Source organism: Vibrio sp. 1CM8B (genome assembly GCF_023161685.1).
GTDB lineage: Bacteria > Pseudomonadota > Gammaproteobacteria > Enterobacterales > Vibrionaceae > Vibrio > Vibrio coralliirubri.
In genome coordinates, this window is record NZ_JALNTU010000006.1 from 1 (window position 1) to 115,343 (window position 115,343).

The window sequence follows — 115,343 nt, forward strand, 5'->3', positions numbered from 1 at the left end:
TGGTAATGAATTGACTGTGCCGAATAACTACAAGTAGTTAAACGTATTGGTCACTCAGTTCATTGAAATCAATTTTGATTCCGAAGAATCTGTTTTATCTAACGATAAAACGTTTTGATATTCATCAACGAGTGCCCACACAGATTGATAGGTTTAAATTGTTAAAGAGCTTTACTTGTTGAGCGTTCCTTTTAGTAAGGAGCCTCTCGAAGTGGACGGCCATTCTAGCGGATTGGATTCCAGTGTCAAACACTTTTTCCAGCTAATTTTTCAAAGCATCTTAAATGCTTATCACCGTCTTGTTACTCAGTTCAAACCGCTTGGTTATCCTTGGCAACGGAGGCGCATTATAGAGAGAATAATCCTTTGCACAAGGCTAAAAACGAAAAAAAGCCGCCACCGGCGACCGTTCGAACACTATTCACACAAAGCGTTCAAAATAGGTACGATTAAGCCTTAATTTCGGCCAATCGTACCTACAATTCTTACTTCAACTATTGGTGAGCAATAATGCGGTCGTTGTTTACTAATAGCTGTACTTTCTTATCTGGATTAATTTTTCCTGCCAATATAGCTTTCGCTAACGGGTTCTCGACACTTTGTTGAATCGCTCTTTTCAAAGGTCTCGCGCCATATACTGGATCAAAACCAACTTGAGAAATCAACTTGAGTGCTTTATCCGAGACTTCAAGCTCATAACCATTGTCTTCCATGCGCTTCTTAAGGTGCTCAAGCTGAATAGCGGCTATCGACTGAATGTGCTCTTGACCCAATGGATGGAACACCACGCTTTCATCAACTCGGTTCAAAAACTCAGGACGGAAATGTTTACCTACCACTTCCATCACTTCATTCTTTATTCCTTGATAATCGAGCGTATTGAAGTTCTCTTGAATTCTCGAAGAGCCAAGGTTGGATGTCATGATCACTACCGTGTTTCTAAAATCGACTGTGCGACCTTGTCCATCAGTTAAGCGTCCATCATCAAGAACCTGTAACAGAATATTGAAGACATCAGGATGCGCTTTCTCTACTTCATCTAGCAAAATCACTGAATAAGGCTTGCGACGTACCGCTTCTGTTAAGTAGCCACCTTCTTCATATCCTACGTAACCCGGGGGAGCACCAACCAAACGAGCAACAGAGTGTTTCTCCATAAATTCAGACATGTCGATACGCACCATTGCATCGTCACTATCAAACATGAAGTTCGCAAGTGTTTTACACAACTCCGTTTTACCAACGCCAGTTGGACCAAGGAATAAGAAAGAGCCAATCGGCTTGTTTGGATCAGATAAACCTGCACGGCTACGACGAATCGCATTCGATACCACTTCAACGGCTTCCGCTTGGCCAATCACGCGGTTATGTAGAACACCTTCCATTTTAAGAAGCTTCTCTTTCTCTGCTTCTAGCATTTTAGAAACAGGGATGCCTGTTTGCTTCGATAGCACGTCTGCAATTTCGGCATCGGTGACCTTATTACGTAGTAGCGTCATTTCTTGCATTTCGGCTTGAGTCGCAAGATCTAACTGCTTCTCTAATTCCGGGATTCGACCGTATTGCAATTCAGACATTCGGTTAAGATCACCTGCACGTCTCGCAAAATCCATATCCATACGAGCTTGTTCTAGCTCTGACTTGATGTGTTGCGTGCCAGAAAGCGCGGCTTTCTCTGCATTCCACACTTCTTCAAGCTCTGCGAAATCGCGTTCTTTGTCAGAAAGCTCTTCTTGTAATGTTCGAAGACGTTTTTCACTGGCTTCATCATTCTCATTGGTAAGAGCTTGCTGCTCGATCTTCAATTGAATGATCTTACGCTCGAGCTTATCTAGCGACTCAGGTTTTGAGTCGATCTGCATACGGATACTCGAAGCCGCTTCATCAATCAGATCAATAGCCTTATCTGGCAACTGACGATCTGAAACGTATCGATGAGATAATGTTGCAGCCGCAACAATCGCAGGGTCGGTAATTTCTACATGATGGTGAAGTTCATAGCGCTCTTTCAAACCACGAAGAATTGCGACCGTGTCTTCCACGGTTGGCTCATCGACTATCACTTTTTGGAATCGACGCTCTAACGCAGGATCTTTCTCTATATACTGGCGATATTCATCGAGTGTGGTTGCGCCTACACAGTGAAGTTCACCACGAGCCAATGCTGGTTTTAGCATATTACCCGCATCCATAGAGCCTTCGCCTTTACCCGCACCTACCATGGTGTGAATTTCATCGATGAAGAGAATGATGTTGCCCTCTTCTTTCGACAATTCGTTAAGAACTGATTTTAAACGTTCTTCAAATTCACCACGATATTTAGCGCCGGCAATCAAAGAGCCCATATCTAACGAAAGGACACGTCGGCCTCTCAAACCTTCAGGAACTTCATTGTTGATAATACGCTGAGCTAAACCTTCAACTATCGCTGTTTTACCGACACCTGGTTCACCGATAATGACAGGGTTGTTCTTGGTACGGCGTTGAAGTACTTGGATAGTGCGACGGATTTCGTCGTCTCGGCCGATAACAGGATCCAGCTTGCCTTGCTCTGCTCTTTCAGTCAGATCAATGGTGAACTTCTCGAGTGCTTGGCGTCTATCTTCCGCATTCGGGTCATCGACCTTCTGGCCACCACGGACTTGTTCAATAGCTTGAGATAATTTTTGCTCGGTAAGGCCTAGCTCTTTAAGTAGGTTTCCTAAAGGACCTTTGTCTTCAATCGCAGCAAGTAGGAATACTTCTGAAGATATGTAACTGTCTTGACGCTTTTGCGCGACCTTGTCACACAGGTTAAACAGCGTTCCCATCGCATTCGATAGCTGAACGTCACCACCGATGCCACTTACTTTAGGCACTCGATCTAATATTTCGCTCAATTTAGAACGCAATTGAACCACATCAATATTCAGCATGGTGAGCAATGGACGAATTGCACTACCATCTTGATTAAGCAAAGACACCATTAGGTGCACAGGTTCTATATATTGGTGATCACGACCTAATGCGAGCGACTGAGCATCAGATATCGCAATTTGGAATTTACTAGTGAATCGATCGAGACGCATGCCAACCTTCCTACTCTTAGATATGTTTATCTTATGGTTAGAAGATGGATACGGTAACGCGGATTTTCAAGGGATAAGAATGAAGAATAGAGCTGATATAAAAATATAAATGAACTGGATGACTAGTTGCACTAGCTAAAGGTTACTCTAACCAAATAAAAGTAGCTTGGCGCCCAGTAATACCATCACGACGATAAGAATAGAACGCATCCGCATCAGCGAAGGTACATAGATTGGAGTCTGTAACAGAAGTGACACCAACTTTGTTCAGTCGTTGCGTTGCAAGCTGAGACATATTCGCTAGCCATTTGCCCGGTTCAGCTTTGGCTTCAAATGCTAATTTCGCTTGAGGGTCAAAACGAACAAAAGCTTCCAGCACATCATCGCCTACTTCAAAGGCTTGTTTGCCTATTGCAGGACCAAGCCAAGCAATGAGCTTATTCTCTGAATCTAGGTTTGAAAACTTTGCGACGGCATTTTCAAGAATTCCACCAGCAAGACCACGCCAACCAGCATGAACTGCAGCAACTTGAGTGCCTTTGGTATCAGTAAGGATTACAGGTAAGCAATCGGCTGTCATCGCAGAACAGACAACACCTTTAGCTGTGGTAAATGCACCGTCAGCATCAAGAATATCTGCCGTAGGGTGTAAAACCGTAACGACATCTGTTGAGTGAGTTTGATTTAGCCATACCGGAGCTGCAGGCATATTAGCGTGTTGCTTGAGCCAAGCTCTGTTGTTTTCAACAAGCGAAGCATCATCCCCAACATGCGTACCTAGGTTTAATCCTTGATACGCACCAGTAGAAAAACCATCAAAACGTGTCGAAGCAAATGCTTTCACGTTTTTTGGTGCATTCCAGTTAGGGATGATCATCGACATAATTAAATGTCGTCTTCCAAGTTTTCGCGCGCATCAACACGTAACGCTTCAGCCATCACAACCATGTCATTTGGCACAGGAGCGTGGAACTCAACTTCTTCACCTGTAATTGGGTGAACAAATTTAAGCATAACTGCGTGTAGTGCTTGGCGATCAAAAGAACGAATCATTGTTGTTAGTTCTTCAGATGCACCTTTTGGAATACGAGCACGACCACCGTATGCAACGTCACCTAGCAACGGGTGCTGAAGGTATGACATGTGAACACGAATTTGGTGAGTACGACCCGTTTCTAGGCGTAGACGAATACGAGTATGCTCGCGGAAGTGCTCAGCAACACGGTAGTGAGTTACCGCTGGCTTTCCTAATTCATTTACATCCATCAAGGTACGCTTAGTTGCATGACGGCTAATGCCTTTCTCTACCACACCACCAGCGGTCATTTTGCCAATTGCAATTGCTTCATATTCACGAGTAATACGACGCTTAGCAAGAGCACGCACAAGACGAGTTTGAGCTGGAACCGTTTTAGCCACAACCATAAGACCTGTTGTGTCTTTATCAAGACGGTGCACAATACCTGCACGAGGCACTTCTGCAATCTGTGGGTAATGGAAAAGCAATGCGTTTAGTATGGTTCCATCCGGTGTGCCTGCGCCTGGGTGTACAACCAGATCGCGAGGCTTATTGATAACCAATAAGTCATCATCTTCGTAGACAATGTCTAGAGGAATATCTTGTGCTTCCCAGCGCTCTTCATCTGCAAGTTCAGCTTGCAAGATGATCTCTTCACCGCCCAAAACCTTAACGCGTGGCTTAGTAATAACTTCGCCATCCACTTGGATTTTGCCGTCAAGAAGCCACTCTTTAATGCGAGAGCGAGAAAAATCGGTAAATAGTTCAGCGACAGCTTGGTCTAAACGTTGACCTAACTGGCTGCTTTTTACTGTGTCTGTTAATGTGATCTGCTGAGCCATATCGAACTTTTTTAAAAACCGTGAGACTAATACCCATTAGTATGGATAAAATAGAATAATTGCATCATTGTATCTGTTACTGGTTAGAAAGTAACGGAAGCTTACGAAATATTTAATTCAAGGAATCGACGCCTGACATGAAACACCTTACTTTATCGGGTCTATTAGCCGTATCACTCTTGGTTGGTTGTTCAAGTAGTGAAGAGATAGTGCCAGATGTACCACCATCGGTTCTCTACTCTGACGCTCAAGAATCACTGCAGAGCGGTAGCTGGCTTTCAGCAATAGAAAAGCTAGAAGCCCTAGACTCACGTTACCCATTCGGCGCCTATTCTGAGCAAGTACAGCTCGATCTGATTTACGCTTACTACAAAAATGATGACTTGGCACTTGGCCTCGCTACCATTTCACGTTTCCTACGTTTGAACCCAACGCATGAGAAACAAGACTGGGTTCTTTACATGCGCGGCTTAACGCACATGGCGCAAGACCGAAACTTCATGCACGATATTTTTAATATCGACCGTAGTGACCGAGACCCAGAACCAGTAAAACTCGCTTTTGCTGACTTCAAGCGACTACTCGAACGTTTCCCTAGCAGCCCCTATGCTGAAGATGCACAAAAACGCATGTTCGCACTTAAGAATCGCCTAGCCGACTATGATTTAGCAACCGCTGATTTCTACCTACGTCGCGAAGCGTGGATTGCTGCTATTAACAGAACACAAGAGTTGCAAAAGACTTACCCAGATACCATTGCAGCGCGTAAATCTTTAAAGATTCAGCTAGAAGCTTATAAACAACTAGGCCTAGATGACGCTGTGTTAAGAACAGAAAAGTTGATTGAGTTAAACCCACTACCTTAATCAACTTCTTACATCTCAATCCCAAAAGCGCGCGAATTTACTAGCGCGCTTTTTTTATCCACATATCGCAAACTTGATGAATCGCATATTACACGGTATCTTCAAAAGATAACTTTTAACAAAACATCAACATGGAGTGTGGATGTGAGTAGGTTGTTATTATTTATCTGGATATCGCTATTTAGCCACTTATCCTACGCATTAGAACTGTCCCCATTAAGCAATAAGCCTTACATGGGTGACTTGGATGTGCTCAAAACCAAAGGAACGGTTAGAGTGCTCGTATCTGCCGATCTTGGTTTCTATTACATCGAGGATGGCAAGCCAAAAGGCATCGTGGCAGAAATGCTCTACCACTTTGAGAAGAGCCTTCGTAAGAAACATCCCTATCTCAATGTTCAAATCATCCCCGTGCAACGAGATGATCTACTTCCCTCTCTAGAGTCTGGCTATGGTGATGTCGCTGTCGCTAACCTAACGATCACCGACAAACGACTACGAACCATCGATTTTTCAGATCCGATGATTAAAGATGGTAAAGAACTCATTATCACAGGGAAAAAAGCCGAACCTATCACCGAAATCAAGCAATTGAGCGGCAAAGAGGTGTGGATACGAGCAAGCTCGAGTTACTTCGAGAGTGTACAAAGAGTCAATAAGGAGCTTAACGAACTAGGTTTACCACCACTGCATGTCCACTTTATCGAGGAGTCATTACAAGACTACGAGCTGATAGAGTTGGTTAACCAAGGTTATATACAAGGTACAATTCTAGATAACCATAAAGCCAAGCTCTGGATCGATGTAATGGATAACATTCAAGTCCATAACGACTTACCTTTGCGAGAAAATGGTCGTATTGCTTGGGCTTTGAGAAAAGACAGCCCTCAACTGAAGCAAGAGATAAACAAATACGTCAAGACCGCACGAACAGGCACCCTGCTTGGAAACGTCATCTACCAGAAATACATCGACAATACTCGCTGGTTAGGCCGAGCACTCAACCCAAATAAAGTAGACCGAGTTGCTAAACTCTCAGATGTCTTTGAAAAGTATTCAAGCAAGTATGAATTTGATCCTTTGATGATGTCGGCTCAAGGTTTCCAAGAATCAGGACTGGATCAGAGCCGGGTTTCTCATCGCGGGGCTATTGGTGTGATGCAGGTATTACCGAGTACCGCCAAAGATAAAAACGTCAACATCAAGAACATCCATAAGGTGGATAACAACATCCATGCGGGTGTGAAGTATATGCGCTTTATCAAAGACCGATATTTTGACGACCCGGCAATATCACCCGACAATCAAATCTACTTTACCTTGGCTTCTTACAACGCTGGTCCTGCTAAGATCAGAAAGATGAGGCGCATTGCCAAGCAGAAAGGTTACAACCCAAATATCTGGTTTAAAAACGTAGAAATCATCACTCGCAAATACGTGAGCAAAGAACCGGTGACCTATGTCGCCAACATCAACCGTTACTTTGTAATCTATAAGCAGTTACAAGCTATCAATGCTATCCGAGAAAATGGGACAGCCAGACTACTAAAAACCAACGATTAGTTTGTCTTCAACCCTAAGAGCCAGGGGAGCTAAGGCACTAAGGCACTAAGGCACTAAGGCACTAAGGCACTAAGGCACTAAGGCACTAAGGCACTAAGGCAAATTAAAAACACAAAAGCCGCATAAGAAAACTTATGCGGCTTTTGTGTTTTTAATTCAGAGAAAGCTTATATATCACGAGATCTACATCACAAAACACTATTGAGTAAATTTCAATCAAACACTTTCAATAAGCTGTAAGACGCCCCTAAAAACTGGTTTAATTTTTAGCGAAGCCTTGCCTCCAAGTTATCGTTTTTCATAGAGATAACAAGCATTTTTCGCCAAAAAGATACTAAGACTTGCGTGAGATCACATTTGATTTTAATGCTTATCCCACCCAATCAAAACAAGATCTAGATCACATTCTTTATTCCTAAAAGTCGTAATCTGAAGTTAACCCATGAGGGATACAACAGAGGAAAACTTCTATGAAAATGAACATCACTGGTAAAAACATCGACATTACCTCTGCAATCCGTGATCACATAGAAAGCAAATTTAAAAAGCTGGATAAATGGCAAGTAGACATCATTGGCTGCCAAGCGAGCTTTAGCGAAGAACCAAACAAGAAGAAAAAATTTGAAGCGGTTCTAACCGTACCAAAAGGCCAACTTGTTGCTTCATCAATCCATGACGACCTCTACGTAGCTATCAACGAAGTAGAACAAAAACTAGAGCGTCAACTCAACAAGCTACGCCATAAACCTGAAGCGCGCCGCGCTGAAAAGCCTGAAATCGAAGAGCTAGAAGCTGAAGTAGAATAAGGAAAGAGAACAGATTAAAAAATAGCGCCTCAGGGCGCTATTTTTTTGCTTGACGCTCGTAGCTCGCTTGCTTATTGTGTTTAAACATTCATAAAACAAACACTTTTTATGCACACTCAATCTTTGTTTATTTTTGACTTCTTTTTTCTTCCGTAAATCGGAGGCTAAGTCGTTTTAGAAAAACAAGTCAAAAACGAACAAGAAGCCTCCCACACTAGGGAGGCTTTTTTATAAGGACACATTTATGACTGACCGCTCAATTTCACTGGATGATATCCGCCTTCGTCTTAATGATTTAGACGACGAACTCCTGAAGTTACTTTCGGAGCGTCGCAAGCTAAGTATCGAAGTCGCTAAAAGCAAAGTAGAGACATCAAAACCAGTTCGTGATGCAGTACGAGAGCAACAACTATTAGTTAAGCTGATCAACAATGGCAAAGATAAATACGAACTTGATGCGCAGTACATTACCAAGCTGTTTCACACCATCATCGAAGATTCCGTTTTACTACAGCAGTCATATTTACAAAACCTAGCGAACCCGCAAAGCCGCAAACCATTGGCTCGCGTTGCATTCTTAGGTTCTAAGGGATCATACTCTCACCTTGCGAGTCGCGAATACTTCAGCCGTAAGAATATGGAGTTAATTGAGTTAAACTGTAATCACTTCAAAGAAGTAGCCTCTACGGTAGAATCTGGCCATGCCGACTACGGTGTACTACCTATTGAGAACACCAGCTCAGGTTCGATTAACGAAGTGTATGACCTACTTCAACACACAACGCTTTACATCGTTGGTGAGCTTTCTCAACCAATCGAACACTGCCTAGTAGCGAAAAGTGATATCCGATTAGAAGACATCAAAACGCTCTATTCCCATCCACAACCTCATCAGCAATGCAGTGAGTTCTTGAGCCGCCTTAAGGGCGTCAGCCTTGAGTCTTGCGCAAGCACCGCTGATGCAATGAAAAAGGTTAAAGAACTGGGTGGTAATGACGTAGCTGCTATTGGTAATGCATCGAGCGGTAAGCTTTATGGGCTTCAGCCAATTCAGGGCAACATTGCAAACCAAACAGAGAACCACACACGTTTCATCGTGGTAGCTCGTAAGCCTGTTGAAGTGTCAACTCAAATACCTGCGAAAACGACGCTCATCATGTCGACTTCTCAAGAGGCGGGCTCTTTGGTAGAGACACTACTGATCCTGCAACGCTTAGGCATCAACATGACCAAGCTGGAATCTCGTCCTATCATGGGTAACCCTTGGGAAGAGATGTTCTATGTCGATTTAGAGGCGCATCTGGATTCAGATAATATGCAACAAGCGATAACGGAACTAACAGCCATTACTCGCCACCTTAAGGTGTTGGGTTGCTACCCAAGTGAGAACATCAAAGCGACTCAAGTTAAGTTGTCATAGCTGAAAGTGAGTATCAGCTTTTAGCTAACATAAGTATTTGGCCTACAGCAGGCCAAATACTTAAATCACCCTCTAGTCGAGTACCATTCGAACTAAGAAAACTCACCCTACCATGCCTGAAACACAATTCACTTGTTTCGCACATTCGGCACGCTTACTCTCTCCACTACTTGAGCCTTTCTAACAAAAACTCATTAGTGGCTTTTTTATCAATAAAGACAAAACCTTACCCCCTTCACAGGAAATCATCGAACTACGTATAATTAATAGCGAGTAAGCATTAAGTAACATAAACTTATGCGCTTAATTTATAAATAGTGTTGTCATTAACTATGAAGCTAAGTACTAAAATCTTACTACTGATAGCCCCTGTGATACTGATCAGTACCGCGGCTTCTAGCTATATTATTTATTCGACGCAAAAAAGCAGCTTCATCAAACGCGAAGATAATGCACTACAGCTGAACATGGAAAAACTAGCCGGATACTTTCGCCAATCTCGTTCGTTCCTCAATAGCTACTCTTACACCTTGACCCAGAGTGATATGGTGAAGCGTTATTTTCTAACTGATCAAAATCTATCTCGCGATCTTGAACTGGTCAGTAATCTTCGAGAAGCCATTCATTTCCTGCAAGATGACGATGAAAGCTATACAGGTTTAGCACTTCTTAATGGTGATCGAAAACTGCGTTATTACGCGGATAATAGCAATGACTCACGCACTCAGATTGACAGTAAGATATTGGAGTATGTTGACCAGCACTATCAAGACACCTTAGCAACATCGAGTACCAACTATATTCAAAACTCCCAAGGCGAAGGGATGTTGGTTCACTATGACAAGGTAGATAGAAAAGCGATTTTCCCAACCGTTAACAATCAACCCGACGATGTGTTCTTTGTTGTTGTCTCTGTCTCTCTCGACAAATTTAATGCGCTGAGAAAACAGATAGAGTTCGACTACCAAACCAGCTTGTTCTTCACATCCATAGCGGTTTCTTTGGAAAATGATGTTACTCACTCAGTCAAGCTTGCACCAGAACTGTACGCCACGGTCGATCCGGCGCAATTCCTGTTGGAAAACAAGCTCGATTCAATTTGGAACAAGCTGAGTTTGTCGTTTGCACTGTCTGCGTTTGTAACTGTCGCTCTGCTACTCATGCTTCTGTCTCGCACTGTGATTACTCCAATAACACGGCTCGATCGACAGCTACAGCAAGTCGAAAAAAAACAACGTAAGAACATTGAACGCTTAGGCACTCGTGACGAGCTTGGCCGCCTATCACAGCGTTTTTATGACATGTATCAAGAGCTAGACAACACCTACCAGCAAACCAAGCTCTTGGCCGAAAATGATCAGTTAACTCAAATAGCCAATAGGCATCAGTTTCAAACCTTCGTTCAGCAATCGTTGCCAAAACCAAGTTCGAATACCGAAACCTGGGTTCTCTATTTTGACTTAGATAACTTCAAGTTTGTGAATGACAAATACGGGCATCAAATCGGCGACTCGATTCTGGTCTCTTTTGCTCAGCGTATTTCAGACATTTGTCGCCACTACAAAGCGGAGTTCGACGCTCACTGCATGCCAGCCCGACTTTCTGGAGACGAGTTCGTTGTTTACATTAACGCTCCTGGTCACCGAGGAAATGTCGCGCATCGATTCTCGACTGATTTACTGACTCCACTGCAAAAAGGCTTTGTCACCGAATCAGGCAGCTTTCCAATCACGGTCAGTATTGGTATTGCGACCTACCCTAATGATGGTGACTCAATCGAGAAGCTACTGTCCAACGCGGATACTGCGATGTACCAAGCCAAGCGTGCCGGTAAAAACCAATTTGCTGACTATTCACGGGATTTAGACAAAGCCATTCAGCGCCAAGCAGACATTGAACGTGCGCTTAGAGGTCAGAATTTTGATGATGAATTCAGGCTCGTTTACATGCCCTACATGGATTCTACCGGGACTGATGTTATTGGCGTTGAGGTGTTATTACGTTGGAATTCAAAGCAACTTGGTTTGGTTCCACCGGATGAGTTCATTCCAATAGCCGAACAAACCGGGCTGTTCGAACATGTTGACCGCTGGGTAATACAGAATGCGTTTGCTTCATTCCATCGACTTCAGGCTCAATTTGATCACTCAATTCAATTGTCGATCAACCTATCTTCTGCTGGCATTGAAACCACTCACCTTGCCGGTTTCATTAAAGAACACGCGGAGTTAAATCGAATTCCACCAAGCCTAATCGATTTTGAAATCACTGAAACCTTTTACTCAAATTCAGAAGGTTTTCCATTGCTGAACGAACTGGCATGCATGGGCTATCGACTTGCGATTGATGATTTTGGTTCCGGTTATACCTCTATCACTCAACTGGTGCAGTATCCAACTCAGAAAATTAAATTGGATAAAGCGTTTTTGGATACCTTGATTGAGACCAATAACCAGAACATCGTAAAACCGGTTATCGGGTTGTGTCATGCTCAAGGGAAAAAGGTCACCGCCGAAGGGATTGAAACTCAAGGCATGCACCAGTGGTTACAGGATGCGCAGTGCGATATGCTGCAAGGCTATTACTTTGGTAAACCTATGCCATTAGAAGAGTTGAGTGACTGGTACCAACAACATCAACTCAATCTACTCGACAACAAAAAGAATCCGACACATGAAATCTGTAATCATCGCATCGCTGAACCCAGCTAAAATTAACGCCGTTAAAAGTGCGTTCTTATCTGCTTTTCCTGATACTGAATTTGATTTCAAAGGCATCAGCGTCCCTAGTGGCGTTGCCGATCAACCGATGAGTAATGATGAAACCTATCAAGGGGCGGTGAACCGCGTGCACAACGCAACGCAAGCGCAGCCCTATGCTGACTTTTATGTTGGTTTAGAAGCAGGAATAGAAAAAAACGTCACCTTTGCTTGGATGGTTATCGAAGCGAATGGTCAACGTGGAGAGTCTCGTTCAGCTAGCCTTATGTTGCCACCAGCCGTGCTTGATAAGTTAGAGCATGCAAACGAGCTCGGAGATGTAATGGATGAAGTGTTTGGTACCGATAATATCAAACAGAAAGGTGGAGCAATTGGCCTACTGACACATAATCAACTGTCTCGCAGTTCAGTGTATCATCAGGCTTTAATTTTAGCGCTGATCCCATTTGTGAACCCTGAGCACTTTCCTGTTTAGTGCTTCGTTAAACTTAGAAAGGTTCTGAAAACAATCTTCAGAAACAAAAAACGCTAACAGTTAGTTAGCGTTTTTTATCGAACTCTTACTTTAACAACTTAGTGACTATTTGAGTAGTAGATCCGCAATCACGGCTTTCTCTTGTTCCGATTTTGCCTTTAGCTCATTCGAACCTCTGGTTATCGTCGCTACGCCTACTCCCAGCATTTGACTCACCTGTCGTTGAGACAGATCGCCTTTCATCAACTCACAGAAGATATTAATTCGAGCAACCAGAGCATCTCGCTCGTCTGGTGTCATCATCATGGTCAACAACAGTTCGTGCTGATCTTTTTCGACAGCCGTCTTTACCAAGTCCATCAGTTGTTGCCAATTATCATATTCAGGTTGTGATGCCATATCTCTACACTTACTTTTAAATTCTGACTTTAAAGAGTCGCTTAACAATTGAAAGCGTTTAACACTTTATACCGAAACACTTGATGCGATCCAATGTAAAAAGGCAGTAAGTGGAAATGGTTCGCACTCACTGCCTTTATTCTTACTCAGTTTCGGGCCAAATGCCGAAGCCTTAGTATTTCATTTTTGCTTCATGGGGAGCTAAAAATGTCCCTTTCTCACCCAAAATATCTCGATAGTAGGTCTCAAACATCAAGATATTCTGAACGTAGCCCCGAGTCTCTTTGAATGGGATCATTTCGATAAATGCAAAAGCATCGAGTTTTTCATCGCTGCGTGAACGCCACTGTTTAACACGGCTAGGACCTGCATTATAAGCGGCAAAAGCAAAAATACGGTTGTCATCATATTGAGCTAATAAGCTATCTAAGTAGTGGCTACCAATCTCAATGTTCTTGCCGACATCATAAAGATCATCGCTGCCCTGATACTTAATTTTATGTTTGTTAGCCGTGTATTGCGCCGTCTTCGGCATAATTTGCATGATTCCACGCGCGCCAACAGGAGAGCGAGCCTCTGAATCCATCGCACTCTCTTGTCTTGCTAAAGACATTAAAGTGATTGGGTCGATATCATGTTTTTCTGCATAGAAGTTAAACCACCACTTATGAGCAACTGGGAAACGTAATGCAATGTTGTCCCACATCTTCGCTGAGATACTCGCCGTCACGGTAAAGTGATTCCAACGCTGCGTCGCAGCATGAGCCGCAAGCATCGCTTTTTGGTCTTTGTCTACGTTGCTTAGTAACCAACGCCACTCACTCTTCGCTGCCGCAATTTTATCTCGGTCAATCAGCTCACCAATACGCACCAAAGAGGTGTCGAATGGCTTAACTGTTTCAGCATTGTATTTAAGTGTCGATGTTGGGTATTCGACAGGCTTACCTAACTGCTTAGCCGCAGCTACACTGTAGAAATTACGCTGACCCAAGATATCTGACAATCGCTTATTTCCTTTGTCAGTATCGCCCGTCGCGATTTCAGCTCTGCCCTGCCAATATTGCCAACGAAGCGAAGCCTGATGCTTGTCATCCAAGCGCGCTATCCACTCTTTCAAACCCGTCCAATCGGCATGTTGAATCGCTAAGCGAGCACGTCGTTCGAGCAGAACTTGCTTTGATGAACTCGCGAGCATCTGGTCTCGCCACGCCATCAACTCTTCAGAATCGGTGTTAATCAAACGAAACGTTAGGTAATCAGCAAGCTCTTGAGACTTCTCTTTCGAGAACTTTTGAGCCTTGATGACGTCATCAAACACCTCTTGAGCGCTGCTTGATGACTTCCTTGCTAACTTCTCGAAAGCAAACTCGGTTTGCGCTTGGTAGAATTCATTTGCTGGGTGCTTGTTAGCAAATTCGAGCACGTTTTCAGGCTTGTTGTACAACGCCTTCATCTGCTTAGCTTGAGCAATTGAATCATCATGATCCAATTGCTTGATCAGGTAGCTCATCAGCTTGCCGTTACGGCCTTCAAACGCTAACAACATTCTATCTAGGATGAGTTCATCCGTTCTTAAACCGGCTTGATCCCAACTTTTAAATAAAGGGTCACAGGCATCATCAACACCACTGCCACTCAACCAAAGCTGTTTCGCCCCTTTAAAGGCGAGCTCTTTGTTACCTTGCTCGTAATGCGCTCGATAATAGATGCATTGATATTTTTCACCGACAGGCTCTTTAGTTTGAAATTCAAGGATGGTCTTCCACTGTTTTTGAGAAGCCAATGAATCCAGGTAAGGTGCGCGCATTCGATTAGAAAATGGCAGTGCCTTGTTCTCTTCAATGAAAGCATCCACCTCAGCAGGTGTGCGATCACCTAAGCCAATCAGAAAGGCTCGATAATCGGTGTAAGGTGTTAAAGGGTATGTTTGAATTTTGTTGCGCAGCGCGGAGTAAGCTTTTAGATCACGGTTGTCTAAAACCTCTTGCGCTCTATCATAAACATCACGCTGCATTTCAAGCTCAGAGGCGTTGCTAGCCATAGCCATCGGAGCCAGTGAAAATGAAGACAAAATTGCTGATGCAGCCACAGCAATTTTCGTATTACCAATGCGGAAAAACATTCGCTCTTTCCTTAGTGCGTGTATGAATACGTGAAGTCTATTTACGCCCGACATCACATCAAATGTAAAGGATTTGAGTGTAAATATTATTAATATTTAACACTTCGCCTCAGAAGCTTATTAAATATAGTTTTAATGACCAATGTGACAATAATAGGTAAGGATTAGTTCAAGAATGGCTTTTCTGACCTAGGAGTAACATCTTTAGGGATATTGGTATAAAATAGCAGACAATTTTGAACAATAATTAGGATCGATCGGCAATGGCTGAATACGTATATACCATGTCTCGGGTGAGCAAAACTGTTCCACCTAAGCGTCAAATTCTTAAAGACATTTCTCTTAGCTTTTTTCCTGGCGCTAAAATCGGTGTTTTGGGTCTAAATGGTTCAGGTAAATCTACCCTACTACGTATCATGGCTGGTATTGATACTGATATTGATGGTGAAGCTCGTGCACAGCAAGGCCTTAAAGTAGGTTACCTACCGCAAGAACCTGTACTAGACGAATCAAAAACCGTTCGTGAGATCGTAGAAGAAGCGGTTTCTGACGTTGCTGACGCACTTAAGCGTATCGATGCAGTCTACGCAGCTTACGCAGAACCGGATGCAGACTTCGATGCACTAGCAAAAGAGCAAGGCGAACTAGAAGCACTGATTCAAGCAAAAGACGGCCACAACCTAGAAACAGCTCTAGAGCGTGCTGCTGACGCACTTCGTCTTCCTGAGTGGGATGCGAAAATTGAATTCCTATCAGGTGGTGAGCGTCGTCGTGTTGCTATCTGTCGTCTACTTCTTGAAAAGCCAGACATGCTGCTTCTTGATGAACCAACCAACCACTTGGATGCCGAATCAGTAGCATGGCTTGAGCACTTCCTAGTCGATTACAGCGGTACTGTTGTGGCGATTACCCACGACCGTTACTTCCTAGACAACGCTGCAGGCTGGATTCTAGAACTTGACCGTGGTGAAGGTATCCCATGGGAAGGTAACTACACGTCTTGGCTAGAGCAAAAAGACGAGCGTCTTAAGCAAGAAAAAGCGGGCGAAAGCGCACGTCAAAAGACAATCGAAAAAGAACTTGAATGGGTTCGTCAAAACCCTAAAGGCCGTCAAGCTAAGTCTAAAGCTCGTATGGCTCGTTTTGAAGAACTAACGACTGGCCAATACCAGAAGCGTAACGAAACTAACGAACTGTTCATCCCACCAGGTGAGCGTCTAGGTGACAAAGTTCTTGAAGTGAACAACCTGACTAAATCGTTTGGTGATCGCGTTCTTATCGACGACCTATCGTTCAGCATGCCTAAGGGTGCTATCGTCGGTATCGTTGGTGCCAACGGTGCAGGTAAATCAACACTATTCAAGATGTTAAGCGGCGCAGAACAGCCAGATTCAGGTACAGTTGAACTAGGCGAAACCGTTAAACTTGCTTCTGTTGATCAGTTCCGTGACAGCATGGACGACACTAAGACAGTATTCCAAGAGATCTCTGAAGGCGCTGATATCATTAAGATCAACAACTTCGAAATCCCTGCGCGTGCTTACTGTTCTCGTTTCAACTTTAAAGGCAACGACCAACAGAAGATCATCGGTGAGCTTTCTGGTGGTGAACGTAACCGTGTCCACTTAGCGAAACTGCTAAAAGCGGGCGGTAACGTACTGCTACTCGATGAGCCTACCAACGACCTTGACGTTGAAACGCTACGTGCTCTTGAAGAAGCGCTGCTTGAATTCCCTGGCTGTGCAATGGTTATCTCGCATGACCGTTGGTTCCTTGACCGTATTGCGACCCATATCTTAGACTACCGTGATGAAGGTCAAGTTAACTTCTACGAAGGTAACTATACTGAGTACACTGAGTGGCTTAAGCAGACTCTAGGCGCACAAGCAGCAGAACCGCACCGTATCAAGTACAAGCGTATAGCTAAGTAAATAAGCTTGTATTTTGAACAAAGGCCGCGATAATAGCGGCCTTTGATATATCTGGCTTACGTGTAATGCATCGATATAGAGAGATTACTTATGGTTGAAAGACGTCAATTTTCACGAGTTATTTATCAAGTTCCGACTGAGATCTCACAAGGACACGTAAATGTATCAGGCTCAGTGCAAGACTTATCACTCCATGGTTTACTCATTCAATGCAATGAATCAAAACAACTTAGCGATGATGTCCCTGTTCTAGTGAGCTTTAAGCTCGAAAACAGTGATATCAATATTCAATTAGAAGCAACGATAGTCTCTACCATCAATACCTCAATGCGTTTACGCATAGAGCATTTAGATATTGATAGTATCAGCCACCTTAAGCGTCTTGTAGAGCTTAATGTTGGCGACGATGAACTGCTTTATAGAGAGATTGAACACCTTACCGATTTAGGTAGTGAGTGACATCTCCATTACCCTTTTTCTATTAGAAGCATTTAGTTAATACAGAACCATGTCTAAAAAACTATCCATTACTATTCCCTCTAGTCAGGGGGAACAGACGTTTTACTTCGGCCGTAAGGCTGTGCTCATTTGCACTACTGCCATTTTTTCAGTACCGCTATTAATTGGCGGAGCGGCGTACATGCACTTCGAGAGTAAACAAGAACTCGCGCTACAAGCGGGTGATGCCCAACAGTTGATTGAAACGCTGATTGTTGAAAAAGAACAAACTGAGTTTCTTTATGCTGAGCAAGTTGAAACCAACCATTCGCTATCGCAAACACTGACCGAGAAAGAAGGCACGATTCAGCTGCTTGGTAAGCGTGTATTCGATGTTGAATCAGTACTGGGTCTTGCTGATGAAGAACTGCTTACCGATGATATTTCTTTGGAAGATCGCATTGATGCGGCTGCAGTCGATTCAGCAGTAAGAGCCACGATGTTCCGTTTGATTCCAAACGACAGCCCAATGGCTTATCAACGTATCTCTTCTTCTTATGGTAGCCGCACTAACCCTATTTCAGGGAAACGCCATGTACATACTGGTATCGATTTAACGTGTAAGCGTGGTGAAGATATTGTCGCGCCCGCAGATGGAGTCATTGAAACGGTACGCCCAAGTAAAAAAGGCTTCGGCAACTTTATTACTATGCGTCACTCGTTTGGTTTCATGAGTTCTTATGCGCACCTACAGAAGTTCAAGGTACGTAGCGGTCAGTTTGTGAGTAAAGGCGATGTCATCGCGAGCTGTGGTAATTCAGGTAACTCAACCGGCCCACACTTGCATTATGAAGTACGCTTCCTTGGTCGTTCACTGAACCCTCAATACTTAATGGATTGGACACCGGAAAACTTCAACTACGTGTTCGAGAAAGAGAAAAAGGTTAAGTGGGGCCCACTGGTTCAACTGATTGATAATGTGGTTCGCTTGCAGATCAACCTGACTAACGTGCCTTACATTAGCTCGACCATCGACACTGTATCGAGTGAAGAGAGCAAAAAACCTATCACGACTAACTAGTTGTTAATGGCTAACTAGTTGTTATTAGATAAGACCTGTTGGTTTAGCCTATGATGATCTAATTGCTTTTAGCCTACTGTAGGCCAAATGCTTTCATAGCGTTCAGCACAAACAAAAAGAGCGACCAGATGGTCGCTCTTTTTTATGATTTCAAATCAGTATTAACCACGATGAATCGAGTCATGTGCTTGTTTTAGAAGACTTTGGCTCTCTTGCAAGAATTGTTGTGAGTAGTCACCAAACCAATCACTCACTTGGTTGAAGCTCTCAACAAACTTAGCCTTATCTTTGCCATCTAGGATTTCTAACGCTTCTCCGAAACAACTATGGAAGCGTCGAATCATCTCAATATTCTCATCTGAAGAAAGAATGATATCACCGTACAAGTTCGGGTCTTGAGCAAACAGACGACCAACCATCGCAATCTCAAGTCGGTAGATTGGTGAACTTAACTTCAGAAGCTGATCGATATTCGGGTTCTCTTTACTCAAGTGTAAGCCGTAAGCAAAAGAGGTGAAGTGACGAAGTGCTTGAATCAATGTCATGCCGTGATCGTGTTCAGCTGCATCCATCTGGCAAAGACTCGCGCCCCAAATACCAAATTGATTCAGTAGCCATTGGTAACTTTCAGAACCACGACCATCACTGTAAACAATCACCTGCTTAGCAAGGCTTGGAACATCAGGACCAAACATTGGGTGTAATCCAACCACTGGACCTTGGTGCATGTTCACCATTGCTTGTAGAGGCTTTGATTTAATTGACGTCAAATCACATAGAATACAATCGCTTGGTAGATTACCTAGCTTCGCAATCACACCTTCCGTTAGGTGAATTGGAACCGTAACAACCACAAGCCCAGCATTATCTAAGATTTCGTCGGCCTTATCCCAATCTTGGCTGCCAAGGATTTTCACTTCGTAGCCAGACAGTTTGAACATACGACCAAACAAGCCACCAAGTTGACCATTACCACCAACGATAACCACTGAACGTAACTCTGGGTTAAGACACTTAAAACCAGAATCTTTCTCACTGGCATAAGATTCACGCATCGTACGACGCAAAATATCTTCGATTAACTGTGGTGGAACCCCTATTTTCTCGGCTTCTTGACGACGAGATGCCAGCATCGCAGCTTCACGTTCTGGTACATAAATAGGTAAACCATGTTCACTTTTTACTTCGCCTACTTTCTCTACTAGAGCAAGGCGTTGAGCCAGTAAATCCAACATTTGTTTATCGACAGCATCGATTTGGTCGCGTAATTCGTTCAGTTCAACGGCCATTTTATTCCTTACTAATCTATAAGCCCGTGCCAATCTATCAGCCCACAATCACGTAGGTTCGCTAGCAACAGATCTTAAAATGCCCCATTAGATGAGGCACTTAAATTTAAAACTCTGACTAACCTTTCAAGCGGTTCTCTAAGAACGGGACTAATTCCGTATGTGCATGTTTCAATAGTGCCTCAGTTGAATCCCAATTGATACACGCGTCGGTAATAGAAACGCCGTATTTCATCTCATTGAGAGGTATATCTGAAGATTGGTTTCCTTCGTTAATATGGCTCTCAATCATCAGGCCGATAATCGACTTATTACCTTCACGAATCTGATGGATTACATCTTCAGCCACCAGCGGTTGGCGACGGAAATCTTTACGAGAGTTCGCGTGGCTACAGTCGACCATTAGCGCTGCCTCTAAACCAGATTTACCCAGCTCTTGCTCACATTCGTGTACCGATACTGAATCGTAGTTCGTCTGCTTACCGCCACGTAAAATCACGTGACCATTTGGGTTACCTTGCGTTGTTAGTAGTGCAACTTGACCTTCGCGGCTGATACCCATGAAACGGTGGCTAGAAGAAGCCGCCTGCATTGCATTGATTGCAGTGCCTAGGTTGCCATCGGTACCGTTTTTAAAACCGATTGGCATTGAAAGACCACTTGCCATCTCACGGTGAGTTTGAGATTCAGTCGTACGAGCGCCAATCGCCGCCCAGCTGAAGGTATCTGCTAGGTATTGCGGGCTAATTGGATCTAATGCTTCAGTCGCTAGTGGGATTTCCATCTCAGCGAGTTCAACAAGTAGCTCACGGCCAACATGCAGACCATGCTCAATATCGAAAGTGCCGTCTAGATGTGGGTCATTGATCAAACCTTTCCAACCGACAGTGGTACGAGGTTTCTCAAAGTAAACACGCATAACAATATACAGTTGATCGCTAAGTTGCTCAGATAAGGCTTTTAGGCGTTTTGCGTACTCTTTGGCGGCTTCAATGTCATGGATAGAACATGGGCCACATACAACAAGCATGCGATGATCTTTCTTATGAATGATGTTTGCGATAGTTTGACGAGACTCTTGAATGAAACGACGAGCATTATCACTCAAAGGCAGTTTTGCTTTTAACTCCTCAGGAGTAATCAGTACCTGTTCGTCGATGATATTGACATTGCTTAATTCACTTTTCTGCATAACTCAACCTGTATATTTATTTTTACACCCAACATTTCCATTTGGGCTAACAATCTTTAAAAACACAATAACAGCTACAAAAACGATTGCAAGTGTAAACAATAAAAAACATTAACTGTAAATATAATTTTACACCCCATATTTAACTCACTCTAAGAGATAAATAGGTTTAAACCACGGATCACACATACAAAAAAGGCGATATTTATCATATCGCCTTGTCTAAAATTATTATGTGTTTATTTATCACTCACGGCCTAGCATTCGCTTAATCGTCTCTGAGGTCTCTTTCCACCTAGCATCCGAGTGAAGCGTTGATAAATCAAAGCTGTGTTTTTTAAGCAATGAGTTGGCTAAAGACACCTCTTGAATCGCTAAGTGATCCAGAGCTTCAATTTGTGCATCTCGTTTATTACACATCAACACCATGTCACAACCTGCATTCAAGGCCGCTTTCGCTCTGTCTGCTGGTCCACCCATTATCGCAGCGCCTTCCATCGTTAAATCGTCAGAGAATACCAAGCCTTTAAACCCAAGCTGCTGCTTCAATACTTTCTGTAGCCAATACTGTGAACCGCTCGCAGGTTGATCATCATAGTGAGAGAAAACCACGTGCGCAGGCATCATGGCATCCAATATTCCAGCTTCAATTTGCGCCTTGAAGATTGCCATGTCGGTTTCAAAGATGTCGTCTCTAGGGTCATATGGCGTCTCTAAGTGTGAGTCAGCAATCACGCCACCATGTCCAGGGAAGTGTTTACCTGTCGTCGCCATGCCAACCGACTTCATGCCTTTGATGAAAGCGCTGCTATGACGAACAATGGTATCAATATCTTCACCAAACGCTCGGCTACCAATCGCTTTACAGTCGTGGCCTTTGTCTAATACTGGCGCAAAGCTCAGATCGATATCATGGGCAATCAATTCTGCCGCCATCAGCCAGCCAGCCTGTTCTGCTAACTGTTCACCGTTGTTCTTGGTCGCAAATTCCTGAGCAGCTGGGATAATTGAAAAGCCGTCACGAAAACGCTGAACTCGACCACCTTCTTGGTCAACACCAATCAAAATAGGACGTTTTGCTACCTTGCGAATTTCTTTGTTTAACGCCGATAACTGTTTGCTATCGTGGTAGTTTCGAGCAAACAAGATGAGACCACCAACAGTTGGGTGCTCTAAAATTTCTCTGTCTTCAGCTGTCAGCTCGTAGCCTGCAACATCAACCCACAACGGTCCCATAAAATTTCCTTCTATTGCTTAAATTCCGCTACTGCAGATTTACTTTGTTCAATTAATTGGTCGGCCTGCTCTTCCTGCTGAGTTAACGCAATGAACAACAAGTCAGTAATAAAAAGTTGGCTATCACGCGCGGTGATAGATGAGCTTCGAATATGATTTTCGTCTGCCGCCGAGATGAGTTTGATATCAGCGTATTTATCTAAAGCAGAAGGGGATAGCTGGCTTACCACAATCACCTTGGCCTTTTTCGATCTAGCCAACTGGGCAACCTTCACCACTTCTCTAGTGTTTCCTGAATAGGAAATTGCAACCAACACATCATTTTCAGAAAGAGAAGCGGCATTAGCAATCTGAATGTGAGCATCCTGTTCTGCGTTAACAGCATGACCTATTTTCATCAGCTTATAAGCGAAATCTTTCGCAACCAGAGACGATGCTCCCACCCCAGAAATCTGTACTTTATTAGCAAGGTGCAGCAAGTCAGCAGCATTGCTTAACTGTTCACCTTCATTTAATAACACTGTACGCTCAAGCGATTGTGTTTTACTTGCAAGAAGTTTGTCCATCACCGTATCTGGCGGATCTTTTCTTGTGATGGTGCCGTGTATTCCACGTTGGGATACTGGCTGATAAGTCATATCGCTTTGATAAAGCTTGACCTTCATTTCAGAGAACCCTTTGTAACCGAGCTTCTGACTAAACTTGACGATTGTCGATTGGCTCACACCCACCGCTTTAGCCAACTCAGGAGAGGAAAGCTGCTTCACCTGTTGTGGGTGGTCAAGAACATATCGCGCCACCTGAGCATCAGATGGAGACAGCTTTGGTAATAACGCTTTAACTTTCGCAATGCCTTTCATTAGACGCCCTTCCCTCTGCCTGCGCCTCGCTATCATAACGAGTTTTGTATTTTCATTGGAATAATTATTCCTTCGTATTCTGGTGTTTGGAATAGCTAGCACAACCTTCTGGGATCATTGTCAAAGAAAACCGTTGGTCACTATTCCACCAAGGAATAGATTTTGAAACTCATTATTCAAACTGACATTCTGAAAAAATAATAATAAACACCCTCTATCCTATTCATGCTACGGAGCTGCTATGAATTCACTATTTACTTCGCTGGACTGGGCGGTATTTGCGGTTTACTTCGCTGTTATCGCTTTTACAGGCTGGCACTTCAGCCGAACCAAGATCACGAGCACCAAAGATTATTTCTTAGGCGGTAACTCGATGCCAATGTGGGTCGTTGCCATCTCAGTATTGGCGACCTCGCAATCTGCAGCGACGTTCTTAGGAGGACCAGAATCTAGCTACCGTGGCGATCTCACTTATCTAGCTACCAATATTGGTGGAATTATTGGGGCTGTCTTTGTCGCATTAGTACTGATACCTCGCTTCTACAAAAACAAAGTATCTACCGTTTACGAACTGCTGAAAGTTCGTTTTGGCGAGAAAACAAAACAGCGCGCAGGCGTGATGTACTTGGTCGGTCGCGTATTTGCTTCTGGTGCTCGCCTGTACATGGCCGCTATCGCTGTCTCCATGATTCTATTTACCAACATTGACCCAAGCAGCGTAGTGACTTCAGTGGTCATTCTGGTTGCCGTTGGCCTTGCTTATACTTACATGGGTGGCATTCGTTCCGTTATCTGGAGCGACCTAATTCAGCTTGTGGTTTATGTCGGTGCAGCCATTGCTGTGATCATCTATTTATTGGGACAAATTCCAGCTGATTTCAACCAAATAGCGCAAGTACTGGCTAACCCTGGTGAAGGCCAAGCTTCGAAACTGACCTTATTAGATTTTAACCTCGACTTTAGCCCTGCTGGCACCTTCAGCTTTTGGGCATGTATTACGGGATTCGTGCTGTTAAACATTGGTGCGTTTGGCCTTGATCAAGACATGACTCAACGTGTTTTGACTTGTAAAGATGCTAAGCAAGGTTCAAAGGCGATGATTAACTCAATCATTTTCTCAATTCCAGTTGTGCTTGTATTCATGTCAATTGGCCTACTTTTGTATGTCTTCTACCAAAGACCTGAACTGATGGGCGTTGAAGGTAAAGAAGTTGTTCAAAATTTTAATGGCGAGAACGTCACTATTTTCATGTATTACGTGCTGAATGAAATGCCAGCAGGTCTTAGAGGCTTGGTTACTGTTGGGGTTGTTGCAGCGGCACTTTCAACACTAAATTCTGGATTAAACTCAATGTCATCAGTGGCTATTCAGGATATCTATAAGCCTTGGCTAGAAGCTCGTAAAGGAGTGCAGGATGATTTCCATTACGTGAAAGCTGGCCGATTTGGTATGGCGGCGGCAGCTGTGGCCTTAGGTAGTATGGGAATCCTGTGTTACTACTGGCAGCAGTACACTGACATGCCACTGTTGTCGTTTGCTTTGAGTGTAATGGTCTTTGCCTACACAGGGTTATTGGGCGTCTACTTCACCGCGATATTCACCGAGCGCGGTAACGAAACTTCGGTCGCTTTAGCTCTAATGGCAGGCTTCTTCACCACTCTGCTGATGCAAGCTTATGTTTGGGATAGCGTGATGGGCGTGATTAACGATGATTGGGTAGGAGTTCGTTTAGCGTTCCCTTATCAACTTTGTGTTGGCACATTTGTATCGTTAATCGTGTGCCTTTCAGGAAAGAAGCAAACTCAAGAAGTTAATAAACTACAAACGGTTTAGCCAATGATTACCCATACTTTGGCAGTCGATGGCGGTGGAACTAAAACCGCCATTAGACTGAAGCGAATATTACCAACACTAAGTAACATCGAAGAGTGTATTTTACCTGCCACGTCATTGACCTTATATGGTGAAGCTGCGTTCACTCAACTGACTAATTATATTGATGAAATGTTGAGTGTTAATCAGATAAAATCACAACAGTGCTATATTGTGGTTGGTGTTGCTGGCGTAGGAAACTTAGATTTAAAAGCCAAACTGCAATCGGCGTTAACCCATTGCCCGCACCTGTATGTAACGACTGATGCAGAAGCGTCAGTATTTGGTGCTAATTCAGGACAAGGAGTTAACTGTATTGCGATTGGGACGGGATCTGTTGCGATTCAATTGGACGTACAACAAAAGACTCAACAAGTTGGTGGCTGGGGTTTCCCAATTGGTGACCAAGGTGGTGGCGCTTGGCTTGGGTTTCAAGCTGTTCAACAAACTCTCGTTGAATTAGATAACAAGCGTACTTCTTTAACGAGTCAGCTTGTAATGCGAAAGACAGGCAACGAACGCAGCCAAATTCTACAGTGGATTGGCGAAGCTAACGCGACCGATTACGCCAAATTTGCACGAGAGCTCGTTGATATGGAACAGCGCTGCTCAACGGCAAGTACCATCTTAAAACAAGGTATTGAAGAAATAGAAAAGCTCACACGAACATGCTCAGACTATAACTCATTACCGATTATGTTCTTAGGCAGTTTAGGACAGTTCTATCGCCCTAGGCTTTCCAAAGAACTCCAAGTTCGTACCTTAAACATTCAAGGTAATGCTCTGGATGGCGCAGATGTCATCGCTAGCCAAAAGATCCAGCTGCTTAATTTAGGAAGTGAACAATGAAATCAGAGTTATATATCGGTGTGATGTCAGGGACGAGCATGGACGGCGTTGATACAGCCTTAGTGTCGATTGAAGATACGCGCATCACATTGCTTGCTCATGATGAGTTTCCAATGCCTGATGACCTCAAAGCGCATCTGCTTGAAGTTTGTATTGGTCAGAAAACCGATTTAATTGCCATTGGAGAACTCGACCACCAGCTTGGTCATCTATTTGCTGATGCAGTTCTGCAACTTCTCGACAAATCAGGTACACCTGCATCCTCTGTGACTGCGATAGGTAATCATGGCCAAACGGTATTCCACCAACCAACGGGTGATTCACCATTTACCATGCAGTTGGGTGACGCCAATATCATTGCCGCTAAAACACAGATTCAAACGGTTGCCGATTTCAGGCGTAAAGACATGGCATTAGGCGGGCAAGGTGCGCCACTCGTCCCAGCCTTCCACCACACGATTTTCCACCCGCAAGACAGCTCGGTTGTGGTGTTAAATATTGGTGGTATCTCGAATATTTCAGTACTGCGCCCTAATCAGCCAACGCTTGGTTATGATACAGGCCCGGGCAATATGTTGATGGACGCTTGGGTTGATAAACACACGGGTGAGAAGTTTGACCGTGATGCGCAATTTGCGCTTAAAGGTCAACTCAATCAAGCTTTACTCGAACAGTTGTTAAATGAATCTTATCTATCTCAAATGCCACCGAAAAGTACAGGTAGAGAACTATTCAACCTACCTTGGCTAGAGCAACAATTAACAGAATTTAAAGATCTTGCAGCAGAAGATGTTCAGCGCACGCTTTGTGAATACACCGCATTGACGATAGCCAATGAAGTGGAGACTTATCGCTTGGGTAACCAGCCTGCACTGTATGTGTGTGGCGGTGGTACACGAAATCCATTGTTGATGAAGAGACTGTCTGAACTGCTTCCAAGTTGGGATGTTGATTCAACCACCAGTAAAGGCGTGGATGCCGATTACATGGAAGCGATGGCTTTTGCGTGGCTTGCTCAACGTCACATTCATCAACTGCCAAGCAATTTACCAGAAGTGACTGGCGCAAGCAGAGCGGCCTCTCTAGGCGTTCTCTACCGTGCTGACTAAACAACTTTAGAACCATCATTTTAGAATCACCATTTAAGGATCATTATGAGTAACGACGCTCTCATATCAGCACTCTCGCACCTCGTTTCGGAGGGGAGAAACCCTGACACTATGGATATTGATCTGCTCACCTCTCTCGAAGTGGTTGAAAAGATTAACCAACAAGACAAACAAGTCCCACTGGCGATTGAAGCGGAACTGCCACAGATCGCGAAAGCGGTCGATAAAATTGCTCATGCCTTTCAAAACGGTGGTCGACTGATTTATATGGGCGCAGGCACCAGTGGTCGATTAGGTGTGTTAGACGCATCAGAGTGCCCACCGACTTTCGGTGTTTCAGACAAGATGGTTATCGGCCTAATTGCAGGTGGACCAGAGGCGATTTTAAAAGCCAAAGAAGGCGCTGAAGACTCGCTGACTCTCGGTATTGAAGATCTGAAAGCGATTCAGTTTTCAGAAAATGATGTCGTGGTAGGTATTGCAGCGAGCGGTCGCACACCTTACGTGATTGGTGCACTCAACTATGCCAATCAGCTTGGCGCAGTAACGGTTGCTCTGTCTTGTAACCCTGATTCTCCAATTGCTGAAATCGCTCAAATCGCAATTAGCCCGGTGGTTGGCCCAGAAGCATTAACAGGTTCAACACGACTCAAATCAGGTACGGCACAAAAGCTGGTGCTTAATATGCTGACCACTGCAAGCATGATTCGTATCGGCAAAAGCTACCAAAATCTGATGGTCGACGTAAAAGCGACTAATGAAAAATTGGTTGCCCGCGCTGCTCGTATCGTTATCCAAGCAACGGAGTGTGACAAAGCACTGGCGGTATCAACACTTAAAGCGACTGATTACGATGTGAAGTTATCTATTTTGATGATTCTAACAGGGCTAGATTTAGAGTTAGCCAAGGCACAACTTGATAAGCAAAATGGCTTCTTGAGAAAAGCTGTCGAGAATAATCAATAGTCTAGACTTTGTCGTTAAGTGTTACGCCCGCTGCATACAAAAAGACCAGTTCACACGCGGTACTGGTCTTTTTTAGTTTTAATTTGTTTTCGCTAGCTTGGGCTTAATAGTCGTTTGAGAACTCGTCCCAGCCGCGTTGCCATTCCATGCGGAAACGTTGAGCGTCTTCCGTACCAGAACACACGCCTTCATACACCTGACCAGATAAACCAATCTGATAAGCATGGTTCGGATTACAATATTCAGTCACACCTAGGTGATAACCTTCTGTGTAACTCGCTTGATCGACTGCACCAAGCTCAGTCATCTCTGAATACGAACGCTGAGTGTGGCCTTTGATACCATCGCGATAGCCAATCTCTTGCCAATTGCCTTCAGCTGCTAAATCTTGAACATTGGCGCTGCATCCTGCAAGGCTAAATGCCACGGCGATTAGTGCGATTATTTTTTTCATTTCAGTCCTTTATATTTACCTAGCCACTTCCTGACGAAGCGTTGCCTTTGTGGTGATTCTCCGCTGAACACTGGCTGATGTCCACTTATGTCTGTTATCTGCCACTGATATCTATTGGTTACCGCTTAAAGCTGATAAGCCGCCACTTGCCAGAAGCAAGACACTTCTCAACACGAATAACCAACCGCTCTACAAACGTAGCAAACCACTCAATCAGTTATAACACCACTTAATTGACTATTCGACCACTCACTCTCATAGCGGAAGTTTCTTCTCATACTCTTCTTTAATATACACCCTGACTTAATTAATACATTCAGGGATAACAAATTATGATGTGGTTTCTTACCTGTGTTGCAGCACTCATTGGTGGCTACTTTATTTACGGTGCCTTTATCGAGAAGATCTTCGGTATCAATGAAAAGCGTCAAACACCCGCTCACACCAAGCAAGATGGCGTGGACTACGTTCCAATGTCGACGCCAAAGGTTTACCTAGTTCAGCTGCTTAACATTGCAGGTGTAGGTCCAATCTTCGGCCCTATCATGGGTGCCCTTTACGGCCCAGCAGCGATGCTTTGGATCGTGCTAGGTTGTATCTTCGCAGGTGCAGTACACGACTACTTCTCAGGTATGTTATCTATCCGTAATGGTGGTGCTTCAGTTCCAACCATCACTGGACGTTACCTAGGCAATGGCGCAAAACACTTTATGAACATCTTTGCCATTGTTCTACTGCTTCTAGTTGGTGTGGTATTCGTATCTGCTCCTGCAGGCATGATCACTAACCTAGTGAACGACCAAACTGATTTCGCGATGTCCGCAACAACCATGGTTGTTATCATCTTTGCTTACTACATCATCGCAACGATTGTCCCTGTCGATAAAATCATTGGTCGCTTCTACCCACTGTTCGGCGCACTACTTATCTTCATGTCTGTAGGCCTAATCACTGCGATTGGTCTATCTGACGAGCACCAAATCATGGGTGGCTTCGAGATGAAGGACATGTTCACCAACATGAACCCGAATGATCTACCACTTTGGCCTGCTCTATTCATCACTATTGCTTGTGGTGCAATCTCTGGCTTCCACGCAACTCAGTCTCCTTTGATGGCGCGTTGTATGGAAAACGAGAAGAACGGTCGCTTCGTATTCTACGGTGCAATGATTGGTGAAGGCATCATCGCTCTAATCTGGTGTGCACTTGCTCTGTCATTCTTCGGTTCAGTTGAGTCTCTATCTGATGCAATTGCAAACGGTGGCCCTGGTAACGTGGTATACAGCGCTTCATTTGGTCTACTGGGTGTATTCGGCGGTATCCTTGCTTTCCTTGGCGTGGTTATCCTACCAATCACTTCTGGTGACACAGCATTCCGTTCAAGCCGTCTTATCCTTGCTGAATACTTCAACATGGAACAGAAAACACTGCGTAACCGCCTACTGATGGCTTTACCACTGTTCGTTATCGGCGGCATCCTGACTCAAGTTGATTTCGGTATCATCTGGCGCTACTTCGGTTTTGCTAACCAATCAACAGCAGTAATGATGCTATGGACAGCTTCGGCTTACCTACTTCGTCACAATAAACTGCACTGGGTAACCACGGTTCCAGCAGTGTTCATGACGTCTGTGTGTATCACATTCATCCTGAACAACAGCCAACTAGGCTTCGGTCTACCAATGCAAATCTCGACCATCATTGGTGTGGTGAGTGCTCTTGGTGTTGCGGCTTACGTTATCAAGATTTCAAAAGGTAAAGGTGATATCGACCTTGCTGATGAAGAAGAGAAAGAAGCAAAAGGCGTCACCAAAACTGCCTAGTTCTTTCAGACTCTTAATATAAAGAGACACGTCTTCATAGAGAGACAAAAGAACAGCCAAACACACTTCGCTTGCTCACGTAATCACCCAGTGATTCGTGGAAATTAAGACTAAAGCCCGTCCTCTGTGATGGGCTTTACTGTATCTCAGCATTAGTACATCAATATTGAACTTAGCCTGACAAGCAATCGTCGCTCGATATAACCAACGAAAACACAAGCAAAGCTACCGTTACCACGCAATGAGCTTTACACTTAACAAGCGTCTCAATAGGTGAAAATATGGAACTCATTCTCTCTCTGCTGCAACAAACCTGTGTCTACTTAGTGATTGCTTACATGCTAAGTAAAACGCCATTGATTCTCCCTTTGTTGAGCATCTCTTCACGCTTAAGTCATAAAGTCAGCTGTTATGTTCTGTTTTCTCTGTTCTGTATTATGGGCACCTATTTTGGACTGCAGATCAATGACGCGATAGCCAACACGCGCGCGATGGGGGCGGTAATGGGTGGTCTGTTTGGCGGCCCCGTGGTTGGCTTTGCCGTCGGCTTTACTGGCGGTATTCACCGCTACTCATTAGGTGGCTTTACGGACTTAGCTTGCGCTATTTCCACCACAGCAGAAGGCTTGATTGGCGGCCTATTACACGTTTACTTAGTCAGAAAGAACAAAGCCAGCCAACTGTTTAATCCGTTAGTGGTTTTCTCGGTAACCCTGTTTGCAGAGATCATTCAAATGCTGATTCTACTGGCGGTCGCAAAACCATTTGAGCAGTCCTATGCTCTGGTTTCCGACATTGCTGCGCCAATGATCATCGCTAACTCGGTCGGTGCTGCGTTGTTCATGAGTATCATCCAAGATAGAAAAACCATCTTCGAAAAGTACTCGGCTACCTTCTCACGCCGCGCATTAACCATCGCCGAGCGTTCAGTAGGTATCCTACATGGCGGCTTCAATTCTGATAACGCACAAAAAATCGTACGTATCGTTTATGAAGAGACCAATGTTGGGGCGGTAGCGATTACCGACCGAGAAAAAATCCTCGCGTTCGTCGGCATTGGTGATGAACACCATATTCCGAATACCCCGATTTCATCGCAAAGCACGCTCACTTCGATGGAACAGAACGACATCATCTATCTTGATGGCAAAGAGAACCCATACCAATGCTCCCTATCGCAGGATTGTAAATTGGGCTCTGCGCTAATTATTCCATTGCGCGCGGGTAATGAAGTAGTCGGTACCATCAAGCTCTATGAGCCAAAGCTGAAACTATTCTCGACCATCAACATGTCGATGGGGGAAGGTATCGCTCAGCTATTGTCGAGCCAGATCCTCTTTAGCAACTATCAGCAACAGCAAACGCTACTGACACAAGCAGAAATCAAACTGCTGCACGCTCAAGTGAATCCGCACTTCTTGTTTAATGCGCTTAACACCATTAGCGCAGTAACACGTCGTGACCCAGATAAAGCTCGAGAGTTGATTCAGCACCTGTCTCACTTCTTTAGAAGCAACCTAAAGCAGAACATCAACACCGTGAAGCTCAAAGACGAACTGGCACACGTCAACGCTTACCTGACCATAGAGAAAGCACGCTTTACCGATCGACTAGAAGTGGAATGGGATATCGACCCGCAGTTATACGAGTCACAACTACCAAGCTTTACCCTGCAACCATTGGTTGAGAACGCCATCAAGCATGGCATTTCGAACATGCTAGAAGGTGGCACAGTGAAGATCTATAGCGAGGCTTTCGAGGGTGGATTCAAGTTAACCGTTGAAGACAATGCAGGTAATTATCAGAAGCCATCTCAAGATCATGTAGGATTAGGGATGGAAATTGTTGATAAACGACTCACTAATTTCTTTGGACAAGATTCAGCACTAAAAATAGAATCTCAACCACAGCAATTTACTCGAATGAGCTTTATCATACCTATACTCAAATAATGGTATTTTCGGAGACAAATCGCTCCGAGTTGAAATAAATAGAAGTAGACATTTAAAAGATAAGCGTGAATCAAGCAGGGATAGAACCAAGATGAAGATTGTAGGATGTTAAAGGCATTAGTTGTCGATGATGAGCTTTTTGCTCGCGAAGAGCTGATTGAGCTACTGACCGAAACCGGAGAAGTAGAAATCATCGGCCAAGCGAGTAACGCGATCGAAGGACTGAAACAGATCAACCTACTCAAGCCTGATGTCGTGTATTTGGATATCCAAATGCCGCAGGTTACCGGGATTGAACTGTTAAGCATGCTTGACCCAGACACCATGCCTTACGTGGTATTCGTTACCGCCTACGACCAATATGCGATTCAAGCCTTTGAAGATAACGCTTTTGATTACCTACTTAAGCCAGTCGAACCTTGTCGATTAAACAAGAGCGTTTGTCGCCTGAATAAGGTCATCAAGCAAAACCAGAAAGCACCAGAACAGAACATCTCAGCGATTGCTCCCTGTCACTTAGAGCAAATCCCGTGTATCGGTCATAACCGCATTGTGATCATGGCAAGCCAAACGGTCGAGTGCGCCTATTCCGATATCAGTGGTGTGCATGTTCGTAGCTCATCGCAAACCGCGACTTCACAGTTAACGCTAAAGATCTTGGAAGAAAAAACCGATTTGATCCGCTGTCATCGCCAATATTTGATCAACATAAAATCGATCCAAGAGATCAAACTATTAGAGAATGGATTAGCGGAGATCATTACACTGACCGGCTTTGAAGTCCCTGTTAGCCGTCGTTACTTAAAGACTTTAAAAGAGCAACTCGGTCTCCAGTAACGAGTTAGAAGTTAGACGACTTGTTCCAAAGCACGATCAAAAAAGCCAACGTATCAACGTTGGCTTCCTGCTGTTTACAAATCAATAGTGTTTACGAATCGCTAGTATCACGAATCGATCTTGTCACCAATCAATAGAGATTAGTCGACTTGCTTAATCTGCAGCTCTTTTGGTACTTCAAAGAACATGTTCTCTTCACGACCTTGAATCTCTTCAACGTCAGTCGCACCCAATTCACGAATACGATCTAAGATTTGGTTTACTAGCTCTTCAGGCGCTGAAGCACCCGCTGTCACACCGATTTTCTTTTTCCCTTCAACCCACTCTGTTTGAATGTCTTCAGGGCAATCGGTTAGGTAGCCTGGTGTGCCTAGTTTCTCAGCTAGCTCTTTTAGACGAGTTGAGTTAGATGAGTTCTTAGAACCAACAACAATCACTACATCAACGTCATTCGCCATCTCACGAATTGCGTCTTGACGGTTTTGAGTCGCGTAACAGATATCGTCTTTGCGTGGGCCTTGAATCTCAGGGAATACTCGACGTAGCTCTTCAATCACATCAGCTGTTTCATCAACTGATAGCGTGGTTTGGCTAACGTAGTGCAGGTTACTCGGATCGTTCACTACTAAATTCTGTACGTCCTCTGGTCTTTCAACCAAGTACATACCACCCGTTTGGCTCGCGTACTGACCCATGGTGCCTTCCACTTCCGGGTGACCTGCGTGACCAATCAGTACTACTTCCATATGTTTGCGGCTCGCACGAGCAACCTCCATATGAACTTTAGTCACCAAAGGACACGTTGCATCAAATACAGTCAGTTCGCGCTCTTTCGCTTCTTTACGAACCGCTTGAGAAACACCGTGAGCCGAGAAGATCACGATGTTGTCGTCTGGCACTTCACTCAGTTCTTCGACAAAAATAGCACCACGCTGCTTGAGCCCCTCAACAACAAAGCGGTTGTGTACCACTTCATGGCGAACATAGATCGGTGGCTGATACATTTCGAGTGCACGCTCTACGATGCTGATCGCACGATCGACACCAGCACAAAAGCCACGAGGGTTAGCTAACATTATTTTCATTTCATTGCTCATCATTTACCGCGGTACTAAGGTTGTTTCTATAGAGTTCGCCGTCAGCGAGGTTCGCATTCTACAGTGAAGCGTCTAGACAGTGAAGCTCTGGGTGACATCACAGCTGTAAGGCGATGTTATTCTACTGTTAAGGTAGTGATTAACAGCTAAGATAGTTAGTCCACCGCTAAGATATTGACGTCAAAGGTAACGTCTTGACCAGCGAGCGGGTGATTAAAATCAACCGTCACTGAATCACCTGCGATCTCAGTAATAATACCTGGAATTTCCATACCGTCAGGACCAGAGAATGCCATGATAGTGCCCACTTCAACTTCAGAGTCGCCAACAAACTTAGCACGATCCATATAGTGAATATGATCTGGGTTTGGCATACCAAACGCGTCTTCCGCCTTCAGTTCGATAGACTTTTCAGTGCCGGCTTCAAGTCCAAGTAAGCACGCTTCAAAGTTCTCACTTAGGCTGCCATCGCCCATGACGAACTTCGCTGGCTTGCCCATATTTTCCGTACTATCGGCAACTGAACCATCCTTCATTTTAATCGTAAAATGTAGAGTTACTGCTGAATCATTTTTAATTGCTGCCACGTTACTTTCCTTAGATTTCTTTATTATTTGAGGATGCGCTGTGCTTTGCTTCCTTGTTGACTGAAGCATAAAAAAAAGCGCCGTCGGAATCAACCGACAGCGCTTAGGGCTATTCTATTCTGTGAGTCATAGACTGACTTTGAGGCAAGCTATTTACTTTCGTCTTTCTTACGAAAACCATCTAAGATGATCATCGCAGCACCGATACAGATTCCCATATCCGCTAAGTTAAATGCAGGCCAGTGGTAAGTGCCCCAGTAGAAGTCTAAGTAATCGACAACAAAGCCATGTACGACTCGGTCAAACACGTTACCTACTGCACCACCAATGATGATCGCATAAGCAATGTTATTCCACTTCTCTGCTGCTGGTAGTTTGCTCATCCAGTACGTCAGCATGCCAGTTACCGCAAATGCGATACCCGTAAATAACCAACGCTGCCAACCACTTTGATCACTCAAGAAGCTAAACGCTGCACCGTAGTTATGCACGTACAAAAAGTTAAAGAATGGCAACACCTCAATACGGTTTGCCCAGCCATAACCCATGTTGTCCATGACAAAGAGTTTAATGCCGATATCAGCCAAGAAGACCAATAGAGCCAGCCATAACCAACGTACACCAGATTGTTTTAACGAAACTTCACTCATTTCTATTCCTAGTATTTACGAAGTTGGTATTCATTGTTGTCACCTTAAGTGACCTTGATTACCAACTTGGTTAAACACATTTCCTATAACTAAAAATAACCCCAGTTGATACTGGGGCTATGATTTTTACAAAAAGTTCAGTCTTTCTCTGAGTCGTTATGCGAACTTACGCACTTCGCCTTCACCGTCGATGTTCGACACACAACGACCACAAACTTTCTCGTGACCTTCGATAGTGCCTACATCTGGAGTGTGGTGCCAGCAACGGTCACACTTCTCAGCTTCAGTAGCCGCAACTTCAACGAATAGACCAGCAACGTCTGTCGCTTGCGCTGCATCAGACTTCTCGTTCAGTGGCTTAACAACAGCTGCAGAAGTGATAAGTACGAAACGTAGCTCATCTTCTAGCTTGTTGATTTTAGCCGCTAGTGCATCGTCAGCGTATAGAGTAACTTCAGCTTGCAGTGCACCACCGATCGTTTTCTCTTTACGAGCATCTTCAAGAAGCTTATTCACTGCGCCACGAACAGACTGGATTTCAGTCCAGAATTCATTGCTTAGCTCTTCGCCTTCTGCAAGACCAAATAGACCTTCGAACCACTCACCTGTGAATACGAACGTGTCGCGCTCACCTGGCATTTCATTCCAGATTTCATCTGCAGTGAACGACATGATAGGAGCCATCCAACGAACTAGAGCTTCTACGATGTAGTAAAGCGCCGTTTGACAGCTACGTTGAGCATGGCTGCCCTGCTTCGCTGTGTACTGACGGTCTTTAATTACGTCTAGGTAGAAAGAGCCCATTTCGATAGAACAGAACTGCATTAGACGTTGAGTCACACCGTGAGTGTTGTACTCGCCGTATGCTTTAACAATTTCTTCTTGTGCAGCTTGAGCACGGCCAACAGCCCAGCGATCAAGTGCAACCATCTCTTCAGCAGGTACTAGGTCAGTTTCAGGGTTGAAACCGTTCAAGTTCGCTAGGAAGAAACGAGCCGTGTTACGAATACGACGGTAAGCATCCGCTGAACGCTTCAGGATTTCATCAGAAACCGCAACTTCACCCGTGTAGTCTGTAGAAGCAACCCATAGACGCAGGATATCTGCACCTAGCTTGTTGGTTACATCTTTAGGAGCAACAACGTTACCGATAGATTTAGACATCTTACGGCCGTTACCATCCACCACGAAACCGTGTGTTAGTACTTGCTTGTACGGTGCTTCGTCTTTCATCGCGATAGATGAAATTAGAGAAGACTGGAACCAGCCACGGTGTTGGTCTGAACCTTCAAGGTAAAGATCAGCACTGTGAGTACGCTCTTCGTTCGGGAAGTTGTACTCTTCACGAGAATCAACAACAGAGAAGTGCGTCACACCTGAGTCGAACCATACGTCTAGCGTATCCATTACTTTTTCGTACTTATCAGCGTCTTCTGCGCCCATAAGTTCAGCAGCGTCTACATCCCACCAAGCTTGAATGCCTTTCTCTTCAACTAGCTTCGCTACTTTTTCAATAAGCGCTGGGCTTTCTGGGTGAAGTTCTGCTGTTTCTTTATGAACGAACAGAGCAATTGGCACACCCCAAGTACGTTGACGAGAGATACACCACTCAGGGCGACCTTCAACCATGCCTTCGATACGGCTTTGACCCCATTCAGGCAACCACTCAACACTCTTGATTGACTCTAGAGCTTTAGCACGTAGGCCAGCTTGATCCATAGAGATGAACCATTGTGGTGTTGCGCGGAAGATGATTGGAGTTTTGTGTCTCCAACAGTGTGGGTAGCTGTGCTCGTAAGCGTGGTGATGCAGAAGTGCACCTTTTTCTTTTAGAACTTCTAAAACAGAGTCGTTCGCTTTAAATACGTGCTGACCAGCAAATAGCTCAGTATCTGGCAGGTAAACGCCGTTTGAACCAACTGGGTTAGCGATTTCTAGGTTGTACTTTTTACCAACCACGAAATCCTCTTGACCGTGGCCAGGCGCAGTGTGAACCACACCAGTACCTGAATCTGTTGTAACGTGGTCGCCAAGAACTGCAGGAACAGTAAAGTCGTAGAACGGGTGGTTGAACTGAGAAAGCTCAAGATCAGCACCTGTAGCAAAACCAAGGTTATGGAAATGCTCGATACCTGCACGGTCCATTACGTCTTTTGCTAGATCAGAAGCAACAACGATACGTTGAGCAGGCTGGTCGCCATTCGCTTCAACTTGGATAAGCACGTATTCAAGATCATCACGTAGACATACTGCGCGGTTAGCAGGCAGAGTCCATGGTGTTGTCGTCCAGATAACGATAGAAATTTCGCCCTGACCTGCGTGGCCTTCAGCTAGAGTAAATTTCTCTAGAAGAGCCGCTTCGTCAGCTGCTGTAAATTTCACATCGATAGATGGAGAAACTTTATCTTTGTATTCAACTTCAGCTTCAGCCAGAGCAGAACCACAGTCAGTACACCAGTGAACTGGTTTAAAACCTTTAAGAAGGTGACCTTTATCTGCGATTTTGCCTAGAGAACGAATGATGTTCGCTTCTGTTCCGAAATCCATAGTGCGGTAAGGTTTGTCCCACTCGCCCATGATGCCAAGACGTTTGAAGCTCTCTTTCTGACCTTCAACTTGACCCGCAGCGTACTTACGACACTCTTCGCGGAATTCAGCAGCCGAAATCTTCTGACCAGGCTTACCTTTCTTCTTCTCAACCATTAGCTCGATTGGAAGACCGTGACAGTCCCAACCAGGGATGTACGGTGCATCAAAACCAGAAAGGGTCTTAGATTTGATAATAATGTCTTTAAGAATCTTATTCAGCGCGTGGCCAATGTGAATGTCGCCGTTCGCGTATGGAGGGCCATCATGCAGTACGAAAGATTTTTTACCTTTCTTTGCCTTACGGATTTCGCCGTAAAGATCTTCTTTGTACCAACGCTTCAGCATTTCTGGCTCACGATTTGCCAGATTGCCGCGCATTGGGAACCCTGTTTCTGGTAAGTTCAGGGTATCTTTATAATCACTCATCGATTCTTAATTCCGTTATATTGGGCGAAGTTAGACATTATGTTAACCGGTGGAATCATCCGATTAATTCTTTAGCTGAAGCAGCCACACCCTTGCGGCTTCAGCATCCAATTCTATTTGATTCTTTAGTGCGTCGAACGATTCAAATTTTATCTCGTCGCGTAGTTTGTGCAAAAGTCGTACTTCTAACTGTTTACCATATAAATTGGCTTTAAAGTCAAAAAAATGCACTTCTAATTGCTGCCTGACCCCATTAACTGTTGGTCGTTGTCCAATATTAGCCACGCCACCGACAGGAACACCGTCGATATCCAAAGCTTCAACAACATACACTCCCGATACAGGAGAAACACAACGCTTTAATGGAATATTAGCGGTAGGGAAACCGATAGTTCTCCCTAGTTTTCGACCATGGGACACTCGACCACTAATACTGTAATCACGTCCTAACATGGTAGCACTTGCAGCCAAGTCATCGACCGCTAATGCATTTCGTATCTCAGTACTGCTTACTCGTAATTGGTTTAAGCAATAGCTTTGGGTGCTGACCACCTCAAAACCGTACTTCTCGCCCGCCTCTTTGAGCATAGCGAAATTGCCAGTGCGACCTTTACCAAAGCAAAAATCGTCACCAACCACCAAGAACTTCACACCAAGCTTATCAACCAAAAGATCCTTAATGAACGCTTCCGCGGATAAACTTGCAAAATACTGATTAAAATTAACACACAATAAGCGACTGATATCTAGCTTGCTCAATTGCACATATTTATCTCGTAAGCGAGTTAAACGTGCTGGCGCTCTATCTCGGGCAAACAGCTCCATAGGCTGCGGCTCAAACGTCATAACAACAGAAGGTAGCCCTAATGCTGCAGCTTGTTTAGAAACCTGACTCAGAACCTCTTGATGTCCTAAATGAACACCATCGAAGTTACCTATGGTTAATACACAGCCATGATGCTGCGCTTTAATATTGTGTATACCTCGGATCAGTTCCATTATGATCAGCTAAAACCTGTTATTTGCATCATTTATTGTGTGAAACCGACGGATTATATACTAATCAGTATTAATCTGTCGCTGCTTTTAAATGTTTTACTCGGATACCTAAAATCAGTACCGAAACAATATAAACAAAGCCACCAAGTCCAATCAAGCCTGTTAATGTCAGCGCTCTCTGGCTAAAGCTCCATTCAAGCCAATGTTGCATATTATCCAGCTGCCATAAAATAGCCGCTACCATCACCACACCTGAGATAATTAACTTGGCACTGAACAACAAGGTTGTCTTAGTTAATTGATACACACCCGCAAGGTGTAATCCTCGATATAACAACGCCATATTCACAAAGGCAGACAGTGCCGTCGCAATCGCCAAACCCACATAACCATAGAAATAAGCAAAGATCGCGTTAAACACCATATTGGTCACCATAGCGATAATGCCGTACTTAACCGGTGTTTTGGTATCTTGGCGAGAGTAGTAACCCGGAGCTAAAACTTTAATCAACATGAAGTTAAGCAAGCCTGATGCGTAAGCTACCAATGACATCGATGCCTGCTGTACATCGTGTGGAGAGAACTCACCGCGCATGAATAGCACCATCAGCATTGGTTTAGCTAAAACGATAAGACCTAACATCGCAGGAATACCAAGCAGCAAAACCATGCGCACGCCCCAGTCCATGGTATGCGCGAATCCTTCCCCTTGAGCATCTACGTGTTTACGAGATAAAGCAGGAAGAATCACAGTCGCAATCGCGATACCGAATAAACCGAGAGGAAATTCAAGCAGTCGGTCTGAGTAGTACAACCAACTGATAGAGCCTGTTGCGAGGAAGCTGGCAATAAAGGTATCAAACAATAAGTTGATTTGACTGACCGATACACCGAACAAAGCAGGGATCATTAATGTGCGGATCTTAACCACGCCCGGATCTCGCCAACCCCACTTCGGCTTAACCAACACACCCGCTTTGATCAAGAAAGGCATTTGGAAAAGGAATTGGACTAAGCCACCAAGAAACACACCAATGGCCAAGCCAATTTCTGGTTGTTCTAAATTAGGAGAAATAAACCACGCAGCGCCTATGATCATCACGTTCAAGAACACAGGGGTAAAAGAAGAGACCGCAAACTTACCTAATGTATTAAGAATGGCACCAGATAAAGCAACAAAGGTGATAAACCATAAATAAGGAAAGGTAATCTTGAGCATAAAGCTCGCTAGCTCAAATTTTGGCGCTGATGGGCCATCATTTAGCCAGTCGATAAACCAACCCGCACCAAACATCGCGGTGATCACGCCAGAGCCCAAGACCCCGATAACGGTGACAATAGAAACTAAAACCCCGAGCGTACCCGACACCTTAGCAATTAAATCTCGTGTCTTATCTTTATCACCAGCGGCGTGATATTCCGTTAATACAGGAACAAACGCTTGAGAAAACGCACCTTCTGCAAAAAGTCGACGTAAGAAATTAGGAATTTTATTAGCGAAGAAAAATACGTCGGCACTCGCTCCTGCCCCCATCAAATTTGCTACTACTACATCACGTACTAGCCCCAATACACGGGAAACAAAAGTCATTGCGCTGACAATCAGGCCTGACTTTAATAGTCGTTTACTCACAGAAACCTCTGACACTGGTTGATTACTTTCAAGCGAGGATAAATACTATCCTGTCCTAAGAAGCATATTTATTAGCATTGGTCTAAAAATGCTGTTAGAATCCCCGCCATCTTAACCGCGATGACCTTTCCATACCAAAGTTTGTTTGGCTACGATTGGTTTTTGCACAAATCATTTGACAATTAAGCGCTAATGAGGGATAGTCCTCGCCCTTAAATTGTCACCGAACTAAGTTTTTGGGAGTTAGACCCTTGGCAAACAGTAAATCTGCTAAGAAGCGCGCTATCCAAGCTGAGAAACGTCGCCAGCACAATGCTAGCCGTCGTTCTATGATGCGCACTTACATGAAAAAGACTATCGCAGCTATCGCAGCTGGTGATAAAGAAGCTGCAACTGCTGCTCTTGTAGAAGTTACACCACTTCTTGACCGTATGGCGACTAAAGGCCTTATTCATAAGAATAAAGCTGCACGTCATAAGTCTCGTTTCGCTGCTGCAATCAAAGCTCTTTAATAGAAATTTGATTACAACGCAAAACGAAAAAAACCGGCCTAGGCCGGTTTTTTTATATCTAAATTTTGAGTAACGCTTTTATTTTACGTGCTAACAGCCGTTTTTCTGACCGATAAACAATTTAAGCAGATAGATAAAACAAACAATCAGAAAAATAAATAGAGAAGCAAATTGGTACGTAGATAGATAGGTAGATAGGTAGATAGGTAGATAGGTAGATAGGTAGATAGGTAGATAGGTAGATAGGTAGATAGGTAAACACTAACGTTCAATGTGAAATACTAACACTTCCTTGTGTCATTCTATCGCTGATAAGAAATCTCCCTCCCACCAGCAATAAGCTACTTGCAGTAAATACCATGCAGTAGGTTAATCATCGCTTTTACTTCTTCACTACTCAATGTGTAATACACAGTTTGAGCTTCTTTGCGAGTTTCGACCAAACCATCTCTTCTCAACCAAGCAAGATGTTGAGATAAAGCAGACTGACTCAGTTCCAACTTGCCACACAACTCCCCAACCGACAGTTCAGTACCATGTAATAGGCACAAAATCTGTAAGCGACGCTCGTTAGCCATGGCTTTAAGTAGAATCACAGCTTGTGCTGAGTTCTTCTCCATCTCTTTTAAGTTCATAGTTTGGCTCCCTACAACCTTTACGCCAACTACGGGCTATCAGTATTTCCGGCATATGGTGGAACTATGATAATCGATATCAATTCATTAACAAACTAACTCATTCGAACAATTTGCTAAAATCTGCGTCACATACGTTTTTTACTGCTGGATGTTGGATCATCCTCTCAGCAAATATGACGTAGTACTCCTCTTTTAATTCTTCAATACCACCTAATAGTTGCAGTGATGTGTCTTCTTCCACTTCAGACATATAAAGCGTCGGTGCTAAGAATATCGCGTCATGATGGTAACGAGCAAAAGCCTTCATCAATGCGGCATCATCAAACTCACCTAAAATATCTGGCTTAAGTCCTTGTCTATCAAACCATTGCAGCACTTTACGCCCCATTGAGGTTCGGCTACCAGGGATCAAAAGCTTTCTTTGCTCCAATACAGCAGGGAAATTAACACCTTCAACCTGACCTGAACTAAAAAAGCTCATTCCACTCTCACCCAACTTTTTACTGAACAGGCCCGGGCTTTGACTAGAGTCCACCGGACAGTCAGACAAAATCATATCGAGCTTATGTTGAGATAGTTGCTCAAGTAGCATTTCATGGGTCGATTCAAAACAGCGTAAATGAATGCTGTTATCTGGAGGGATGGTCGACATCAATATCTTACTGACGAGCCTTTTAGAGAGCGCATCCGCGACGCCAACATCAAACAGAATATTAGAGTGCTGGCTGTAATTCACGATATCCAGCATCTCGTAACTCAAGCCAAACATACGATCGGCATATTTAAAGACCAGTTGCCCAAGCTCTGTAGGCTCCACACTTCGGCCATTACGCTTGGTCAACTTGCCATCCATGCGCTCTTCCAAGGCTTTTATCTGCCCCGTTACCGTTTGTGGTGTTAGAAATAGGGCTTCTGCAGCTTTAGTAACAGAGCCTTGCTTGCAAACCATCCAGAAGTAATACAGATGGTTGTAGTTGAGATGCGACATAGATGTGCCGTAATAAAAGAGTAGATACCCTTTTATATCAAATATGACACCGCCACTCAACAAACTCGGAAAAACCTAAACAAACATAGATTTACCACTTATTTTCTCGAAGTGTCTGATTTCATAATGTAATATTTCAGCGATTATTTTCAATTTTTATCTAACTTTTAAGATCTATATCACCTATAGAATTACTGTTAAAAATTAAATTAAAACAACAACTTAAAATAACCACATTAGCTATGGGAATATTTAAAGAGTAAATCATCACAAAAAAGTCGCACCTAAACCAAAATGTAATATTACTGAAATATTTCCCCTCTAACATCACGCTCAGATTAAACAAACAGACCAAACACAGACTTAAACGGTCCAATGGAGAAAACATTATGAACCAAGCTACTACTGCAGCAGCGCCTATCTCGAGCACTACTCGTTGGCTACGCTGGGCTAACTTGGCATTCATGCTTTACCTACTATTACTTTCAGTTTCAATGGTTGGTACAGGCTTCAAATGGGCAACAGGCGAGCAAGCAAAGGTTCTTTTCGAATTTGCTTCACACCCAGTTGCAGGCTTAATGATTGGTTTAGTAGCAACAGCGCTTATTCAATCATCAAGTACAGTTACTTCAATTATCGTTGGCCTTGTGGCAGGTGGTTTACCTGTTGAGCTAGCAATTCCTATGATCATGGGTGCTAACATTGGTACTACGGTAACCAATACGCTAGTTAGCCTTGGTCACGTTCGTTGTAAAGAAGAGTTCAAACGTGCATTCGCAAGTGCGACAATCCACGACTTCTTTAACCTATTAGCCGTTGCTATCTTCCTACCACTAGAGATGGCGTTTGGTATTCTAGAGAAGATTTCTCACTGGTTGGTATCTCCGATGTTAGCAACAGGTGATATGAGCATGGGTGGTCTTAACTTCATCAAGCCAATCACTAAACCAGTAGTAAGTGCGATTAAAGAGCCTCTATCAACATTTGGCGACACTGTTGGCGGCATCATGCTTATCGTTCTTGGTATCGCAACTATCTTCGTAGCTATCACTGTAATGGGTAAGCTGATGAAGAGCCTAATGGTTGGTCGTGCTCGTGAGATTCTAAAGAACGCAATCGGTCGTGGTCCAATCCACGGTATCGCTTCTGGCTCTATCGTGACTATCCTTGTTCAGTCTTCTTCTACGACAACAAGCTTGATGGTTCCACTAGTAGGTTCAGGTGTTCTTAAAGTACGTGACGTTTACCCATTCACTCTGGGTGCAAACATCGGTACATGTATTACGGCTCTACTTGCAGCTACAGCAGTGTCTGGTGAGTTCGCAGTATTCGCACTACAAATTGCTCTAGTACACTTGGTGTTCAACATCATGGCAACGGTATTCATCTTCGGTATTCCGTTCCTACGTGAACTACCTGTTAAAGCCGCTGACTTGATTTCAGACATGGCTGTGAAGAACAAAGCTGTAGTGGCTGGTTACCTTGTTGCGGTATTCCTTGTACTGCCTGGTAGCGTGTTAGCTCTTACCGCTTAATAGCAAAATAAACATCGCTTATAGCAAAGCCCGCAACCTCCTAGGTTGCGGGCTTTTTCTTTTAAGGAACAGATACGAGTGAACGAGTAACAAAGAGCAAAAGCAGATACGGGATTCGGGTAGCGAGTAACGAAAAGCGACTGCCTCTCATTATCTGCGTTTGATATTCAGTATCTCACTGACTCAAATCTAAACACGCTCTTCGTATCCCGCATCTCGTTTACTCGTATCTAAACATCCGTCATTCCCTACTGCGAGGTACGAGCGTGATAGGGAATCTGCCTAACACATAACATCCCGAGATTCCCTACTCCTTCCTTCGTCAGTCTAGGGAATGACGCGTTAAAAGCAGATACGAGATTCGGGTAAACGAGTAACGAAAAGTAACTGCCTCTAATTATCTGCGTTTGATACTCAGTATCTCACTGACTCAAATCTAAACACGCTCTTCATATCCCGCATCTCGTGTACTCGCATCTAGCTACCCTACTTACCTTGCTCATTACGCAGATACATAATGGCAACCATGCCAAAGCCGATAAGTTGCCATAGATACTGCCCGTCGCTTGCGCCTGTGATGGTTTGAGTGAAAGCCATACAAGTCGTCACAAACAGAGAAGCAAAGGCAGCATAGAGTAACCACGGACGCTCTTTGCCCACCATGAACTCACCGGCAAGTACCGAGCGAATAACCAATAAAAATGGCACGCATTGCAATGCAATCAGAATCGGGAACATAAAATCGAACGTTGGGCTCAGCAGAGCATGACCGATTTGGCTCTTATCCCAAGTGCCAACAATGTAGCCTTTCCAGCCAGTCCAAGTGTCTCCCGCATAAGCAGTATCGGGTGTAACGAAGCCAAGTAGCACGCCCATCACTTTATCGATAAAGCCATTTTTGAACCAAAAGACGAATAAGAAGATCTGAATTGGAATGATCTGAAAAGCAAACTTCTTCAACATGTGTGTACCCCAAATAATGAATGATTTGGTGATCAGTATGTGGAAGTCGGTGTTTTTACGCTTGATGCAAGGCAATCGAGCCTGAGTCCAAACAATAATCAAACATGTTGAGAAGCCTGTTGGCACAAGGGCACCTTGCGGCAAGTGCCGTTGCCATCAGCTCTCACGAAACACTTTCGCTTAAAAACGAATTTCGTGGTTTAGGAAAGGTTTGTTTTTTATAAAGATTCAATAAGATCAAACAGTTGACCGTCATGCTCCTTTTGCACTTCGGTATAGCGTTGATAGTTGTATTGCGAACCTTTTGGGTTGTCCGACAGCTTGTCAGTCACACTGAGCAGATAAAAACTGATTGGGCTCGGTGTACTTTCGGCCGCATAAAAAAGGTAAGGGAAAGCTTGATTGGCGTGTTGGTTGATTAACAATGCAAGACCCAAGGTAAGATTAGCGATGTCACAACGTGGGTTCATCTCGAAGGCTTGCCTTGCCAGTTGCAGTGCGTGTTCGCGATCTTCTTGCTCATGATTTTGCAAATAAGCCAAAGATTCCGAATACGACAGTAACGCATTGACCAGATAATTATCTCGCCCTTGTTGTTGAATCGTATCCAACTGAAGTGCTATTTCCTCAAATGGCTGACCACCTTTTCCTTGGTAGAACAACGATATCCCCTCAGAGATAACACTCCAATCATCGTAGTTATCAATAGAGGTCACTCGATGACTTGCCACACCGTATTCTGAGCTGATTGGAGCAATAATGGCTTTGATCTCGAGAATCACATCCCCAATGGCATCGAAGAAATTATCTTGGCTAAAGCGCTTTTCCACTTTCTGACTTTGATTGGGTTGGCGGTTATTTTGTACAAGCACGCTCAGTACATACTCTCCACCCTTTTGCTTGAGCCAACCTTTGAGCTCAACACCATTATTGGCAAGTGATTGCTTACCCTGCTTCGATAGCTGAGAAAAGTGGTAACCCGATAAGTTTTTTGCCGAGTTCAGCCCGTAGAAAAGATAGTTATAAACGCTTTCTGACATCTCATAATCGTTCGCAGAATCGAGTGTTATGTCATGGATATAAACAGGAATCACATCACTTTGATTAGCAGAAATAACAGCTGTGTCATTGGTTGGGAGATCGGGTTGCCACGCCCAAGTTGCTATTAAGCCAACTGAGAATACTGCGGTTGTAATCAGGGCGATGATTTTCTTTTTGGATTTAGCAACAAAAGGTTCAGATTCAGATTCAGATTCAGATTCAGGCAGAGAGACGTCCTCAACGGGAGTTGGTTCTACGCTCGGCTGAAACACCTCAACATCGAACAGGTAACCTTGCTTAGGAATAGTCTGAATAATCCGATACGGGCGTGACTTATCCTGAAGCTGACTGCGCAGCAAGCTGATGACCTGTCTGACCAAGTTGTCAGACACTTGAGTTCTTTGCCACACATCCGCGGCTATCTGTTGAGTGCTAACCACTTGCCCGCGATTTTCGATGAAATAGCTGAGCAACTTTGCCTGCAATGGCTCTAAATGAATCGCTTCACTATCCACCACTAACTGATTTTTATCAGGGTAGAAAGTAATAGGAAAGTCGTGTTGCAATACAAAGCAATGCGAGCGAGTCATAGTAGTTCTGTAGTTAGAAAAGACCACTCAAGATTATTGGTTTTACAAATAGTAAGCAAGCCAAGCATAACAAATAAAAAGGCTGCACAGAGGCAGCCTTTCAATCAAACAAAGCGAGTGAGATTAAACCGAGAATGGGTACTTAATCGCTTCGTGGCATTCGTAACCTTCAACCCAGAAGTCATCCATCGTTACCCACGTTTCCAAATCTTCTAGAGACTTAATCTCAGGATTGATATGGAATGTTGGGCCAGCTAACGGCTCACGCTTTAACTGGATATCACGCATGGGTGCAAGTTGATCTTCGTAGATATGAGCATTCACAAGCTTATGGTAAGCCACGCCAGCTTTCTTGCCCGTGATTTGCGCCATGATCGCTAGGAAGACATACACTTGAACCATGTTGAAGTTCAGGCCTAGGGGCACATCACAAGAGCGTTGAGTACTGTTTAGGTACAGAGTGTCACCAAGTAGAGAAAAGTGATGGCTGTACATACACGGACGTAAGCACCCCATGTGGAACTCGCCTGGGTTATAGAAGTTTAAGATCTCGCCACGGTCATCAATGCCGTTCGTTAGAGCATCAACAATCTTCTTCAGTTGGTCGATATGACCGCCATCAGGTTTTGCCCATGCACGTCCTTGAACGCCATAAACACGGCCCATGTCATCTTCACCCTTGCGGTAAGGATTATTTAGCCATGCTTCGTTCAGGTTCGAGTTCGCATCCCAAGTTTTAGTCCCTAGCTTACGAAAATCTTCAGCATTATCGTAACCACGGATATAGCCAAGCAGTTCAGCAACTGCGGCTTTCCAAAAGCTTTTACGCGTTGTTACCAGTGGGAATTGGTTATTACCAACATCATATTCAAGGTCAGCATTGATCACGGTTAGGCAGCGCTTGCCCGTGCGTTCATTTTCAATCCAAGTACCGTCATCAACGATACGCTGACAGAGATCTAAATACTGTTTCACACCAATTCCTTACTTCGTTTGTTGTGGTAATTCGTCTTTGTAGTGACCACGTTTGTATGCCCACACCATCATCAGCACACCGATGATAACCATTGGCAGTGACAAAATTTGTCCCATAGAGATAAATCCACCGAACAAACCTAGGTGAGCATCAGGTTCACGTACGTATTCTACTAAGAAGCGGAATGTACCATATCCTGCTAGGAATAACCCTGATACAGAACCAAGAGGACGCGGCTTTTTGATAAACCAGTTCAAGATGAAGAACAGTACAATACCTTCAAGCGCCATCTCGTAAAGTTGAGATGGGTGACGAGGAAGTGGACCACCGTTAGGGAACACAATCGCCCATGGCACATCAGTCACACGGCCCCAAAGCTCGCTGTTCATGAAGTTACCTAAGCGTCCCATACCTAAACCAAATGGCACCAATGGTGCAATCATGTCTGCCACACCAAAGAAGGTTCGACCGTTCTTTTTGGCATACCAAAACATGGCAGTAATAACACCAAGCAAGCCACCGTGGAAAGACATACCGCCAGTCCATACCTTAAATAGATACAGTGGGTCTGCTAGGAAAAGATCAAAGTTGTAGAAAAGTACGTAGCCAATACGACCACCCAGCACCACACCTAGAAAGCCAGCAAACAGTAAGTCTGATACTTGCTCTCGAGTCCAACCGCTACCTGGTTGGTCAGCTCGGCGATTTGCTAACCAAAGAGCAAACATAAAACCGACAAGGTACATTAGGCCGTACCAACGAACTGAGATTGGTCCTAGTTCAATAAGAACAGGATCGATATTTGGGAATTCGATAAAACCCTGAGACATACTTGGCTCTCTATCTAAATTGATTAACGGTTAGCTCAATGGCTAACAGAAAAGACACTACAGCAGCATTGTGGCTGCTATAAACATTAAAAATACCGCAAAGAATTTCTTCAGCACTGGGGTTGGCAATTGAGTGGCCAGTTTCGCACCTACTCGAGTGGTCAAAACTGAGGTACAAGATATCGCGATCAAAGCCGGCAGATAAACATAACCTAAGCTATATGCAGGAAGATCATCGACAGAAGATCCATGCCAAATGAAACCTAGCATTCCCGAAATCGCGATAACACAACCGCATACCGAAGATGAACCGACGGCTTTACGCATTTCCACACCGTGATGGTTAAGGAAAGGTACTGATAAAGACCCACCGCCAATGCCCGCTAAGCTTGATACCAAACCAATCCCGCCACCACACAACACGGTTTTAGCTGAACCTGGCATCGATTTTTGGCTCTTAGAGCGAATCGACAACAGCATTTGCAACGCCAATACCAACACAATCACACCAAAGACTTTTGGTAGGTATTGAGCTGGAATTACATCGGCCACGAAAGAACCGAGGAAGCCACCTATCACTACACCTGGCATCAACCATTTAACGACAAATATCTCTACGTTACCCAACTTTAGATGGTTAATCGCAGACGATCCTGACGTAACGATGATGGTTGATAACGAGGTAGCCAATGCCATTTGCATCGCAAACTCTTGGGGGATACCCGCTTTAGGAAGCAAAAACAGTAAGGCAGGAACCACCAGCAAACCACCACCAATGCCTAGCAAGCCAGCTAAAACACCAACAATAGCACCAAGGCCTGCTAACAAGCCTATCAGTTCATATGACACGTTAAATCCTATTTTTTACCTGCTCGAATGAAGCCTGTAAATTCACGCTCTTCGAAATAGTTCAGCATCATACTATAGATGTCACTACCATACGGTTTTGAAAGTGCCTTATTTGCCAAATCCTGTAATTCAGCCAAGTTCGATTGACGAATCAAATATTTGGTTCTTGCGACATTCGAGGTATTCATACTTAACGTCTCATACCCCAACCCAATCAATAGCAGCGCGCCCATCGGGTCACCGGCTAACTCGCCACAAATACACACAGGTAATTGATATTGCTTACAAGTATCATGAATTTGTTTTAATGCCATGATCACTGCAGGGTGCATTGATTCATAGACATCGGATACTCGTGAATTGTTCCGATCAACCGCTAATAAATATTGGGTTAAGTCGTTGGTACCGACTGAAACGAAGTCGACCTTATGCGCAATCAGCGGCAGTATGTACAGCATGGATGGCACTTCAATCATGATACCAACGCGAGGCATACGCACTCGGTTATCAAGATCATGCACTTCATCATACGCTTGTTCAATCAGCTGTAGCGCGTCATCCAATTCCTGAGCACCTGAGATCATCGGCAGCAAAATACTCAAGTTATGGCTTTCACAACTCGCACGTAGCATGGCACGTAACTGAATAATAAAGATGTCTGGATGATCGAGCGTAAAACGAATACCACGCCAACCAAGGAATGGATTGTCCTCTTCGATAGGAAAATACGGTAAGGCCTTATCACCACCGATATCGAGTGTACGCATCACCACTTGTTTCTCTGGGTAGCTTGCCAGCACAGAGCGATACTGCTTGAATTGTTCGTCCTCTGACGGGAATCTTTGCTGCAACAAGAAAGAGATTTCAGTTCGATACAGCCCTACGCCATCAACGCCTTGGTTGATAGCGATGTTAGTGTCTGCACTCAAGCCCGCATTAAGCAGGATCTCGACTTGCTTGTCGTCTTGGGTTTTTGCCGGAAGGTACAGTTCACGATTGACCATAGAGGAGAGCTCACTCTCTTCTAGAATCAGCCCTCGATACTCTTTGAGCAGGCTTTTAGTCGGCTCGATAAAGATCTCACCGCTATACCCATCAACAATCGCTCGCTTACCATTAGCTTGAGCTAAGTTAAGGTTTACCCCCATGACTGAAGGTATGCCAAGCGCTCGAGATAAAATCGCTGCGTGCGAGTTCGCCGCCCCTTCCAAAGAAATAACCGCCAAGAGCTTTTCTTTTGGAATAGACGCTAATACCGAAGCGGTTAACTCACGAACCACTAGAATAATCGGCTTATCTAACGTGCGAAGTTCATGTTCAGAGTTGTGGAGGAAATAGAGCAGCCTTTGTCCGAGCTCTCGGATGTCTTGTGCTCTCTCACGAAGATACACATCGGACATACGAGCAAAGCGATTCGAATAGCTTTCAACAACCTGTCTTAATGCCCAATCGGCTTTATCGCCTTTCTGAATTTGGCTTTTTAGATCCTTACGCAACATTGGATCGTTGAGTAAGTGAGTAAACAGGTCAAAGATCGCCAGCGCGTCTTTATTGATTTCGCTATCTAAGCGCTTTCGCATGCGCTTAAAGTCATTGAGGGCGTTTTCAACCGCTACCGCCAACAACTCATGCTCTCTCTCTACATTGAGCGTCGAAGCAGGATAAACATCGGTGAGTTCAGGCTGAGTGTTATCCCACCATAAGTCACCAATCGCCACGCCCGATGAAGCGGCAATACCTTTAGTCGCAGGTAGCTTCTGTTGCTCTAACAGCCAATGGCCTTGAGTTTGGGCGTGCGCCACAATAACGGCAAGTTGTGCAGAGAGCGTGACAAGGAAGGATTCTTCCATCTCACTAAATAAACGCGGGGTCTTCTGTTGAATGACCAATACACCGAGCACTTGCTTGCGGTGGATAATCGGAGTACCGAGAAAAGAGTGATAGACGTTTTCTCCAAGCTCTGGAAAAAACTTATAAGCAGGGTGAGCAGAGGCTTGTGCAAGGTTGATAGGTTCAGCACTTCTTTTAACAAGACCAACCAGACCTTCGTCAAAACCAATGTGAATGCTATTGCCTTTGAAGATCAGGCCTTGAGTTGCCATCAACTCAAGGCGCTGCATATCATTATTTGCCAAATACACGGTGCAACATTCCGTCTGCATCGCACTGCATGTCTCTTTAACCAAAATATCAAGAGCCGTCGACACATCTTCAACTCTTGATACGTGTTCAACTATTTCCCTTAGTTGACTGAGCATGCTTAACCTCTACGCAATTTGCGCTTTCCTTTTATTTTTCGCTCTTTAAACGGCATTGCTAAAGATGCGAACTCTTTCATCGCTCGACGGTAAACATCTCGCTTGAAAGAAACAACTTGTCGAACTGGGTACCAGTAACTCACCCAACGCCAACCATCAAACTCAGGTGTACTTCCACGCTGCATATTGATATGCGATTCATCGCAATCTAAGCGCAAAAGGAACCACTTCTGTTTTTGTCCAATACAGACAGGTTTAGAATCCCACCGAACCAGTCGTTTGGGTAGCTTGTAGCGTAACCAATGACGACTTGTCGCGACGATCTTTACATCCTTTTTAGTAAGGCCAACCTCTTCATACAACTCGCGGTACATTGCCTGTTCCGGAGTCTCACCTTCATCTATTCCCCCTTGAGGGAATTGCCATGAATGTTGCCCGTATCGTTTAGCCCAGAAGACCTGACCATGGTTGTTACAGATTACAATACCAACATTTAATCGGTAACCATCGCCATCTATCACTGGCCAACCTCTATCTAAATTTTTAATTACTCTGATTTTTCCACATATCCCCAATCGGAGCAAACTTAGTGACGTGATAAGCGCTATATTTATGAATAATAACTAGGAATATGGATAAGTTTTGCTCAAATTCTAGTTACCCACACAATAGTGAGACATAGACCACATTTATTCACCTTTTCTGTGAATAACTATGTGAAGAATTACCCGCAATCGTTTTTTTTAATCCATAGATTCATCAACACCAAAAACGACAAATCAATAAAACCTAATTTATTTTTATATAAATCATATAATTAAAATAATATTTTGGTTTAAAAAAACATTAGAAATGTAAAAGATCTTTCAGAAACCTGACATGGTTAAAGATCAACCACTCCGATGTTTATCCACACTACTAAGTGAAAGATTCATTTTGAACCCCATTTGGCAAGCATTTTATCCACCATAAACCCCTGTTTATTTATCCACTAAATTAATATTTCAATTAATTACCTTTATGTCCTGTGGATAACCCTGAGTTTGATCCCTTCTATCGCAAGGAGATCATTTCTTAACCAGTCGGCATTTGGTGATAACTTCTGATAAAATCGTTTTTTTGATCATGCCTTTTATTATGAAACCAGAACCACAAACACAACAAGAGCTGTTAGAGCGCGCGTATGCCATCGCCGGAATGACCTTTAAAGAGCTCGCCGACGAAGCCGAGATGATGATGCCAAACGACCTTAAGCGTGATAAAGGCTGGGTTGGGCAGCTATTGGAATGGCACTTGGGTGCGCCTGCAGGCAGTAAGCCAGAACAAGATTTTGCCAAGCTCGGGATAGAACTAAAAAGCATTCCGATTGGCTATTCTGGCAAGCCACTCGAAACCACCTTTGTGTGCGTTGCGCCTTTGATGGGCGTGCAAGGCATAACTTGGGAAACCAGCCACGTTCGAAACAAGCTGTCTAAGGTGTTGTGGATCCCTGTCGAGGGAGAAAGAGAGATCCCGCTAGCGGAGAGGCATGTAGGATCCCCATTATTATGGACACCTAGCCAAGCTGAAGACGAACTCTTGAAAAGAGATTGGGAAGAACTGATGGAGTTGATCGTTTTAGGCAATGTTGAACAGATAACAGCAAGACACGGTGAAGCACTGCATTTACGTCCAAAAGCAGCCAACAGTCGCGTGTTAACTGAAGCTTACGGTGCAAGTGGAAAACCTATCAAAACTAAACCACGTGGTTTCTATCTGCGAACTCAATTCACCCATAAATTACTGACAACACATTACGCATAGATCGTTTAATCTAGACTCGATAGCCTAAACTATCAGTGCGTTACAAAACAGTCTGGAATTAGAATCAATATCTCGCTACAAACGCCTCTTAATGAGGTTTGAGCGCCAGTTCAATATCACAGTAGCTTTGGCTTGGCTCATTACCAAACTCATCATAGGCGTTGTGTAAGCGAAGATACGCCTTTTCAAAGCCGAGCCGGAGTAACTCCTCTTTCACTTGATCCAAGGATCCGAAGTGAAGCGGCTCGCCGTCTTGCTTTACCGGTTCTAGCTTGTGTTTGTACTCCACCGCGAGTAGATATTCTGAGATATCAGAACAGCCAATAACGTACACTTTCGGTGTTTGATATGAGTCTTTGTGCTCTCCATGTAACCACATGTCTAATTGATGCTTTTGCATAGCCGACCTCCCTTGCTCTATAAAGCTTAGTAGAACTCTTTTCCTTTACTAGATAACGACTTAAAAAAGCACAGATCTCGGCTTAAAAAAGCAAAAAAGAGAAGCAAGCGCTTCTCTTTTTTGGCCAGTTCTAGTTCAAAAGTTTGCCCTTTCGACGCCATAACTATCACTGTGAATTATCTTAGGGGTTGAAAGGTGCTATCAACCCCGCAGATTACGTCGGTATTCGTGCACTTAAGACACGACGAAGGTGACGTACTCGACGTTCAATAGTGACGACTTCTGGTTCAGAAAAACCAATCGGTCGACCGTCAGCTTCAAGACCAATATCTCTTAATAAGTGAGTATTGTTCCATGGCAGATCATATGAACTACGACGAACTTTTCGTTGCCATTCACGCTCTTCACGACGAAGATCGGCACGGATAAGGACTGTTGCTAATTTTAAATATACTGAGTGACGCATAATAACTCTCCAGTTGTTGAATCAACTGAGGAAAAATAGCGTGTTAGATAGTATGAGGGCTTCTCACTTAGCTGCTATTTTTCCGCAGCCAAATAAGGGTACGGATCTATTAGTTAGGTTTATCTTGGGTGTTTCGATCGGCCATGGCTGATGTATGTGACATTTCAGTCACCATGTCAGTACACGGATCAAACGACGCGCAAACATGCTGTATAAAATCGAAATGTTTCATTTGCGCCTCCAAGCTAACTAAAAAATCCAAAAAGAAATGGGGTAGTAAAAGCAGACAAGTCTTTGTTAAAACGTTGCTTTCACGGTTAAAGTCTAACCAAGTGAGTATATTATTCAACCGATAATTGGTTAACATTTTTAAAACAATGCATTCGCCTGAAATATCAGTTGCATATTCATCTACATATAACATATTCACTATGATTATATAAAATCGCAGCATATCTCTCTTAGGGATGAGCTAGAAAACAACGGACTACCCTTCAGAAACAAAAAAACCACGTAGATACGTGGCCTTTAATTTACGGTGACTGAATAAAGTCATGTAGAAAAGAGTCTAAACAACCCCTTCAGAGATTAGGCTGTGTTTATTCAGCAAGCGGTACATCGTCGCTCGTGATACACCGAGCTCCTTAGCTGCCAACGAAACCTGACCACCGTAAGATTCCAAAACAATTAACAACGCATCGCGCTCTGAGCGCTCTCGAATACTCTTCAAGCTTCGGCGTTCATCATTCTGTTTTGGTAAATCCAGTTGGTGATCCTCAATGATCACAGCATCAGACATCAACACAACACGCTTAATCTGATTCATCAGCTCACGCACATTTCCAGGCCAATGGTATCGATTCATCGAACGGATAGCATCGTCTGAGAAGCTCTTCGCTTGAGCATTAAACTCTTTCGAGTACTCACGTAGAAAATGATTCGCCAGTACTGAAATATCGCTCACACGTTCTTTTAAGCTCGGAACATGAATACGCAGAACATTGATATAATGATAAAGCTCTTCATTGAAATCGCCCTCGATCAACGCCTTCTCGATATCAGAGGAGTTCGCGGCCAGAATACGCACATCAACGGATTTCGGTCCATTCGCGGTTTCAATCTTACCTTCTTGCAGAAAGCGCAGCAGATTCAGTTGTTGATTGCGTGGCATCGCCAAAACATCATTGAGCAAGATGGTTCCGCCATCGGCTTCTTCCAACATACAAGGCGCAGTCGCTGGCTGTGCTGATATGCCAAACACCTCGGCTTCTATTCTCATCTCAGACAAGGCACGACAGTTAACCGTTAAAAATGGTTTCTGTGCTCGCGACGAATTTTGATGAATCGAGCGTGCAATCGTCTCTTTACCAGCCCCACTCTCGCCATAAATCAAGATACTGACATCCGTCGGCCCAATACGCTTTACTTGGTCTCTCAAGCGCTTCACGGCCACAGAATCGCCTAGAAGCCCCATGTTGTTATTGATGCCGTAGTTTGGCCATACCTTCTGCTCAAGCTTAAGCATACCCAGTTGGTGACCAATGGTACTCAGCAATTGAGCATCTGGGATTGGTGCCGTGAAAAAGTCGATACAGAAGTTGACGATAAACTGGCAGATCGTATCAGAGCTTAATTGAGATTCACGGATAAAGGCGAGCCATCTCACCTGCTTGTTATTGCTCACAAGGTTAGCAATACCATTGAGACTGAACTCATCATGACTAAGATCGACAATGCCAATACATGGGCCAATATCAGCAATCAAGGCATCGGCTTTTCGTAAATCTGCACACTGGGTACACTGCCAACCCACTTGTTCTAACACTGATAACCAGGGTTCGTACGCACCACCAACGACGATAAGAGAACCTGGTAAGGAATCCATCTTAAATTGAGTTCCCATCCTTCTTCCTTATTCTATTTTTATTTAAATCAGACTAATACGAGTCACTGCTTCATCATTCGACAAAATGCCGCGAGATCGTATTCATCGCAGAGACGTATAGTAGTGAGACTATCTTAGATTTTATGTCTCAATAGTAAGACTATGTCAGAAATAACGATTTTTCGAATCAAGAGTGCGGTACAGACTAGGTTTTGAAGCCCAAAAACAGAAAAAGCCACCCGAAGGTGGCTTTTTTATTACATAGGCTGTTACGCCCTAAAAGCGAGAATTACGCTTGTGGACGCATTGCCGGGAACAAGATCACGTCACGGATTGTGTGCGTGTTTGTAAATAGCATTGCTAGACGGTCGATACCGATACCTTGACCCGCTGTTGGCGGTAGGCCGTGCTCTAGTGCAGTAATGTAGTCTGCATCGTAGTACATCGCTTCGTCATCACCCGCGTCTTTCGCGTTAACTTGCGCTTTGAAACGCTCGTCTTGGTCTTGTGCATCGTTAAGCTCAGAGAAACCATTCGCTACTTCACGGCCACCGATGAAGAACTCAAAACGGTCTGTGAAGAATGGGTTGTCATCGCTACGACGTGCTAGAGGAGAAATGTCCGCTGGGTAGCCAGTGATGAACGTTGGTTGAATTAGCTGAGGCTCAGCCGTTTCACCAAAGATCTCTTCTAGAAGCTGACCACATGTCCAGAACGTTTCTACGTCTACGTGTACAGATTTTGCGATAGCAACCATCTTCTCGCGGTCTTGTAGGTCTGCTTCTGTTAGCGCTTGAATCTCAGCGTGCTCAGGGTTGTAGTGTTTGATTGCATCGAACATGCTCATGCGAGCGTAAGTGCCACCGAACTCAACCGTTTCGTCACCGTAAGGCATAGAAGTAGAACCAAGAACGTCCATTGCTGCCGTGCTTAGCATCTCTTCTGTCAGATCCATAAGGTCTTTGTAGTCAGAGTACGCTTGGTAGAATTCCATCATTGTGAATTCTGGGTTGTGACGTGGAGATAGACCTTCGTTACGGAAGTTACGGTTGATCTCGAATACACGATCAAAACCACCAACCACTAGACGCTTAAGGTAAAGCTCAGGTGCAACACGTAGGTACATGTCGATGTCTAGTGCATTGTGATGAGTGATGAATGGACGTGCAGTTGCGCCACCCGGGATCACGTGCATCATTGGCGTTTCAACTTCTAGGTAGCCTTTAGCGCTCATGAAGTTGCGGATTGAAGATACAAGCTTAGAACGCACGATGAATGCATTGCGAGAGTCTTCGTTCACGATTAGGTCAACGTAACGCTGACGGTAACGCATCTCTTGGTCAGTTAGACCATGGAACTTCTCTGGTAGAGGACGAAGTGCTTTAGTCAGCAATTCAAACTCTTCCATGTTCACGTAAAGGTCGCCTTTACCTGATTTGTGAAGCGCACCTTTAACACCGATGATGTCACCGATATCTAGGCCTTGGTACTTCTCTTTCAGTACTTTTTGTACGTCTTTCGCTGCGTATGCTTGGATACGACCAGAAGTTTCTTGAATCGCAAGGAATGGACCACGCTTCGCCATAACACGACCAGCGATCGCAACGATGTGGTTAAGCTCTTCTAGCTCTTCCTTAGTCTTCTCACCGAATTCCGCTTGAAGATCGCCAGCTAGGTGCTCACGACGGAAGTCATTTGGGTGACCGTTAGCTTTGCAGTTTTGGCGGATGTGATCCAGCTTGCTGCGGCGCTCAGCGATTAGTTTGTTCTCTTCAGGTGAAGAAGCTTCTTGTGCGTTTTCGTTTTGAACAGCATCAGTCATTAGAGATGTACCCTGCTTTTAAAATTTGGACCGCTATATTTTTGCAAATATAGGCATTTTTACCAATATTATTGGTAAAGCTTAATAGTTGATAAAGCTTACAGACCTGATTTCAGGCTAGCTTCAATAAACTTGTCTAAGTCACCGTCAAGAACCGCTTGAGTATTACGGTTTTCGATGCCGGTGCGTAAATCTTTGATACGAGAATCATCCAGTACGTAAGAGCGGATTTGACTGCCCCAACCGATGTCTGATTTCGTCTCTTCGCTCGCTTGTTTTTCAGCATTTTGTTTTTGAATCTCAAGTTCAAAAAGCTTAGCACGTAGCTGCTTCATCGCTTGATCTTTGTTCTTATGCTGCGAACGGTCATTCTGACACTGAACCACGGTGTTAGTCGGAACGTGAGTAATACGTACCGCCGATTCCGTGGTGTTTACGTGCTGACCACCAGCGCCAGAGGCACGGTATACGTCAATACGTAAGTCAGAAGGATTAATGTCGATCGTAATGTTGTCATCAATCTCAGGATAGATAAACGCAGATGCAAATGAAGTATGACGACGACCACTTGAATCAAATGGTGACTTACGAACTAGACGGTGAACACCAGTCTCTGTGCGTAACCAACCGTAAGCATACTCACCAGAGATACGTACCGTTGCGCCTTTAAGGCCAGCAACATCGCCATCAGACACTTCGATAACTTCAGTCTTGAAGCCTTTCGAATCTGCCCAACGTAAGTACATACGCAACATCATTGAAGTCCAGTCTTGAGCTTCTGTACCGCCCGAACCTGACTGTAAATCGATGTAGCAATCTGATGCATCGTGATCACCAGAGAACATACGACGGAATTCCAGTTTCTCTAGCTTAGCTTCAAGCTCGGCCAGTTCTGGTTCAATTTCATCGAACGTTTCTTGATCTTCTTCTTCAACCGCAAGCTCTAATAGGCCATCAACATCCTCAACACCTTGGTCAAGTTGGTCGATCGTTTCTACTACCGCTTCCAATGCAGAACGTTCTTTACCTAACGCTTGAGCACGCTCAGGTTCGTTCCATACATCCGGTTGTTCTAATTCTGCGTTTACTTCTTCTAGACGCTCTTTCTTAGCGTCATAGTCAAAGATACCCCCTCAGGATATTTGTGCGCTTAGACACATCCTGCAGACGGTTTTTTATAGGATTGATTTCAAACATTTTAGCTCATCATTTATGAGTAGAATTTAACCGAAGAATTGTACTCAAAAGTGTGACGGAGATACAGAATTTTTTAGAGTGGTGAACCAAGATTCAACAACTTAATGGGATATAAAATTGACAGGCAGAAAAAACACGTAAAATTTGTAAGGTCAGGAAGGAAAACAAGCCCTGTTTTTGAACAGAGCTTGTTGAATTTGGCGCTATATGATGAGCATTATTGAGCCCAAAATAACTATTTGGCTTCGATATGATCAATCATTAGCTGCAACGATTGGTTGCCGCGAAATTCGTTGATATCGAGCTTAAATGCAAGGTGAACGGTTTTCACCGAGGCATCAGGCCAGCGACGTAGGTCGACGTTAAAGGCAATACCGTCAATCATCACATTGGTAGGGTGACCTTTGTAGAGCGGCTCGAGCATCAACTTAAGGTGTTTTTCACCCACCAGCTTTTGGTGCAGAACTTTAAACTCACCATCGAAGATTGGCTCAGGGAAAGCTTGTCCCCACGGGCCACCTGAACGCAGCGTTTCAGCGGTGTGCATCGAGAACTCTTCTGGTAACAGCTCACCATCAGACAAGATAATGCCCTTCAGTGCGGTTTCTCCAAGTTCATTCTTCACAACATCATTAAACAGCTTGCTGAAGCGTTCAAAGTCCTTTTCCATGATGGTTAAGCCGGCCGCCATTGCGTGGCCACCAAACTTAAGAATCAAGCCTGGATTTTGTGTATCAATTCGGTCCAATGCATCACGCATGTGCAGACCCGGAATTGAACGACATGAACCTTTGATACTGCCTTCGCCGCCATCTGCAAACGCAATCACTGGGCGGTGGTATTTGTCTTTGATACGCGAAGCCAAGATACCAATCACACCTTGGTGCCAATCACGTTGGAACAGGGCTAAGCCAAAAGGTAGGTCGTCTTTACCAAATTCCAGGCGCTCACAAAAAGCCATCGCTTCTTGCTTCATGCCCTCTTCGATCTCTTTACGTGTTTGGTTCAAGCCATCGAGTTCACTCGCCATGCGACGCGCCGCATGGATGTTGTTACTCATTAGCAGCTCAACACCAAAAGACATGTCGTCCAGTCGGCCAGCTGCATTAATGCGAGGACCAAGAGCAAAGCCAAAGTCAGACGCCACCAAACGCTTAGCGTCTCGTTTAGCGATTTCGATCAAGGCTTGAATGCCCGGACGAGCTTTACCCGCACGAATACGTTGCAAACCTTGATGCACTAAAATTCGGTTGTTTTCGTCGAGTGGAACCACGTCGGCAACCGTACCCAGCGCCACAAGGTCAATCAATTCCATCAACTTAGGTTCTGTCATGCCGCGCTCTGCAAACCAATTCAGTTTACGCATGTGAACACACAGTGCCATCATCAGATAGAAAGCCACACCTACACCCGCTAGGGCTTTCGAAGGAAAAGCACAACTCTCAAGGTTTGGGTTAACCATCGCATCGACCATTGGCAGTTCATTGCCCGGCAAGTGATGATCGGTAACCAGAACCTCTAGCCCCTTCTCTTTAGCAAAGCGAACACCTTCAATTGAAGAGACACCGTTGTCGACCGTCATGATCACTTCAGCACCAAGCTCGATTGCCTGTTCGACAACCTCAGGGCTCAAGCCATAGCCATCTTCAAAACGGTTTGGTACCAGATAGTCGACGTTAGAGCTGCCGAGCATACGTAACGCTAAAACAGACAGCGCCGAACTGGTCGCGCCATCGGCATCAAAATCACCAACAATAATGATGCGTTTTTGCTGCTGAATCGCTTTGAACAGCAGCTCAACCGCAGCATCAATGCCGCCCAGTTTTTGATAAGAGTGCAGACCTTTCGCTGCTGTCTCTAGTTGGTCGGCACTGTCGATTCCGCGGCTCACATAAATGCGCTTTAACAAGTCAGGTAAGTGGGCAGGTAAGACTGAAATGTCGACCTCAGGACGGCGTTGGATCTCTATCATATAAAAATGGGCCCGATATCAATCAGGCCACTCCTTAAATCAAAAACATGGGGGGGACAAATTGGCAATACAGAAAACGAGATTATTGCTCTAAACGTTGAAGAAGTTGTGCTGGCGGTAAGTAACCACTCACCAACTCACCACTTGCTAGCACGATAGCCGGTGTGCCATTGATGCCAAGTTCACGACCCAATTGGTACTGTTTAGCAATGATCTGCTTTTGCTCTGCTAGGTCTTTACCAGAGGCTGGCATTTGACGGTTTACTTTAGCGTCATGCATCGCTGTTTTTGGATCATCTGAAGCCCAGATTGCTGCCATTTGATCGGCAACTTGCCCTGTCGCACCTTGGCGTGGGTAAGCCATGTAACGAACAGTGATACCCAGATCATTGTAGCCTTGCATTTGGCTGTGCAGACGAACACAGTAGCCACACGTAATGTCAGTAAATACCGTCACAACATACTTTTCGTTATCGGCTTTGTATTCGATAACCGTATCCGACATCGCTGCGACTTTTTCAGCATTCAGCGGAGCTTGACGCTCAGCTAAAACATCACTGAACTTACCGTTTTCATCCAAAGAGTAAAGTGTACCGGCTAGAAAGTGATCGCCCTCTGGAGAAGAAAAGATAATGCCGCTGTTGGTTTGAACTTCTAACAGACCATCGATATCCGAAGGAACAATCTTATCGACCTTAATACCGATTTTTTCAAAACGCTTAGTTAACGCAGCTGTATCAATAGCTTGAGCTGGAGCAGCTTCTACGGCTGTTGATGTTGTTTCTACTTTCGCTTCTGATGCATTACATGCAGTAATCATAAGAGGAAGCGCTAGTAGAGGAAGACGGCGTAATACGCTCATTAAGTTCACCTTAAAAATAAATGGATTTAAGCACGTGGGTGATGCTGCGCGTGAATTTGCTTCAGCCTTTCAGTCGCCACGTGAGTATAAATTTGGGTTGTCGATAAGTCACTATGCCCAAGTAACATCTGTACGACCCTGAGATCTGCGCCATAGTTCAGTAAATGCGTCGCAAAAGCGTGTCTCAATACGTGGGGTGACAACAATTCTGTGTCGATTCCAGCGACGACCGAGTAGTGCTTGATACGATACCAGAACGTCTGACGGGTCATTTGCTTGGCGCGTTTACTCGGAAAAACCACATCAGAACTGTTTTCGCCAAGTAGATGTGGACGACCTTGTTCAATAAAAGTCTCTATCCAATCCACCGCATTTTCGCCCATTGGGACCAAGCGCTCTTTGCCACCCTTACCAATAACACGCACCACACCTTGTCTTAGGCTGATGTTTTCCATCGTCAAGCTAACCAGCTCTGTCACACGCAAACCGGTTGCATAGAGTAACTCAAGCATCGCCTTATCGCGAAGCTCAATCGGATCGTTCGGATCTGGCGCATCGAGCAAAGCATCAACCTGTTCTTCGCTCAAATCTTTCGGCAAGCGTTGCGGCAGCTTCGGGCTGATCAACAAGGCACTTGGATCATCGCCTCTGATTTTCTCGCGGTGCAAATATTGGAACAAGCGACGAATCGCCGACAACATACGGGCACGAGAGGTCTGCTTAAAATCGGCGTCGGCTAACCAGCCTTGATAATCCTGTAAACCTGAAAGGCTAATGAAGTCGAGGCGGTAATTGTTCTTTTCCATCCACGCTAATAACTTGGATAAATCGGTACGGTACGAGACAAGCGTATTCTCCGATAATCCTCGCTCCATCCACATAGCATCTAAAAACTGCTCAACGAGACCGTGGTCTGCGCTCTGCCCTTGAGGCGACTGCATAGTGTTACTCACAATATTGGAAACTGTTTTGAGAGTATGCCAGAGCAAATATGAATGCCATAAAAATTACGACTTGAGCGGATAATCGCTGCAATCGAAGTCGATTTATGGTTAGAATTCGCCATCTGAAATTAAAATCGAACGTTTGCTATGAAAATTGGATTATTTTACGGCTCAACCACCTGCTACACAGAAATGGCAGCAGAGAAAATTCGCGGCATTATTGGTGAAGACCTAGTTGATATCCATAACGTGAAAGAAACCCCTCTTTCATTGATGGCGGACTACGACCTTTTATTGCTGGGCATCTCGACTTGGGACTTCGGTGAAATCCAAGAAGATTGGAATGAACTGTGGGAAGACATCGCAACCACGCCAATGAAAGGCAAGGTTGTGGCTCTGTTTGGTTTAGGTGACCAAGAAGGCTACGGCGAATGGTTCCTAGATGCGATGGGTCTATTGCATGATGAACTGAAAACCGCGGGTGCAGAGTTTGTTGGCTTCTGGCCAAACGATGACAGCTACGAGTTCGAAGCGTCTAAAGCGTTAACGGAAGACAAATCTCAATTCGTTGGTTTGGCGCTTGATGAAGATTCACAATACGAGCTTAGCGACGACCGTATCGCAAGTTGGGTTGAGCAAGTACTGGTTGAGTACAGCGAAAAGCTATAACCAAACAGAAGTGCTCCCGGCTAAGTAGCTAACCAAGTAACTAGCTGGATATAAAAAGACCACAGAATACAAAAAGGCCTCATTACTGCAAAGTAATGAGGCCTTTTCTATTTCATCTCGAAGGACAATCTAATCTCAACGGAAGATTAAACAGTCTCTTCAGCCATCTCTTGTTCTGTTGATTTACCAACAAAGAACATACAGATGATTGCAGCCGTTGTTGGAAGCAACCAACCCATACCGATCTCAAACAGTGGCAGCATCTTAAGTGCAGACACGTCTACACCCGCTACTTTAGCGCCATCAATAAGAGCAAACAGCAGTGACACTAATACCACTACGCGGTAAGCCGCTTTTGGATTAGGGAAACGGCTACGCAAGAATGTCAGAGCAACCAACGCGATAGCGACTGGGTACAGTGCAAACAGTACTGGAACAGACAGAGAAATCAGTTGAGAAAGGCCAACGTTTGCAACGGTTGCACAAGCGACACCGTTGATGATTACCCAAGTCTTGTAAGACAGAGGCGTTAGCGAGCTGAAGTAATCAGAACACGCTGACACAAGGCCAATCGCCGTTGTTAGACACGCTAATAGTACGATCACAGAAAGCACTAGCTGACCAGAAGGGCCAAACAACGATTGAACGTATAGACTTAAGATAGCGCCGCCATTGTCGGCACCAGCTGCGACTGTTGCACTTGTTGCGCCTAGGTAGAATAGAGAGATGTAAACAAACGCTAGACCCGCTGCGGCAATACAACCCGCGCTAATTAGGTACTTAGTCGTCGCTGCACGGTCAGTAATGCCCTTGCTACGAATCGCATCAACAATCAGCATACCAAACATCAAAGAAGCAAAAGTATCCATGGTGTTGTAGCCTTCAAGGAAACCTTTGGTCAGTGGCTGAGTGATGTACTCACCGTGAGCCGCAAGAATATCACCTTGAGGGTTAACGAACACAGCAATCGCCAGTACAACCAAACCAACGAACAATGCAGGTGTTAGTACCTTACCAATGATGTCAATAAGCTTACCTTGCGACCATGAGAAGAACATCGCTACTACAAAAAATGCAATCGAAAAGAGAGTTAAGTGAGCTTGAGAGGCATCGATGAAGAACGGTTTCACCGCCATCTCATAGGCAACAAGGCCAGTACGCGGTGCAGCAAATGCAGGACCGATAATGATAAAGATCAGCACAGCCATGATGGTTGCAGCTTTCTTAGGAAGATCTTTAGTTAAGTGACCCCAAGAGCCACCAGCCACTGCGACCGCGACGATAGTGATTAACGGCAGACCAACGGCAGTCAGCAGAAAACCAGACATCGCTGGCAGGAAGTGATCACCGGCTAATTGGCCAGCTAGAGGTGGGAAGATGATGTTACCTGCACCCAAGAAAAACGCAAAAAGCATAAAGCCCAATGCCATTATATCTGTTAGTTTTAGACTCTGTTTCACAGATAATCCTTAATTATATTTATGAATTTATGTTGTGCTTACATGAATGTTACAGCTTAAAGCTGCCAATCAATCTATAAAATAGTCGCGCATAATGACGAAACAACTGGCTAGCTGCAAGTCACCACACAAAAACACCATATAAATTTGCATATGAGAACAAAAAGCAGTGGATTCCACTAGCTATAGAAAAATAGCCACAATTATAAACTAACCATAATTCACAACAATAGTTTCTCAAGCAGAACATTGATTCATACAAGCGGTTAACATTAGAGCTAATCACTTAAAATATCTCGATACTCAGAACATTAATGAAAGACAAGACAGTGCAAACTAAAAGCTTCAATTTTAAGCAATTCTCAATTTACGGCGGACAAAGCGGTATGCCAGTCAGTACCGATGGCGTATTACTTGGCGCATGGGTAAGCCTGCCACAAAGATCATGTGTACTCGATATTGGAACCGGAACAGGTCTGCTGGCCTTAATGGCTGCGCAGCGTTTTGAGGATGCTTCAATCTCTGCGATAGATATTGATCAACACGCCATTGATGCTGCCACAGTCAATATTGAGCAGTCGCCTTGGCAAGATCGTATCTCTCTTCATCACGGCAGCGTGTTAACGACCGACTTTCCACAAAAGTTTGATGCGGTCATCTGTAACCCGCCCTACTTCAACTCTGGAGAACAGGCGCAGCAAAGCCAAAGAGCCACCGCCAGGCACACCGACAGCTTGGATCATTTAGCGCTTGCCCAGCGTTGTTTCGAGATAACCACTGAAACCGCGACTGCCAGTTTCATCCTACCGACGCCTGAGGGGGAAGGTTTTATCAAGCTTGCCGAGCAATGTGGTTGGTATCTAGCAAAACGCCTTGATGTGAAAACAACAGATAAAAAGCCGGCTAGCCGAATTCTATTTGAGTTATCTAAAGATCCTGCTTGCGAGCAAGATTTGCAGCGCGAATCGCTTACAATTCATCACCAAGGTGGTTATAGCGAAGCATTTATTGCGCTCACTAAAGATTTTTATCTCAAGATGTAGCAAATACCATGTGATCCTAATCACTAATGCTTCTATAATGTCCGACTACTCTTTTTTATCGTCTGCTTTTTGAGGCAGAAACATTTATTGCTTGTGGAGAAACAACAGTGATCAGAACCTTTGCAGAACTCGATCTAAACCAAGAGCTGCTTAAAGCAATTGACGAAATGGGCTACGAACGTCCAACACAGATACAAGCTGAAGCAATCCCACAAGCGTTAGATGGAAGAGACGTTTTGGCTTCTGCGCCAACAGGTACTGGTAAAACAGCATCATTTGTATTGCCAGCACTGCAATACCTACTGGATTTCCCACGTAAGAAATCTGGTCCTGCACGTATGCTTATCCTGACGCCAACGCGTGAGCTAGCAATGCAGATCACCGAACAAGCACGTGAGCTTGCTAAATACACCAGCCTAAACATCTTCACGATCACAGGCGGTGTGATGTACCAAGAGCACGCAGATATCTTAAGTACGACTCAAGATATCGTAGTAGCAACACCTGGCCGTTTGATGGAATACATTGAAGGCGAGCGTTTTGACTGTCGTGCGATTGAATGGCTGGTTCTAGATGAAGCCGACCGTATGCTAGACATGGGCTTTGGCCCTGTTGTTGACCGTCTGTCTGCAGAATGTCGCTGGCGTAAACAAACTTTACTGTTCTCAGCAACGCTAGAAGGTAAAGGCATTGAAGGCTTCACTGAAGACCTACTTAAAAACCCAGCGGAGATCGATGCGAAATCATCACTTCGTGAGCGTAAGAAGATCACTCAGTGGTACCACCGTGCAGACACAGCAGAGCACAAGCTGAATATCCTAAAGCACGTCATCACAGAGCAAGCTGAGCGCAGCATCGTATTCTTGAAGACGCGTGATCGCCTAGGAGATCTACGAGCTCAACTTGAAAGCGCGCAAATCCCATGTGCATGGATCCAAGGTGAAATGCCTCAAGATCGTCGTAACAACGCGATTGCTCGTTTCCGTGACGGTTCTGTAAACGTACTGCTAGCGACTGATGTTGCAGCTCGTGGTATCGACCTTCCAGACGTAAGCCACGTAATCAACTACGACATGCCACGTACGGCTGACGTATACCTACACCGCATTGGCCGTACTGCTCGTGCTGGTAAAAAAGGTAACGCGGTTTCTATCATTGAAGCGCACGATCAACTAATGATTGAGCGTGTGGCTCGTTACACAGACGAACCAATCAAAGAACGCTTCATCGAAGGCATGCGCCCTACGCATAAGAAAGCGGCGGTGACTAAGAAGAAGAAACCAAAGAAAGAAGATAAGAAAGCGGTAGAGAAACAAAAAATCGCGAAGAAGAAAAAAATCGCGAAGAAAAAGAAAGCAGCAAAGAAGAAATAATCTAACTGCTTCAACGATTCAATAAAAAGCCCCATGCAGTTCGCTGCATGGGGCTTTTCTCTATCTGGTTGGCATCTTCGCCATAGAGCGTGACAACCATTAATCAATAACGTCTAGTTTTGCTCTTCACGCTTAAAGACAAGCTCTTTCGCGTTCGACTCTTCTTCAACGAAGTAGTAGCCCGCCGTATCAAACTGGGTCAGCGCCTCAACCGAGTCGATCTTGTTCTCGATAATGTAGCGAGCCATCATGCCACGCGCTTTCTTCGCGTAGAAACTGATCACCTTGTACTGACCGTTCTTACAGTCTTTGAATACCGGGGTAATCACTTGGCCATCCAAGTTCTTCGGCTTCACGGCTTTAAAGTATTCGTTTGATGCTAGGTTAATCAACACATTGTCGCCTTGAGCATTCAGCGCTTCATTCAGCTTGTCTGTGATGATGTTACCCCAGAACTGGTACAAGTTAGTACCACGAGCATTGGCTAAGCGTGTACCCATCTCTAGGCGGTATGGCTGCATCAAATCCAACGGCTTAAGCAAGCCATATAACCCAGAAAGCATACGTAGGTGGTTTTGTGCGTAGTCAAAATCTTCATCCGATAGCGTTTCAGCGTCTAGGCCAGTGTATACATCGCCCTTAAAGGCTAGGATTGCTTGGCGTGCGTTGTCTTGGGTAAAGGTCTCGCTCCACTGCTCAAAGCGCGCTACGTTCAACCCTGCGATTTTATCGCTGACTTTCATCAGTGCAGAAATATCTACTGGCGTCAGCTTGCGGCACTCTTCAATCAGCTCAGCAGAGTGTTCAACAAACTCAGGCTGACTAAAGCGTTCCGTCGCTAATGGTGATTCGTAATCAAGTGTTTTGGCTGGAGAAACGACAACTAACATAACTTTACCCTAATCGGTTATCTAACTGGATGCTGCTAGAGTATAGAAAAAACATCAACTTGTCTTTATGACTCTTCCTATTACTTCGATAGGGAAAATGAGCTTCGATAGATAGAATGAGACAAATGACAGGCAAAGAAAAAGGCTAAGGTCGAAACCTTAGCCTTTCTAATCACTTTAGGATGAGCCGTTTATCGCTCCAACAAGATTACTTCTTGTTGTTGTCCCAAATACCGTCTTCCAGCTGAGACTTAAGCTCTGGGAAGTCATTCGAATCGAATGTTGGTACTTTACCCGCGTCTAGTTGGCGGTTGTAGTCTTTCGCTAGCTTAATCACGATGCCTGATAGCAGGATAATCGCCACCAAGTTAACAATCGCCATTAGGCCCATCGATACGTCAGCCAGTGCCCATACCGTTGGTAACGTCGCTAGAGAACCGAACATAACCATACCCAGAACAACGATACGGAATAGCACTAGGCCTTTCTTGTTGTTGTGCTCAAGGAAGATAAGGTTCGTTTCGGCGTACGAGTAGTTTGCAATGATTGAAGTGAAAGCGAAGAAGAAAATCGCTACCGCGACAAAGATGCCGCCCCATTCGCCCACTTGTGCTGTTAGTGCACGTTGCGTTAGTTCGATACCCGTTACTTCACCGTGTGGTACATACTCACCAGACATCAGGATGATTGCTACTGTTGCTGAACAGATAACAATGGTATCCATGAACACGCCTAGCATTTGCACGTAACCTTGTGATGCTGGGTGCGGTGGGTAAGGCGTAGCAGAAGCTGCTGCGTTTGGCGCAGAACCCATACCCGCTTCGTTCGAGAACAAACCACGTTTGATGCCGTTAATCATCGCTTGTGCGATTGCGTAACCTAGGCCACCCGCTGCTGCTTCTTGCAGACCGAATGCACTCTTGAAGATAAGCGCCAGTACTTCAGGCACTTTCTCGATGTTCGCGAACATCACGTACATAGCGATCGCTAGGTAAGCCAATGCCATGATTGGAACGATGATTTCTGCTGTACGTGCAATCTTACGGATACCACCGAAGATAACGAATGCAGAGATGATTACGATACCAACACCAACGTAGCTACGCTCAAGGTCGAATGCTGTGTTCATTGCGCTTGCAATCGCGTTCGCTTGAACCGCGTTAAATACAAGACCAAATGCAATGATTAGGAAGATAGAGAATAGAACCCCCATCCAACGCATGCCTAGGCCTTTCTCCATGTAGTATGCAGGACCGCCGCGGTAGTTACCGTCGTTATCACGCGTTTTGTATAGCTGTGCCAGTGTGCTTTCTGCAAACGATGTTGCCATACCTAGCATTGCGATTAGCCACATCCAGAAGATAGCACCAGGGCCACCAGCGGTTAGTGCTACAGCAACACCTGCCATGTTACCCGTACCTACACGAGCAGCGAGACTAGTACAAAGAGCTTGGAAAGAAGAGATACCAGCACTGTCTGCTTTACGGCTGTTTCTAAGAACAGAGAACATGTGGCCGAAATGGCGGAATTGAATGAAGCCTAGTCGTACAGTGAAGTAGATACCCACACCAACCAGTAAGTAAACTAAGATAGATCCCCAAAGGAGATCGTTCATCAAATTGATTAAGTCTGTCACGTGAACCTCGTAATTGAGTTTAAGCACCGATCATGCTTCCTAGCCTTCCTCTTAATCGCCTATGCCTCTGTCAATGTTGTGTCGGCACTCTTGTTATATTCTTGCGGCGATTGAGACTGTAAATGTCGCTTCATGCATCCATTTTACGTATCAGTGTATTTTTTGACGGGCGGATAATGCAGCGAGACGGCCTAAAAATCAATATGCAAATGCACTTATATTAAAATGACATTTCACTAATAACACACCTTTTGTTAACACAACTTTCAACAATGCAGCCCAATAAAAGTCACATTATCGGGACATAATATCAACAACAGCCACGGCACTACCCCAACAAGAACACCATCCTATAAAAATGACGTCAGCCTAGGTTTTACAAGGTATAGTGAAGATCTTCGTTTTTTTCTAGGCCAATGAGATCGCTATACCGCACGGCACCATGTGCACTTCAATGCATTGTAGTCAAAACGCTATTCCATTCGCACAATGAATTAACATTCAATAACCCCCAATTTAATCGTTTACTTAGGTTTGTTTGCCTGTTTTTTATACATAATAATTCTCACAATGTGTGAGCATGCATAAGAAAATAGAACAAAAGCTTCATGGATTTGAAACAAATGAGAAACAAATCAAAGTTATTGTGAACCTAAATATGATATTTATTGGTTCGTAAGAACTAGTCCCACGGAAGGAGATATGGCTTATGGATAGCTTTCAATTCGATGAAGTATCAGAACTAGAAATGCCTCGTGTAACTCAAAAATCACGCTCGAAACCACTCAAGCGTAAGTGGCGTGAAATCGAAGCCATCAACGATCGTAGGCAGCTTGAGAAAGAGCTGAGAGAGATGAACCTAGGTCTTGATTTTAGCCTTGACGATATAAAGCTTTAATCAGCACGATAAGAAATCAGATAGCAAAAGGCACCTATATAGGTGCCTTTTTATTTTTCGAGGTAGTTAATCCGCTCAAAGCGCCATTTGGAAACCAACCCTCTAATATAGAGGACACCTAAAAATAGGGGCGTTTCAACATTAAAACAGGCTAAACGCACTCTTGTTCATTTTGTCGAACCCGAGCCGCGAGTTGGCGATATTGATCGGCGATGGTCTCCCCAAAGACAGGGTCATCTTCCGGTTGAAGCCATTGAGACTCCACTTCTTGCCAATCTTTGACCGTGAACGCCTCAACAATCATGGGTAGCACATGCTTCTCTTCATACTCCATGTGCTTTCGCTGAGCCTTAACAAACGCTTCAAGTTGCTCAATAAAAACTTGTTGAGGAACCACCGCATCTTGGAGAATCATATCGAGCAAACCTAAAAAGTCTGCCGTTTTCTCAGAAAGCAATTGATGCTCTAATTCCAAGTCTTCAATCGCTTGCTCGCTGCCATATTGCTTAAGATAGTAGCGATAAATGACGTCTTCTTTAGGGTGATGCACTTTGTCTGAATGGTTCATCAAGTAATGAACCACCTCTGCGATCAGGCTATAGTTTATTTCTCGCTCCTGTTTCAGAAACTCTAACTTACTGTTGAGTATCGCGAGTAAACGAGCCATATAGCCATGCTCTCGTCTTATCCTTTCAATCATCATAGTATTGCACTCCATTACACCTACTATTTATAAGTGTATACGAATATGCTGATTTATGATTTGACCCTGCTCAGAAAACCACCAACCTACACTTCTGTTGGTAAACGCCAGTCAATAGGTTGTTGATCCATAGAAGAAAGCAGCTTGTTGGTTGTAGAGAAGTGCTGACAACCGAAGAAACCACGGCGTGCCGATAATGGCGATGGGTGAGGTGCAACCAACACATGATGCTTGTCGTCATCAATCGCTTGGCCTTTCTTCTGAGCGTGTGCGCCCCACAACAAAAAGATGATCGGTTCAGAGCGCTGATTGAGCTCAGCAATAATGGCATCGGTAAAGGTTTCCCAGCCACACTTAGCATGTGAGTGTGCTTTTGCCTCTTCTACAGTAAGGACTGTGTTCAACATCAACACCCCTTGCGATGCCCAAGAATCGAGATAACCATGACTAGGAATCTCAAAGCCCTCTATATCTTGTGCAAGCTCTTTGTACATATTGCGTAAAGAAGGTGGGATTTTCACGCCAGGAAGCACTGAGAATGCTAAGCCGTGAGCTTGGTTAGCACCGTGATAAGGATCTTGCCCTAAGATAACCACTCGCACGGATTCGAAAGGCGTCATATCAAAGGCACTGAACACCTGATCTTGTGGAGGGTAGACGGTTTTACCACTATTACGTTGCTGTTCAACAAACGCGAGCACACTCTGAAAGTACTCTTTATCACGTTCATCATTAATAATGGATTCCCAAGTCTTTGGTGCGCTCATCGTTTTACTTCCCAATCATCAAGGTTTCTAGCGGCTTTCGCCAGACAAAAAAATAGCTGTATCGGCTAACTGTCCTAAATAAGGCTCTAGTTATACCTCATACAGCTATCAATAAACATGATGTGTAGGGTTCACTTGTTGATGAATCATAATAATCAGTTCAAGTTGTGTTTATCTCGATTAACCACTTTTCTGCTGTGTACGATGGTGGCCGTGGTTATGCACGTGACGGTTTGGTGTAGGTAAACGGCGTGCGGCAGCAATAGTTGAAGTTTGGGTGATTGAATACATAAAGGCACCTCCTCTAAGACATCGTGAACTACATATTCACTTTAATACTATGAAAGAAAGGTGCCAATTATTAGAAAGAGACTGAAATAAATTTCCCCCTCTATTATTACGCTTGTTCGCTCGCTAGCGTTGCTGATCGATGAAACATTCTAAGTTGTTGAATTTCCTCTTTCCAGATCGTCGAATCGATGGTTTCCAAGATAAGAGGGATACCATTAAAGCGAGAATCAGAGGCAATATACTCAAAACAATCCCAGCCAATTTCGCCTTTTCCTAAAGAATGGTGTCGATCGACTCGGCTCGCGAACTCAGCTTTTGAATCATTGATGTGCATTGCTCTTAGATAGTGCATACCCACGATGCGGTCGAACTCAGCAAAAGTATGCTCACACGCCTCTTTTGTACGTAAGTCATAGCCAGCAGTAAACGTATGGCAGGTGTCTAAGCACACACCAACACGCGACTTATCTTCTACCTGCTCGATAATCTCGGCTAGATGTTCAAACTTCCAACCCAGATTAGTGCCCTGCCCAGACGTATTCTCGATCACTGCGATTACGTCAGGTACCGCTTGATGAGCTAGGTTGATCGATTCAGCGATCTTCGCCAAACATTCGCTTTCTGAGATTTTCTTTAAATGACTCCCAGGATGAAAATTCAAGAGCGTTAATCCAAGTTGATTACAACGCTCCATTTCATCAATAAAAGCCGCGCGTGATTTCTCTAGCTTCTCTTCTTCTGGCGCTCCTAGGTTAATAAGGTAGGAGTCATGAGGAAGAATGTGCTCAGCACCGAAGCCCAACATTTTGCAATTGGCTTTAAAGGCACTAATGATTTTCGCTTCTAGCGGTTTTGCCGCCCACTGTCTCTGGTTCTTGGTAAACAGTGCAAACGCATTGGCGCCAATTTCACGTGCACGCATAGGCGCCTGATCAACACCACCAGCAGCCGACACATGAGCGCCAATAAACTTAATATTTGTTTCCGGTTTTGAGGATGAATTATTGTTTGTCATTAAATCACTTTACACTTTCAGAATGCTTAATAAATAAAGGGTCGTATCGGTTGCAGTTCAATAAAAACACAACAAATGTAGTAAACTTACAACAAATATGACTGTTAAATATTTTTTATACTTTAAAATATTTTGTAATTACTTTGTTTTCAAAGGTTTTATTGATTTACCTCAACATAATCACCTTTGTAAAAATATGGTTTTTGGTTGTTTTTTGACTTAAATCAATGTTAACCTTACTAATATTAGGTATATATTACCCAGCTCAATAAAAATCGAAAGTTAACACCATAATCAAACCACATTCAGTGGACTAGGAGATAGTTATGATCCAAGGTATTCAAATTACTAAAGCAGCAAACGATGACCTACTAAACTCAATCTGGCTACTAGATAGCGAGAAGAATGAAGCTCGTTGTGTTGTTGCTACTGCAGGTTTCGAAGCTGACCAAGTTATCTCAGCTGCAGACCTAGGCGAGTACGAGAGCCGTGAAGTTGCAATCGAAGCAGCACCACGCATCGAAGGTGGCCAACACCTAAACGTTAACGTTCTTAAGCGTGAAACGCTAGAAGACGCAGTTGCTCACCCAGAGAACTACCCACAGCTAACTATCCGTGTATCGGGTTACGCTGTACGTTTCAACTCTCTAACAACTGAACAGCAACGTGACGTTATCGCACGTACGTTCACTGAGTCTCTATAATCTCAGTAAACTAGAGTGTTAAAGATTTAAAAAGCTTGGTCAGGAATGGCCAAGCTTTTTTAGTTTTTGTCCTAACAACTTCTTATCGTTTATTGTTCCAACTCAGAACCCGCTCACCTAAAATCAAACAAGCACAGTCACCAATCAAATTTGGTTATGGCGCATTTCGTTGAGAAGGATCTTTAGTAAACGCTTTCGCCAGAGCCGTTGGATCCACCTTGTCTCTTTGCAATGCAGCACCTTGTGCCCACCACATCAACTGATGGAATGTTCGATTCATGTATTCATCCCATTGTGCTTGATCAGACTCTTGAACAACACCGCCCTCTTCATCAAACACTTCTTGCGCTTTCGGCAGATGAATCATCGCAGAAACAGGTAAACAACCTAGCTCAGACAAGAAGGTGCGCATTGAAACGGATGCTCTTGCCCCGCCCCACTGACCGGCAGAATAGGTCACAATCGCACTCGGTTTATATGAAAATAGCGAGCTACCAAAGTGATTGAGAATATTAGCTAGCGCTGGGCTCATCGAATGATTGTATTCCGGGCTAACCATCACATAGCCATCAGCTTTAGCGATCTTGTCGGCTAACTCTGCTAAGTGCGCAGGTACTTTTGAGCGATGATACGAAAACTCAGGCTTAAACACATCGCCAAAGTCATAATTCAATGGGTCGATAATCTCGACCGTATGCTCTGAGTGTTGATTCGCAAGCAGTTTTTCACACGCCTTGCTGGCTCTCATCCCTAATCGCGCAGGTCTTGGCGGTGTGCTCTCACGTACAGAGCCAAGAAAAATCAAAAAATTCATACTATCCCTTTCCGTTTTGATCGGGTTAAAGCAATACACTTACTTAAAGCCATTTAAGCGTAAGAAAACCCTTAAATAAAGCTTACTTTAAAAACACTCAGACAATAAAAAAGGTGAATGATTGCTCATTCACCTTTCTCTTAACCATCTAAGTTCTATACATAACGTTTGTAAAAAACTACGCTGGTTGAACTCGACGAAGTACCGCTTTTAGCGCTTCGAAATCGTTATCAAGATCTTCAGACAACAACTCCATCGCCGCGTGTTTTGCTAGCGGACCAGGCAGTTCAATATCAGAACCTAGGATGTCATCAACCACTTCTTTGAACTTCGCTGGGTGCGCTGTACACAGGAACAAGCCAGTTTCGTTCTCTTGCAGTTGCTCTTCCAATAGACGGTAAGCAATCGCACCATGTGGTTCACATAGGTAACCTTGTGCTTTTAGGTCGCGTACTGATTCAGCGCTCTGCTCGTCAGATACTTTACCCTTGCCTAATGTATCTAAGCCCCAACCTTTCAGTTGGCAAAGCTCTTCGATACGAGGCCAGTTGTTCGGTTGGCTTACGTCCATCGCGTTCGATGTTGTTGCAACGGTCGGTTTTGGATCCCACTCGCCTGTTTCTAGGTAACGAGGAACCGTGTCATTTTCGTTGGTTGCTGCGATGAAACGCTTAACAGGTAGACCTAGCGCTTTAGCCAGTAGACCAGCTGTTAGGTTACCAAAGTTACCACTTGGTACAGAGATAACCAGGTTTTCACGTTGCTCTTTAGTCAGCTGAGAAGCCGCTTCAAAGTAGTAACAGATCTGAGCCATTAAACGGCTGATGTTGATCGAGTTTGCTGAGTTCAAGCCAATCTCTTTACGCAGTTCAGCGTCATCAAATGAGTCTTTAACTAGAGCCTGACACGCATCAAAGTCGCCATCAATCGCCACAGTGTGGATGTTCTTACCAAGCGTACAGAACAGCTTCTCTTGCAGTGGGCTGATCTTGCCTTTCGGGTAAAGAATCACAACATTGATGTCTTCCATGCCGTAGAAAGCATGCGCAACCGCCGCACCAGTATCACCTGATGTTGCCGTTAAGATAGTGATTTGACCACCATCAGAAACAGCTGCTAAAGATTGAGCCATAAAGCGGCCGCCGAAATCTTTAAATGCCAGTGTTGGACCGTGGAAAAGCTCAAGCGCGTAAACGCCGTCTTTTACTTGGTTGATTGGTGCAGGGAATTGGAACGCTGCATCCACCATTTGGTCGATCTGTTCTTTTGGTAATTCATCACCAATCAATGCTGACAGAATCTTTGAACTACGAGGGACAAAGTCCTCTGCTAGCAGCGCATCGATATCATCAAACTTTGGCAGTTCAGATGGGAAAAATAGACCTTGATTACGGCCTAAGCCTTGACGAACGGCTTGGCCAAAAGAGACTTGTTCATCATTTTCTTTGATGTTGTACAGTTTCATAACTCACTTCCTGTAACGATCGAACCTTGCTTATCTAGGCGACAAACGTGAACGAATCCTTCTTCATTTTGTACGTAATTTTGTTCTAACCAGCGTGCAACACGCTCGGCGACATCTTGTTCTTTGCAAATGCTAAATAGAGTTGGACCACTACCAGAAATACCAGTAGCCAGTGCCCCAGCCGACAGCGCGTATTTACGAGCATCAGCAAACCCTGGAAGCAGTTTCTCACGATATGGTTCAGCGATCACGTCTTTGATCATCTTCGCAGCCAGTTCAGGTTGACCTGAATGACACGCGTGGATAAAGCCCGCTAAGTGGCGACCATGAGCAATGATATCCTGACGACGATATTGAGATGGTAGGATCTCTCTCGCTTCAGCCGTTGAAACCTTAATACCCGGATAAGCCATTACCCAGTACCAGTCGTCAAAACACGGCACTTCTTGGCTAATGATGCCTAGCTCTTCAAGCATGAGCTGCACACCACCAAGGTAACATGGCGCAACGTTATCGTAGTGGATACCGCCTGAAATCTTGCCTTCCATTTCGCCCATCAGAGCAAGCAGTTCAGTTTCATTCAGTGGCTGACCGTGAAAACGGTTTAGCGCATCCAGTGCCGCGACGATTGAACATGCACTAGAGCCCAAACCTGAACCGATAGGCATGTTCTTTTCTAGCGTCATTTCCAAAGGCTTTAGCGTAACGCCTTTTTTATCAAGCTCTCTCGAAAACACCACCCAGCAGTCGTAGACGATGTTTTCTTTTGCTTCAGTTGGCAGCTTAGAAACAAAGCTGCCTGCTGTTTTAAGTGAGAATGGTTCATCACCGGCTTTAACCATAACTCGGTCACCCAGCAGTGTGCCATCCACTGGAGACACAGCGGCCCCCAGCACATCAAACCCTACACTGACATTACCGATTGATGCAGGAGCATAAACGACAACATCCATATCACTTGAACTCATTCCTAAACTCCTAATTTCCAACCAAGAGTACGCATCACATCAGAGAATACGCCAGCTGCTGTTACTTCAGTACCCGCGCCGTAGCCACGCAGTACTAGAGGGATTGGTTGGTAGTAACGGCTGTAGAATGCTAATGCGTTCTCGCCATCTTTAATCTTGAACATTGGGTCGTCGCCATCAACAGCAGCGATACGAACCTTACACTTGCCTTCAGCGATTTCGCCAACATAACGAAGTACTTTGCCTTCTTCAGCTGCGATAGCTGACTGCTCTTTGAAGTAAGCATCCGCTTCTGGCAAGCGAGCCATGAACTCTTCAACCGTACCTGAATCATCAAAACCCGGTGGCAGAGCTTGGTCTACTTCAACATCTTCAAGTTCAAGCGCCATACCTGCTTCACGAGCAAGAATAAGCAGCTTACGCGCCACATCCATACCAGATAGATCATCACGAGGATCCGGTTCTGTGAAGCCGTTATCTTTTGCAATGTTGGTGGCTTGGCTCAGTGTCATACCTTCATCAAGCTTGCCGAAGATGTAAGACAGTGAACCTGAAAGAATACCGTTGAATTTCTCAAGTTCATCACCTGCAGAGATTAGGTTCTGTAGGTTTTCGATTACCGGTAGGCCAGCACCTACGGTTGTTTCGTACATCAGCTTACGACGTGAGTTACGTGCAACTTCACGAAGCTGATGGTAGTAAGCCATGCTTGCTGTGTTTGCTTTCTTGTTTGGTGTTACCACGTGGAAACCAGCCGCTAGGAAATCAGCGTACTGCGCCGCAATACCTTCGCTAGACGTACAATCAACCAATACAGGGTTGATGATGTGGTTACGTTGAACCAAAGCCGCTAAGCGAGCTAAGCTGAACTCTTCAGTCGCACTCGACATACGGTCACGCCACTGCTCTAGCGGTAGACCATCGCTGTCTAGCAACAAACCTTTGCTGTTTGCTAAACCACATACGCGAATCACGATGCCTTTTTCAGCCAGTTTGCCTTGCTGACGTTGGATCTGGTCAACAAGCTCGCCACCAACACCGCCGACACCAACAACGAATACGTCGAGGAAGTGCTTAGAATTGAATAGGTTCTCGTGACACGCTTTGATTGCTTCAGAGATTTTGTCTTCAGGGATAACCGCTGAAATAGCGCGCTCTGAAGAACCTTGAGCAATCGCAACAATGTTGACGTTCACTTCAGCTAAAGAAGAGAAGAACTGAGATGCCACGCCACGTGAAGTGCGCATACCGTCACCCACCAGCGTTACAATCGCAACGTCATCCATGAACTCAACCGGCTCTAACAGGCCATCTTTAAGTTCAAGTTCAAACGCGTCTGACAACACTTGTTTCGCTTTCACTTTGTCAGCAGATTCAATACAGAAGCTGATGCTGTACTCAGAAGAAGATTGAGTAATAAGGACAATAGAAACGCCAGCAGAAGACATCGCGCCGAATACACGACTCGCCATGCCTACCATGCCCTTCATGCCTGGGCCTGATACGTTAACCATTGTTAGGTCACTTAGCGTGGTGATGCCTTTGATTGCTAGGTTGTCTTCGCCAGTGTCTTGGCCAATCAAAGTACCCGCACCCTGTGGGTTAAAGCTGTTTTTGATCAGACAAGGAATATGGAATTGTGCGATAGGCGCGATAGTTTTCGGGTGTAGAACCGAAGCGCCAAAGTAAGAAAGCTCCATCGCTTCTTGGTAGCTTAATGACTTAAGAAGACGAGCATCATCCACTAAACGCGGGTCACAGTTGTAAACGCCGTCTACATCTGTCCAGATCTCACAGCAATCAGCACGTAGACACGCTGCTAGCACTGCAGCTGAATAATCAGAGCCGTTACGGCCAAGTGTGACTAGCTCACCTTTATCGTTACCAGCCGTAAAGCCCGGCATGATATTTACGTGACCTTTAGGCAGTGGCGACTGACGGAAGTTCTGAGTTGAAACGTCCACATCGACCATAGCTTCAAGGTGATCACCTTTAGCGTATAGGTATTGAACTGGGTCAATCAGGCTTGCTGGTTGGCCTTTCGCTTCAAGTACCGCTTTCATCAACTGGATTGAGATTCGCTCACCTTTACTGATGATGCGAGCATTAACATGATTCGGGCACATACCCAGTAGGTTAATGCCGTTTACGAACTGTTTTAGCTGAGCAAGAGAAGTATCAACCTGCTCTTGGAACGCAGAACCATCAATAGAAGGAACAACGGCTTGAATATCTGCAAACAGTGCAGCGAATGAGGATTCGATCTCTGTAATCTGTGCGTCTGCTTCACCATTTTTAAGTGCAGCTTCAATTACAGCGACCAACTTATTGGTTGTTTTTCCTGGAGCCGATAGTACAACGGCTAGCTCTTCTTGCTGGGCATTATTAGCGATGATATCAGCCGCTCGTAAAAAACGATCTGCATCAGCTAATGATGAACCTCCAAACTTTAAAACGCGCATCCCTTTCTCCATAAGTCATAAAAATGGTACAAAAAAAGGCCTGTATCTTGTTGGATACAGGCCTTTTTTTTAAAATCCGTTACTTAGCAGCCTGCCCCAACAATGTTAATGTCGGTAATAATAATGGTTGTGGTCATTACTAGGTGGCTTACGTGCTGCATATCAAATTCTCTGCTTGTGCTTTACTCTACGTGTATCAATTTTTACCACTGGACGTCAATGAAAAGTTGCGTTTTTTTTACATTCGCACCGTTTTTCAGAGCAAACCGTCATTTAAGGGATAAAACACCCTGTATAAACCTTCACTTAAGATACTGGATTTACTCATTGAACAGGCAAGAGTGATCAATTGCATATATAGTCATAACAAAATGCTATATCGATTGTGCAGCGAACGTACAAGTTCTGTGCTTTAATTGAACGATAACGTTCGAAGAACAATAATAATGACATCAGGAGTGGGAAATGAAGAGATTACTTATTCTTTTGGCTTTTGCTATGCCTGTTGTTTGTTCAGCGAATAGCTTGCCTCTACTACCCAGCCAGATCGATCGTTCTTCTCATAAATTCTTTATCTCCACACAAAACGCGTCGAGTGAAAGCTTCGATACTTGGAAGATAGACAGTGGCTACTCTTATAGCTTATTTTCAGATGTGGATCTCTACGTCGGTACACGTATCAATAGTGCGGCACTGAAACAGGAAAGTGGATTCTTAAGCGGTGTCAGTTATCAGTTCTCAGAAAGAGTCTCTTTCAACAGTTCTCTGCACACCTATAAAGACGAAACCGAAGACAATGAGAAATCGGTAGCCGCAGAGGTTTCCAGCCGAGTACAACTGACAGATAACCTAGATTTGCATGCCACCCTTGATTATGAAGAGTGGCAGCAAGGTGTTGAAGTGGGATTAGGTTTTCGCTTTTAATCTCTTTGGCTTGTTCTTTATTTACTAACTAGCTCGGATTGAGCTTTCAGCACATCACAAACCATTTCCCGATCTAATCTATCAACGGCATTAAATTTGAGTCAGTTACGATTCAATTAACAACTCAGATGAAATTAACACGCCATTCCAATCGGCATAAATATAGTCACCAGGCTGAATCAGTTGATTATGTATAGAGAGCGTCACATTCACTTGGCCGACACCGCGTTTCTCTGTTTTGAATGGCGATGCACCTAACGCCTGAACGCCAAGGTCCATTTGCGACATCATGCCTACATCACGCACCGCACCGTTTACAATCACGCCTTCCCAACCGTTTTCTATCGCGAGAATAGCGAGTTGATCGCCTAGCAGCGCCTTTTGGCATGAGCCATTTCCGTCAACGACAAGCACTTTGCCACAGCCGTCGGTCTCTAAAACCTCGCGAACCTTGGAATTATCGTGATAACAACGAACTGTTACAATTTTTCCAAAGAACGCACCACGTTGGCCGAAGTTCTGCAATGGCATGTTCAGTAGGGTGACTTCGCTTTCAAACTCATCACACAAGTCGGGTGTTATATCGTGCATATATCCTCCGTGAGTAAGGCGTTACCGGTTATGTCAGGCTAGCCTCTATGCTTTTATATGTTATTAAAATTAATCCTTTGTTTTCATTGTTCTATGCTCAATTTATTACTCAATAAAAGTTGATTGAGCATATTTATCTACTAGACTCTTAAGACAGCTTTCAGCTTCCTTGGTTCATAATCCGGTCTTTAGCAGGCAAGATGTGCGAAGCATCTCGAATAATCATTCTTGTTTTGGTGCTAAATAGTCACCATAACATTGGTTAAGTTGTAGCCATACTATTAAAGTTTGTTGCGATACGGCAATTGATGTAAATCAACAAAGTGAATGGAATTAACATTCTCGCGTTGTTAGCATGCTGTTAACATTATAGAATCCACTCCAATCACTAAAAGAATGATTGAAAGGCGTACTGGATCTACGTTATTGGGCAATACTTCAAGGAAGGCAGATAGCTGGAAGTAAGTGTTTTTTTGAAAACTTTAAGTTATCATCAAAAATACATTACCTGTATGTTATGTTTTTGCCTAGAATTTATTCTATTAGCACAGTTTCGTCACAAATTTAGGTACCGCCAAATGCAAACCCCGCAGATTCTTATCGTTGAAGATGAGCAAGTAACTCGTAACACTCTAAAGAGTATTTTTGAAGCAGAGGGATATGCTGTTTTTGAGGCTAGCGACGGTGAAGAGATGCACCAAGTGCTATCTGACAACCAAGTTAACCTTGTAATTATGGACATCAACCTTCCAGGTAAGAATGGCCTACTACTTGCGCGTGAACTACGTGAGCAAGCAAACGTAGCGCTTATGTTCTTAACTGGTCGTGATAATGAAGTTGATAAGATCCTTGGCCTAGAGATCGGCGCTGATGACTACATCACTAAGCCTTTCAACCCTCGTGAATTGACTATCCGTGCACGCAACCTTCTGAACCGTTCAATGAGCACAAGCTCTGTTCAAGAAGAAAAGCGTAGCGTTGAGAAGTACGAGTTCAACGGTTGGGTACTAGATATCAACAGTCGTTCTCTGGTTAGCCCAGATGGCGAAGGCTACAAGCTACCTCGTTCAGAGTTCCGTGCTCTACTTCACTTCTGTGAGAACCCAGGTAAGATCCAAACACGTGCTGACCTTCTTAAGAAGATGACTGGCCGTGAGCTTAAGCCACACGATCGTACTGTAGACGTAACAATCCGTCGTATTCGTAAGCACTTTGAATCTGTTTCTGGCACACCAGAAATCATCGCAACGATTCACGGTGAAGGCTACCGCTTTTGTGGTGACCTAGAAGACTAATTCGATTCGCGCTTCTGGCCATTTAGCACTGCTCACCAGTAAGTGTTTTGAATATTAGAAGCGTCATGAATAGTTATTAAAAAGGGAGAATGCCAACGCATTCTCCCTTTTTTATTATTCTTAATTGAATATGGTTTTAGTAAACCGTATCCACCTTAACGTCTTTCTCTACTAGCCACTTCACGGTTTCGCCATCTTTAAGTTCAACCGCTACATCAACAGGCTTGTCGCTGTCGATCTCTAGCTGCCATACAAACGCGACTTCCCATTGAGTTTCACTGTGTGTTCTTAAATCAAGATCGTCAGCCGTTACCAACAAGGTGTCTGCACCCTGTTTAACCGTAACACTCTCAACCGCAAGCGTTGCTGGCAGTTGTGAATCTGACTCTAGGTAGATAGCACCATGTAGGGTCTTATCTTGAGTCTCGCCAATCGTTGGCATCTTGTTGTGCCAAAGGTTGCTTTTCATGGTAACTGTTGCTGCAGATACTTCGACTTGATTATCTTGCTGCCATTCTACTTGTGGCGCAGAACAACCCGCTAATGCCACTACACATGCGGCGAATGCTAATTTTTTCATTATTCTTCTACCTTTGATTTAACCAACTCTTTAAGACTTCAATGTCATTCTGGTATTCGTTATTTATCTCATCAACCCAATCTGAAATGTTCTCCCACCACGCAGGCAAATCTGGAGATTGAGCTTTCTGGGCAACTTGTTGGATGCGTTTCAGGCCAATAGAACCTGCTGCACCTTTAATCTTATGTGCTTCAGAAACGATACTGGCTTTATCTTTCGCGACCATGTTGGAGTTCAATATTTCCATATACTCCGGCATCATATCTTCGAACATCGCGATGCTATCCAAAACCGGTTTCGGTCCAACAATATCAACATAAGACTCTAGCATATCAATATCAAGCAAAGTGGTATCAATTGCTGAAAGAACAGGCTTACTCGCATCGACTTTATCAATGCTCTCAACCTTATCCGTGTCCGCTACTTTTTCAATAACCTCTGGTGCATCTTCGATAAGTTCGCTTATGACATCTTGGATAGCTCGAACCGACAAAGGTTTACTGATCGCTTCGTCCATGCCTTTCTGGAAGTACTCTTGCTTGTTGTTTAACACGTTCGCAGTTAATGCTACCAAAGGCGGTAGCTGGCTGTATTTCTCGCGGTAGTATTGAGCAATATCGAAACCGGTCATGTCTGGCAATTGGATATCCAGTAGTACCAAGTCATAGTCTTCAGGGTTGAAAGCGATTTGCGCCTCTTTACCCGTCATCACGACTGTCACTTCATGGCCAAGGCTTTCAAGTAGAGAGCGAGCCACAGTAATATTGAGTTCAATATCTTCAACCATAAAGATCTTAAGATTCGACTGCTTTCTTGGCGTTTTGATCAGTGCCTGAGTATCGTGATTCACTGGAACTCGAATCGAAACCGTAAAGGTACTGCCAAAGCCCTCTTCACTGGTGACTTCAATGTGGCCATCCATCATATTGATCAGTTGTTGAGAGACCGCAAGACCAATTCCGGTGCCGACAGCGTGCAAGTTGTCCGTGCCCGATTTCACCTGATAGTACATCGCGAAGATCTTCTCGATTTCACTTTCAGGGATACCAATACCGGTATCTTCCACTTCCATCGTAATGTTGGCAAAGTCACCATCAATGTCGGCGCTGACTGTCATCACCACTCCACCATCTTTGGTGAACTTCATCGCGTTACTCACAAGGTTCCACAGTACCTGTCTAAGACGAGTACCATCCACCTCAACAGCAGCCGGAAGATCAGACAACCTTTCTAGATCGAATCTCAATCCTTTCTGCTCGGCCATCAATGCCGAGATACTTTCGATCTCGACAACGAAATCTTCAAAGTTAATAGGCGTAGGGAAGAGTTCAAGCTTACGGCGGTCGAACTTATCCATATCGATAATATCGTTGAAAATATTACCCAATGTCACCGCGCTCACCTTGATGGTTTGCATCTGTTTACGCTGCTCGGTGGTCAGTTGGCTATCAAGCAGCATGCGGCTCAAGCCAATGATACCGTTCAGCGGCGTTCTCAACTCATGACTAATGGTTGAGATAAAGGTGGTCTTATCGCGACTGGCCTTTTCTAACGACTCTTGATGCTCTTTACGCTCAGTGATATCGCGGCCGAAACCGACTAAACCTAAGTGACGGCCATCTTTGCTGTAGAAAGGGACTTTACGCAGTTCGAAATAGCTCTTACGGCCATCCGGATATTCAAGCCATTGGTCATAAGTCAGAGCTTGGTTGTCCGCAAATACTTTCTTATCGGTTTCAACAACTTGCTGAGCGACCTCTTTGCTGTAAACATCCCAAGGCGTTAAACCAACTAGCTCTTTTTCTGTTTTACCAGTGAGCTCTTCAACCGCACGGTTACAACCAGAGAAGACACCATCTTCATTACGGTAGTAAATAAGGTCTGGCGAGGCATCGATAAACGAGCGTAACAGTGCAGTACGTTCTGCGAGTTCAAGCTGAGTACGCTCGCGCTGGAACACCTCGTTTTCGAGATCTTGCATTGCTTCTGCGCGCGCTTCTTCCGCTTTTTCACGCTCTTCAATTTCTTGATTAAGCTTCTCGATATTGAGCTGCATTTTATTGTTGAGTTCTTGGTCTCGCTCACGCATGTCGCCAAGCTTAGAGACCAATTTCGCCAACCTTTGACGAGACTCTTCCAGCTGGTCCACGACCACTGACAGGAAATAAACCGCCCAAGGCGTGATCACTAAACCGAAGAAAACTGAACGGACAATGTCGATGTCATCAACATTGCCTTTGAGTGCGAGGGTGATACCGACTTGCACAACAACAGCGAGGGCAACAAGCGCTAGGGCAAGTAAGATAGAAAAGCGGACAATCCCCAGTTTTACGAGTAGATCCACGTAATACTGGGCAAGATTTTTCATGGGTTTCATTTAGCGCTCCATGCGATAAGACTAGCAACATTCTACCCTGTTTGAAGATAGGAGGTAAGCTAGCTACATCACACGCAGCAAGTGTTCAGCGGTAATTTCGAAGGTTAATTAACCAATACAAATACTAACTAAGCAAAAATAGCCGGGGATAATCAAATTGCCAATTTTATAGCGTTAGCGAATTGAGTATGGATGCACCATTGAACGGTTGCGACCGTCTGATTTCGCTTGATACAGCGCACTGTCAGCCAAGGCAACAGCCGATTCCATTTCATCATCAGGTGTAGGAATGTAAGAGATAATACCAATACTCACCGTGATGAATTCAGAGACCGTCGACTTCTCATGATCCAACTCCAATTTAAGAACTTCGTCATGAATACGCTGTGCCACCAGCTGAGCACCTTCAGTTGTCGTGTTTGGCAGAATAAAGCCGAACTCTTCACCACCATAACGAGCCACACAATCAGATGAACGATTCAACACCTGCTTAAATGCCTGAGAAACCTGAATCAAAGCATCATCGCCTTGTTGGTGTCCGTAAAAGTCGTTGTAGCCTTTAAAGAAGTCGATATCACACAACATGATCGTCAATGGCAACTTCTCACGCACATGATAATGCCACAATGTAGAGAGCTGTTCGTCGAAACGGCGTCGGTTAGAAACCTGGGTCAGGCTATCCATAAAGCTGAGACGTTCAAGCTCAAGGTTTGCTTCTTCAAGCTTCTGCTCTGCAAGGTAACGCTCGGTGATATCACGCGCCATGATCAACACACCATTAGTACTGGATGCTGGATCTCTAAACGGTGATTTGACTACATCATACCAAGTAAATGCTCCATCACTTGAGACCACTTTGTCGATATAACGCAGCGATTTACTTTGATGAAGCACTTGATGATCGGTTTCTGATATTCGCGTATAGATGCTATGTGGCACCACATCTTGTAAACGTTTACCGATCAAGTCACTCACTTCAGAGATACCTAGCGCAGCCACAAATGGCTTATTACACGCTTGATAAACCATGTTTTCGTTGAAGATACCAATCGAGTCTGGGCTCGCTTCCAAGATGTTTTGCAAGATAGTGTCACGCTGAGCAAGTGCCACTTCGGTATCTTTACGCTTCTCCATTTCGCCACGCAGCTTCTGCTGCATGTCATGCCAATCGGTCACATCATGGCTAATAGAGAGCGTACCTATGGTTGATCCATCTTGTGAGAGCAAGACACTTTGGTAGGTTTCAAGCAAGCAGCTTTTTCCATCTTGATCTGTAGTCCAAGAGCGTTCACTTACACGACCTTTTAATACTCCACCAGAAACACTCAGGGTGCCCTCTTCAGCACGACCATGCCAAAACTTTTTAAACGAGCGATTACTCGTCACTAACTGATCTTTCTGATCTTTCACGTAGATCAACTCAGACAAAGAATCCAAAGCGGTACGAGCAACATTCAACTCTCGAACTTCTTGGGACATTTCTTCGTTAGTATTCTTATAAGGTGAAGCATGAATCATCCAAGCCTGCTTATTTCTAAAATGAACCTTACGACCGACTAAGTTGATCTTAAACGACTCAAATTCAGAAAGCGCCCACAGGGAGACCTGCTCGAAGGCTCGAGAGTTGATGTGATTGGTTAAGTAGTGGCGAAAGCTATTCTCGCTTTCAACGGTAGGGAATCGAAAGTTAACACCAATTTGTCGAATACCAAGCAACTGCATTGCTTGGCGATTGGCATAGAGTATTTCGCCACTTCGAACATCAACAAAGTAAAGTGGCGATGGAGTAGCAAGTAGAAGCGTTTCGATATGCGATTGATAACGAGAATAGAGATGCCAGCAGATGAGAGCAATCAGCAATACAACAACGATATAAATACCGTAGCCATACGCCCTGTCCCACAACCAAGTCATTACCAGTTCCATTTACTCTCAATCTATACCATAAAATCTGTGAGGGAAATGTTACCACTATTTGTTGGTTTTATCTGCTGTTACCTACAGTCACCCATTTCTATTAATTGGCCGCGTTTAAAACAGGCAGAGTGTATTCAAATGCAGAGCCAGTTTTGATGCCCTGAGCACCGGTTTTATCGAGCGAACGACCTATTTCAGTCATCGCTAACCAGCGGTTCTCACACCATAAAGGAGAGAGTAACGTTGGGCGTCTCGCAGCAGAAGAAACACGGTGATAAACCACGTCCGCAGGCGTGCGTTGGATGATCTCACTCGCGATATCAATGTACTCTTCAAGGCTTGGCGCTTCTAGCTTGCCGGCTTTCCACGCCTTAGCCATAGTACTGCCCTCTACTATATGAAGGCCATGTAGCTTAATACCATCGGTGCCAACCGCTAATACCTTGTCTAAGGTTTCAAGGTTATCCGGCTTAGTCTCTTTTGGTAGACCAACAATCAGGTGGGTACACACCTTGATGCCTAAAGCGCGAGCACGCTGGGTGATCGTTTCATACACCGCAAAGTCGTGTCCGCGGTTAATTCGCTTGAGAGTTTTATCATTGGCGGTTTGTAGGCCAAGCTCGAGCCAAATCTCATAGCCTTGTTTAACATAGCCCGCTAACAACTCTAATACCGCATCAGGCACGCAGTCTGGTCTTGTGCCAACACAAAGACCTACGATCTCTGCACCAGGTGCTTTTAGCGCCTCTTCATACATATTCTTAAGCACTTGTACCTCAGCATAAGTGCTGGTGTACGCCTGAAAGTAAGCCAGATACTTCTTGGCACGAGCAATCTCACCCGCGCGATCTTTTAACTGGTCAGCAATACTTTGAATTTGAGTTTGTTCATCGGCAAAGGAAGCCACGTTACAAAACGTACAACCTCCACGACCAATGGTCCCGTCTCGGTTTGGGCAGCTGAAACCACCGTGAAGCGTCAGCTTGTGGACTTTCTCGCCATAACGGCGTTGAAGGTCTTGGCCGATAGTATTGACCAACTCGTGTAATTGCATATTTTCAAAGCACTCAAGTAAATAAGAATGAATATCAGTCTTTTTTTGAAAAAAAATTACATCCCTGCAAAATTCGACCAATTAGTTTACTCAAGGCTTTTTGCGAGCAACCTAACAAATATCAATAAACATGCAAAAAATCGGCTCTATTTGCCTAATGTTGCACATTTGTTAGGCATTAAATTCAAAATAAAACGAAAAAAATGGTCTACATGGGTCAACTTTCATTGCAATTCGCCTAGACAAAATTGTAGGATACTTACACATATTGGCTATTTTTGAGTATTTACTTACAACGAAAACTTGCTAATAAGTCGGTGATATCTAACTCCCACCTATATAAACCACTAGTTTGTGGTTAAAAATAAACAGGTATCACTAAGGATTGTTTTTCTCGCAATACTTTTCCTGCGAGATACGGAAAGGATTCAAACCGCCAGCATAGGCAGGTTTAGACCCATAAATATAAAAGGACAAGGCTGACTTTATACAAATAAGTTGCGCCTAGATTTAACTGGAAGGATGTATCTATGGTAGATCAAGAGCAGAACTCACAGGGTCTGTATACTCCTGAATTGGAGCATGACGCTTGTGGTATCGGTTTTGTTGCGCATCTAAAGAATCGCAAATCTCATGATGTAGTAACTCAAGCACTCGATATGCTTGCACGTATGGAACACCGTGGCGGCCAAGGCTGCGATCCGTGTTCTGGTGATGGTGCAGGTATCCTGCTACAGAAGCCGCACGAATTCTTACTAGAAGAAGCCGTAAAGCTTGGAATTAAGCTGCCATCTTTTGAAAAATATGGTGTTGGTGTTGTACTTTTCCCTAAAGATGAACACAAACGTGCACAGTGTCGTGACATTCTAGAACGCAATGCACAACGCCTTGAGTTAGAAGTGATCGGTTACCGTGAACTTCCAACTGACAATTCAATGATTGGTGCTGACCCACTAAGCACTGAACCTCAATTTGAACACGTATTTATTTCTGGCGGCCCTGGTATCACACCAGAAGAGCTTGAGCGTAAACTGTATGTTCTACGTAACTACACGGTTCGTGTATGCCTAGAAAGCGTTTCAAATATCGGTGATGACTTCTACATCAACTCTATGTCTTACAAGACATTGGTGTACAAAGGTCAGCTAACAACTGAACAAGTTCCTCAGTACTTCCTAGACCTGCAAAACCCAACCATGGTGACAGCTCTAGCACTGGTACACTCTCGCTTCTCTACCAATACATTCCCACGTTGGCGTCTAGCTCAGCCTTTCCGTTACATCGCGCATAATGGCGAAATCAATACGGTTCGCGGCAACCTGAACTGGATGAAAGCGCGTGAAGCAATCCTAGAATCGGATCTGTTTACACAAGCTGAAATCGACATGCTACTGCCTATCTGTCAGGAAGGTAGTTCGGATTCATCAAACTTCGATATGGCACTTGAGCTACTTGTTCTTTCAGGTCGTACTCTGCCACATGCGTTGATGATGATGATCCCGGAAGCATGGCAAGAAAACAAAAACATGGACCCAACTCGTCGTGCGTTCTACCAGTACCACGCGAACGTAATGGAACCATGGGATGGCCCAGCATCTGTATGTTTCACCGATGGTGTTCAAGTAGGTGCAACGCTAGACCGTAACGGTCTTCGTCCTTCTCGCTACACAGTAACAAAAGACGATTTCCTAGTAATGGCGTCTGAGTCTGGTGTTGTTGAGATTGCACCTGAAAACGTTGAGTACCGTGGTCGTCTACAGCCTGGTCGTATTTTTGTTGCTGACCTTGAGCAAGGCCGCATCATTTCTGATGAAGAAGTGAAAGACAGCATTGCTAAAGCACAACCCTACGAAAAGTGGGTTGAAGAGAACCTTCTGAGCTTGAAAAAGCTACCAGATGCGAGCAACGAATTTAGCCAACCTTCTCCAGAGAAACTTCTCCACAAACAACAATCGTTTGGTGTGAGCTCTGAAGAAGTGAACGAAATCATTCTACCTCTTGCGAAAACAGGCTACGAGCCACTTTCTGCAATGGGTGCTGACTGGCCGCTAGCGATTCTTTCTCATCAATCTCAGCACCTTTCAAACTACTTCAAACAGTTGTTTGCACAAGTAACCAACCCACCGATCGACCCGATTCGTGAGCGTATGGTTATGTCTCTGAACACTTACCTAGGTAAAGATCAGAACTTACTTGCTGAAACACCTGAACACTGTCAAAAAGTAGAGCTTGAGTCTCCAGTACTGTCTAACTCTGAGTTAGAAAAACTGCGTGCAATCGATAACGAGCACCTTCAAGCGAAGACACTGGATATCGTATTCCAAGCAAATGGCGACCAAGGTAAATTAGAGCGCGCACTTAAGCGTATCTGCCAATACGCAGAAGACGCAGTGATTGATGGCTACTCTATCATCCTACTAACTGACCGTGCGGTTAACTCTAACCATGCCGCTATTCCAGCAATGCTGGCTGTTGGCGCGGTTCATCACCACCTAATCCGTAAAGGTCTACGTGCTAAGTGTGACATCGTGGTTGAAACGGGCGACGCTCGTGAGACACACCACTTTGCAACGCTTATCGGTTACGGTGCGAACGCAGTTAACCCATACCTAGTTATTGAAACGATTGTTGAACTGCAACGTACGAAGAAGCTAGATCCAAACGTACACCCACGTGAGTTATTCGATAACTACCGTAAAGGTGTTAACGGCGGTCTACTTAAGATCTTCTCTAAGATGGGGATCTCTACGCTGCAGTCTTACCACGGTGCACAAATCTTTGAAGCACTTGGTGTTAGCAAATCAGTAGTTGAAAAATACTTCACAGGTACTGTTTCTCGTATCCAAGGTCTAACGATCGACGATATCGCGCGAGAAGTATTGGTTCGTCACCGTGTTGGTTACCCAGCTCGTGAAATCCCAGCTCAGATCCTTGATGTTGGTGGTGTTTACCAGTGGAAACAACGTGGTGAGAAGCATCTATTCAACCCTGAAACGATTTCTCTACTTCAAGAATCGACGCGTAACAAAGATTACGGTCAGTTCAAGAAGTACGCAAAAGCAGTTGATGACCAAGGCGACAACGCAGCAACGCTACGTAGCCAACTGGACTTCATCAAGAACCCTGCAGGCTCTATTCCTCTAGCAGAAGTAGAACCAATCGAGAACATCCTTAAGCGTTTCGCAACCGGCGCAATGAGCTTTGGTTCAATCTCGCATGAGGCTCACTCAACACTGGCTGTTGCGATGAACCGCATTGGCGCGAAATCAAACTCAGGTGAAGGTGGTGAAGATCCAGCACGTTTCGAACGTAAAGAAAACGGCGACTGGGAACGTTCAGCAATCAAACAGGTGGCTTCTGGTCGCTTTGGTGTAACGTCTTACTACCTATCTAACGCTGATGAGCTACAAATCAAGATGGCTCAAGGTGCGAAACCGGGCGAAGGTGGTCAACTACCTGGTGATAAGGTTGATGATTGGATCGGTGCAACGCGTCACTCGACTCCGGGCGTAGGTCTTATCTCTCCACCGCCACACCACGATATCTACTCAATCGAAGATTTGGCTCAGCTGATCTACGATCTGAAAAACGCCAACCGTAACGGCCGTGTCAACGTGAAGCTAGTATCGGAAGCTGGCGTAGGTACGATTGCATCTGGTGTAGCGAAAGCGAAAGCTGACGTAGTACTTATCGCAGGTTTTGATGGTGGTACGGGTGCATCTCCGATGTCTTCTATCCGTCACACAGGTCTGCCTTGGGAGCTGGGTCTAGCGGAAACGCACCAAACACTACTGAAAAACGGTCTACGTAACCGTATCGTTGTTCAGTCTGATGGTCAGATGAAAACACCACGTGACCTTGCAGTCGCAACGTTACTTGGTGCTGAAGAATGGGGCGTAGCAACAGCAGCTCTAGTGGTTGAAGGCTGTATCATGATGCGTAAGTGTCACAAGAATACATGTCCTGTTGGTATCGCTACACAGAACAAAACTCTGCGTGAACGTTTCGACGGCCGCGTAGAAGACGTAGTCACTTTCTTCCAATACATGGCTGAAGGTCTGCGTGAAGTAATGGCTGAACTTGGCTTCCGCTCTATCGATGAGATGGTTGGTCAATCGCACAAACTTAAAGTTCGTGATGACATCGGTCACTGGAAGTACAAGAACCTAGATCTAACACCTGTACTGCACATCGAGCAGGCGCGTGAAGAAGATGGTATCTACAACCAGACACAACAAAACCACAATCTAGAAGACGTTCTAGACCGCAAGTTGATTCAAGCTGCGATTCCAGCGCTTGAGAAAGGCGAAGCCGTGAATGCGAGCTTCCCTATCATCAACACGGACCGCTCTGCAGGTACCATGCTGTCGAACGAAATCTCGAAGGTTTACAAAGATCAAGGTTTACCACAACCAATGAACGTTAAGTTCCACGGTAGTGCTGGCCAATCTTTCGGTGCGTTCCTTGCGAAAGGCGTTAAGTTCGAAGTAGAAGGCGACGCGAACGATTACTGGGGTAAAGGTTTGTCTGGCGGTACGTTGGTACTGTACCCAGATGCGAAATCGACTATCGTTGCTGAAGACAACATCGTAGTAGGTAACGTATGTTTCTACGGTGCGACTTCAGGTGAATCTTTCATTCGCGGTATGGCTGGCGAACGTTTCTGTGTTCGTAACTCTGGCGCGAAAGTTGTTGTTGAAGGCGTTGGTGACCACGGTTGTGAATACATGACTGGCGGTGTCGCGATTATCCTTGGCTCAACAGGTCGTAACTTTGCTGCTGGTATGAGTGGCGGTGTGGCTTATGTATGGGATAAAGCGGGTGACTTCGAAACCAAGCTTAACTCTGAACTTGTAGACCTAGATCCAATTGAACAAGAAGATAAAGTTCTTCTACTAGATATGCTAACTAAGCATGTTGAATTCACAGGAAGTGAAGTTGCTCAGTCTTTCCTAGACAACTTTGAAGCAAGTGTTGCATCGCTAGTTAAAGTAATGCCACGCGACTACAAAGCGGTTCTTGAAAAGCGTAAAGCTGAAGCACAACAGGCACAAACGGAAGAAGTGGAGGCAGTATAATGGGTAAGCCTACTGGATTTTTAGAACACGGTCGTGAGCTTCCAAAGAAGCTTGACCCGTCAGTTCGAATTGAAGACAACAAAGAGTTCGTACTCAACGAAGAGTTTGGTGAAAAGATCAATACTCAAGCCTCTCGTTGTATGGACTGTGGCGTACCTTTCTGTCACAACGGCTGTCCGATTGGTAACATCATCCCAGAATTCAATGATGCGGTTTACCGTGACAGCTGGGAAGAGGCTTGGAACATTCTAAGCTCTACCAATAACTTCCCTGAGTTTACAGGTCGTGTTTGTCCTGCTCCTTGTGAAAGTGCCTGTGTTCTTGGCATCAACCAAGACCCAATCACTATCTGTAATATCGAGAAAACGATTGTGGAAACTGCGTACCGTGAAGGGTACGCAAAACCTAAAACACCACGCTCTCGCACAGGTAAAACAGTTGCCATTATCGGTTCAGGCCCTGCTGGTCTAGCCGCTGCTGAACAACTAAACAGTGCAGGTCACTCTGTGACGGTATTTGAGCGTGACGAGAAAGTGGGTGGCCTACTGCGTTTCGGTATCCCAGATTTCAAACTGGGTATGGACGTGATTGATCGTAAGATCAACCTAATGGCTGAAGCTGGCGTTGAGTTTAAAGTAAACCAACACATCGGTGTTGATGTTAATGCTCAACAGCTACGCCAAGAATTTGATGTGGTATTGCTAACAGGTGGTTCTACGGTTCCACGTGATTTACCAATCCCAGGTCGTGAGCTGAAAGGCGTTCACTTTGCCATGGAATTCCTTGGTCAAAACAACCGCCGTGCTAACGACTTAGACCTTAAAACAGAAGAGCTTCACGCTAAAGATAAACACATTGTGGTTATCGGTGGTGGTGATACGGGTTCTGACTGTGTGGGCACATCAAACCGTCATAAAGCAGCAAGCATTACTCAGGTTGAGATCATGCCGATCCCACCAGAGAAGCGCCCTGCAAACATGCCTTGGCCTCAATACCCAATGATCATGAAAACCACTACTTCTCACGAAGAAGGTTGTGAGCGTCACTGGAACATCTTAACCAAAGAGTTCATCGGTAACGAGCAAGGTCAAGTGACGGGTCTACGTATTGCTGACATCGTTTGGCAAGATGCGAAACCAGGTGAGCGTCCAGGCTTTGATGAAGTAGCGAACTCTGAACGTGTTATTCCTTGTGACATGGCATTCCTAGCAATGGGCTTCTTACACCCGGAGCCAACTGGCGTGCTTGCTCAACTAGACATTAAATTGGACGAGCGCGGTAACGTCGCTTCTGAAGGTTTTGCAACGAACCAGAAAGGCGTTTTCGCTGCTGGTGATATGCGTACTGGTCAATCTCTAGTTGTACGTTGTATTAATGAAGGTCGTGAATGTGCAATTGCCATTGATGACTTCTTAATGGGTAACTCAAACTTAGAAGCGAAAGCTGATTCACTCATGCTTTCCGCATAATATTTCTCGGGCTAACGTCGATGACGTTAGCCTAGAGGAAAAGCAACACCCTTCCTAACTTTTATATTTGGCTAGCACTCGATGCTAGCCTTTTTTCTATCTGGCATTTGTCATTTTCAAAATCATCCTGTTGTATATGTTAAATCTCATTAACATACACCTTATATATCTCATTGATATCCATCGACTATTTTAGATTATTAAGTGGCTAATCGCGTTTATGCATGATAATTAACCATGAACTTGACCTTAAACACAATTAGCTATACGTTGTAAAGCTGGTGAAAATAAAACCAATAGGTTTTGTTAACACAACAAATAACGTTTTAACTGGCTAAAGCAAACTATCAGTTTATAAAAAACAACAAGTATATGAATAGTTAGTCATTTACTGTCTGGATGACAGAGAAGCAAAAGGGAGAATTGCAATGGCTCTATATGATCCTAGTCTTGAAAAAGACAACTGTGGATTTGGTTTAATAGCGCAAATGGAAGGCCAACCTAGTCATAAGTTGGTAAGAACTGCTATTTCAGCCCTAGATCGCATGACACACCGTGGTGGTATCGCTGCGGATGGTAAAACCGGGGATGGCTGTGGCTTATTGCTACAGAAACCAGACTCTTATCTCAGAATTATTGCAGAAGAGAATAACTTCAAGCTAGGCAAGCAGTACGCTGTCGGCATGATTTTCTTCAGCCAAGATCCAATCAAAGCGCAATCCGCGCAAGACATCGTCAATAAAGAGCTCGCTCAAGAGACCTTAACGGTTGCAGGTTGGCGCGTAGTACCGACCAACACCGACGTATTAGGTCCGATTGCCAAAGATTCAGTTCCCAATATTCAGCAAGTGTTTATCTCGGCACCCGCGGGTTGGCGTGAACGCGATATTGAACGACGCCTTTATATCGCTCGTCGCAGAATTGAAAAACAGATCACCGAAGACAAAGATTTTTATATTTGTAGCCTTTCGACACAAGTCATGGTTTACAAAGGTCTGTGTATGCCGGCCGATCTTCCGCGATTTTACCTCGATCTTGCAGACTTACGTATGGAATCGGCGATATGTCTGTTCCACCAGCGCTTTTCAACCAATACTCAGCCACGTTGGCCACTGGCTCAACCATTCCGCTATTTAGCGCACAATGGTGAGATCAATACCATTGAAGGTAACCGACAATGGGCTAAGGCTCGTGCCTATAAATTCTCTTCGCCGTTGCTGCCAGACTTACAAACCGTAGCACCCTTTGTGAATGAGACAGGCTCGGATTCATCAAGCCTAGATAACATGCTCGACTTGTTCCTTGCCGGTGGTATGGATGTGTTCCGAGCGATGCGCATGCTTGTTCCGCCTGCTTGGCAAAATCACCCAGACATGGACCCAGATCTGCGTGCCTTTTACGACTTCAATTCCAAGCACATGGAACCGTGGGATGGTCCTGCTGGTATCGTACTTTCAGATGGTCGTTACGCTGCGTGTAACCTAGATAGAAACGGCCTGCGTCCTGCGCGTTATGTGATTACCAAAGACAACCTAATCACGCTAGCATCTGAGGTCGGTATCTGGAATTACGCACCGGATGAAGTTGCAGAAAAAGGTCGTGTCGGCCCAGGTGAATTGCTCGTCATAGATACGCGCCGCGGTAAATTGTGGCAATCTAACGAGATCGACAATGACCTTAAAGGTCGCCACCCTTATAAAGAGTGGATGGAAAAGAACGTTCACAAACTCACACCGTTTTCCGATCTGCCCGATGAGCAAGTCGGTAAGCGCAGCTTTGATGATGAAACGCTCAAGACCTACCAAAAACAGTTTGCGATGAGCAACGAAGAATCAGACCAAGTATTACGTGTGCTCGGTGATATGGGACAAGAAGCGGTTGGATCGATGGGCGATGATACGCCAATGGCCGTACTCTCTTCTAAAGAGCGTCTCATCACTGATTATTTCCGTCAGAAATTTGCACAGGTCACCAACCCGCCGATCGACCCATTGCGTGAAAAACACGTGATGTCTTTAGCGACCAGTATCGGTAAAGAGATGAATGTGTTCTGCGAAACAGATGGTCACGCCTACCGTGTGACATTTAATTCACCCGTTCTTCTCTACTCTGACATGCAGCAACTTCTACAGTTAAATCAAAAACACTATGGTCACGCGATTCTAAGCCTACACTACGATCCGGCTCAGAAGGGTCTCGAACAAGCCATCAATGACTTGTGTGATAGTGCGGTACAAGAAGTGCGTGACGGTGCTGTGCTGATTGTGCTTTCAGACAAAGGTTTAGAGAAAGGTAAACTTCCAGTTCCAGCAGCGATGGCTGTCGGTGCGGTGCAAACCAGACTTGCTGACAACAACCTACGTTGTGATGCCAACATAGTGGTTGAAACCGCAACTGCGCGCGACCCACACCAATTTGCTGTGCTGCTTGGCTTCGGTGCAACCGCGGTTTATCCATACCTTGCTTATGAAGCGTTAGGTAAAATGTTGGATGATGGCTCTTTAGATAAAGACTATCGTGCCGCAATGCAAAATTACCAAAACGGCATCAATAAAGGTCTGTACAAGATCATGTCGAAGATGGGCATTTCAACTATTGCCTCTTATCGCTGTTCACAGCTGTTCGAAGCTGTTGGCCTACATTCGGATATAGTTGAGCTCTGTTTCCGCGGAGTTACCACTCGAATCCAAGGTGCTAGCTTTAGCGATTTCCAACAAGATATCTATAACCTATCGCGTAAAGCATGGACTAAGCGCAAGCCGATCGAACACGGTGGTTTACTCAAATACGTACACGGCGGCGAATATCACGCCTATAACCCTGATGTGGTTGGCACTCTGCAAACTGCAGTAAAAACAGGTGAAACATCGGATTATCTCTCTTTTGCTAAGCAAGTGAATGCCCGACCAGCTGCGATGTTACGCGACTTAATGAGCCTCAAAAAAGCCGAACAGCCTCTACCACTCGAGCAAGTGGAGCCTAACAGCGATCTGTTTAAACGCTTCGACTCTGCGGCAATGTCGATCGGTGCTTTGAGCCCAGAAGCTCATGAAGCATTGGCCATGGCGATGAACCGCTTGGGTGGTTACTCCAACTCTGGTGAAGGTGGTGAAGATCCACGACGCTTTGGTACTGATCGTAACTCCCGTATCAAGCAAATAGCCTCGGGGCGTTTTGGCGTGACGCCGCATTACTTAACCAATGCAGATGTCCTACAAATCAAAGTCGCACAAGGTGCTAAGCCCGGAGAAGGTGGTCAACTGCCCGGTCATAAAGTTACCGCAGAAATCGCTAAGCTTAGATATTCAGTTCAAGGGGTGACACTGATCTCCCCTCCTCCACATCACGATATTTATTCTATCGAAGATCTAGCGCAGCTGATTTTCGACCTTAAACAAGTGAACCCTAAAGCCTTGGTTTCAGTGAAGTTAGTATCGGAACCGGGTGTAGGCACGATTGCAACTGGTGTAGCGAAAGCCTATGCCGATCTGATCACCATTTCAGGCTATGACGGTGGTACTGCGGCAAGCCCACTGACCTCTGTGAAATACGCTGGTTGCCCTTGGGAACTAGGGCTAGCAGAAACCCAGCAAGCATTGGTTGCTAACGGGCTTCGTCATAAGATCCGTCTGCAAGTCGATGGTGGTCTGAAAACTGGTCTCGATGTGATTAAAGGCGCGATTTTAGGTGCTGAAAGCTTTGGTTTTGGTACCGCGCCGATGGTGGCGATGGGTTGTAAGTTCTTAAGAATTTGTCACCTAAATAACTGTGCAACGGGTGTGGCGACTCAAGATGAAACGCTGCGCCGCGAATACTTCAAAGGTCTGCCGGATATGGTGGTGAACTACTTTACTGGCCTAGCCGATGAAGTTCGCCAATACCTTGCAGAGCTTGGTGTAGAAAAACTTACAGACCTGATTGGTCGTACTGATTTGCTTGAAGCCGTTCAAGGCCTCACTGCGAAACAGAGCAAACTCGATCTATCTTCAATACTCGAAGCTCCAGTTTCTCCAGAGGGTCACCCACTATTTTGGACCGAGCCAAACGCACCATTTGATAAGGCGCAACTCAACCAACAGATCCTTGATGATGCACTCGATGCAATTGAGAAACGTCAATCCACCAGCCTTTACTACAACGTGATCAACACAGACCGCTCGATTGGCGCTCGTATCTCTGGTGAAATTGCTAAGCGATACGGCAACCAAGGGATGGCAGGTTCACCAATCAAGTTATATCTCGACGGTACCGCAGGTCAGTCTTTTGCGGTTTGGAACGCAGGCGGCGTTGAGCTTTACCTAACGGGTGATGCCAATGACTATGTAGGCAAAGGCATGGCTGGCGGCAAGGTGGTTATCAAGCCTCACCAAGGCACCGCCTTTACTTGTAACGAAGCGACCATCATAGGCAACACTTGTCTGTATGGCGCAACCGGAGGCAAGCTATTTGCTGCCGGTACTGCAGGCGAACGATTTGGTGTACGTAACTCAGGTACGGTTGCGGTGATTGAGGGTGCGGGTGACAACGCCTGTGAATACATGACGGGCGGTATTGTTGCCATTCTTGGCGCAACCGGAGTGAACTTCGGTGCCGGTATGACGGGTGGTTTTGCTTATGTGATGGATAAGAACGAAGACTTCCAAGGCCGAGTGAACAACGAATCGGTTGAGGCACTTTCTCTGTCTGACCTATACATCCACCAAGAACACCTGCGCGGCTTGATTGCTGAGCACTTAGAAGAGACAGGTTCAGTACACGCTGAAGCGATTCTGGCGAACTTTGATGAATGGATTCCGAAGTTCTACCTAGTGAAGCCAAAGACGGCGGATCTGAACACCCTGCTCGGTCACCAAAGCCGAAGCTCTGCTGAACTTCGTGTTCAAGCGCAATAATTGGAAGGAGCCAATAATGAGCCAGAATGTATACCAATTTATTGATGTGAATCGCGTAGATCCAGCGAAGAAACCAATCAAAATTCGTAAGATTGAGTTTGTAGAGATCTACGAACCTTTCACTAAACAACAAGCCAAGGCGCAAGCTGACCGCTGTTTAGACTGTGGTAACCCTTACTGTGAATGGAAGTGCCCAGTCCACAACTACATCCCTCAATGGCTCAAGCTTGCCAATGAAGGGCGCATTATCGAAGCGGCTGAACTGTCTCACCAAACCAACAGCTTGCCTGAGGTTTGCGGACGAGTTTGTCCTCAAGACCGTTTGTGTGAGGGCTCTTGTACCCTCAACGACGATTTCGGCGCAGTAACCATCGGCAACATTGAAAAATACATCAATGACAAAGCGTTTGAGATGGGCTGGAAGCCAGACATGTCGCATGTCGAATGGACCGACAAAAAGGTCGCAATAATTGGCGCAGGCCCTGCCGGTCTTGCTGCTGCTGACATCTTAGTTCGAAACGGTGTGAAGGCCGTAGTATTTGACCGCTATCCGGAGATCGGTGGCCTGCTCACGTTTGGTATCCCATCGTTCAAACTAGAGAAAGGCATCATGGAAAACCGTCGCCGTATCTTTAGCGGAATGGGTGTCGAATTTAGGATGAATACCGAAGTCGGTAAAGACGTTCAACTACAACAACTGGTCGATGACTACGATGCTGTCTTCTTAGGTGTCGGCACCTACAAAAACATGCGTGCTGGCTTAGACAACGAAGACGCACCGGGCGTTTATGATGCCCTACCATTCCTTGTTTCCAATACCTACAAGGTCATGGAACTGGATAACCCAACGCCGTTTATCGACATGAAGGGTAAAAAAGTGGTCGTGCTTGGTGGTGGTGATACCGCGATGGACTGTGTAAGAACCTCGATTCGCCAACATGCATCTAATGTTGTGTGTGCTTACCGTCGAGATGAAGCCAATATGCCGGGCTCTCGCCGTGAGGTGAAGAATGCACGTGAAGAGGGTGTGAAGTTCAAGTTCAACCTCCAACCTATTGGCTTAGAGCTTAACAGCGCTGGTCATGTGGTTGGCGTTAAATTCGTGAAAACCGCTTTGGGTGAACCTGATGAAGCAGGTCGTCGTCGCCCGGAACCTGTAGAAGGCAGTGAGCATGTTCTTGAAGCAGATGCCGTTATCATGGCATTTGGTTTCCAACCTCATGCGATGGAATGGCTAGAACCTTTCGGTGTGGAACTCGATCAGTGGGGTCGCATCAAGGCTCCTGGCAAACAAGAGTTTCAATACCAAACCACCAACAGCAAGATCTTTGCAGGTGGTGATGCGGTTCGAGGATCTGACTTGGTGGTGACCGCTATCGATGAAGGTCGTAAAGCCGCGGAAGGGATATTGGATTACCTAGAAGTGTGACTAATCTAAAGTTTCCACTATTAATCAATCCGTTACTATAAAAAGAGGATCCGCATATGGATCCTTTTTTAAGTTCGATACGTTTTACTAACGGCATAACAAAGAATACGTAAAACAATCGCAAATTAACGAATACCGAGAACTACAATTAAAATTAAAACAACGCCATAGGAAACACTATGAAAAAAGCCGCTCTCCTCTCGCTATCACTTTTAACGTTAACCGCTTGCAGCCAAGGAATCACGGACATGAAAGACAGAACTTCATCACCTTGTGGAGACAAACCAAACTGCGTATCAACTCAAGATGACCGTGAGCAACATGCATTGGCCGCGTTTGAGTTGTCAGATTCAGCGAACTTAGATGCGATTGAGCAGGTTGCGCTAACCTTATCGGGATCGAAAACCGCTAGTAAAACAGAAGATTATCTGCGTGTTGAATGTACTTCGCGCATCATGCGCTTTGTCGATGACTTAGAACTTAAAATCACCGATGGCAAACTGATCGTGCGTTCAGAGTCTCGTACTGGCCATTCTGATTTTGGCGTAAACCGAAAACGTGCTGAACAACTTCGTGCTAGCTTGAAAAGCGAAGGCCTAATCAAATAGATAAAAGAATACGCAGATAAATCGCTGCTATTCGGATGAGAAGTGCCTCTGGGCAGTCGCTCGACACTTCTTATCCATGCTACAATTTCGCTCTACTGTTTAAATATTTTTTATAAGAGACTACACATGAAAATCGGCATCATTGGCGCAATGGAGCAAGAAGTTGCGATCCTAAAAGCAGCAATTTCAGACATTACTGAAGTTAATAAAGGCGGTTGTACCTTTTTCTCTGGTCAGCTAAATGGTGTTGACGTTGTTTTGCTTCAATCTGGCATTGGTAAAGTAGCAGCGGCTGTTGGTACTTCAATCCTACTAAGCGAATACCAACCAGATGTCGTTCTTAACACGGGCTCTGCTGGCGGTTTTGATTCAACACTGAACCTTGGCGATGTGGTTATCTCTACTGAAGTTCGTCACCACGATGCAGACGTTACAGCTTTCGGTTACGAAATCGGCCAAATGGCAGGTCAACCTGCAGCGTTCAAAGCTGACGACAAACTGATGGCTGTTGCTGAACAAGCTCTAGCACAAATGGAAGATAAGCATGCCGTTCGCGGTCTTATCTGTACTGGCGACGCATTTGTTTGCACAGCTGAACGCCAAGAGTTCATCCGCAAGCACTTCCCATCTGTTGTTGCTGTAGAGATGGAAGCATCGGCTATCGCTCAAGCTTGTCACCAATTCCAAGTACCATTCGTGGTTGTTCGTGCAATCTCTGATGTTGCAGACAAAGAATCACCAATGAGCTTCGAAGAGTTCCTGCCACTAGCAGCGCAAAGCTCTTCTGAAATGGTTATCAAGATGGTTGCCCTACTAAAGTAAGCGACTAGACATGCAAACACTGTTTGATCAGGTATTTGCAAATGGCGTGCTCCTTGTGATGTGGGGAGCACTGCTTTTTCATTTGGTTTTACCTATCCCCCATGCCGCACACCCCACAACCTTATGGCATAAGTTTGCTGAGCTTTTAGCAAGCAAGGTTAATAACAACCACAACTATTCCCAAAGCTTAATCTCAGGCACATTAGCCTGGGGGTTAATGGTACTGCCAACTCTGGTTATTCTCTTGGCACTGCAACCATTGGTTTGGCAATCTCAACTGTTTGAATTGGCACTGTTATTACTCGCGATTGATTGGCGCAATAATGAAAAGCTGGCTAACCAACTGATCAAAGCACTTGGCCGAGAAGATAAAGCGGCCGCTCGTCAGTTACTGGCTCCGATTGTCAATCGTCAAACCGAATCACTTTCGTCACTTGGCCTAGGCAAAGCCGCCACAGAAACCATCATCATGGGTTACGCTCGTAACGTAGTTTGCGTGTTGTTCTGGTACGCCATTGGTGGTGGAATCGCTGCGTTAATGTATCGCCTTGTGGTCGAGTTAGCTCGAGCTTGGTCGCCAAGTCGCAAGCAATTTTCTCCGTTCGGCTCAACGGCGATCAAGATAGTCGCGATTCTAGAATTTATACCGATGCGTTTGTTTGCTTTGATGATCGTATGTGGTGATAAAGCAACGTACACATTTAAAATGATGCTAGTCCAAAGTCGCTCTTGGCCCCTACCCGGCCCAGCCTGGTTGATCACGGCTGTTGGCAACAAGCTTGAACTATCATTGGGTGGCCCTGCGATTTACGACAACACCAAAGCCATTCGCGCAAAATTAGGCGGAAGAATCGCACCGTCAGCTCTGCATCTATCTCAGGTTCAGAAACTACTCTTTGGTCGCATCGCTATCTGGATCTTTTTACAAAGCCTAGCCTTACTATTTATTCACCAAGGGATTTAGAGTGAAACCTTCAGTACTTGTTACAAGCCTTACTATTTTGTCTTCCAGCTTATGGCTGCCTTTATCATTTGCAGAAGAAGCACCACTGACTCAAGAACAAGTACAGCCGGCTCAACGCGTGGTCAGCCTTGCTCCTCATGCCACTGAACTCGCGTACAGCGCAGGTTTAGGTAACAGCCTTGTCGCCGTAAGTGAACGAAGTGATTACCCACCACAAGCCGATAAGCTTGAAAAAGTGGCAAACTATCAAGGCATCAAGGTTGAGAAGATCATCGCACTGCAGCCTGATTTGATTCTTGCGTGGCCTGCAGGTAACCCGCCCAGAGAACTCGCGAAGCTAGAGCAATTTGGTTTTAATATTTACTACTCCAAGACCAAAAGCCTAGACAGTATCGCAACCAATATTGAACAACTGAGCCAATACGCTAGCGATCCAAGTATTGGCGAAAATAACGCTCAGCAATACAGAGAGCAGCTCAACGCGTTGAGACTAAAATACAAAAATGCCGAGCCAGTAAACTACTTCTACCAACTCAGTGAGAAGCCGATCATCACTGTTGCTCAAGGGCACTGGCCAAGTGAGGTGTTTGAGTTTTGTGGTGGACACAATATTTTTGAAGACAGCGCCTCCCCATACCCGCAAGTTGGTATTGAACAAGTTGTATTAAGAAAACCGCAAGTGATCTTCACTTCTCAGCACGCGATTGAGAATGGAACCATGTGGCAAACATGGGAAGATGAGATCCCAGCAGTCGCTCAAAATCAGATTTGGTCCCTCAATTCTGACTGGATTAATCGCCCGACAACGAGAACTTTGAAAGCGATCCAACAAGTGTGCGATTTCTTCGATAGAGCTAGGCAAAATCACTAACTATTTGCTGCGTTTTTTCGTACAATTCGCCACCGACCTGTCCCTACAATTTTAACTATAAGAGCACCAGTATCATGGACTCCATGCTGCTTTATATTATCGATTTATTTGGCACTGCCATCTTTGCCGTCTCAGGCGTATTTGTCGCTGGCCGTCTTAAGATGGATCCCTTTGGCGTCGCCGTTCTAGGTAGTGTTACCGCAATTGGTGGCGGTACAATTCGAGACATGGCTCTGGGCGCGACTCCCGTATTTTGGATCACCGATACCACCTACCTTTGGGTCATCATCATCACCTGTTTGCTGACCATGATTATTGTAAGACGCCCAAAACGTCTGGCTTGGTGGATATTGCCGGTATGTGATGCGATTGGCTTAGCGGTGTTTGTAGGCATTGGTGTAGAAAAAGCGCTTATCTATCAAGATTCAGCACTAGTGGCCATCATTATGGGTGTCATAACCGGCTGCGGTGGCGGTATTATCCGTGACGTGCTTGCCCGTGAAGTGCCAATGATTCTAAGAAGTGAAGTCTACGCGACCGCTTGTATCATTGGTGGCGCTTTCCATACCATGGCGATCAGCATGGGGCACGATTCAGAAACTGCATTTCTGGCCGGCGTGTTCTCAACACTATTGATCAGGCTTGGCGCTATTCGTTGGCATTTATCATTGCCGACCTTCGCCATCAAATAAGCTATCGTTACAAAGTGAAAGGCTCCGCAAAGGGGCCTTTTTTAATCACGTTTAAAATCACTGATACCCTCTATTTCCATTCTTCAAAGCTCCCCCCTCTTTTCCTAACACTCAATTTAGTTAGGTCGTTAGCCAACAAGTTAGTAATGTTTTTTGTTTACTTATATAACCCACAGGCTATATTAATAAACAAATAGCTTTATAAATAAATATATTTACTAACATTGGCAAAAGGGAGTTCAAGATGAGTATTGGTAAAGTGGGCATTGTTTTCTTCTCTAAGAATGGAGCAACTAAGCAAGTTGCTGAGACAATCGCTGAAGGCATTAACACTCAACAACCTAACTCAGTACTCCTTGTCGAAGTGCTATCTTCTGAAGTGGTCGAAGGAAGATATGACAATGATGATAAGCTCAAGTCATTAGACAACTGTGACGCCATTATCTTTGGCTCCCCGACTTACATGGGTTCACCAGCCGCTCAGTTTAAGAGTTTTATGGATGCAAGCAGTGATAGCTACTGTAAGAAAGCATGGCGAAATAAACTCGCAGCGGGTTTTACCACAGGCGGCAGCCTTAACGGCGAGCAGCAACAAACCTTGTTGAGCTTTTTCACTCTGGCTTGTCAGCATGGCATGATTTGGGCAGGGCTTGATATCTCAAAGCACATTGATGACTTAGGTTTGAATCGCACAGGATCAAGCATTGGTTTGGTTGCCAGTGAAGATGAGACGACAGATAGCACCAATAGTCACATCAACAGTAACGATCTTCAGACTGCTTTCTATTTTGGTCAGCGCATCGCGAGTCTAGTTAAGAGAACCTAAACTAACTAGTTAGCTGACGGGCTAGCTTCAAAACTCCTAGCTTGATTGATATCTATGAGCCCAAGACTAGAGAATGAATGTTATTTGAGGTAAGTTGAAACAATCATTCCCAACTTTCATGAATATAACCCAATGCTACTCGAAGGAATCGAAACTCTACTGGTATTGAGTAAAGCCAAGACCATGAGCCGCACAGGCAGTTTGCTTTATATCAGCCAATCAGCGGTCAGCAAACGGATTGCGAATTTAGAAAAGAAGCTAGGTAAAAAGCTCATTGAACCGAGTGGCCGACAGATAAAACTCACGCCAGATGCGATAGCATTGATCGAGAGTATTGGCCCTACATTCAATGAACTTCGCGGGCTTATTTATGAACAGCAAGAGTTGGAAGATACCACTCTCATCACCCTAGACAGCTCTAAGTCTCTGATAGCCGGTTATTTAGGTGAGATGATGGGCCAATTTATCCTGCAAGATAAGTACATCACCATTACCACCAACCACACGCCGAGAATCATAGAGCGAGTGCAATCTGGTAAGGCGACCTTGGGGTTGTGTGCTGGCTTACTGCCACCGCATCATGGGTTGATGACCTTCCATCTATTTGATGAGCCGTTTTACATAGTGAGTAAGTCACCGCTAACGGAGCTTCCTCCACTGGTGATTACCAACGATATGACCAACCCCGCCAATTCTTATCAACTTTCTGTATTAGAGAAGTTTGGTATCAAGCCCTTAATGGAGATGGATGCCTACACCGCAGCGGCGCAACTTGCATTGGGCGGGACTGGGCCAGCATTGATCCCGCTCTCTATCGTAAAAACACTCAATATTGAGTCTCAATATCTGTATAGCTTCACCGAATTAGCAGGCTTAATTCGACCGATTCATATCTGTGTCAGACCAAATAGCTATCAGTCTCCACGAGTTAAAACACTGATAGAATCCATTGTTGATGCTGTTCCCAAAGCAGTTTAGACGCCATTAGCATCGACATCACGATCACAAGAGGGCGAATCCATTTTTGCCCTTTTGTCACCACCACTTTCGCGCCAAGCTGAGCGCCCATAAAACCGCCGACCGCCATCACTAATCCCAACTCCCAAATAGGTAAACCAGCCAAAATAAAGAAAATCAAGGCAGCGATATTCGAGGTGAAGTTAAGTACCTTAGTGCGCGCCGTAGCATCGACTAACGAGAAGTGACCAATCGCAACAAAGCAGACGGTGAAGATAGAGCCTGTTCCTGGGCCAAAAAAGCCATCATAGAAACCCACACCGCCACCCACACACAGAGCAAACATCGCCTCAGAGATCTTCTGTTTTCCTTCAGACGCTCTAGTTTGCGGTGCCAACAGGAAATAGAGAGAGATAGCGATAAGCAGCAGTGGGATAACACTAGTCAGTAGGCTCGCATCAATGTGCTGGACTAACTCAGCGCCAATTGCAGAGCCAATAAAGGTACAAAAGATCGCGAGGCGCATCTCTTTGATGCTGACAATACCGTTGCGCACGAAATACCAACTCGCAGAGAAGCTGCCAAATGAGCTTTGGAGTTTGTTGGTTGCCAATGCCTGCGTCGGTGGAACTCCAGCCGCTAGCAATGCAGGTAGAGTCAGTAACCCACCGCCGCCAGCCATTGCATCAATAAAGCCTGCTGCCGTTGCAACAACAAACAAGATAGCCAATATTTCTAGAGTGATTTCCATATACCCAACGCCTTAAAGTCCTGTGTAGCGACAAGTTACCACTCACGGCAGACGAGCAATAACGAAACACAAGATTCTAACCTATTCCAAATATTCATCATTAAGTTACCGCGGAATAACAGACATAAAAAAGCCCACTCCGAAGAGTGGGCTTTGAGCATTTATATCCGCTTAACAGCGATACACTTTAGGCAATTAAGCTTGAGAAGCTTTAACCTGAGCGTGTAGCTCTTGAACTGAAGTTACTGACGTTTTCGCGTCTGCAGTGTGCGCCATACAAGTCGCGAATGCAGCGTTTAGCGTAGTCGTGTAGTTAACTTTCTCAGCAAGTGCACCACGACGAAGAACTTTAGAATCTTCAATCGCTTGACGGCCAGCTGCAGTGTTCACGATGTACGTGTACTCGTTGTTCTTGATACGGTCAAGAATGTGAGGACGACCTTCGTGTACCTTGTTTACTAGACGTGGGTTGATGCCCGCTTCGCCAAGGATAACCGCAGTACCGTGAGTTGCGTCTAGCTGGTAACCAAGCTTAGATAGCTTAGATGCTAGGTCAACAACACGCTCTTTGTCGCCTTCGCGAACAGAAAGAAGTGCACGACCGCCTTCTGGGTAGATGTTGCCACAACCCAATTCAGCTTTAGAGTATGCTTCTGCGAACGTCGCACCAACACCCATAACTTCACCAGTAGAGCGCATTTCTGGGCCTAACAGTGGGTCAACACCAGGGAACTTGTTGAATGGAAGTACAACTTCTTTCACTGAGTAGTAAGGTGGGATGATTTCTTTCGTAAAGCCTTGAGACTCTAGAGATTGACCCGCCATTACACGAGCGGCAATCTTAGCGATTGGCGCGCCAGTTGCTTTAGATACGAATGGAACCGTACGTGCTGCACGAGGGTTAACCTCGATTAGGTACACTTCATTGTTCTTAACAGCAAACTGCGTGTTCATCAGACCACGAACACCCAACTCGAACGCTAGCTTTTCAACTTGCTCGCGCATTACGTCTTGGATTTCTTGGCTTAGCGTGTATGCAGGAAGAGAACATGCTGAGTCACCTGAGTGAACACCCGCTTGCTCGATGTGCTCCATGATACCGCCGATTACAACGCGCTCACCGTCACAAATCGCATCTACGTCTACTTCAACAGCGTCATCTAGGAAGCTATCAAGTAGTACTGGAGATTCGTTTGATACGCTAACTGCCTCGTTGAAGTAGCGACGTAGGTCTTGCTCGTCGTATACGATTTCCATCGCACGACCACCAAGTACGTAAGAAGGACGTACAACCAGTGGGAAGCCGATTTCACGAGATTTCTCTACCGCTTGCTCCATTGTTGTTACTGTTGCGTTTTCTGGCTGAAGTAGGCCTAGACGGTCTACAGCAACTTGGAAACGCTCACGGTCTTCTGCACGGTCGATTGCGTCAGGGCTAGTACCGATGATTGGTACGCCAGCTGCTTCAAGAGCACGTGCCAGTTTGAGTGGCGTTTGACCACCGTACTGAACGATAACGCCTTTTGGCTTCTCAACGCGAGCGATTGCTAGTACGTCTTCCAGAGTTACTGGTTCGAAGTACAGACGATCAGACGTATCGTAGTCTGTAGAAACAGTCTCAGGGTTACAGTTAACCATGATAGTTTCGTAGCCATCTTCACGTAGCGCTAGTGATGCGTGTACACAACAGTAGTCAAATTCAATACCTTGGCCGATACGGTTTGGACCGCCGCCTAGAATCATGATTTTTTCTTTGTCTGTTGGGTTTGCTTCACACTCGTCATCGTAAGATGAGTACATGTAAGCCGTGTCTGAAGAGAACTCAGCTGCACACGTATCTACACGCTTGTATACCGGGTGGATATCGTATTGGTCACGTAGACGACGGATTTCGCTTTCTGCTACACCTAGAATCTTAGATAGGCGCGCATCAGCAAAACCTTTACGCTTAAGCTTGTTTAGCTCGTCTTTATTTAGACCAGCAAAGCCTTTCGCTTTAAGTTCTTGCTCTAGCTTAACGATGTCTTCGATTTGAACTAGGAACCAACGGTCGATTTGCGTTAGGTTGAATACACCGTCTACCGACATACCAGCACGGAATGCGTCAGCGATGTACCAAATACGCTCTGCGCCAGCTTCTTTAAGTTCGTGACGGATAGTCGTTAGAGCATCTGGTGCGTCTAGGTCTACCATTTCGTCAAAACCAGTCGCACCAACTTCTAGGCCGCGAAGTGCTTTTTGTAGAGATTCTTGTTGGTTACGGCCGATAGCCATAACTTCACCAACAGACTTCATTTGCGTCGTTAGACGGTCGTTAGCACCTGCAAATTTCTCGAAGTTAAAACGAGGAATCTTAGTTACTACGTAGTCGATTGTTGGTTCGAATGATGCTGGCGTTGCGCCGCCAGTGATGTCATTCATTAGCTCGTCTAGCGTGAAGCCAACAGCCAGTTTCGCAGCAATCTTAGCGATTGGGAAACCTGTTGCTTTAGATGCTAGTGCTGAAGAGCGAGATACACGTGGGTTCATCTCGATGATAACCATACGGCCATCTTTCGGGTTGATACCAAACTGTACGTTTGAACCACCTGTTTCAACACCAATCTCACGCAGTACTGCTAGAGATGCGTTACGCATTAGTTGGTATTCTTTGTCTGTCAGCGTTTGAGCTGGAGCCACAGTGATTGAATCACCTGTGTGAATACCCATTGGGTCGAAGTTTTCAATCGCACATACGATGATGCAGTTGTCGTTTTTGTCACGAACCACTTCCATCTCGTACTCTTTCCAACCGATAAGTGATTCATCGATAAGAAGTTCGTTTGTTGGAGATAAGTCCAAACCACGACGACAGATTTCTTCAAATTCTTCTTTGTTGTAAGCGATACCGCCACCCGTACCACCCATCGTGAACGATGGACGAATGATACAAGGGAAGCCAACCATGTCTAAAACTTTGTAAGCTTCTTCCATCGTTTTCGCTGTATCAGCAGTTGGACACTCAAGGCCAATTGCTTTCATTGCTTTATCGAAGCGTGAACGGTCTTCTGCTTTATCGATAGCGTCAGCCGTTGCACCAATCATTTCAACACCGAACTCTTCAAGAACGCCGTGCTTTTCTAGGTCTAGAGCACAGTTCAATGCAGTTTGGCCACCCATGGTAGGTAGAACTGCATCAGGCTTCTCTTTAGCGATGATGTTACGCACAACTTCCCATTGGATAGGCTCGATGTAAGTTGCATCGGCCATATCTGGGTCAGTCATGATTGTCGCTGGGTTCGAGTTTACAAGAATAACTCGGTAACCTTCTTCGCGAAGCGCTTTACAAGCTTGAGCACCAGAGTAATCGAACTCACATGCTTGGCCGATAACGATCGGGCCAGCACCTAGAATAAGAATACTTTTAATGTCAGTACGTTTTGGCATTGTCTACTACTCCGAATTACGCTGTGTGCTGTTTGATTAGTTCAATAAAGTGGTCGAATAACGGCGCTGCGTCTTCTGGACCTGGGCTCGCTTCAGGGTGACCTTGGAAGCTGAATGCTGGTTTGTCTGTACGGTGAATACCTTGTAGAGAACCATCAAATAGTGATTTGTGCGTTGCACGTAGTGTCTCTGGAAGGGTCTCTTCGTCAGCAGCAAAGCCGTGGTTTTGCGAAGTAATCATCACAACATCACGATCTAAATCTTTCACTGGGTGGTTTGCACCGTGGTGACCAAACTTCATCTTCACTGTCTTAGCGCCTGACGCAAGAGCAAGAATCTGGTGACCTAGACAGATACCGAAGATTGGTAAGCCTTTTTCTAGGAACACTTTTGTCGCTTCAATTGCGTAAGTACATGGTTCTGGGTCACCAGGGCCATTTGAAAGGAAAACACCGTCTGGGTTCAGAGCAAGTACTTCTTCAGCTGAAGTCTCAGCAGGAACAACCGTTAGGCGGCAGCCGCGGTCAACAAGCATTCGTAGGATGTTTCGTTTGGCACCGAAGTCATAAGCAACAACGTGGTATGGCAATTCTGAGTCTGCTTTCGCTTCAGGAAGTCCACCCGTAAGCGTCCACGAACCTTGTTTCCATTGATACGCTTCTTTTGTTGTAACTTCTTTCGCAAGATCCATACCTTTCAGGCCAGGGAATTCTTTTGCTTTAGCTAGAGCCAAAGCTTCGTCTAGGTTGTTACCCGCTACGATACAACCGTTCTGTGCGCCTTTTTCACGAAGAATACGCGTCAGCTTACGAGTATCGATATCAGCGATACCAACAACGTTTTGCGACTTAAGGTAATCAGAAAGGGATTGTTCATTACGGAAGTTAGAAGCGATTAGAGGGAGATCGCGAATCACAAGGCCTTGAGCGTGGATTGAAGAAGATTCTTCGTCTTCGGAATTGGTTCCGGTATTGCCAATGTGAGGGTAAGTAAGGGTAACGATTTGTTGAGAATAGGAAGGATCAGTGAGGATTTCTTGGTACCCCGTCATCGAGGTATTAAAAACGACTTCACCAACTGCAGAACCTACAGCGCCAATGGCTTCACCGTGAAATACTGTCCCATCTTCTAGGACGAGTAGTGCTGACTTCTTCAAGACAACCTCCAGAAATAAAAATGCATTAAAATTGATTTAATTTGCAAATCTACCTTCCTGCAACACCAAAAACTGCGTGTTTATGGAAATTAGACAAATTGGCGGTATTTTAGTGATCTGCGTGATACGTGTCAACATTTAACTCAAAAGAAATTAAACATTTGTAAGGACTAATTCAATTTACCCCCTCAAAGCTCCAAAAGTTCAACTTTCATACGCATTTAGCTCGAATATTACGATTTTCTAATTTTCACCCCTCATTTTAGCCAACCATAGAGTGATAAAAATATCAGCAACAAAACGCAATCGATAAATACCAAGAGAAAACATGACAATTTAAAGATCTAAAACAAAAAACACACTAAAGACCACATAAACAGCACAAAAATAGAGGAAAAATGACGATAAGAAGAAAGTAGAAGGAAGATCGTAGAAGGGAGATTACGAAGGAAAAGGTACCAAATAAAGAAAGCGCCGGCAATTGCCAGCGCATAAATATCTATTTACAGGTCATTCAAACCAAGCACATCCGTCATGGTATAAAAGCCTGCTGGTTTATCATTTAACCAAACCGCGGCCTTGATTGCGCCATTAGCAAAGGTCATTCTATCAGTGGCTTTATGGGTAATTTCCACTCGTTCACCGATATCAGCAAACATAGCGGTGTGTTCACCAATAATGTCACCGGCACGAATCGTCGCGAAACCAATCTCATCTTTAGTACGCTCACCAGTAATACCTTCGCGTGACCATACGGCTACATCGTTCAGCTCGTTGCCCATCGCACCCGCAATAGCTTCGCCCATACCAATCGCAGTACCTGACGGTGCATCGACTTTATGACGGTGATGAGCCTCAACGATCTCGACATCACAATAGTCGCCCATTACTTTAGCGGCCTTCTCTAGCAGCTTAAAGACCAGGTTCACACCAACGCTGTAGTTAGGTGCCATTACGATCGCCATCTCTTTTGAAGCAGCATCAATCACCTGCTTCTCTTCTTCAGAGAAACCCGTCGTACCGATAATCAGTTTTTTACCGTGACGTTTACAAAGTTCAATATTCGCTAATGTGCTAACAGGGGCAGTAAAATCGACAATCACATCAAACTCTTCGATGGCTTTAGACAAATCATCGACTAAAGCAACATCAAAACGACCTTCACCGCATAACTCGCCGACATCTACGCCGACCAAAGATGACTCTGGACGCTCTGAACCAGCTCCAACACTTGCTTCTGAATTATGATGAGCGGCTTTCACCAAGTTGCGACCCATGCGGCCCGCTGCTCCTGCAATTGCAATTCTTACCACTGCGAATATCTCCATTGTTTTGGTTACCGTTGCCACTGATCTCTTGCAGCAACGTTCAATCGATTAATCTCTTTAAACTAACAACAATCTCAAACTCAGGCTAGCAATTACGAAAACTCTTTTATTACTCGCTCTAAAATTGGCACATTTGCCTCTGGGAAGGCGTATTGATTCAATGATTCTAGGCTCACCCATTCACCTTGTTGACCTTCTTTGCCATAAGGCTGCTCTTCAAAGTCGGTCACAAGGATGAAGTCGAACTTAAGCGACTTATCGGTGTAATCAAATTCAAGGTGCTCAAACAGAGACTGTTCTGTCACCTTGATGCCAATCTCTTCGTCAAGCTCACGAGTCATCGCTTGCTCAATGGTTTCACCCTCTTCAACCTTGCCACCAGGGAACTCCCAAAAACCGCCCTTGTGTTTGTCGTCCGGACGTTTAGTGATAAATACCTGTGACTTATCTTGGTTAAAGATAATGCCAGCTACAATA

90 protein-coding genes, 1 pseudogene and 2 other annotated features (1 of these 93 running past the window's edge) are annotated in these 115,343 nt (G+C 44.8%); of the genes and pseudogenes, 38 read left to right on the forward strand and 53 right to left on the reverse strand.

The genetic code is table 11. The features are described from left to right. Nucleotides 1–494: 494 nt before the first annotated feature. The 3 genes from clpB to rluD all read right to left on the reverse strand — a co-directional run bounded on the left by clpB (nucleotide 495) and on the right by rluD (nucleotide 4,928). Nucleotides 495–3,068, reverse strand: a complete 2,574-nt coding sequence (gene clpB, locus MSG36_RS13615; RefSeq protein WP_048615048.1) for an ATP-dependent chaperone ClpB — start codon at nucleotides 3,066–3,068, stop codon at nucleotides 495–497. A 142-nt stretch (nucleotides 3,069–3,210) separates the two neighbouring features. Beyond that, nucleotides 3,211–3,951, reverse strand: a complete 741-nt coding sequence (gene pgeF / locus MSG36_RS13620) for a peptidoglycan editing factor PgeF (RefSeq protein WP_248368368.1) — start codon at nucleotides 3,949–3,951, stop codon at nucleotides 3,211–3,213. A 2-nt stretch (nucleotides 3,952–3,953) separates the two neighbouring features. After that, entirely contained in the window at nucleotides 3,954–4,928 is a 975-nt protein-coding gene (gene rluD / locus MSG36_RS13625) for a 23S rRNA pseudouridine(1911/1915/1917) synthase RluD (RefSeq protein WP_017056156.1), read from the reverse strand. A 137-nt stretch (nucleotides 4,929–5,065) separates the two neighbouring features. On the opposite strand from rluD, the gene MSG36_RS13630 reads away from it, so the two are divergent. From MSG36_RS13630 to yjjX, 6 genes are all read left to right on the forward strand, one after another. After that, complete coding sequence (locus MSG36_RS13630; RefSeq protein WP_248368369.1) at nucleotides 5,066–5,794, forward strand: outer membrane protein assembly factor BamD; 729 nt, start codon at nucleotides 5,066–5,068, stop codon at nucleotides 5,792–5,794. Nucleotides 5,795–5,932: 138 nt separating this feature from the next. Then, nucleotides 5,933–7,357, forward strand: coding sequence for a lytic transglycosylase F (locus MSG36_RS13635; RefSeq protein WP_348983449.1), 1,425 nt, complete (start codon nucleotides 5,933–5,935; stop codon nucleotides 7,355–7,357). A gap of 470 nt (nucleotides 7,358–7,827) precedes the next feature. Continuing rightward, nucleotides 7,828–8,163 carry a ribosome-associated translation inhibitor RaiA gene (gene raiA, locus MSG36_RS13640; protein WP_004735034.1) on the forward strand — a complete coding sequence of 112 codons (336 nt, stop codon included), beginning with the start codon at nucleotides 7,828–7,830 and terminating at the stop codon, nucleotides 8,161–8,163. 110 nt (nucleotides 8,164–8,273) lie between these two features. Then, nucleotides 8,274–8,395: a sequence feature (Phe leader region), on the forward strand. Between the two features lie 12 nt (nucleotides 8,396–8,407). Further along, nucleotides 8,408–9,583, forward strand: a complete 1,176-nt coding sequence (gene pheA / locus MSG36_RS13645) for a prephenate dehydratase (RefSeq protein WP_061019012.1) — start codon at nucleotides 8,408–8,410, stop codon at nucleotides 9,581–9,583. A 332-nt stretch (nucleotides 9,584–9,915) separates the two neighbouring features. After that, nucleotides 9,916–12,294, forward strand: a complete 2,379-nt coding sequence (locus MSG36_RS13650; RefSeq protein ID WP_248368370.1) for an EAL domain-containing protein — start codon at nucleotides 9,916–9,918, stop codon at nucleotides 12,292–12,294. After that, a complete protein-coding gene (gene yjjX, locus MSG36_RS13655; RefSeq protein WP_048669568.1) occupies nucleotides 12,257–12,778 on the forward strand; it encodes an inosine/xanthosine triphosphatase in 522 nt (173 codons plus the stop codon). Before MSG36_RS13650 ends, yjjX begins: the two co-directional genes overlap by 38 nt. Before the next feature lie 105 nt (nucleotides 12,779–12,883). Here yjjX and trpR read toward each other — a convergent pair whose 3' ends face one another. Beyond that, the gene (gene trpR / locus MSG36_RS13660; protein WP_048658080.1) at nucleotides 12,884–13,177 is read right to left on the reverse strand and encodes a trp operon repressor; all 294 of its coding nucleotides are present in this window, start codon (nucleotides 13,175–13,177) and stop codon (nucleotides 12,884–12,886) included. Between the two features lie 172 nt (nucleotides 13,178–13,349). Then, nucleotides 13,350–15,299 (reverse strand): murein transglycosylase, encoded by a 1,950-nt coding sequence (gene sltY / locus MSG36_RS13665; protein ID WP_248368371.1) that lies wholly within the window; start codon nucleotides 15,297–15,299, stop codon nucleotides 13,350–13,352. A gap of 263 nt (nucleotides 15,300–15,562) precedes the next feature. Here sltY and ettA point away from each other — a divergent pair, with 263 nt between their 5' ends. The 3 genes from ettA (at nucleotide 15,563) to MSG36_RS13680 (ending at nucleotide 18,749) form a co-directional block, all read left to right on the forward strand. Then, nucleotides 15,563–17,230, forward strand: a complete 1,668-nt coding sequence (gene ettA / locus MSG36_RS13670; protein WP_017056147.1) for an energy-dependent translational throttle protein EttA — start codon at nucleotides 15,563–15,565, stop codon at nucleotides 17,228–17,230. Nucleotides 17,231–17,320: 90 nt separating this feature from the next. After that, nucleotides 17,321–17,689, forward strand: coding sequence for a PilZ domain-containing protein (locus MSG36_RS13675; RefSeq protein WP_248368373.1), 369 nt, complete (start codon nucleotides 17,321–17,323; stop codon nucleotides 17,687–17,689). 49 nt (nucleotides 17,690–17,738) lie between these two features. Then, nucleotides 17,739–18,749 (forward strand): M23 family metallopeptidase, encoded by a 1,011-nt coding sequence (locus MSG36_RS13680; protein ID WP_048606822.1) that lies wholly within the window; start codon nucleotides 17,739–17,741, stop codon nucleotides 18,747–18,749. Nucleotides 18,750–18,910: 161 nt separating this feature from the next. Here MSG36_RS13680 and tyrA read toward each other — a convergent pair whose 3' ends face one another. The 4 genes from tyrA to MSG36_RS13700 all read right to left on the reverse strand — a co-directional run bounded on the left by tyrA (nucleotide 18,911) and on the right by MSG36_RS13700 (nucleotide 23,326). Continuing rightward, nucleotides 18,911–20,038, reverse strand: a complete 1,128-nt coding sequence (gene tyrA / locus MSG36_RS13685) for a bifunctional chorismate mutase/prephenate dehydrogenase (RefSeq protein WP_248368389.1) — start codon at nucleotides 20,036–20,038, stop codon at nucleotides 18,911–18,913. Nucleotides 20,039–20,156: 118 nt separating this feature from the next. Beyond that, on the reverse strand, nucleotides 20,157–21,230 hold the full coding sequence (locus MSG36_RS13690) for a 3-deoxy-7-phosphoheptulonate synthase (RefSeq protein ID WP_017059354.1): 1,074 nt from the start codon (nucleotides 21,228–21,230) through the stop codon (nucleotides 20,157–20,159). Between the two features lie 246 nt (nucleotides 21,231–21,476). Beyond that, nucleotides 21,477–22,466, reverse strand: coding sequence for a beta-N-acetylhexosaminidase (gene nagZ, locus MSG36_RS13695; RefSeq protein WP_248368391.1), 990 nt, complete (start codon nucleotides 22,464–22,466; stop codon nucleotides 21,477–21,479). An 11-nt stretch (nucleotides 22,467–22,477) separates the two neighbouring features. Continuing rightward, entirely contained in the window at nucleotides 22,478–23,326 is an 849-nt protein-coding gene (locus MSG36_RS13700; protein ID WP_248368393.1) for a MurR/RpiR family transcriptional regulator, read from the reverse strand. 241 nt (nucleotides 23,327–23,567) lie between these two features. Between MSG36_RS13700 and MSG36_RS13705 the strand changes: the two genes are divergently transcribed. The 4 genes from MSG36_RS13705 to murQ are packed head-to-tail and all read left to right on the forward strand — an operon-like array spanning nucleotide 23,568 to nucleotide 28,123. Further along, nucleotides 23,568–25,160 (forward strand): sodium:solute symporter, encoded by a 1,593-nt coding sequence (locus MSG36_RS13705; protein WP_048618288.1) that lies wholly within the window; start codon nucleotides 23,568–23,570, stop codon nucleotides 25,158–25,160. 3 nt (nucleotides 25,161–25,163) lie between these two features. After that, nucleotides 25,164–26,048 carry a BadF/BadG/BcrA/BcrD ATPase family protein gene (locus MSG36_RS13710; RefSeq protein ID WP_248368396.1) on the forward strand — a complete coding sequence of 295 codons (885 nt, stop codon included), beginning with the start codon at nucleotides 25,164–25,166 and terminating at the stop codon, nucleotides 26,046–26,048. Beyond that, nucleotides 26,045–27,157: an anhydro-N-acetylmuramic acid kinase gene (locus MSG36_RS13715; RefSeq protein WP_248368399.1), complete on the forward strand. Its 1,113-nt coding sequence runs from the start codon at nucleotides 26,045–26,047 to the stop codon at nucleotides 27,155–27,157. Before MSG36_RS13710 ends, MSG36_RS13715 begins: the two co-directional genes overlap by 4 nt. A 45-nt stretch (nucleotides 27,158–27,202) precedes the next feature. Then, on the forward strand, nucleotides 27,203–28,123 hold the full coding sequence (murQ, locus tag MSG36_RS13720) for an N-acetylmuramic acid 6-phosphate etherase (RefSeq protein ID WP_050651903.1): 921 nt from the start codon (nucleotides 27,203–27,205) through the stop codon (nucleotides 28,121–28,123). 103 nt (nucleotides 28,124–28,226) lie between these two features. On the opposite strand, the gene MSG36_RS13725 is transcribed toward murQ, so the two are convergent. Further along, nucleotides 28,227–28,577, reverse strand: coding sequence for a DUF2799 domain-containing protein (locus MSG36_RS13725; protein ID WP_048615025.1), 351 nt, complete (start codon nucleotides 28,575–28,577; stop codon nucleotides 28,227–28,229). A 332-nt stretch (nucleotides 28,578–28,909) separates the two neighbouring features. Between MSG36_RS13725 and MSG36_RS13730 the strand changes: the two genes are divergently transcribed. The 3 genes from MSG36_RS13730 to btsR all read left to right on the forward strand — a co-directional run bounded on the left by MSG36_RS13730 (nucleotide 28,910) and on the right by btsR (nucleotide 33,189). Next, nucleotides 28,910–30,400, forward strand: a complete 1,491-nt coding sequence (locus MSG36_RS13730) for a carbon starvation protein A (protein WP_050651904.1) — start codon at nucleotides 28,910–28,912, stop codon at nucleotides 30,398–30,400. 281 nt (nucleotides 30,401–30,681) lie between these two features. After that, nucleotides 30,682–32,352 carry a sensor histidine kinase gene (locus MSG36_RS13735; protein WP_248368402.1) on the forward strand — a complete coding sequence of 557 codons (1,671 nt, stop codon included), beginning with the start codon at nucleotides 30,682–30,684 and terminating at the stop codon, nucleotides 32,350–32,352. A gap of 105 nt (nucleotides 32,353–32,457) precedes the next feature. After that, on the forward strand, nucleotides 32,458–33,189 hold the full coding sequence (btsR, locus tag MSG36_RS13740; RefSeq protein ID WP_017106772.1) for a two-component system response regulator BtsR: 732 nt from the start codon (nucleotides 32,458–32,460) through the stop codon (nucleotides 33,187–33,189). A gap of 140 nt (nucleotides 33,190–33,329) precedes the next feature. Here the strand turns inward: btsR and ispH are convergent, their stop codons facing one another. From ispH to murJ, 6 genes are all read right to left on the reverse strand, one after another. Beyond that, on the reverse strand, nucleotides 33,330–34,286 hold the full coding sequence (ispH, locus tag MSG36_RS13745; protein ID WP_048606853.1) for a 4-hydroxy-3-methylbut-2-enyl diphosphate reductase: 957 nt from the start codon (nucleotides 34,284–34,286) through the stop codon (nucleotides 33,330–33,332). A gap of 155 nt (nucleotides 34,287–34,441) precedes the next feature. Continuing rightward, the gene (gene fkpB, locus MSG36_RS13750; RefSeq protein WP_082151324.1) at nucleotides 34,442–34,873 is read right to left on the reverse strand and encodes an FKBP-type peptidyl-prolyl cis-trans isomerase; all 432 of its coding nucleotides are present in this window, start codon (nucleotides 34,871–34,873) and stop codon (nucleotides 34,442–34,444) included. A gap of 149 nt (nucleotides 34,874–35,022) precedes the next feature. Then, a complete protein-coding gene (lspA, locus tag MSG36_RS13755) occupies nucleotides 35,023–35,523 on the reverse strand; it encodes a signal peptidase II (protein ID WP_004735054.1) in 501 nt (166 codons plus the stop codon). A 156-nt stretch (nucleotides 35,524–35,679) separates the two neighbouring features. Beyond that, nucleotides 35,680–38,538, reverse strand: a complete 2,859-nt coding sequence (ileS, locus tag MSG36_RS13760; protein ID WP_248368404.1) for an isoleucine--tRNA ligase — start codon at nucleotides 38,536–38,538, stop codon at nucleotides 35,680–35,682. Nucleotides 38,539–38,601: 63 nt separating this feature from the next. Continuing rightward, nucleotides 38,602–39,537 (reverse strand): bifunctional riboflavin kinase/FAD synthetase, encoded by a 936-nt coding sequence (gene ribF, locus MSG36_RS13765; RefSeq protein ID WP_017062867.1) that lies wholly within the window; start codon nucleotides 39,535–39,537, stop codon nucleotides 38,602–38,604. A gap of 70 nt (nucleotides 39,538–39,607) precedes the next feature. Beyond that, nucleotides 39,608–41,170 (reverse strand): murein biosynthesis integral membrane protein MurJ, encoded by a 1,563-nt coding sequence (gene murJ / locus MSG36_RS13770; RefSeq protein ID WP_032545655.1) that lies wholly within the window; start codon nucleotides 41,168–41,170, stop codon nucleotides 39,608–39,610. Nucleotides 41,171–41,421: 251 nt separating this feature from the next. Here murJ and rpsT point away from each other — a divergent pair, with 251 nt between their 5' ends. After that, entirely contained in the window at nucleotides 41,422–41,682 is a 261-nt protein-coding gene (gene rpsT / locus MSG36_RS13775) for a 30S ribosomal protein S20 (RefSeq protein ID WP_004739529.1), read from the forward strand. 341 nt (nucleotides 41,683–42,023) lie between these two features. On the opposite strand, the gene MSG36_RS13780 is transcribed toward rpsT, so the two are convergent. Further along, on the reverse strand, nucleotides 42,024–42,317 hold the full coding sequence (locus MSG36_RS13780; RefSeq protein ID WP_004735028.1) for a metalloregulator ArsR/SmtB family transcription factor: 294 nt from the start codon (nucleotides 42,315–42,317) through the stop codon (nucleotides 42,024–42,026). A 100-nt stretch (nucleotides 42,318–42,417) separates the two neighbouring features. Continuing rightward, the gene (gene nhaR / locus MSG36_RS13785; protein ID WP_048615016.1) at nucleotides 42,418–43,308 is read right to left on the reverse strand and encodes a transcriptional activator NhaR; all 891 of its coding nucleotides are present in this window, start codon (nucleotides 43,306–43,308) and stop codon (nucleotides 42,418–42,420) included. 389 nt (nucleotides 43,309–43,697) lie between these two features. Here nhaR and MSG36_RS13790 point away from each other — a divergent pair, with 389 nt between their 5' ends. Continuing rightward, on the forward strand, nucleotides 43,698–44,843 hold the full coding sequence (locus tag MSG36_RS13790) for a Na/Pi symporter (RefSeq protein WP_050635078.1): 1,146 nt from the start codon (nucleotides 43,698–43,700) through the stop codon (nucleotides 44,841–44,843). A gap of 486 nt (nucleotides 44,844–45,329) precedes the next feature. Here the strand turns inward: MSG36_RS13790 and MSG36_RS13795 are convergent, their stop codons facing one another. From MSG36_RS13795 to rppH, 7 genes are all read right to left on the reverse strand, one after another. Continuing rightward, a complete protein-coding gene (locus MSG36_RS13795; protein WP_248368516.1) occupies nucleotides 45,330–45,806 on the reverse strand; it encodes a hypothetical protein in 477 nt (158 codons plus the stop codon). Between the two features lie 218 nt (nucleotides 45,807–46,024). Next, on the reverse strand, nucleotides 46,025–47,437 hold the full coding sequence (locus tag MSG36_RS13800; RefSeq protein WP_248368405.1) for a winged helix-turn-helix domain-containing protein: 1,413 nt from the start codon (nucleotides 47,435–47,437) through the stop codon (nucleotides 46,025–46,027). 123 nt (nucleotides 47,438–47,560) lie between these two features. Next, the gene (locus tag MSG36_RS13805; protein WP_248368406.1) at nucleotides 47,561–48,412 is read right to left on the reverse strand and encodes a thymidylate synthase; all 852 of its coding nucleotides are present in this window, start codon (nucleotides 48,410–48,412) and stop codon (nucleotides 47,561–47,563) included. 9 nt (nucleotides 48,413–48,421) lie between these two features. Next, a complete protein-coding gene (gene lgt / locus MSG36_RS13810) occupies nucleotides 48,422–49,243 on the reverse strand; it encodes a prolipoprotein diacylglyceryl transferase (protein ID WP_017059338.1) in 822 nt (273 codons plus the stop codon). Nucleotides 49,244–49,300: 57 nt separating this feature from the next. Further along, entirely contained in the window at nucleotides 49,301–50,092 is a 792-nt protein-coding gene (locus MSG36_RS13815) for a sulfite exporter TauE/SafE family protein (RefSeq protein ID WP_048606789.1), read from the reverse strand. Between the two features lie 8 nt (nucleotides 50,093–50,100). Then, a complete protein-coding gene (gene ptsP, locus MSG36_RS13820; protein WP_048606787.1) occupies nucleotides 50,101–52,350 on the reverse strand; it encodes a phosphoenolpyruvate--protein phosphotransferase in 2,250 nt (749 codons plus the stop codon). 2 nt (nucleotides 52,351–52,352) lie between these two features. Continuing rightward, nucleotides 52,353–52,871: an RNA pyrophosphohydrolase gene (gene rppH / locus MSG36_RS13825; RefSeq protein ID WP_017059335.1), complete on the reverse strand. Its 519-nt coding sequence runs from the start codon at nucleotides 52,869–52,871 to the stop codon at nucleotides 52,353–52,355. Between the two features lie 616 nt (nucleotides 52,872–53,487). Between rppH and mutH the strand changes: the two genes are divergently transcribed. Continuing rightward, nucleotides 53,488–54,153, forward strand: coding sequence for a DNA mismatch repair endonuclease MutH (gene mutH, locus MSG36_RS13830; protein WP_248368407.1), 666 nt, complete (start codon nucleotides 53,488–53,490; stop codon nucleotides 54,151–54,153). 88 nt (nucleotides 54,154–54,241) lie between these two features. Here mutH and MSG36_RS13835 read toward each other — a convergent pair whose 3' ends face one another. The 8 genes from MSG36_RS13835 to xerD form a co-directional block, all read right to left on the reverse strand. Continuing rightward, complete coding sequence (locus MSG36_RS13835) at nucleotides 54,242–54,553, reverse strand: DUF6482 family protein (protein WP_004735016.1); 312 nt, start codon at nucleotides 54,551–54,553, stop codon at nucleotides 54,242–54,244. Between the two features lie 214 nt (nucleotides 54,554–54,767). Next, the gene (locus MSG36_RS13840; RefSeq protein ID WP_004735015.1) at nucleotides 54,768–55,019 is read right to left on the reverse strand and encodes a hypothetical protein; all 252 of its coding nucleotides are present in this window, start codon (nucleotides 55,017–55,019) and stop codon (nucleotides 54,768–54,770) included. A 568-nt stretch (nucleotides 55,020–55,587) separates the two neighbouring features. Continuing rightward, a complete protein-coding gene (vpsR, locus tag MSG36_RS13845; RefSeq protein WP_050053118.1) occupies nucleotides 55,588–56,922 on the reverse strand; it encodes a cyclic-di-GMP-binding transcriptional regulator VpsR in 1,335 nt (444 codons plus the stop codon). Between the two features lie 271 nt (nucleotides 56,923–57,193). Then, nucleotides 57,194–58,726: a lysine--tRNA ligase gene (gene lysS, locus MSG36_RS13850; protein ID WP_017059330.1), complete on the reverse strand. Its 1,533-nt coding sequence runs from the start codon at nucleotides 58,724–58,726 to the stop codon at nucleotides 57,194–57,196. 98 nt (nucleotides 58,727–58,824) lie between these two features. Beyond that, a protein-coding gene (prfB, locus tag MSG36_RS13855; protein WP_248368408.1) for a peptide chain release factor 2 occupies nucleotides 58,825–59,923 on the reverse strand; the annotation gives its coding sequence in 2 pieces (ribosomal slippage) (nucleotides 58,825–59,847 and nucleotides 59,849–59,923; 1,098 coding nt in all). A 235-nt stretch (nucleotides 59,924–60,158) separates the two neighbouring features. Then, nucleotides 60,159–61,895, reverse strand: a complete 1,737-nt coding sequence (gene recJ, locus MSG36_RS13860; RefSeq protein ID WP_248368410.1) for a single-stranded-DNA-specific exonuclease RecJ — start codon at nucleotides 61,893–61,895, stop codon at nucleotides 60,159–60,161. 82 nt (nucleotides 61,896–61,977) lie between these two features. Beyond that, nucleotides 61,978–62,757 (reverse strand): thioredoxin fold domain-containing protein, encoded by a 780-nt coding sequence (locus MSG36_RS13865; RefSeq protein WP_017062874.1) that lies wholly within the window; start codon nucleotides 62,755–62,757, stop codon nucleotides 61,978–61,980. 26 nt (nucleotides 62,758–62,783) lie between these two features. After that, nucleotides 62,784–63,698, reverse strand: coding sequence for a site-specific tyrosine recombinase XerD (gene xerD / locus MSG36_RS13870; RefSeq protein WP_017059327.1), 915 nt, complete (start codon nucleotides 63,696–63,698; stop codon nucleotides 62,784–62,786). A 150-nt stretch (nucleotides 63,699–63,848) separates the two neighbouring features. On the opposite strand from xerD, the gene fldB reads away from it, so the two are divergent. After that, nucleotides 63,849–64,370 carry a flavodoxin FldB gene (fldB, locus tag MSG36_RS13875; RefSeq protein ID WP_048606779.1) on the forward strand — a complete coding sequence of 174 codons (522 nt, stop codon included), beginning with the start codon at nucleotides 63,849–63,851 and terminating at the stop codon, nucleotides 64,368–64,370. 146 nt (nucleotides 64,371–64,516) lie between these two features. On the opposite strand, the gene brnQ is transcribed toward fldB, so the two are convergent. After that, nucleotides 64,517–65,830 carry a branched-chain amino acid transport system II carrier protein gene (brnQ, locus tag MSG36_RS13880; protein ID WP_050651911.1) on the reverse strand — a complete coding sequence of 438 codons (1,314 nt, stop codon included), beginning with the start codon at nucleotides 65,828–65,830 and terminating at the stop codon, nucleotides 64,517–64,519. A gap of 314 nt (nucleotides 65,831–66,144) precedes the next feature. Between brnQ and MSG36_RS13885 the strand changes: the two genes are divergently transcribed. Next, on the forward strand, nucleotides 66,145–66,873 hold the full coding sequence (locus MSG36_RS13885) for a methyltransferase (protein ID WP_050651912.1): 729 nt from the start codon (nucleotides 66,145–66,147) through the stop codon (nucleotides 66,871–66,873). Between the two features lie 107 nt (nucleotides 66,874–66,980). Further along, entirely contained in the window at nucleotides 66,981–68,246 is a 1,266-nt protein-coding gene (gene srmB, locus MSG36_RS13890) for an ATP-dependent RNA helicase SrmB (RefSeq protein ID WP_017059323.1), read from the forward strand. Nucleotides 68,247–68,359: 113 nt separating this feature from the next. On the opposite strand, the gene yaaA is transcribed toward srmB, so the two are convergent. Continuing rightward, nucleotides 68,360–69,136: a peroxide stress protein YaaA gene (gene yaaA, locus MSG36_RS13895; RefSeq protein WP_048606773.1), complete on the reverse strand. Its 777-nt coding sequence runs from the start codon at nucleotides 69,134–69,136 to the stop codon at nucleotides 68,360–68,362. 208 nt (nucleotides 69,137–69,344) lie between these two features. Continuing rightward, nucleotides 69,345–70,772, reverse strand: coding sequence for a sodium:alanine symporter family protein (locus tag MSG36_RS13900; protein ID WP_032545312.1), 1,428 nt, complete (start codon nucleotides 70,770–70,772; stop codon nucleotides 69,345–69,347). Between the two features lie 709 nt (nucleotides 70,773–71,481). Between MSG36_RS13900 and MSG36_RS13905 the strand changes: the two genes are divergently transcribed. Then, nucleotides 71,482–71,670 carry a DUF3545 family protein gene (locus MSG36_RS13905; protein ID WP_017059319.1) on the forward strand — a complete coding sequence of 63 codons (189 nt, stop codon included), beginning with the start codon at nucleotides 71,482–71,484 and terminating at the stop codon, nucleotides 71,668–71,670. A 151-nt stretch (nucleotides 71,671–71,821) separates the two neighbouring features. On the opposite strand, the gene MSG36_RS13910 is transcribed toward MSG36_RS13905, so the two are convergent. The 3 genes from MSG36_RS13910 to nfo form a co-directional block, all read right to left on the reverse strand. Next, entirely contained in the window at nucleotides 71,822–72,373 is a 552-nt protein-coding gene (locus MSG36_RS13910; protein WP_081231013.1) for a hemerythrin domain-containing protein, read from the reverse strand. Nucleotides 72,374–72,459: 86 nt separating this feature from the next. After that, the gene (gene ung / locus MSG36_RS13915; protein WP_248368413.1) at nucleotides 72,460–73,140 is read right to left on the reverse strand and encodes a uracil-DNA glycosylase; all 681 of its coding nucleotides are present in this window, start codon (nucleotides 73,138–73,140) and stop codon (nucleotides 72,460–72,462) included. Between the two features lie 397 nt (nucleotides 73,141–73,537). Then, entirely contained in the window at nucleotides 73,538–74,446 is a 909-nt protein-coding gene (nfo, locus tag MSG36_RS13920; RefSeq protein ID WP_248368415.1) for a deoxyribonuclease IV, read from the reverse strand. A 326-nt stretch (nucleotides 74,447–74,772) separates the two neighbouring features. On the opposite strand from nfo, the gene grcA reads away from it, so the two are divergent. After that, the gene (gene grcA / locus MSG36_RS13925; protein ID WP_017059315.1) at nucleotides 74,773–75,150 is read left to right on the forward strand and encodes an autonomous glycyl radical cofactor GrcA; all 378 of its coding nucleotides are present in this window, start codon (nucleotides 74,773–74,775) and stop codon (nucleotides 75,148–75,150) included. Nucleotides 75,151–75,304: 154 nt separating this feature from the next. Here the strand turns inward: grcA and MSG36_RS13930 are convergent, their stop codons facing one another. The 4 genes from MSG36_RS13930 to thrA all read right to left on the reverse strand — a co-directional run bounded on the left by MSG36_RS13930 (nucleotide 75,305) and on the right by thrA (nucleotide 80,859). Next, a complete protein-coding gene (locus tag MSG36_RS13930; protein ID WP_248368417.1) occupies nucleotides 75,305–75,964 on the reverse strand; it encodes an NAD(P)H-dependent oxidoreductase in 660 nt (219 codons plus the stop codon). 178 nt (nucleotides 75,965–76,142) lie between these two features. After that, entirely contained in the window at nucleotides 76,143–77,429 is a 1,287-nt protein-coding gene (gene thrC / locus MSG36_RS13935) for a threonine synthase (protein ID WP_048606763.1), read from the reverse strand. Further along, a complete protein-coding gene (gene thrB / locus MSG36_RS13940) occupies nucleotides 77,426–78,382 on the reverse strand; it encodes a homoserine kinase (protein WP_032545653.1) in 957 nt (318 codons plus the stop codon). Before thrB ends, thrC begins: the two co-directional genes overlap by 4 nt. A 17-nt stretch (nucleotides 78,383–78,399) precedes the next feature. Then, entirely contained in the window at nucleotides 78,400–80,859 is a 2,460-nt protein-coding gene (thrA, locus tag MSG36_RS13945) for a bifunctional aspartate kinase/homoserine dehydrogenase I (RefSeq protein ID WP_048606761.1), read from the reverse strand. Nucleotides 80,860–80,888: 29 nt separating this feature from the next. Beyond that, nucleotides 80,889–81,007 (reverse strand) — a sequence feature (Thr leader region). Between the two features lie 317 nt (nucleotides 81,008–81,324). On the opposite strand from thrA, the gene MSG36_RS13950 reads away from it, so the two are divergent. Then, nucleotides 81,325–81,783, forward strand: a complete 459-nt coding sequence (locus tag MSG36_RS13950; RefSeq protein WP_048662672.1) for a hypothetical protein — start codon at nucleotides 81,325–81,327, stop codon at nucleotides 81,781–81,783. 105 nt (nucleotides 81,784–81,888) lie between these two features. Here MSG36_RS13950 and MSG36_RS13955 read toward each other — a convergent pair whose 3' ends face one another. Beyond that, nucleotides 81,889–82,374: a putative 4-hydroxy-4-methyl-2-oxoglutarate aldolase gene (locus tag MSG36_RS13955; protein ID WP_017059310.1), complete on the reverse strand. Its 486-nt coding sequence runs from the start codon at nucleotides 82,372–82,374 to the stop codon at nucleotides 81,889–81,891. 47 nt (nucleotides 82,375–82,421) lie between these two features. On the opposite strand from MSG36_RS13955, the pseudogene MSG36_RS13960 reads away from it, so the two are divergent. Continuing rightward, nucleotides 82,422–82,523, forward strand: a pseudogene (locus MSG36_RS13960) (ribonuclease activity regulator protein RraA); the annotation flags it as partial. 429 nt (nucleotides 82,524–82,952) lie between these two features. Beyond that, nucleotides 82,953–83,669, forward strand: coding sequence for a two-component system response regulator ArcA (gene arcA / locus MSG36_RS13965; protein ID WP_004741534.1), 717 nt, complete (start codon nucleotides 82,953–82,955; stop codon nucleotides 83,667–83,669). Nucleotides 83,670–83,805: 136 nt separating this feature from the next. Here arcA and MSG36_RS13970 read toward each other — a convergent pair whose 3' ends face one another. The 4 genes from MSG36_RS13970 to MSG36_RS13985 form a co-directional block, all read right to left on the reverse strand. Next, nucleotides 83,806–84,249, reverse strand: a complete 444-nt coding sequence (locus tag MSG36_RS13970; protein WP_017062884.1) for a hypothetical protein — start codon at nucleotides 84,247–84,249, stop codon at nucleotides 83,806–83,808. A 7-nt stretch (nucleotides 84,250–84,256) separates the two neighbouring features. Then, nucleotides 84,257–86,626 (reverse strand): aerobic respiration two-component sensor histidine kinase ArcB, encoded by a 2,370-nt coding sequence (gene arcB / locus MSG36_RS13975; RefSeq protein WP_086971380.1) that lies wholly within the window; start codon nucleotides 86,624–86,626, stop codon nucleotides 84,257–84,259. A 174-nt stretch (nucleotides 86,627–86,800) separates the two neighbouring features. Further along, nucleotides 86,801–88,552: a diguanylate cyclase gene (locus MSG36_RS13980; protein WP_248368418.1), complete on the reverse strand. Its 1,752-nt coding sequence runs from the start codon at nucleotides 88,550–88,552 to the stop codon at nucleotides 86,801–86,803. A gap of 91 nt (nucleotides 88,553–88,643) precedes the next feature. Continuing rightward, nucleotides 88,644–89,597, reverse strand: a complete 954-nt coding sequence (locus MSG36_RS13985; RefSeq protein WP_086971377.1) for a TIGR01212 family radical SAM protein — start codon at nucleotides 89,595–89,597, stop codon at nucleotides 88,644–88,646. Between the two features lie 530 nt (nucleotides 89,598–90,127). On the opposite strand from MSG36_RS13985, the gene gltB (MSG36_RS13990) reads away from it, so the two are divergent. The 11 genes from gltB (MSG36_RS13990) to MSG36_RS14040 all read left to right on the forward strand — a co-directional run bounded on the left by gltB (MSG36_RS13990) (nucleotide 90,128) and on the right by MSG36_RS14040 (nucleotide 108,226). After that, entirely contained in the window at nucleotides 90,128–94,675 is a 4,548-nt protein-coding gene (gene gltB, locus MSG36_RS13990; protein WP_086971375.1) for a glutamate synthase large subunit, read from the forward strand. Continuing rightward, complete coding sequence (locus tag MSG36_RS13995) at nucleotides 94,675–96,144, forward strand: glutamate synthase subunit beta (protein ID WP_248368420.1); 1,470 nt, start codon at nucleotides 94,675–94,677, stop codon at nucleotides 96,142–96,144. Before gltB (MSG36_RS13990) ends, MSG36_RS13995 begins: the two co-directional genes overlap by 1 nt. Before the next feature lie 428 nt (nucleotides 96,145–96,572). Further along, nucleotides 96,573–101,036 (forward strand): glutamate synthase large subunit, encoded by a 4,464-nt coding sequence (gltB, locus tag MSG36_RS14000; protein ID WP_248368421.1) that lies wholly within the window; start codon nucleotides 96,573–96,575, stop codon nucleotides 101,034–101,036. Between the two features lie 16 nt (nucleotides 101,037–101,052). Next, entirely contained in the window at nucleotides 101,053–102,465 is a 1,413-nt protein-coding gene (locus tag MSG36_RS14005; protein ID WP_248368422.1) for an FAD-dependent oxidoreductase, read from the forward strand. A gap of 179 nt (nucleotides 102,466–102,644) precedes the next feature. Next, the gene (locus MSG36_RS14010) at nucleotides 102,645–103,073 is read left to right on the forward strand and encodes a DUF1499 domain-containing protein (RefSeq protein ID WP_048618243.1); all 429 of its coding nucleotides are present in this window, start codon (nucleotides 102,645–102,647) and stop codon (nucleotides 103,071–103,073) included. A gap of 126 nt (nucleotides 103,074–103,199) precedes the next feature. Then, a complete protein-coding gene (gene mtnN, locus MSG36_RS14015) occupies nucleotides 103,200–103,895 on the forward strand; it encodes a 5'-methylthioadenosine/S-adenosylhomocysteine nucleosidase (RefSeq protein ID WP_012603226.1) in 696 nt (231 codons plus the stop codon). Nucleotides 103,896–103,905: 10 nt separating this feature from the next. Next, nucleotides 103,906–104,859 carry a cobalamin biosynthesis family protein gene (locus MSG36_RS14020; protein ID WP_248368424.1) on the forward strand — a complete coding sequence of 318 codons (954 nt, stop codon included), beginning with the start codon at nucleotides 103,906–103,908 and terminating at the stop codon, nucleotides 104,857–104,859. A gap of 1 nt (nucleotide 104,860) precedes the next feature. After that, entirely contained in the window at nucleotides 104,861–105,730 is an 870-nt protein-coding gene (gene btuF, locus MSG36_RS14025; protein ID WP_193840853.1) for a vitamin B12 ABC transporter substrate-binding protein BtuF, read from the forward strand. A gap of 74 nt (nucleotides 105,731–105,804) precedes the next feature. Continuing rightward, complete coding sequence (locus MSG36_RS14030) at nucleotides 105,805–106,422, forward strand: TRIC cation channel family protein (RefSeq protein WP_050649519.1); 618 nt, start codon at nucleotides 105,805–105,807, stop codon at nucleotides 106,420–106,422. A gap of 244 nt (nucleotides 106,423–106,666) precedes the next feature. Beyond that, on the forward strand, nucleotides 106,667–107,248 hold the full coding sequence (locus MSG36_RS14035; protein WP_050651927.1) for a flavodoxin family protein: 582 nt from the start codon (nucleotides 106,667–106,669) through the stop codon (nucleotides 107,246–107,248). Nucleotides 107,249–107,380: 132 nt separating this feature from the next. Further along, nucleotides 107,381–108,226 carry a LysR family transcriptional regulator gene (locus tag MSG36_RS14040; RefSeq protein WP_050651928.1) on the forward strand — a complete coding sequence of 282 codons (846 nt, stop codon included), beginning with the start codon at nucleotides 107,381–107,383 and terminating at the stop codon, nucleotides 108,224–108,226. Here MSG36_RS14040 and MSG36_RS14045 read toward each other — a convergent pair. The 5 genes from MSG36_RS14045 to mutT all read right to left on the reverse strand — a co-directional run. After that, a complete protein-coding gene (locus MSG36_RS14045; RefSeq protein ID WP_010434762.1) occupies nucleotides 108,177–108,956 on the reverse strand; it encodes a TSUP family transporter in 780 nt (259 codons plus the stop codon). The genes MSG36_RS14040 and MSG36_RS14045 overlap by 50 nt on opposite strands. A 195-nt stretch (nucleotides 108,957–109,151) precedes the next feature. Then, nucleotides 109,152–112,382, reverse strand: a complete 3,231-nt coding sequence (gene carB / locus MSG36_RS14050; RefSeq protein WP_017059294.1) for a carbamoyl-phosphate synthase large subunit — start codon at nucleotides 112,380–112,382, stop codon at nucleotides 109,152–109,154. A gap of 16 nt (nucleotides 112,383–112,398) precedes the next feature. Then, the gene (carA, locus tag MSG36_RS14055) at nucleotides 112,399–113,538 is read right to left on the reverse strand and encodes a glutamine-hydrolyzing carbamoyl-phosphate synthase small subunit (RefSeq protein ID WP_048609692.1); all 1,140 of its coding nucleotides are present in this window, start codon (nucleotides 113,536–113,538) and stop codon (nucleotides 112,399–112,401) included. 503 nt (nucleotides 113,539–114,041) lie between these two features. Beyond that, complete coding sequence (gene dapB / locus MSG36_RS14060) at nucleotides 114,042–114,866, reverse strand: 4-hydroxy-tetrahydrodipicolinate reductase (protein WP_020628676.1); 825 nt, start codon at nucleotides 114,864–114,866, stop codon at nucleotides 114,042–114,044. 92 nt (nucleotides 114,867–114,958) lie between these two features. Beyond that, nucleotides 114,959–115,343 carry the 3' portion of an 8-oxo-dGTP diphosphatase MutT gene (mutT, locus tag MSG36_RS14065; RefSeq protein WP_048618233.1) on the reverse strand. 14 nt of this gene lie beyond the right edge of the window, so only the last 385 of its 399 coding nucleotides appear in the window; its start codon lies beyond the right edge, outside the window — the gene reads right to left on this strand; the stop codon is at nucleotides 114,959–114,961.

Coding starts and splice junctions, on each gene's coding strand:
- MSG36_RS13735 (WP_248368402.1), top strand. CDS start 30,682: ATGGAACTCATTCTCTCTCTGCTGCAACAAACCTGTGTCTACTTAGTG.
- grcA (WP_017059315.1), top strand. CDS start 74,773: ATGATCCAAGGTATTCAAATTACTAAAGCAGCAAACGATGACCTACTA.
- MSG36_RS14005 (WP_248368422.1), top strand. CDS start 101,053: ATGAGCCAGAATGTATACCAATTTATTGATGTGAATCGCGTAGATCCA.
- MSG36_RS13700 (WP_248368393.1), bottom strand. CDS start 23,326: ATGAAAGGCATTGCGAAAGTTAAAGCGTTATTACCAAAGCTGTCTCCA.
- ptsP (WP_048606787.1), bottom strand. CDS start 52,350: ATGCTCAGTCAACTAAGGGAAATAGTTGAACACGTATCAAGAGTTGAA.
- xerD (WP_017059327.1), bottom strand. CDS start 63,698: ATGCAGTCGCCTCAAGGGCAGAGCGCAGACCACGGTCTCGTTGAGCAG.
- ung (WP_248368413.1), bottom strand. CDS start 73,140: ATGAGCGCACCAAAGACTTGGGAATCCATTATTAATGATGAACGTGAT.
- MSG36_RS13650 (WP_248368370.1), top strand. CDS start 9,916: ATGAAGCTAAGTACTAAAATCTTACTACTGATAGCCCCTGTGATACTG.
- MSG36_RS13630 (WP_248368369.1), top strand. CDS start 5,066: ATGAAACACCTTACTTTATCGGGTCTATTAGCCGTATCACTCTTGGTT.
- raiA (WP_004735034.1), top strand. CDS start 7,828: ATGAAAATGAACATCACTGGTAAAAACATCGACATTACCTCTGCAATC.
- fldB (WP_048606779.1), top strand. CDS start 63,849: ATGAAAATTGGATTATTTTACGGCTCAACCACCTGCTACACAGAAATG.
- ileS (WP_248368404.1), bottom strand. CDS start 38,538: ATGAGTGATTATAAAGATACCCTGAACTTACCAGAAACAGGGTTCCCA.
- yaaA (WP_048606773.1), bottom strand. CDS start 69,136: ATGTTAGTTGTCGTTTCTCCAGCCAAAACACTTGATTACGAATCACCA.
- thrC (WP_048606763.1), bottom strand. CDS start 77,429: ATGAAACTGTACAACATCAAAGAAAATGATGAACAAGTCTCTTTTGGC.
- MSG36_RS14045 (WP_010434762.1), bottom strand. CDS start 108,956: ATGGAAATCACTCTAGAAATATTGGCTATCTTGTTTGTTGTTGCAACG.
- MSG36_RS14035 (WP_050651927.1), top strand. CDS start 106,667: ATGAGTATTGGTAAAGTGGGCATTGTTTTCTTCTCTAAGAATGGAGCA.
- clpB (WP_048615048.1), bottom strand. CDS start 3,068: ATGCGTCTCGATCGATTCACTAGTAAATTCCAAATTGCGATATCTGAT.
- MSG36_RS13910 (WP_081231013.1), bottom strand. CDS start 72,373: ATGATGATTGAAAGGATAAGACGAGAGCATGGCTATATGGCTCGTTTA.
- MSG36_RS14040 (WP_050651928.1), top strand. CDS start 107,381: ATGCTACTCGAAGGAATCGAAACTCTACTGGTATTGAGTAAAGCCAAG.
- MSG36_RS13980 (WP_248368418.1), bottom strand. CDS start 88,552: ATGGAACTGGTAATGACTTGGTTGTGGGACAGGGCGTATGGCTACGGT.
- pheA (WP_061019012.1), top strand. CDS start 8,408: ATGACTGACCGCTCAATTTCACTGGATGATATCCGCCTTCGTCTTAAT.
- MSG36_RS13795 (WP_248368516.1), bottom strand. CDS start 45,806: ATGTTGAAGAAGTTTGCTTTTCAGATCATTCCAATTCAGATCTTCTTA.
- mutH (WP_248368407.1), top strand. CDS start 53,488: ATGAAACCAGAACCACAAACACAACAAGAGCTGTTAGAGCGCGCGTAT.
- thrB (WP_032545653.1), bottom strand. CDS start 78,382: ATGGATGTTGTCGTTTATGCTCCTGCATCAATCGGTAATGTCAGTGTA.
- arcA (WP_004741534.1), top strand. CDS start 82,953: ATGCAAACCCCGCAGATTCTTATCGTTGAAGATGAGCAAGTAACTCGT.
- arcB (WP_086971380.1), bottom strand. CDS start 86,626: ATGAAACCCATGAAAAATCTTGCCCAGTATTACGTGGATCTACTCGTA.
- MSG36_RS13730 (WP_050651904.1), top strand. CDS start 28,910: ATGATGTGGTTTCTTACCTGTGTTGCAGCACTCATTGGTGGCTACTTT.
- MSG36_RS13840 (WP_004735015.1), bottom strand. CDS start 55,019: ATGCGTCACTCAGTATATTTAAAATTAGCAACAGTCCTTATCCGTGCC.
- mtnN (WP_012603226.1), top strand. CDS start 103,200: ATGAAAATCGGCATCATTGGCGCAATGGAGCAAGAAGTTGCGATCCTA.
- nfo (WP_248368415.1), bottom strand. CDS start 74,446: ATGACAAACAATAATTCATCCTCAAAACCGGAAACAAATATTAAGTTT.
- MSG36_RS13680 (WP_048606822.1), top strand. CDS start 17,739: ATGTCTAAAAAACTATCCATTACTATTCCCTCTAGTCAGGGGGAACAG.
- sltY (WP_248368371.1), bottom strand. CDS start 15,299: ATGTTTTTCCGCATTGGTAATACGAAAATTGCTGTGGCTGCATCAGCA.
- gltB (WP_248368421.1), top strand. CDS start 96,573: ATGGCTCTATATGATCCTAGTCTTGAAAAAGACAACTGTGGATTTGGT.
- MSG36_RS13835 (WP_004735016.1), bottom strand. CDS start 54,553: ATGCAAAAGCATCAATTAGACATGTGGTTACATGGAGAGCACAAAGAC.
- ribF (WP_017062867.1), bottom strand. CDS start 39,537: ATGGAACTGATCCGAGGTATACACAATATTAAAGCGCAGCATCATGGC.
- MSG36_RS13985 (WP_086971377.1), bottom strand. CDS start 89,597: ATGCAATTACACGAGTTGGTCAATACTATCGGCCAAGACCTTCAACGC.
- ettA (WP_017056147.1), top strand. CDS start 15,563: ATGGCTGAATACGTATATACCATGTCTCGGGTGAGCAAAACTGTTCCA.
- gltB (WP_086971375.1), top strand. CDS start 90,128: ATGGTAGATCAAGAGCAGAACTCACAGGGTCTGTATACTCCTGAATTG.
- rluD (WP_017056156.1), bottom strand. CDS start 4,928: ATGGCTCAGCAGATCACATTAACAGACACAGTAAAAAGCAGCCAGTTA.
- btsR (WP_017106772.1), top strand. CDS start 32,458: ATGTTAAAGGCATTAGTTGTCGATGATGAGCTTTTTGCTCGCGAAGAG.
- trpR (WP_048658080.1), bottom strand. CDS start 13,177: ATGGCATCACAACCTGAATATGATAATTGGCAACAACTGATGGACTTG.
- MSG36_RS14030 (WP_050649519.1), top strand. CDS start 105,805: ATGGACTCCATGCTGCTTTATATTATCGATTTATTTGGCACTGCCATC.
- MSG36_RS13790 (WP_050635078.1), top strand. CDS start 43,698: ATGAACCAAGCTACTACTGCAGCAGCGCCTATCTCGAGCACTACTCGT.
- MSG36_RS13950 (WP_048662672.1), top strand. CDS start 81,325: ATGAAGAGATTACTTATTCTTTTGGCTTTTGCTATGCCTGTTGTTTGT.
- nhaR (WP_048615016.1), bottom strand. CDS start 43,308: ATGTCGCATCTCAACTACAACCATCTGTATTACTTCTGGATGGTTTGC.
- MSG36_RS13995 (WP_248368420.1), top strand. CDS start 94,675: ATGGGTAAGCCTACTGGATTTTTAGAACACGGTCGTGAGCTTCCAAAG.
- MSG36_RS13955 (WP_017059310.1), bottom strand. CDS start 82,374: ATGCACGATATAACACCCGACTTGTGTGATGAGTTTGAAAGCGAAGTC.
- thrA (WP_048606761.1), bottom strand. CDS start 80,859: ATGCGCGTTTTAAAGTTTGGAGGTTCATCATTAGCTGATGCAGATCGT.
- MSG36_RS13715 (WP_248368399.1), top strand. CDS start 26,045: ATGAAATCAGAGTTATATATCGGTGTGATGTCAGGGACGAGCATGGAC.
- ispH (WP_048606853.1), bottom strand. CDS start 34,286: ATGAGCAATGAAATGAAAATAATGTTAGCTAACCCTCGTGGCTTTTGT.
- lspA (WP_004735054.1), bottom strand. CDS start 35,523: ATGAGTGAAGTTTCGTTAAAACAATCTGGTGTACGTTGGTTATGGCTG.
- MSG36_RS13705 (WP_048618288.1), top strand. CDS start 23,568: ATGAATTCACTATTTACTTCGCTGGACTGGGCGGTATTTGCGGTTTAC.
- lysS (WP_017059330.1), bottom strand. CDS start 58,726: ATGACTGATGCTGTTCAAAACGAAAACGCACAAGAAGCTTCTTCACCT.
- MSG36_RS13780 (WP_004735028.1), bottom strand. CDS start 42,317: ATGAACTTAAAAGAGATGGAGAAGAACTCAGCACAAGCTGTGATTCTA.
- tyrA (WP_248368389.1), bottom strand. CDS start 20,038: ATGGCCGTTGAACTGAACGAATTACGCGACCAAATCGATGCTGTCGAT.
- MSG36_RS13905 (WP_017059319.1), top strand. CDS start 71,482: ATGGATAGCTTTCAATTCGATGAAGTATCAGAACTAGAAATGCCTCGT.
- vpsR (WP_050053118.1), bottom strand. CDS start 56,922: ATGGGAACTCAATTTAAGATGGATTCCTTACCAGGTTCTCTTATCGTC.
- MSG36_RS14020 (WP_248368424.1), top strand. CDS start 103,906: ATGCAAACACTGTTTGATCAGGTATTTGCAAATGGCGTGCTCCTTGTG.
- MSG36_RS13710 (WP_248368396.1), top strand. CDS start 25,164: ATGATTACCCATACTTTGGCAGTCGATGGCGGTGGAACTAAAACCGCC.
- MSG36_RS13865 (WP_017062874.1), bottom strand. CDS start 62,757: ATGAGCGTATTACGCCGTCTTCCTCTACTAGCGCTTCCTCTTATGATT.
- yjjX (WP_048669568.1), top strand. CDS start 12,257: ATGAAATCTGTAATCATCGCATCGCTGAACCCAGCTAAAATTAACGCC.
- MSG36_RS13675 (WP_248368373.1), top strand. CDS start 17,321: ATGGTTGAAAGACGTCAATTTTCACGAGTTATTTATCAAGTTCCGACT.
- MSG36_RS13930 (WP_248368417.1), bottom strand. CDS start 75,964: ATGAATTTTTTGATTTTTCTTGGCTCTGTACGTGAGAGCACACCGCCA.
- MSG36_RS13885 (WP_050651912.1), top strand. CDS start 66,145: ATGAAAGACAAGACAGTGCAAACTAAAAGCTTCAATTTTAAGCAATTC.
- MSG36_RS13800 (WP_248368405.1), bottom strand. CDS start 47,437: ATGACTCGCTCGCATTGCTTTGTATTGCAACACGACTTTCCTATTACT.
- MSG36_RS13690 (WP_017059354.1), bottom strand. CDS start 21,230: ATGCAGAAAAGTGAATTAAGCAATGTCAATATCATCGACGAACAGGTA.
- recJ (WP_248368410.1), bottom strand. CDS start 61,895: ATGATAGAGATCCAACGCCGTCCTGAGGTCGACATTTCAGTCTTACCT.
- MSG36_RS13725 (WP_048615025.1), bottom strand. CDS start 28,577: ATGAAAAAAATAATCGCACTAATCGCCGTGGCATTTAGCCTTGCAGGA.
- MSG36_RS13970 (WP_017062884.1), bottom strand. CDS start 84,249: ATGAAAAAATTAGCATTCGCCGCATGTGTAGTGGCATTAGCGGGTTGT.
- dapB (WP_020628676.1), bottom strand. CDS start 114,866: ATGGAGATATTCGCAGTGGTAAGAATTGCAATTGCAGGAGCAGCGGGC.
- nagZ (WP_248368391.1), bottom strand. CDS start 22,466: ATGGGACCGTTGTGGGTTGATGTTGCAGGCTACGAGCTGACAGCTGAA.
- pgeF (WP_248368368.1), bottom strand. CDS start 3,951: ATGTCGATGATCATCCCTAACTGGAATGCACCAAAAAACGTGAAAGCA.
- murQ (WP_050651903.1), top strand. CDS start 27,203: ATGAGTAACGACGCTCTCATATCAGCACTCTCGCACCTCGTTTCGGAG.
- MSG36_RS14010 (WP_048618243.1), top strand. CDS start 102,645: ATGAAAAAAGCCGCTCTCCTCTCGCTATCACTTTTAACGTTAACCGCT.
- lgt (WP_017059338.1), bottom strand. CDS start 49,243: ATGTCTCAGGGTTTTATCGAATTCCCAAATATCGATCCTGTTCTTATT.
- carB (WP_017059294.1), bottom strand. CDS start 112,382: ATGCCAAAACGTACTGACATTAAAAGTATTCTTATTCTAGGTGCTGGC.